Annotated in this window: 99 protein-coding genes and 1 other RNA gene (2 of these 100 only partly in view); 39 read left to right on the forward strand and 61 right to left on the reverse strand. The window is 71.8% G+C overall.

Features of this window, described 5'->3' with window-relative positions:
• Both glnA and OG494_RS30735 read right to left on the reverse strand, forming a co-directional pair.
• Positions 1-1234, reverse strand: partial view of a type I glutamate--ammonia ligase gene (glnA, locus tag OG494_RS30730; protein ID WP_328444635.1) — the 5' portion only. 110 nt of this gene lie to the left of the window's left edge; 1234 of the gene's 1344 nt are visible here — the first part of the coding sequence; it begins with the start codon at positions 1232-1234; the stop codon falls past the left edge of the window.
• 62 nt (positions 1235-1296) lie between these two features.
• A complete protein-coding gene (locus OG494_RS30735; RefSeq protein WP_328444637.1) occupies positions 1297-2577 on the reverse strand; it encodes an MFS transporter in 1281 nt (426 codons plus the stop codon).
• Positions 2578-2820: 243 nt separating this feature from the next.
• Here OG494_RS30735 and OG494_RS30740 point away from each other — a divergent pair, with 243 nt between their 5' ends.
• Positions 2821-3483: an LppX_LprAFG lipoprotein gene (locus tag OG494_RS30740; protein WP_328444639.1), complete on the forward strand. Its 663-nt coding sequence runs from the start codon at positions 2821-2823 to the stop codon at positions 3481-3483.
• Here the strand turns inward: OG494_RS30740 and OG494_RS30745 are convergent.
• Together OG494_RS30745 and OG494_RS30750 are read right to left on the reverse strand one after the other, a co-directional pair.
• Positions 3480-4976, reverse strand: a complete 1497-nt coding sequence (locus OG494_RS30745) for an alpha/beta hydrolase (RefSeq protein WP_328444641.1) — start codon at positions 4974-4976, stop codon at positions 3480-3482. The genes OG494_RS30740 and OG494_RS30745 overlap by 4 nt on opposite strands.
• The gene (locus OG494_RS30750; protein WP_328459069.1) at positions 4973-6556 is read right to left on the reverse strand and encodes an alpha/beta hydrolase; all 1584 of its coding nucleotides are present in this window, start codon (positions 6554-6556) and stop codon (positions 4973-4975) included. Before OG494_RS30750 ends, OG494_RS30745 begins: the two co-directional genes overlap by 4 nt.
• A 134-nt stretch (positions 6557-6690) precedes the next feature.
• Between OG494_RS30750 and secA2 the strand changes: the two genes are divergently transcribed.
• Positions 6691-9033, forward strand: coding sequence for an accessory Sec system translocase SecA2 (gene secA2 / locus OG494_RS30755; RefSeq protein ID WP_328444643.1), 2343 nt, complete (start codon positions 6691-6693; stop codon positions 9031-9033).
• A 78-nt stretch (positions 9034-9111) separates the two neighbouring features.
• The gene (locus OG494_RS30760; protein WP_328444645.1) at positions 9112-9672 is read left to right on the forward strand and encodes an RNA ligase 1 family protein; all 561 of its coding nucleotides are present in this window, start codon (positions 9112-9114) and stop codon (positions 9670-9672) included.
• Here the strand turns inward: OG494_RS30760 and OG494_RS30765 are convergent.
• Entirely contained in the window at positions 9656-10267 is a 612-nt protein-coding gene (locus OG494_RS30765; RefSeq protein WP_328444647.1) for a hypothetical protein, read from the reverse strand. The two genes, OG494_RS30760 and OG494_RS30765, sit on opposite strands and share 17 nt — an antisense overlap.
• 159 nt (positions 10268-10426) lie before the next feature.
• Here OG494_RS30765 and OG494_RS30770 point away from each other — a divergent pair, with 159 nt between their 5' ends.
• Positions 10427-12148, forward strand: a complete 1722-nt coding sequence (locus OG494_RS30770) for an NAD+ synthase (RefSeq protein ID WP_328444649.1) — start codon at positions 10427-10429, stop codon at positions 12146-12148.
• Between the two features lie 80 nt (positions 12149-12228).
• Here the strand turns inward: OG494_RS30770 and OG494_RS30775 are convergent, their stop codons facing one another.
• Positions 12229-12843: a VOC family protein gene (locus tag OG494_RS30775; RefSeq protein WP_328444651.1), complete on the reverse strand. Its 615-nt coding sequence runs from the start codon at positions 12841-12843 to the stop codon at positions 12229-12231.
• A gap of 62 nt (positions 12844-12905) precedes the next feature.
• Between OG494_RS30775 and OG494_RS30780 the strand changes: the two genes are divergently transcribed.
• On the forward strand, positions 12906-13439 hold the full coding sequence (locus OG494_RS30780; RefSeq protein ID WP_328444653.1) for a methylated-DNA--[protein]-cysteine S-methyltransferase: 534 nt from the start codon (positions 12906-12908) through the stop codon (positions 13437-13439).
• A gap of 184 nt (positions 13440-13623) precedes the next feature.
• Here the strand turns inward: OG494_RS30780 and OG494_RS30785 are convergent, their stop codons facing one another.
• From OG494_RS30785 to lysX, 3 genes are all read right to left on the reverse strand, one after another.
• On the reverse strand, positions 13624-14205 hold the full coding sequence (locus tag OG494_RS30785; RefSeq protein WP_328444655.1) for a DinB family protein: 582 nt from the start codon (positions 14203-14205) through the stop codon (positions 13624-13626).
• 67 nt (positions 14206-14272) lie between these two features.
• Complete coding sequence (locus OG494_RS30790; RefSeq protein ID WP_328444657.1) at positions 14273-14842, reverse strand: hypothetical protein; 570 nt, start codon at positions 14840-14842, stop codon at positions 14273-14275.
• A 64-nt stretch (positions 14843-14906) separates the two neighbouring features.
• Positions 14907-18230, reverse strand: coding sequence for a bifunctional lysylphosphatidylglycerol synthetase/lysine--tRNA ligase LysX (gene lysX / locus OG494_RS30795; RefSeq protein WP_328459070.1), 3324 nt, complete (start codon positions 18228-18230; stop codon positions 14907-14909).
• Between the two features lie 265 nt (positions 18231-18495).
• On the opposite strand from lysX, the gene panB reads away from it, so the two are divergent.
• Positions 18496-19380: a 3-methyl-2-oxobutanoate hydroxymethyltransferase gene (panB, locus tag OG494_RS30800; protein ID WP_328444659.1), complete on the forward strand. Its 885-nt coding sequence runs from the start codon at positions 18496-18498 to the stop codon at positions 19378-19380.
• On the opposite strand, the gene OG494_RS30805 is transcribed toward panB, so the two are convergent.
• On the reverse strand, positions 19377-20252 hold the full coding sequence (locus tag OG494_RS30805) for a cytochrome c oxidase assembly protein (protein WP_328444661.1): 876 nt from the start codon (positions 20250-20252) through the stop codon (positions 19377-19379). The two genes, panB and OG494_RS30805, sit on opposite strands and share 4 nt — an antisense overlap.
• Before the next feature lies 1 nt (position 20253).
• Positions 20254-21180, reverse strand: a complete 927-nt coding sequence (locus OG494_RS30810) for an undecaprenyl-diphosphate phosphatase (protein ID WP_328444663.1) — start codon at positions 21178-21180, stop codon at positions 20254-20256.
• A 421-nt stretch (positions 21181-21601) separates the two neighbouring features.
• On the opposite strand from OG494_RS30810, the gene pip reads away from it, so the two are divergent.
• Complete coding sequence (pip, locus tag OG494_RS30815) at positions 21602-22540, forward strand: prolyl aminopeptidase (RefSeq protein ID WP_328444665.1); 939 nt, start codon at positions 21602-21604, stop codon at positions 22538-22540.
• A gap of 43 nt (positions 22541-22583) precedes the next feature.
• Here pip and OG494_RS30820 read toward each other — a convergent pair whose 3' ends face one another.
• From OG494_RS30820 to OG494_RS30840, 5 genes are read right to left on the reverse strand one after another with little or no spacing between them, the layout of a single operon-like run.
• On the reverse strand, positions 22584-23381 hold the full coding sequence (locus OG494_RS30820; RefSeq protein WP_328444667.1) for an ABC transporter permease: 798 nt from the start codon (positions 23379-23381) through the stop codon (positions 22584-22586).
• 10 nt (positions 23382-23391) lie between these two features.
• Positions 23392-24231 (reverse strand): ABC transporter permease, encoded by an 840-nt coding sequence (locus OG494_RS30825; RefSeq protein ID WP_328444669.1) that lies wholly within the window; start codon positions 24229-24231, stop codon positions 23392-23394.
• A 1-nt stretch (position 24232) separates the two neighbouring features.
• A complete protein-coding gene (locus OG494_RS30830; RefSeq protein WP_328444671.1) occupies positions 24233-25435 on the reverse strand; it encodes an ABC transporter substrate-binding protein in 1203 nt (400 codons plus the stop codon).
• Positions 25432-26514 (reverse strand): ABC transporter ATP-binding protein, encoded by a 1083-nt coding sequence (locus tag OG494_RS30835; protein ID WP_328444673.1) that lies wholly within the window; start codon positions 26512-26514, stop codon positions 25432-25434. Before OG494_RS30835 ends, OG494_RS30830 begins: the two co-directional genes overlap by 4 nt.
• An 8-nt stretch (positions 26515-26522) precedes the next feature.
• Positions 26523-27944, reverse strand: a complete 1422-nt coding sequence (locus tag OG494_RS30840) for a gamma-aminobutyraldehyde dehydrogenase (protein ID WP_328444674.1) — start codon at positions 27942-27944, stop codon at positions 26523-26525.
• A gap of 111 nt (positions 27945-28055) precedes the next feature.
• Between OG494_RS30840 and OG494_RS30845 the strand changes: the two genes are divergently transcribed.
• Positions 28056-28784 (forward strand): FadR/GntR family transcriptional regulator, encoded by a 729-nt coding sequence (locus OG494_RS30845; protein ID WP_328444676.1) that lies wholly within the window; start codon positions 28056-28058, stop codon positions 28782-28784.
• A 34-nt stretch (positions 28785-28818) separates the two neighbouring features.
• Positions 28819-29532: a cache domain-containing protein gene (locus OG494_RS30850; protein WP_328444677.1), complete on the forward strand. Its 714-nt coding sequence runs from the start codon at positions 28819-28821 to the stop codon at positions 29530-29532.
• Between the two features lie 29 nt (positions 29533-29561).
• Here the strand turns inward: OG494_RS30850 and OG494_RS30855 are convergent, their stop codons facing one another.
• Complete coding sequence (locus OG494_RS30855) at positions 29562-31022, reverse strand: PucR family transcriptional regulator (RefSeq protein WP_328444678.1); 1461 nt, start codon at positions 31020-31022, stop codon at positions 29562-29564.
• A 102-nt stretch (positions 31023-31124) separates the two neighbouring features.
• Here OG494_RS30855 and gabT point away from each other — a divergent pair, with 102 nt between their 5' ends.
• The gene (gene gabT, locus OG494_RS30860; RefSeq protein ID WP_328444679.1) at positions 31125-32480 is read left to right on the forward strand and encodes a 4-aminobutyrate--2-oxoglutarate transaminase; all 1356 of its coding nucleotides are present in this window, start codon (positions 31125-31127) and stop codon (positions 32478-32480) included.
• Positions 32477-33904: an aldehyde dehydrogenase family protein gene (locus tag OG494_RS30865; protein WP_328444681.1), complete on the forward strand. Its 1428-nt coding sequence runs from the start codon at positions 32477-32479 to the stop codon at positions 33902-33904. Before gabT ends, OG494_RS30865 begins: the two co-directional genes overlap by 4 nt.
• A gap of 52 nt (positions 33905-33956) precedes the next feature.
• Here OG494_RS30865 and OG494_RS30870 read toward each other — a convergent pair whose 3' ends face one another.
• Positions 33957-34730: a helical backbone metal receptor gene (locus tag OG494_RS30870; RefSeq protein ID WP_328444683.1), complete on the reverse strand. Its 774-nt coding sequence runs from the start codon at positions 34728-34730 to the stop codon at positions 33957-33959.
• Positions 34727-36133 (reverse strand): RNB domain-containing ribonuclease, encoded by a 1407-nt coding sequence (locus tag OG494_RS30875; RefSeq protein ID WP_328459071.1) that lies wholly within the window; start codon positions 36131-36133, stop codon positions 34727-34729. Before OG494_RS30875 ends, OG494_RS30870 begins: the two co-directional genes overlap by 4 nt.
• 142 nt (positions 36134-36275) lie before the next feature.
• Between OG494_RS30875 and OG494_RS30880 the strand changes: the two genes are divergently transcribed.
• The gene (locus OG494_RS30880) at positions 36276-37220 is read left to right on the forward strand and encodes an ATP-binding protein (protein ID WP_328444685.1); all 945 of its coding nucleotides are present in this window, start codon (positions 36276-36278) and stop codon (positions 37218-37220) included.
• On the opposite strand, the gene OG494_RS30885 is transcribed toward OG494_RS30880, so the two are convergent.
• The 12 genes from OG494_RS30885 to OG494_RS30940 form a co-directional block, all read right to left on the reverse strand.
• A complete protein-coding gene (locus tag OG494_RS30885; RefSeq protein WP_328444687.1) occupies positions 37217-37402 on the reverse strand; it encodes a hypothetical protein in 186 nt (61 codons plus the stop codon). The genes OG494_RS30880 and OG494_RS30885 overlap by 4 nt on opposite strands.
• A 3700-nt stretch (positions 37403-41102) precedes the next feature.
• Positions 41103-42104, reverse strand: coding sequence for a C40 family peptidase (locus OG494_RS30890; RefSeq protein ID WP_328444689.1), 1002 nt, complete (start codon positions 42102-42104; stop codon positions 41103-41105).
• A 3-nt stretch (positions 42105-42107) separates the two neighbouring features.
• Positions 42108-42713, reverse strand: coding sequence for a hypothetical protein (locus tag OG494_RS30895; RefSeq protein ID WP_328444691.1), 606 nt, complete (start codon positions 42711-42713; stop codon positions 42108-42110).
• 3 nt (positions 42714-42716) lie between these two features.
• Positions 42717-44807: a magnesium transporter gene (locus tag OG494_RS30900; RefSeq protein ID WP_328444693.1), complete on the reverse strand. Its 2091-nt coding sequence runs from the start codon at positions 44805-44807 to the stop codon at positions 42717-42719.
• An 88-nt stretch (positions 44808-44895) separates the two neighbouring features.
• Positions 44896-47880: an ATP-binding protein gene (locus OG494_RS30905; RefSeq protein WP_328444695.1), complete on the reverse strand. Its 2985-nt coding sequence runs from the start codon at positions 47878-47880 to the stop codon at positions 44896-44898.
• A 3-nt stretch (positions 47881-47883) separates the two neighbouring features.
• A complete protein-coding gene (locus tag OG494_RS30910) occupies positions 47884-48363 on the reverse strand; it encodes a hypothetical protein (RefSeq protein WP_328444697.1) in 480 nt (159 codons plus the stop codon).
• Positions 48364-48375: 12 nt separating this feature from the next.
• Positions 48376-48642 (reverse strand): hypothetical protein, encoded by a 267-nt coding sequence (locus OG494_RS30915; RefSeq protein ID WP_247061182.1) that lies wholly within the window; start codon positions 48640-48642, stop codon positions 48376-48378.
• Positions 48643-49098: 456 nt separating this feature from the next.
• A complete protein-coding gene (locus OG494_RS30920) occupies positions 49099-49959 on the reverse strand; it encodes an SCO6745 family protein (protein WP_328444699.1) in 861 nt (286 codons plus the stop codon).
• 104 nt (positions 49960-50063) lie between these two features.
• An RNA gene (rnpB, locus tag OG494_RS30925) (RNase P RNA component class A) lies at positions 50064-50458 on the reverse strand.
• Positions 50459-50487: 29 nt separating this feature from the next.
• The gene (locus tag OG494_RS30930; RefSeq protein WP_328444701.1) at positions 50488-51750 is read right to left on the reverse strand and encodes an NAD(P)/FAD-dependent oxidoreductase; all 1263 of its coding nucleotides are present in this window, start codon (positions 51748-51750) and stop codon (positions 50488-50490) included.
• On the reverse strand, positions 51747-52547 hold the full coding sequence (locus OG494_RS30935) for a ferredoxin (protein ID WP_328444702.1): 801 nt from the start codon (positions 52545-52547) through the stop codon (positions 51747-51749). Before OG494_RS30935 ends, OG494_RS30930 begins: the two co-directional genes overlap by 4 nt.
• A gap of 8 nt (positions 52548-52555) precedes the next feature.
• Positions 52556-53224, reverse strand: coding sequence for a DUF4142 domain-containing protein (locus OG494_RS30940; protein ID WP_328444703.1), 669 nt, complete (start codon positions 53222-53224; stop codon positions 52556-52558).
• Positions 53225-53469: 245 nt separating this feature from the next.
• Here OG494_RS30940 and OG494_RS30945 point away from each other — a divergent pair, with 245 nt between their 5' ends.
• The 6 genes from OG494_RS30945 (at position 53470) to OG494_RS30970 (ending at position 60132) form a co-directional block, all read left to right on the forward strand.
• On the forward strand, positions 53470-54048 hold the full coding sequence (locus OG494_RS30945) for a sigma-70 family RNA polymerase sigma factor (RefSeq protein ID WP_328444705.1): 579 nt from the start codon (positions 53470-53472) through the stop codon (positions 54046-54048).
• Entirely contained in the window at positions 54045-54464 is a 420-nt protein-coding gene (locus tag OG494_RS30950; protein WP_328444707.1) for a hypothetical protein, read from the forward strand. Before OG494_RS30945 ends, OG494_RS30950 begins: the two co-directional genes overlap by 4 nt.
• A 31-nt stretch (positions 54465-54495) precedes the next feature.
• Positions 54496-57357, forward strand: a complete 2862-nt coding sequence (locus tag OG494_RS30955; RefSeq protein ID WP_328444709.1) for an AAA family ATPase — start codon at positions 54496-54498, stop codon at positions 57355-57357.
• Positions 57358-57414: 57 nt separating this feature from the next.
• Positions 57415-58530 (forward strand): dimethylsulfone monooxygenase SfnG, encoded by a 1116-nt coding sequence (gene sfnG / locus OG494_RS30960; protein ID WP_328444711.1) that lies wholly within the window; start codon positions 57415-57417, stop codon positions 58528-58530.
• Between the two features lie 75 nt (positions 58531-58605).
• Positions 58606-59847 carry an SLC13 family permease gene (locus OG494_RS30965; RefSeq protein ID WP_328444713.1) on the forward strand — a complete coding sequence of 414 codons (1242 nt, stop codon included), beginning with the start codon at positions 58606-58608 and terminating at the stop codon, positions 59845-59847.
• 93 nt (positions 59848-59940) lie between these two features.
• The gene (locus tag OG494_RS30970) at positions 59941-60132 is read left to right on the forward strand and encodes a contact-dependent growth inhibition system immunity protein (protein WP_328444715.1); all 192 of its coding nucleotides are present in this window, start codon (positions 59941-59943) and stop codon (positions 60130-60132) included.
• 143 nt (positions 60133-60275) lie between these two features.
• On the opposite strand, the gene OG494_RS30975 is transcribed toward OG494_RS30970, so the two are convergent.
• From OG494_RS30975 to OG494_RS30990, 4 genes are all read right to left on the reverse strand, one after another.
• Positions 60276-62021 (reverse strand): hypothetical protein, encoded by a 1746-nt coding sequence (locus OG494_RS30975; RefSeq protein ID WP_328444717.1) that lies wholly within the window; start codon positions 62019-62021, stop codon positions 60276-60278.
• Between the two features lie 184 nt (positions 62022-62205).
• Entirely contained in the window at positions 62206-63327 is a 1122-nt protein-coding gene (locus OG494_RS30980; protein WP_328444719.1) for a bifunctional RNase H/acid phosphatase, read from the reverse strand.
• 77 nt (positions 63328-63404) lie between these two features.
• Entirely contained in the window at positions 63405-64142 is a 738-nt protein-coding gene (locus tag OG494_RS30985; RefSeq protein ID WP_328444721.1) for a zinc ribbon domain-containing protein, read from the reverse strand.
• Between the two features lie 10 nt (positions 64143-64152).
• Entirely contained in the window at positions 64153-64974 is an 822-nt protein-coding gene (locus OG494_RS30990) for a Nif3-like dinuclear metal center hexameric protein (RefSeq protein WP_328444723.1), read from the reverse strand.
• Between the two features lie 416 nt (positions 64975-65390).
• Between OG494_RS30990 and OG494_RS30995 the strand changes: the two genes are divergently transcribed.
• From OG494_RS30995 to OG494_RS31005, 3 genes are read left to right on the forward strand one after another with little or no spacing between them, the layout of a single operon-like run.
• Positions 65391-65852, forward strand: a complete 462-nt coding sequence (locus OG494_RS30995) for a low molecular weight protein-tyrosine-phosphatase (RefSeq protein WP_328444725.1) — start codon at positions 65391-65393, stop codon at positions 65850-65852.
• A 60-nt stretch (positions 65853-65912) separates the two neighbouring features.
• A complete protein-coding gene (locus tag OG494_RS31000) occupies positions 65913-66758 on the forward strand; it encodes an SURF1 family cytochrome oxidase biogenesis protein (RefSeq protein ID WP_328444727.1) in 846 nt (281 codons plus the stop codon).
• A gap of 50 nt (positions 66759-66808) precedes the next feature.
• Entirely contained in the window at positions 66809-67432 is a 624-nt protein-coding gene (locus tag OG494_RS31005) for an FMN-binding negative transcriptional regulator (protein ID WP_328444729.1), read from the forward strand.
• Between the two features lies 1 nt (position 67433).
• On the opposite strand, the gene OG494_RS31010 is transcribed toward OG494_RS31005, so the two are convergent.
• Positions 67434-68324 carry a cobalamin biosynthesis protein CobD/CbiB gene (locus OG494_RS31010; RefSeq protein WP_328444731.1) on the reverse strand — a complete coding sequence of 297 codons (891 nt, stop codon included), beginning with the start codon at positions 68322-68324 and terminating at the stop codon, positions 67434-67436.
• Between the two features lie 398 nt (positions 68325-68722).
• Positions 68723-69415: a FadR/GntR family transcriptional regulator gene (locus OG494_RS31015; RefSeq protein ID WP_328444733.1), complete on the reverse strand. Its 693-nt coding sequence runs from the start codon at positions 69413-69415 to the stop codon at positions 68723-68725.
• A gap of 103 nt (positions 69416-69518) precedes the next feature.
• Between OG494_RS31015 and OG494_RS31020 the strand changes: the two genes are divergently transcribed.
• From OG494_RS31020 to OG494_RS31035, 4 genes are all read left to right on the forward strand, one after another.
• Positions 69519-70013 (forward strand): gluconokinase, encoded by a 495-nt coding sequence (locus OG494_RS31020; protein WP_328444735.1) that lies wholly within the window; start codon positions 69519-69521, stop codon positions 70011-70013.
• A complete protein-coding gene (locus tag OG494_RS31025) occupies positions 70010-71377 on the forward strand; it encodes a GntT/GntP/DsdX family permease (RefSeq protein ID WP_328444737.1) in 1368 nt (455 codons plus the stop codon). Before OG494_RS31020 ends, OG494_RS31025 begins: the two co-directional genes overlap by 4 nt.
• Before the next feature lie 113 nt (positions 71378-71490).
• A complete protein-coding gene (locus OG494_RS31030) occupies positions 71491-71814 on the forward strand; it encodes an ArsR/SmtB family transcription factor (protein WP_328444738.1) in 324 nt (107 codons plus the stop codon).
• On the forward strand, positions 71811-72317 hold the full coding sequence (locus tag OG494_RS31035) for an SRPBCC domain-containing protein (protein WP_328444739.1): 507 nt from the start codon (positions 71811-71813) through the stop codon (positions 72315-72317). The genes OG494_RS31030 and OG494_RS31035 overlap by 4 nt, the downstream gene beginning before the upstream one ends.
• A 51-nt stretch (positions 72318-72368) precedes the next feature.
• Here OG494_RS31035 and OG494_RS31040 read toward each other — a convergent pair whose 3' ends face one another.
• The 6 genes from OG494_RS31040 to OG494_RS31065 all read right to left on the reverse strand — a co-directional run bounded on the left by OG494_RS31040 (position 72369) and on the right by OG494_RS31065 (position 79134).
• The gene (locus OG494_RS31040) at positions 72369-73337 is read right to left on the reverse strand and encodes an N-acetylglucosamine kinase (protein WP_328444740.1); all 969 of its coding nucleotides are present in this window, start codon (positions 73335-73337) and stop codon (positions 72369-72371) included.
• The gene (locus tag OG494_RS31045) at positions 73334-74599 is read right to left on the reverse strand and encodes a 6-phospho-beta-glucosidase (RefSeq protein WP_328444742.1); all 1266 of its coding nucleotides are present in this window, start codon (positions 74597-74599) and stop codon (positions 73334-73336) included. The genes OG494_RS31040 and OG494_RS31045 overlap by 4 nt, the downstream gene beginning before the upstream one ends.
• Positions 74596-75486, reverse strand: a complete 891-nt coding sequence (locus tag OG494_RS31050; RefSeq protein ID WP_328444744.1) for a carbohydrate ABC transporter permease — start codon at positions 75484-75486, stop codon at positions 74596-74598. The genes OG494_RS31045 and OG494_RS31050 overlap by 4 nt, the downstream gene beginning before the upstream one ends.
• Positions 75483-76370: a carbohydrate ABC transporter permease gene (locus OG494_RS31055; RefSeq protein ID WP_442874299.1), complete on the reverse strand. Its 888-nt coding sequence runs from the start codon at positions 76368-76370 to the stop codon at positions 75483-75485. The genes OG494_RS31050 and OG494_RS31055 overlap by 4 nt, the downstream gene beginning before the upstream one ends.
• A 140-nt stretch (positions 76371-76510) precedes the next feature.
• Positions 76511-77875, reverse strand: a complete 1365-nt coding sequence (locus OG494_RS31060; RefSeq protein WP_328444748.1) for an extracellular solute-binding protein — start codon at positions 77873-77875, stop codon at positions 76511-76513.
• Between the two features lie 23 nt (positions 77876-77898).
• A complete protein-coding gene (locus tag OG494_RS31065) occupies positions 77899-79134 on the reverse strand; it encodes an ROK family transcriptional regulator (RefSeq protein ID WP_328459072.1) in 1236 nt (411 codons plus the stop codon).
• Positions 79135-79385: 251 nt separating this feature from the next.
• Between OG494_RS31065 and OG494_RS31070 the strand changes: the two genes are divergently transcribed.
• The gene (locus OG494_RS31070; protein ID WP_328444750.1) at positions 79386-79853 is read left to right on the forward strand and encodes a hypothetical protein; all 468 of its coding nucleotides are present in this window, start codon (positions 79386-79388) and stop codon (positions 79851-79853) included.
• Between the two features lie 126 nt (positions 79854-79979).
• On the opposite strand, the gene nudC is transcribed toward OG494_RS31070, so the two are convergent.
• Genes nudC through OG494_RS31095 form a run of 5 tightly spaced genes read right to left on the reverse strand, consistent with a single transcriptional unit; the run spans position 79980 to position 87047 of the window.
• On the reverse strand, positions 79980-80999 hold the full coding sequence (gene nudC, locus OG494_RS31075; protein WP_328444752.1) for an NAD(+) diphosphatase: 1020 nt from the start codon (positions 80997-80999) through the stop codon (positions 79980-79982).
• Positions 80999-82390: a M16 family metallopeptidase gene (locus tag OG494_RS31080; RefSeq protein WP_328444754.1), complete on the reverse strand. Its 1392-nt coding sequence runs from the start codon at positions 82388-82390 to the stop codon at positions 80999-81001. Before OG494_RS31080 ends, nudC begins: the two co-directional genes overlap by 1 nt.
• On the reverse strand, positions 82387-83679 hold the full coding sequence (locus tag OG494_RS31085; protein WP_328444756.1) for a M16 family metallopeptidase: 1293 nt from the start codon (positions 83677-83679) through the stop codon (positions 82387-82389). Before OG494_RS31085 ends, OG494_RS31080 begins: the two co-directional genes overlap by 4 nt.
• Before the next feature lie 9 nt (positions 83680-83688).
• Positions 83689-85311: a DUF2207 family protein gene (locus OG494_RS31090; protein WP_328444758.1), complete on the reverse strand. Its 1623-nt coding sequence runs from the start codon at positions 85309-85311 to the stop codon at positions 83689-83691.
• A 2-nt stretch (positions 85312-85313) separates the two neighbouring features.
• Positions 85314-87047 (reverse strand): DUF2207 family protein, encoded by a 1734-nt coding sequence (locus OG494_RS31095; protein ID WP_328444760.1) that lies wholly within the window; start codon positions 87045-87047, stop codon positions 85314-85316.
• Between the two features lie 696 nt (positions 87048-87743).
• Here OG494_RS31095 and OG494_RS31100 point away from each other — a divergent pair.
• Positions 87744-88793, forward strand: a complete 1050-nt coding sequence (locus OG494_RS31100) for a neutral zinc metallopeptidase (protein WP_328444762.1) — start codon at positions 87744-87746, stop codon at positions 88791-88793.
• Between the two features lie 7 nt (positions 88794-88800).
• On the opposite strand, the gene OG494_RS31105 is transcribed toward OG494_RS31100, so the two are convergent.
• The gene (locus tag OG494_RS31105) at positions 88801-89820 is read right to left on the reverse strand and encodes an RDD family protein (protein ID WP_328444764.1); all 1020 of its coding nucleotides are present in this window, start codon (positions 89818-89820) and stop codon (positions 88801-88803) included.
• 33 nt (positions 89821-89853) lie between these two features.
• On the opposite strand from OG494_RS31105, the gene OG494_RS31110 reads away from it, so the two are divergent.
• Positions 89854-90861, forward strand: coding sequence for a stage II sporulation protein M (locus OG494_RS31110; RefSeq protein ID WP_328444766.1), 1008 nt, complete (start codon positions 89854-89856; stop codon positions 90859-90861).
• Here OG494_RS31110 and OG494_RS31115 read toward each other — a convergent pair.
• From OG494_RS31115 to OG494_RS31140, 6 genes are all read right to left on the reverse strand, one after another.
• The gene (locus OG494_RS31115) at positions 90853-91632 is read right to left on the reverse strand and encodes an RICIN domain-containing protein (RefSeq protein WP_328444768.1); all 780 of its coding nucleotides are present in this window, start codon (positions 91630-91632) and stop codon (positions 90853-90855) included. The two genes, OG494_RS31110 and OG494_RS31115, sit on opposite strands and share 9 nt — an antisense overlap.
• A 97-nt stretch (positions 91633-91729) precedes the next feature.
• On the reverse strand, positions 91730-93022 hold the full coding sequence (locus tag OG494_RS31120; protein WP_328444770.1) for a DUF58 domain-containing protein: 1293 nt from the start codon (positions 93020-93022) through the stop codon (positions 91730-91732).
• A gap of 1 nt (position 93023) precedes the next feature.
• On the reverse strand, positions 93024-93995 hold the full coding sequence (locus tag OG494_RS31125; RefSeq protein ID WP_328444772.1) for an AAA family ATPase: 972 nt from the start codon (positions 93993-93995) through the stop codon (positions 93024-93026).
• Entirely contained in the window at positions 93992-95131 is a 1140-nt protein-coding gene (locus OG494_RS31130) for a DUF4350 domain-containing protein (RefSeq protein WP_328444774.1), read from the reverse strand. The genes OG494_RS31125 and OG494_RS31130 overlap by 4 nt, the downstream gene beginning before the upstream one ends.
• The gene (locus OG494_RS31135; protein ID WP_328444776.1) at positions 95128-95775 is read right to left on the reverse strand and encodes a DUF4129 domain-containing protein; all 648 of its coding nucleotides are present in this window, start codon (positions 95773-95775) and stop codon (positions 95128-95130) included. Before OG494_RS31135 ends, OG494_RS31130 begins: the two co-directional genes overlap by 4 nt.
• Positions 95769-96944 carry a hypothetical protein gene (locus OG494_RS31140; protein ID WP_328444778.1) on the reverse strand — a complete coding sequence of 392 codons (1176 nt, stop codon included), beginning with the start codon at positions 96942-96944 and terminating at the stop codon, positions 95769-95771. Before OG494_RS31140 ends, OG494_RS31135 begins: the two co-directional genes overlap by 7 nt.
• Before the next feature lie 251 nt (positions 96945-97195).
• On the opposite strand from OG494_RS31140, the gene OG494_RS31145 reads away from it, so the two are divergent.
• Positions 97196-98215 carry a neutral zinc metallopeptidase gene (locus tag OG494_RS31145; protein WP_328459073.1) on the forward strand — a complete coding sequence of 340 codons (1020 nt, stop codon included), beginning with the start codon at positions 97196-97198 and terminating at the stop codon, positions 98213-98215.
• On the opposite strand, the gene OG494_RS31150 is transcribed toward OG494_RS31145, so the two are convergent.
• Entirely contained in the window at positions 98208-98654 is a 447-nt protein-coding gene (locus OG494_RS31150; protein ID WP_328459074.1) for a hypothetical protein, read from the reverse strand. The genes OG494_RS31145 and OG494_RS31150 overlap by 8 nt on opposite strands.
• Before the next feature lie 114 nt (positions 98655-98768).
• Positions 98769-99848 (reverse strand): potassium channel family protein, encoded by a 1080-nt coding sequence (locus OG494_RS31155; RefSeq protein ID WP_328444780.1) that lies wholly within the window; start codon positions 99846-99848, stop codon positions 98769-98771.
• A gap of 91 nt (positions 99849-99939) precedes the next feature.
• Between OG494_RS31155 and OG494_RS31160 the strand changes: the two genes are divergently transcribed.
• The gene (locus OG494_RS31160) at positions 99940-100308 is read left to right on the forward strand and encodes a DoxX family protein (RefSeq protein WP_328444782.1); all 369 of its coding nucleotides are present in this window, start codon (positions 99940-99942) and stop codon (positions 100306-100308) included.
• 216 nt (positions 100309-100524) lie between these two features.
• Here the strand turns inward: OG494_RS31160 and OG494_RS31165 are convergent, their stop codons facing one another.
• Together OG494_RS31165 and OG494_RS31170 are read right to left on the reverse strand one after the other, a co-directional pair.
• Positions 100525-103764 carry an ATP-dependent helicase gene (locus OG494_RS31165; protein WP_328444784.1) on the reverse strand — a complete coding sequence of 1080 codons (3240 nt, stop codon included), beginning with the start codon at positions 103762-103764 and terminating at the stop codon, positions 100525-100527.
• A 109-nt stretch (positions 103765-103873) separates the two neighbouring features.
• On the reverse strand, positions 103874-107047 hold the full coding sequence (locus OG494_RS31170) for an ATP-dependent helicase (protein WP_328459075.1): 3174 nt from the start codon (positions 107045-107047) through the stop codon (positions 103874-103876).
• 173 nt (positions 107048-107220) lie between these two features.
• On the opposite strand from OG494_RS31170, the gene OG494_RS31175 reads away from it, so the two are divergent.
• From OG494_RS31175 to OG494_RS31200, 6 genes are all read left to right on the forward strand, one after another.
• Complete coding sequence (locus OG494_RS31175; protein WP_328444786.1) at positions 107221-107544, forward strand: MGMT family protein; 324 nt, start codon at positions 107221-107223, stop codon at positions 107542-107544.
• 28 nt (positions 107545-107572) lie between these two features.
• A complete protein-coding gene (locus tag OG494_RS31180) occupies positions 107573-108424 on the forward strand; it encodes a siderophore-interacting protein (RefSeq protein ID WP_328444788.1) in 852 nt (283 codons plus the stop codon).
• 80 nt (positions 108425-108504) lie between these two features.
• Entirely contained in the window at positions 108505-108939 is a 435-nt protein-coding gene (locus OG494_RS31185; RefSeq protein ID WP_247061121.1) for an SRPBCC domain-containing protein, read from the forward strand.
• The gene (locus tag OG494_RS31190; RefSeq protein WP_328444790.1) at positions 108939-109268 is read left to right on the forward strand and encodes an ArsR/SmtB family transcription factor; all 330 of its coding nucleotides are present in this window, start codon (positions 108939-108941) and stop codon (positions 109266-109268) included. Before OG494_RS31185 ends, OG494_RS31190 begins: the two co-directional genes overlap by 1 nt.
• A 21-nt stretch (positions 109269-109289) precedes the next feature.
• Positions 109290-110639, forward strand: a complete 1350-nt coding sequence (locus tag OG494_RS31195) for an MFS transporter (protein WP_328444792.1) — start codon at positions 109290-109292, stop codon at positions 110637-110639.
• Positions 110639-111436 carry a DUF899 family protein gene (locus OG494_RS31200; RefSeq protein ID WP_328444794.1) on the forward strand — a complete coding sequence of 266 codons (798 nt, stop codon included), beginning with the start codon at positions 110639-110641 and terminating at the stop codon, positions 111434-111436. The genes OG494_RS31195 and OG494_RS31200 overlap by 1 nt, the downstream gene beginning before the upstream one ends.
• Before the next feature lie 173 nt (positions 111437-111609).
• On the opposite strand, the gene OG494_RS31205 is transcribed toward OG494_RS31200, so the two are convergent.
• Positions 111610-112416 (reverse strand): uroporphyrinogen-III synthase, encoded by an 807-nt coding sequence (locus tag OG494_RS31205; RefSeq protein ID WP_328444796.1) that lies wholly within the window; start codon positions 112414-112416, stop codon positions 111610-111612.
• Positions 112409-113377: a helix-turn-helix transcriptional regulator gene (locus tag OG494_RS31210; RefSeq protein ID WP_328444798.1), complete on the reverse strand. Its 969-nt coding sequence runs from the start codon at positions 113375-113377 to the stop codon at positions 112409-112411. Before OG494_RS31210 ends, OG494_RS31205 begins: the two co-directional genes overlap by 8 nt.
• Positions 113378-113440: 63 nt before the next feature.
• Here OG494_RS31210 and OG494_RS31215 point away from each other — a divergent pair, with 63 nt between their 5' ends.
• The 3 genes from OG494_RS31215 to OG494_RS31225 all read left to right on the forward strand — a co-directional run.
• Complete coding sequence (locus tag OG494_RS31215; protein WP_328444800.1) at positions 113441-113836, forward strand: DUF3224 domain-containing protein; 396 nt, start codon at positions 113441-113443, stop codon at positions 113834-113836.
• A 9-nt stretch (positions 113837-113845) separates the two neighbouring features.
• Positions 113846-114955: a DNA glycosylase AlkZ-like family protein gene (locus OG494_RS31220; protein WP_328444802.1), complete on the forward strand. Its 1110-nt coding sequence runs from the start codon at positions 113846-113848 to the stop codon at positions 114953-114955.
• A gap of 99 nt (positions 114956-115054) precedes the next feature.
• Positions 115055-115343 carry the 5' portion of a hypothetical protein gene (locus tag OG494_RS31225; protein ID WP_328444804.1) on the forward strand. The gene runs 197 nt beyond the window's last position, so the window shows 289 of its 486 coding nt (coding positions 1-289); it begins with the start codon at positions 115055-115057; its stop codon lies beyond the right edge, outside the window.

A 115343-nucleotide genomic window follows, 5' to 3' on the forward strand; every position in this document is an offset into this window, starting at 1 on the left:
GGGCTTCCGGCAGGAGCTCGGACTTCTCCATCTCGGCCAGGGCTTCCCCCAGGTTCTGGGGCAACTGTGCGTAACCGGCGGCGCGCCGCTCGGAGTCGCTCAGCTGCCAGATGTTGTCCTCGGCAGGAGGCGGCAGCTCGTACCCCTTTTCGATCCCCTTGAGCCCGGCGGCCAGGATCACCGAGTAGGCGAGGTATGGGTTGCACGCGGAGTCCAGGGTACGGACTTCCACCCGTCGGGATGACGCCTTTCCGGGTGAATACATCGGCACCCGGACGAGCGCCGAGCGGTTCGCGCGACCCCACGAAACCGTCGTCGGCGCCTCGCTTCCGCTGATCAGGCGCTTGTAGGAGTTCACCCACTGGTTGGTGACGGCGGAGATCTCCTTGGCGTGGTGCAGCAGGCCGGCGACGAACGCCTTGCCGGTCTCCGACAGCTCGTGCGGGTCCTCGGCGTCGTAGAAGGCGTTGCGATCACCCTCGAAGAGGCTGATGTGGGTGTGCATCCCGGAGCCGGGCTGGTCGGTGAACGGCTTCGGCATGAACGTCGCGCGCACGCCCTGGGTCAGCGCGACCTCCTTGACGACGTAACGGAACGTCATCACGTTGTCGGCCATGGTCAGGGCGTCGGCGTAGCGGAGGTCGATCTCCTGCTGGCCCGGCGCGCCCTCGTGGTGGCTGAACTCGACCGAGATGCCCATCGCCTCGAGGGTCTCGATCGCGTGCCGCCGGAAGTGCGTCGCCGTGGCGTGGCTGGCCTGGTCGAAGTACCCGCCGTTGTCCGCGGGCTCCGGCTCGCTGCCGTCGTCGGGGAGGTTGGCCAGGAGGAAGAACTCGATCTCCGGGTGCACGTAGCAGGTGAAACCCGCTTCGGCGGCCTTCGAGAGCTGGCGCCGCAGCACGTGGCGCGGGTCGGCCCACGACGGCGAGCCGTCCGGCATCGCGATGTCGCAGAACATGCGGGCCGAGTACGGGCTGCCGTCCGGGGTCTCCCAGGGCAGCACCTGGAAGGTGGCCGGGTCCGGCTTGGCGACCATGTCGGATTCGTAGACGCGCGCGAACCCTTCGATGGCCGAGCCGTCGAAGCCGATCCCCTCGGTGAAAGCGCCCTCGAGTTCGGCCGGCGCGACCGCGACGGACTTGAGGAACCCCAGCACATCGGTGAACCAGAGACGGACGAAACGGATGTCGCGCTCCTCGAGCGTGCGGAGCACGAATTCCTGCTGGCGATCCATGGCCGCACCCTAACGACAGCGTGTTAACGGGATGTTTCACGACGCGCCGAGGGTGACGAAGGTCAGCTCGCCGACACCGGAACGGGCTTCTTCGCGCGCTTCACGGCCAGCGACGCGACCGACGCGATGACGGCCAGGACGGCGGCCGAATACCAGGCCAGGGTGTAGTTCCCGAGCTGGTCGCGGACCAGGCCGGCGGCCGAGGCGGCGAACGCGGCGCCCAGCTGGTGACAGGCGAAGACCCAGCCGAACACGATCGGGCCGGCTTCGCCGAAGGCGCGGACGCAGAGCGCGACGGTCGGCGGGACCGTCGCCACCCAGTCGAGGCCGTAGAACAGGATGAACGCCCACATGCTCGGCTGCACGGAGTCGGTGAACAGCTGCGGCAGCAGGGCCAGCGAGAGCCCGCGCAACGCGTAGTAGACCCCGAGCAGGATCCGCGGGTCGACGCGGTCGGTGAGCCAGCCGGAGAAGATCGTGCCGACGACGTCGAAGACGCCGACCAGGGCCAGCAGGCCCGCCGCGGTCGTCTGGGGCATGCCGTGATCGTGGGCGGCCGGGACGAAGTGGGTGCCGACCAGGCCGTTCGTCGTCGCACCGCAGATCGCGAAGCCGACCGCGAGCAGCCAGAACGTCCGGGTGCGGGCCGCTGTCTTCAGGACGGACAGGGCGCGGCGGGCGGAACCGGTCTTCGGGGTGGGGCGGGCGACCTCGGCGTCCGCGGGCGCGCCGTAGGCCGTGGTGCCGACGTCGGCGGGGTGATCGCGGATGAGCAGCAGGACCACCGGGACGACGGCGAGCGCGGCGATCGCGATCACCAGGGACGCGGTCCGCCAGCCGGAGCCGACCGCGAGGTTCGCGATGAGCGGCAGGAAGATCAGCTGGCCGGTGGCGCCCGCCGCGGTCAGGACACCGGTGACGACGCCGCGGCTGCGGACGAACCACCGGGCCGCGACGGTCGCGGCGAAGCTCATCGCCATCGAGCCGGTGCCCGCGCCGATCAGCACGCCCCAGCAGAGGATCAGCTGCCAGCTCGCGGTCATGAACACGGTGCCGGCCGCGCCGAGGGCGATGACGAACAACGCCGTCGCCGAGACCCGGCGGATGCCGAACCGCTCCATCAGGGCGGCCGCGAAGGGCGCGAAGAGGCCGTAGAGCACGAGGTTGACCGAGACGGCCGAGCTGATCGTGGCCGTCGACCAGCCGAACTCCTGGTGCAGCGGGTCGATGAGGACGCCGGGGGCCGAGCGGAAGCCGGCGGAGGCGAGCAGCGCGACGAACGCGGCACCGGCGATCAACCAGGCGCGGTGCAGCTTCGGGGCAGGGCGGGTCTCGACAGTCACCAGTGAAGTGTTGTCTGGCGCGCCTTCCGGTGGAAGTGGCCTGAAGGACATCTGCCGCAAGGATCCGGCCACCACCAGCAGGCGCTGCCGGAGTAAGTCTGCTCGATGGGCTTCGTGATCCAGGTGGTTCCTGGCGGTGCGGGCGGAGCACCCTCACTCGGGTGAGCCGCCCGTGCCGCCAGGGGCCGCCTGGGCGCGAAGACCGCGAGCCGGACTTGCTCCGGCGGCGCCTAGGCTTGCGGGATGTCCCGCATCGCCCTGCTGCTCGTGGTCCTGTTGACGGCCGGGTGCACCGGCTCGCCGGACACGCGCGGGCCGTTCCCCGCGGGTGCCGAGCTGGTCCGCGACGCGGCGATGTCGTTCGCCGCGGTGCGGAGCGTGCACTTCGCCGCCGGGGTCAACGGCGTCCTGCCCGACTTCCCGCTCCGGCAGATCGAAGGCGACGCGACCCTCGACGCAGGCGGGGCCGCGACCGGTACGGCCGACGTCCAGGACGGCGACGGACACGTCAAGTTCCACTTCACCGTGCGCGACGGCCAGGTGAGCACCGACCCCGGCATCGCGCGCGGCCGGATCCCCGAGACGGACGCCGTGGGCCGGTTCCTGGGGCCGTCCGCCGGGCTGAAGCGGCTGCTCGACGCCGTGACCGACGCGAAGACCGAGGGCAAGGAGAACGTCGACGGCGCCGCGGCGCTGCGGGTCGGCGGCCAGGTGCCCGCGGCCGTCGCGCACAGCGTGCTGCCGCAGGTGAACGCCGACATCGTCGTCAAGGTGTGGGTCTCGGCCGACGGGCCGCGCCGGTTCGTCCGGCTGTGGGTGCAGGTCCCGCCGGCCGGTGACCACCTCAGCCCGGTGATGTTCGAACTGTCGCTGACCGGCCAGAACAAGCCCGTCGACCTCGGTTAGCAGCGGGTCGTGGCGGCGGTGCCGTCGATCAGGTACGCGACGCCCGCGCGGTCCACGCACGCGGTGCCGTCGAGGAAGACCGTGTGCTGCACGCCTTCGTAGGTGAGCAGGACGCCGCCGAGGTCCTTCGCGAGGTCGACGCCCTGCTGGTACGGCGTCGCCGGGTCGTGCGTGGTCGAGACGACCAGGGGTTTCGGCAGGCCGGCGGCGTGCGGCACGTGCTCGGCCGACGTCGGCGGGACCGGCCAGGTCGAGCAGATGTCCAGCTCGCTGGTGTCCGGGCTGCCGCCGGCCAGGAACGGCGCGCCGGCCAGCATCCGCTGGTGCGCGCGGTCGATCGCGGCCCGGTCGGTGAGCCGGGCGCGGTCGACGCAGCGGACGGCGAAGTAGGCGTCGATCCCGCCGCCGTAGTGGCCGTCGCGGTCGCGGCCGTAGTAGCCGTCGGCGAAGGCCAGCAGGGACCGGCCGGTGCCGCCGGCCAGCTGGGCGAGCGCGCCGTTGAGCGCCGGCCAGTCGCCGCGGGCGTAGAGCGCCGCGAAGGTGCCGGTGACCGCGTCCTCGAAGGAGAGCTTCCGGGTGCCGGCCGGGACGGGCTTCGCGACCAGCGGACGCACCAGCTGCTGGAAGGCCTCGGTCGTGCGCGCGGGGTCGCGGCCGAGCGCGCAGTCGCTCCGGGCCGCGCACCACCTGCCGAACTCGGTGAAGGCGTCCTGGAAGCCCGCCATCTGCGTGACCAGGGATTCCGCGATGTCCTGTGCGGGGTCGACGGCGCCGTCGAGCAGCAACGCGCGGACGTTCTCCGGGAATGCCTCGGCGTAGGCCGCGCCGATCTGCGTGCCGTACGAGTAGCCGAGGTAGGTCAGTTTCTCGTCGCCGAGAGCCGCGCGAAGGACGTCTAGGTCGCGTACGACGTCTCGCGTGCCGACGTTCGCGAGGAACGCTTTGCCGTACTTCGTCGCTTCGGCGCACTTCGCGCCGTACGCCGTGGTCTCGGCGAGCTGCTTCTTCACCCCTTCGGGCGACATGTCGCTTTCGACGTCGGACGCGCGGTCGGCGTCCTGCTCGGCGTCGGTGCGGCAGGTGATCCGCGGCTCGCTGGTGCCGACGCCACGCGGGTCGAAGCCGACCAGGTCGAACCGGTCCAGCAGCGGCGCGGCCGCGGGCGACTTCGCCAGGGACGCGGCCATCGACGTCCCCGCGCCGCCGGGACCGCCCGGGTTGACGACCAGCGAGCCGATCCGCTGCTTCGCGGCCTTGTGCCGCACCAGCCCGACGGTCACCGTCTCCCCCACCGGCTTCGTGTAGTCCAGCGGCACGGTCAGGTGCGCGCAGTCCAGCGACGCGGCCGCCGGACACGGCGTCCAGGCGAGCTGCTGCCCGGTGAACTTCCGCAGGTCAGGCGCCGGAGAGGAAGGCGACGGCGCTGGTGTCGACGGGGTGCTCGTGCACGCCGTCAGCACCAATGCCGCGCCCAGTAGCGCGGCCGCCCTCACTGGCCTTTGCAGCGCGTGCCTTCCGCCGGGAGCGTGCCGTCGACCAGGTAGTCGTTGCCCGCCTGGTCCACACACGAAATGCCCTGCAGGAACACCGTGTGCTGAGTGCCCTCGAAGGTGAGCAGCCCGCCCTTCAGGCCCTTCGCGAGGTTGACGCCGGCCTGGTACGGCGTCGCCGGGTCGTTGGTCGTCGAGATGACCAGCGTCTTCGCCAGGCCTTCGACGTTCGGCACGTGCGGCTCCGACGTGTTCGGCACCGGCCAGAACGCGCACGCGTCGCGAGCCGCGCTCGCCGGGCGGCCGTCGTCGAGGAACGGCGCGACCTGCACGTACTCCTCCTGCGCCTTGAGGATCACGGCCGGGTCGGTGACGCGCGGGTCGTCGACGCAGCGGATCGCGGTGAAAGCGTCCTGGGTGGTGCCGTACTTGCCGCTGGAGTCGCGCTCGTTGTAGATGTCGGCGAGCTTCTCGAGCGTCGCGCCGCGCTGCTGCTTCAGCTCGTTGAGGCCGGTGTTCAGCGCGTCCCAGAGGCTCTCCTGGTAGAGCGCCTGGATGACGCCGGTGGTCGCGTCCTCGTAGGAGAGCTTGCGGCCGTCACCCACCGGGACCGGGAAGTCGATCAGCGGCCGGACGAGGTCCTGGAACGCCTTCACCGCGGCGGCGGGGTCCTGGCCGAGCGCGCAGTCCTGCTGAGCGGTACACGACTTCGCGAACTGCGTGAACGCGCCGCCGAAGCCCTGGCCCTGCGCGACCAGCGACTCGACCGCGTCCTGGTCCGGGTCGACCGCGCCGTCGAGGATCATCGCGCGGACGTTCTTCGGGAACGCCTCGGCGTAGGTCGACCCGATCCGGGTGCCGTAGGAGTAGCCGAGGTAGGTCAGCTTCTCGTCACCGAGGACCGAGCGCAGGATGTCGAGGTCCTTCACGACGTCGCGGGTGCCGACGTTGGCGAGCAGCCCGGTGCCGTCGTCGCTGCGCTGGGCGCACTTCGCGGCGAAGTCCTTTTCCTGCGCTTCCTGCTTGAGCACGCCCTGCGGCGAGCCGTCGGTCTCGCTGTCGTCCGCGCGGTCGGCGTCGCGCTCCTGATCGGTCAGGCAGCGGATGATCGGCTGGCTCGCGCCGATCCCCCGCGGGTCGAAGCCGACCAGGTCGAAGCGCTTGGCGAGGTCCGTGTTCGACGCCGGCTTGATCAGCCCGGCGGCGGCGACCATGCCCGACGCGCCCGGTCCGCCCGGGTTCACCACCAGCGACCCGATCCGCGATCCCCCGTCGGTCGCCTTGTGCCGCAGCAGGCCGAGCGTGATGGTCGTTCCGTCCGGTTTCGTGTAGTCCAGCGGCACGGTCAGCCGCGCGCACTGGATGTCTTTCGCCTGGAACGCCGACCTCGCGTCCTCCGACGTCGCGTAAGGTGCGCAGTCGGCCCAGGTCAGGCTCTGGCCGTAGAACCGCTCCAGCCCCGCGGGCACCGGCCCGGACGGCGGGTGCGACTCGGTCGTCGGCGACGGCGGGGCGGTCTTGCCGGTGGACGTGCAGGCGGTCAAGGAGACCGCGAGCAGCGCGGATGCCGCGACCGCCGTGATCGTCCGACTACGGGACCTGGCGCTGGGATGAGGGAACACGGTTGGATCGTCCCATCCGGCCGCGGAACTCGAACGCACCACCGCCACGTTGGGTGGGGCAGGCCGGTCGAGCGAGAGAGAACGGGAGACCAGGGGTGGCAGCACTGATCAGCCGGGTGGGCAAACGGCTCCGCCGGATCATCCAGCGTCCGGGCAGCGTCGAGCTGACCCGCTACGAAGCACTGCTGCCCGCAGTCGAGAAGCTCGAACCCGAGCTCGAGAAGCTCTCCGACGAGGAGCTGACCGAGCGGGCCGGGAAGCTTCGCGAGACGCTGAAGGACACCGCGTTCGGCGACAATCACCTGATCGAGGTGTGCGCGCTCGGTCGTGAGGCTGCTCGGCGGGCACTGGGCGAGCGCGCGTTCGACGTCCAGATCCTCGGCACGATGGGCCTGCTCAGCAAGCACGTCGTGCAGATGGAGACCGGTGAGGGCAAGACGCTCGCCGGCGCGCTGGCCGCGGCCGGGTACGCGCTGCGAGGCAAGCGCGCCCACGTCGTCACGGTCAACGACTACCTGGCGCGACGCGACGCCGAGTGGATGGGCCCGGTGTACGCGCTGCTCGGCGTGTCGGTCGGCTGGGTCGAGCCGTCGCACTCGCAGCAGGAGCGCAAAGAGGCCTACGCCAAGGACGTCACGTACGGCGCCGTCGCCGAAATCGGCTTCGACGTGCTGCGTGACCGCCTGGTCACGAACGTCGACGACCTGGTCCAGCCGGACCCGGAGGTCGCGATCGTCGACGAGGCGGACTCCGTGCTGGTCGACGAGGCCCGCGTCCCGCTGGTGATGGCCGGCTCGATCGACCACACCGACGCCGACGAAGAGGTCGCGAAGGTCGTCCGGCGGCTGCGGCTCAACCTGCACTACGAGACCGACAGCGAGGGCCGCAACGCCTGGCTGACCGACGCCGGTGCCTCGGTCGTCGCGAAGTCGCTCGGCCTGGAGGTCGACGACCTCTACGGCGAGACGGCGTCGGACCGGCTCCCCGCGGTGAACGTCGCGCTGCACGCGCACGCGCTGCTCACCCGCGACGTCGACTACCTGGTCCGCGACGGCAAGGTCCAGCTCATCAACGCCGCCCGCGGCCGCGTCGCCGAACTGCAGCGCTGGCCGGACGGTCTCCAGGCCGCCGTCGAAGCGAAGGAGCAGGTCAGCGCGACCGACCGCGGTGAGATCCTGGACTCGATCACCGTCCAGGCGCTGCTGGCGCGCTACCCCGAGGTCGCCGGCATGACCGGTACCGCGGTCGCCGTCGCCGAGCAGCTGCGCGAGTTCTACGAGCTCGAGGTCGCGGTCATCCCGCCGAACACCCCGAACGTCCGCGAAGACCAGGAAGACCGGGTCTTCGCGTCGCCGTCGCAGAAGCTGCGGGCGATCGAAGAGGAGATCCGCACGGTCCACGAGACCGGGCGCCCGATCCTCGTCGGCACCCAGGACGTCGCCGAGTCGGAGGAGCTGGCCGAGAAGCTGGCGAAGGTCGACCTCGAGTGCGTCGTGCTCAACGCGCGCAACGACGCCGAAGAGGCGTCGATCATCGCCGAGGCCGGCAAGAAGGGCGCGGTCACCGTCTCGACCCAGATGGCCGGGCGCGGTACCGACATCCGGCTGGGCGGCACCGACGGCGCGACCCGCGAAGAGGTCGTCGAGCTGGGCGGGCTGCACGTCATCGGCACCGCGCGGTACCCGTCGAGCCGGCTCGACGGCCAGCTGCGCGGCCGCTCCGGCCGCCAGGGCGACCCGGGCAGTGCGATCTTCTTCGCGAGCCTGAACGACGAGCTCGTGCTGTCGAACGCGCCGGACGTGCCGGACGGCATCACCGACGACGAAGAGACCGGCGAGATCACCGACAACGCGGCGCTGCGGCAGCTCAACCACGCCCAGCGCGTCGCCGAGGGCGTCGACCTGGAGATCCACCGCAACACCTGGCGCTACACGCGGCTGATCGAGCGGCAGCGGCGCGACCTGCTGACCCACCGCGACAAGGTGCTTCGCGAGGGGTACGCGGCGGAGAAGCTGGAGAAGGCGCACCCGGAGAAGTTCGGCGAGCTGAAGGAGAAGCTGGGAGACGACCAGGAGAAGGTGGAGCAGCTGTGCCGCGAGGTGCTGCTGTTCCACGTCGACCAGCTCTGGTCCGACCACCTGGCGTACCTGACCGACGTCCGCGAGAGCATCCACCTGCGGGCGCTGGCCCGGGAGACACCGCTCGACGAGTTCCACCGCGCGGCCATCCCGGAGTTCCACAAGATCATCGCCGAGGCGGACTCGCGCGCGGCGAAGACCCTCGAAGAGGCCGAGCTGACCGACGACGGCATCGACCTCGGCGACGCCGGCGTCCGGCGGGCGAACACGACGTGGACCTACCTGGTGCACGACAACCCGTTCGACTCCGACTTCGAGCAGACCATCAAGAAGGTCCGGAGCATGATCAAGCGCAAGTAGTCCTCGTCCCGGGAAAACCCTCGCTCGGTTCGGCCGAGCGGGGGTTTTCTCGTTTGCCCGGGCCGGGAGAATCGGGGCATGCGCAAGATCCCGACGCTGTTCCGTCGCGACCCCGAAGACCTCCGGCGGGTGACCCGCGAAGTGCACCCCGCGTGCCAGTGGGTGCTCGACGGCCAAGGCGTGCCCACCCGCAAGTACGACGGCACCTGCGTCCGGCTCGACGAGTCCGGCGAGTGGTGGGCGCGGCGCGAGGTGAAGGCGGGCAAGAGCGCGCCCGCCGGGTTCGAGGCCGTCCAGACCGACCCGGAGACGGGGAAGACCGTCGGCTGGGAGCCGGTCGCGCAGTCGGCGTTCGCGAAGTTCTTCGACGAAGCCCGTGAGGGCCTCGTCGGCGAGGTGCCGGGCACCTACGAGCTGTGCGGCCCGAAGGTCAACGGCGATCCGGAGCAGCTCGGCGTCCACCGGCTGGTGCGGCACGCGACCGCGGAGGAGTTCGGCGATGTGCCGCGCGACTTCGACGGGCTGATGACGTGGCTGCTGGCGCACCCGGAGTTCGAGGGCGTCGTCTGGCACCACCGTGACGGGCGGATGGCGAAGCTCAAGCACCGCGACGCCGCGGCGGTCACGACGGCGTCGTGACCCCGGAGATGCAGTAGTGCTCCTGGATGCGCGTCACCTGCAGTTCGCCGTGCACCGACCGGCTGCCGATGGTGCCGTCGAGCGGGACGCGGATCTCGTCCGCGCCGCTCTGGACCGGTGAGCCGGCGGTGAGGTGCGCGTTGCGGCTGCCGAGTGTCCGCACCGCGGCGGCGACGACGCCTTCGGCGGACGCGCAGGCGGCTTGGCGACCTATGACCGCGTCGTCGCCCAGGACGGCGAGGATGAACTTGCCCGCGGCGACGCTGCCCGAGTTCAGGTCGAGCGGCGGGCCGGTGCGGGCCGCCGGTTTGCCGTCGGAGACCAGGAATCCGGGCGCGAAGAACCCGGTGATCAGGAAGATCACCACCAGGAGCCCGCCACCGCCGGCGAGCAGGCCGATGAGCAGGCCGTTGCCCTTCTTCGGCGGCGGATAGCCCGGATATCCCTGCTGGGGATAGCCCTGGCCCGGGTAGCCCTGCTGCGGGTAACCCTGTTGTGGGTAGCCCTGGCCGGGCGGCGGCTGTTGTGGGTAGCCCTGCTGTGGGTAGCCCGGGCCCGGGTACTGACCGGGCGGTGGCTGCGGCGGATACGTCAAAGTGGTCCCCTCCCCTACGGCGAACCCGGCTGCCCGGTTCGTCCGATCAGCGGCAACCTACCCGGGTGGCCGAAGGCGCCGCAGCGGATCCGCTCGCCGGGGTGGCTTTTCGCCCACATTCGCTCGGCCGGCCGGGTGGCGGTGCGTCAGAATGGCGGCATGCCGCAACTGCGCATCGCGCTCGCCCAGGTCAACCCCACCGTCGGTGACCTCGACGGCAACGCCGACCTGCACGTCGAATGGACCCGCCGCGCCGCCGAAGCCGGCGCGCACGTGGTCGTCTTCCCGGAGATGTCGCTGACCGGCTACCCGGTCGAGGACCTCTCGCTGCGCCGCACCTTCGCCGAGGCCTCCCGCCAAGGCGTCGAGGCGCTGGCGCGCCGGCTGGACGAAGCCGGCTGCGGCGAAGTGCTGACCTACATCGGTTACCTCGACCTCGACGACGCCGGCCCGCGCGACGCGGCGGCCGCGCTCTACCGCGGCGAGGTCGTCGCGCGGCAGTTCAAACACCACCTCCCCAACTACGGTGTCTTCGACGAGCACCGCTGGTTCAAGCCGGGCACCACGCTCGACGTCGTCCGGTTCCACGGGCTCGACATCGGCATGGTCATCTGCGAGGACATCTGGCAGGACGGCGGGCCGATCTCGGCGCTGGGCCGGGCGGGCGTCGACCTCGTCGTGGCGCCGAACGCGTCGCCTTACGAGCGGTCCAAGGACGAGCAGCGGCTGCCGCTGATCGCCCGGCGGGCCGCCGAAGCCGGCGCGCCACTGGTCTACACCAACCAGGTCGGCGGTCAGGACGACCTCGTGTTCGACGGCGACTCGCTCGTCGTCGGCGCGGACGGCACGGTGCTGGCGCGCGCACCCCAGTTCGTCGAGCACCTGCTCGTGCTGGACACGGACCTCGCCGCGGGCGGGCACGCCGGGGACGGCGAGCTCGAAGGCCTGCACGTCCGGCGGCGCGTGCTGAGCGAAGAGCCGCTGCCCGCGTACGAGCCGACGGCGTCACCGGTGATCAGCGAGCCGCTCGCGGACGAGGCCGAGGTGTGGGCGGCGCTCGTCGTCGGGCTGCGGGACTACGTGCACAAGAACGGGTTCACGTCGGTCACGTTCGGCTTCTCCGGCGGCATCGACTCGGCGGTCTGCGCGTCGCTGGCGGCGGACGCCCTGGGCGGCGGCAACGTCTACGGCGTCTCGATGCCGTCGAAGTACTCCTCGGGCCATTCGAAGGACGACGCCGCCGACCTCGCGCAGCGGATCGGCGCGCACTACCGGGTCGAGCCGGTCGAGGACATGGTGCGCGTCTACGTCGAGCAGCTGAACCTGACGGGCCTCGCCGAGGAGAACATCCAGGCGCGCACCCGCGGCATGCTCCTGATGGCACTGTCCAACCTGGACGGTCACCTCGTCCTCGCCACCGGCAACAAGACCGAGCTGGCCGTCGGGTACTCCACGATCTACGGCGACGCCGTCGGCGCGTTCGCCCCGATCAAGGACGTCTTCAAGACGCACGTCTGGCAGCTGGCCCGGTGGCGCAACGCCATCGCGGCCGAGCGCGGGGAAACCCCGCCGATCCCGGAGAACTCGATCTCCAAGCCGCCGTCGGCCGAGCTGCGGCCGGGCCAGATGGACTCCGACTCGCTGCCGGACTACGCGCTGCTCGACGACATCCTCGACGACTACGTCGAGGGCGACCGCGGATACGCCGACCTCGTCGAGGCCGGCTTCGCGCCGGAGACCATCGACCGCGTGGTGCGGATGGTCGACAAGGCCGAGTACAAGCGGCGCCAGTACCCGCCGGGCACGAAGATCACGCTCAAGGCGTTCGGCCGCGACCGCCGGCTCCCGATGACCAACGCGTGGCGCGAAGGCAAGGCCTGACGCTCCAGCGGCTCCAGCGGCGAAGTCCGTGAAGGCCCCCTTCCCGGCTCTTATGGCCGGGAAGGGGGCCTTCACGGCTTTCAGCTCAGCGCGACCTGGCGGCCCTCCGGGGTGCGGACGGCGGCGGTCAAGCTCGCGCGGTCGGCGCGTCGGACCAGGAGCTCCAGGCCCAGCGCGTCGGTCACCGCGAGGACCGAGTCCGGGTCGGGGTGCGCGCCCGTCACCATGAGCAGCGGGAGGGATGGCAGGTCGCGCGTGGTCGGGTGCGGGGTGCCGCCCCAGTCGATGAGGAACGGCCTGAGCGTGCCCGGGAGGCTCGGCGGGGTCAGCCGCCAGCGCAGCAGCTCGCCGCCGGCCGTCTCGCGGGACATCCCGATGGCGTCACCCAGGTCGAAACCGTGGGTGCGGGCGTTCTTGATCGTCGCGTCGAGGTCCGTGGTGCGCACCGCCCACGCGACCAACGCCGGCTCGGTGAGGTCGTCGATGCCGAACGGCCGGGGTCGCGCGGGATCGGGCTGCGCCGGGTCCGGGCCGATCACCTCCAGGTAGGCACCGGCGCCGAGGTCGGCGAGGTGGTTGGCCGTGCCCAGGCCGACGTGGCTGCCGCCGGGCGCGGGCGTGACGCCGGTGAGTTCCTTGACGCGCGCGACGGCCTCGGCGAGGTCCGGTCCGGCGTAGACGAGGTGGTCCAGCACCGGCCCATCATCCCGTGGCCGGGCCGCGGCCGTCAGCCTCCCTTCGGTCGTAGGCTGGACGCATGAGTGTGGGGTTCACGGTGTTCGGCACGGCCATCGGGCCGTGCGGGCTCGCGTGGCGCGACGACGTCGTGATCGGGACGTCGCTGCCGGACGGCGGTGCCGCCGGCATGCGTGCCCGGCTGGCCCGGCGGTTCCCGGACGCCGTCGAAGGTCCGCCGCCTCCGCCCGGGCAGGCGGCGGTCGACGGGATCGTCGCGCTGCTGGCCGGCGAACGCCGCGACCTGGCCGAGATCGAGCTGGACCTGACGGCGGTGCCCGAGTTCAACCGGCGCGCGTACGAGATCGCGCGCGCGATCCCGCCCGGCAAGACCCTGACCTACGGCGACATCGCGCACCGGCTCGGCCTGCCCGGGTCGGCCCAGGCGGTCGGGCAGGCCATGGGGCACAACCCGTTCCCGATCGTGGTGCCGTGCCACCGGGTCCTCGCGGCCGGCGGTCGCGACGGCGGCTTCTCCGCACGTGGTGGCGTCGCGACGAAACGCCGGATGCTCGTGATCGAGGGCGCGCTGGCGGACGAGCCGACGCTCTTCTGACGCCCCACGCCGAGTCGAGCGAGTGCCGAGCGCCGGCACGCGTGATCCGGGAGCCGGCACGCGTGATTGCGCGGTCGACACGGCTCGGCGGACCGGCCTGTCGGGACGCGAACGGACGACACGCGTACCCAGGCGGACGACACGCGTACCTGGATGGACGACACGCGTGGCTCGGTCAGGCCGGTTAGGGGGTTGGTTTCCAGGGCTTCATCCACGGGGACTCCGGCCAGTTTTCCGCCGCGGCCATGAGCGGGAAGGCCGTGGCGCCGTCGACGTGTTCGCGGATGATGTCCGCGTGGCCGGCGTGGCGGGCCGTCTCCTCGATCAGGTGCAGCAGGACCCAGCGGACCGACCACGCCTCGACGTCGTCCGGGTACCACGGGACGCCCTTCGGCACCGGGACCGGGCGGCCGAGGTCGTCGATCCGGCCGATGACCTCCGCCGTGCGGGCCGCGACCTCGTCGTAGCGCTCCAGGACGCTCCGCAGCGTCTCCTCCGGGCCCAGTCGGTACGCCTCTTCGTAATCCCGCATGCCCTCGTCGAACGGCTTCTGGGGCAGCTGCAGCACGATGTCGATCCAGCCGTCCTCGGTGCTCGCGACGTGCTTGATCAGCCCGCCCACCGACAGCGCGCTCTTCGTCGGCGTGAGCCGCGCCTGCTCGTCCGTCAGGCCGTGCGCGGCCAGCTTCAGGACGTACCGCTGCTGCTCGAGGTACCGCAGCAAGCCCTCGCGCTCGTCGGCCACCGGGGGCACGTTTCCCGCCATGTCGATCTCCTCCTCCGGGAATCGGGAACCAGATCGTCGCATCCGGCACCGACAAAATCCGGAAGAACTAGATCCGGGGCGCGTGCCGAGGCGCGGGCTTGATGAACGCGTACGCCCCGCCGGTGCCGAACAGCACCGCGCGCACCACCAGCTGGACGCGGCTGAAGACGCCTTCGAACTCGCCGAACTGCCGCGCCACCACCACGGCCACCCAGGTGGCCATCACCAGCACGAGTCCCGAGACGGCGAGCCGGCGCCAGCCCGGCGGCCACCACAGCACCAGGCTGATCACCCCGACCAGGAGGATGCCCGACAGCAGCGACGAGATCGCGCCGCTGCTCTCCGGGTAGGCGGCCTGGACCAGCACGACGGCGCCGAACACGCTCACCGAGATCGAGCTCAGCCGCGCCGGCCACTGGACCGGGCCGAGCCGGTGCAACGGCGGCCCGGCGAGCAGGAAGGCGACGCCCGAGATCGCCAGCAGGACCCGGAACACGGGCGGCCCGGCGAGCAGGGCGTCGGCCGGGTCGCGCACCGGCGACACGCCCGTCGGGACGGCGAACTCCAGCAGCCAGCCCGAATAGGCGAGCACGGCCAGTCCCATGAGGAGGGCCGAGGCGATCCGAGCCGTGCGCACGTGGCACACATTAAGCGACCGCTTGCCATCGCGCGGCCCCAGTATGACCAGGGCGACCCACTCGTTATGCCTGCGGACGGACGAACGGGAACAGGACCGTCTGGCGGATCGACGCTCCCGTCAACATCATGAGCAGGCGGTCTACCCCCAGGCCGAGGCCTCCGGTCGGTGGCATTCCGTGCTCCAGCGCCAGCAAAAAATCCTCGTCGAGTTCCATCGCTTCGACGTCACCACTGGCCGCGCGCAGCGATTGCGCCTCCAGCCGGCGTCGTTGCTCGATCGGGTCGGTCAGCTCCGTGTAGGCCGTGCCGACCTCCGAACCGAACGCGATCAGGTCCCAGCGTTCGGCCAGCAGCGGGTCGGTCCGGTGCTGCCGGGTCAGCGGCGAGACGTCGGTCGGGTAGTCCGTGTAGAACGTCGGCAGCACGGTCGAACCCTCGACGAGGTGCTCGTGCGCCTTCAGCACGAGGTCGCCGTGGCTCGGGTCCTCCCCGACCGGCACCCCGGCGGCGAGGCAGAACCGGCGAAGGTCCGCCACCGACGTCCCCGAGTCGACGTGCTCCCCCAGCGCCGCCGAGACGGCTTCGTGCACCGGGACCACCGGCCAGTCACCCGAGATGTCGTACTCGACGACCTTGCCGCCGGTGTCGGGCCGCCGCACGACCTGGGCGCCGTACGCCGCTTCGGCCGCATGCTGGACGAGCTCGCGCGTCAGCTTCCGCATGGTGTCGTAGTCCGCGTACGCCTGGTAGGCCTCGAGCATCGTGAACTCGGGGTTGTGGGTCGCGTCGACGCCTTCGTTGCGGAAGTTGCGGTTGAGCTCGAAGACGCGCTCGACGCCGGCCACGCACAGCCGCTTGAGGTACAGCTCGGGCGCGATCCGCAGGTACATCCGCATGTCGTAGGCGTTGATGTGGGTGACGAACGGCCGGGCGTTGGCGCCGCCGTGCACCGTCTGCAGCATCGGCGTCTCGACTTCGAGGTAGTCGGCGTGGTGCAGCCGCTCGCGCACCGCGCGGACCACTGTGGACCGCAGCCGGAGCATGTTCGTCGAGTCCGGGTTGACCGCCAGGTCGAGGTAGCGCTGCCGGACCCGCGTCTCCGGGTCGGTGAGGCCCTTCCGCTTGTCCGGCAGGGGGTGCAGGCACTTCGCGGTGACCGTCCACTCGTCGACGAGCACCGAGAGCTCGCCGCGCTTCGACGTGACGACCTGGCCGCTGACGCCGACGTGGTCGCCGAGGTCGACGCCGGTCCGCCAGCCCGTGAGGTCCAGCTCCCCGGCGTCCAGCATCAGCTGGATCTCACCGCTGAAGTCCTTGACGCGCGCGAAGCACAGCCCGCCGAGGATGCGCATCGCCAGCACGCGCCCGGCGATCCGGACCCGGTGCCCGGTCGCGCTGTCCGGCTGCAGGTCGCCGAACTTCTTGACGACGTCGCCGATGTGGTCGTCCCGGCGGAACCCGACCGGGTACGGGTCGATCCCGGCTTCGCGCAGCTTGTCGAGCTTCGCGACGCGCACGCGCACCTGCTCGGGCCGCCGCACGACCTTGGCCGCCGGCACGGCCGCCGACTCCTCGATCTCCCGGACGCGGGCGACGAAGCCGTCGGTGACCGTCTCCAGCCGCAGCGACCGCGACCGGCCGGTCGGGACGAACCCTTCGAGCGCGCCCGCGACGATGCCGACCCGCGGCAGCCGCCGCGCCGAGGAGTAGCAGAGGAACCGCGGCTCCCACTCGGGCCCGTACTTGGCGTTGGAGCGGTACAGCGACTCCAGCTGGAAGAACCGCGAAGCGACGCTCAGGATCCCGCGCCAGGCCCGCAGCACCGGGCCCGCGCCGATCCGCTCCCCCTCCGAGAAGACCGCGCGGAACATGGCGAAATTGAGCGAGATCCGCTGCGCGCCCAGTACCGGCCCGGCCGCGACGACCACGGCGATCATGTACTCGTTGAGGCCGTTTTCGGCGTCGCGGTCACGGCGCATGAGGTCCAGCGAAAGCCCGCGGCGGCCCCACGGGACGAACGACAGCAGCCCGCGCAGCTCGCCGTGGGCGTCGTAGGCCTCGACCATCACGCTGCGGCCGTCGCTCGGGTCGCCGAGCCGGCCCAGCGCCATCGAGAACCCGCGCTCGGTCTCGGCGCCGCGCCAGGCCTGCGCCCGCGCCAGCAGCTCGGCCATCTCGGTGTCGGGGATCTCGCCGTGGCGGCGGACCCGCGAGGTGTAGCCGGCGCGCTCGATGCGCTTGACGGCCTGGCGCACCGAACGCCGTTCCGGCCCGGCGAGGCTGAACTCGCGGACGTCGAGCACCGCCTCGTCGCCGATCTCCAGCGCCCGCATACCGGCGTCGGTGTACGCCTTCGCGCCGCGTTCGCTCGCCCCGAGCACGCCGGGCGTCCAGCCGTAGGTGCGCGTCTCGTCGAGCCACGCGCGCACCGCGTCCGGCCAGGCCTCGACGTCGCCGATCGGGTCCGCGCTGGCGACGCTGGTGCCGCCGAGCACGCGGTAGGTCACCGCGGCGCGGCCGTTCGGCGCGAAGACGACGCTCTTGTCGCGGCGGGTGGCGAAGTAGCCGAGGGAGTCGTCCTCGCCGTGCTGGGCGAGCAGCTCACGCAGGCGGAGCTCCTCCTGGTCGGTCCGCAGCCGGCGGCTGCGGACCCCGCGGAAGAGCATGTACAGCGCGGCGGTGGCGACGACGGTCGCGCTCAGGTCGAGGAAGACGTCCAGCCAGGCCGGCCCCTCGCCGACGCCGATCCGCCGCAGCTGCAGGTTTTCCCCGGTGGCGTGGTTGACGACCCAGGCGAAGCGCTCCCACGTGTCGCCGAGGTGGCCGGGGAAGGCCTCGCTGAGGCCCCAGCCGACCAGGATGACCGCGGCGAACCCGCCGAACAGCATGGTCAGGCCGTCACGCCAGGCGCTCGGCGCGAGCCGGGCCGGGAACGCCGGGCGCAGCGCGAGCAGGAACACGATCAGCCCGATCGACAGCAGGTCGGCCGCGGTCAGGACCCACAGCTGCGCCGGGATGTGCCGGACCTGCTTCGGCCCGAGCGTCAGCAGATCGGGTGACCACAGCAGGGTCGCCTGCAGGGCCAGGGTCAGCAGCAGCCCGCCGACCTGGAACAGCACGAGCGTGTAGAGCGCCGCCTTCTTGCGGCGGCGCAGGGCCCCGCCCAGGACCACCAGCAGCAGCACCATCACCAGGCTCGCGCTGGTCGGCACGCTGAGGGCGGAGAAGCCCATGTCGATGCCGTTCATCAGGCGCCCGCGCGGGCCGCCGGTGAGCAGCAGGAGCACCGAAAAGACCGCGGCGAGCTGCACCACGGTGGCGACGATGCCGCCGCTCTTCGCCTTCCAGGCGGGGATGCGCGTGCGCGTCTGCGCGGTGGTACCCATCGTCGCCGTTGTCGCCTTTCGCGGCCGTTCGGTCGCCATGCCTTTCATGACCTCTTCTTGACGTCAGTGAACACAGGTTGGTTGTCCCCCGACATCAACCTGAAGGCTGACGCCGGCTCGTCCCGCCGCACGACGGTGTGAAGCTGGTCGCACGGGGTCGAGGTCGGTGCGGGTGCGTGTCACGCTTTGAGACGCCTGTTGAGACGCATCTGCTCCACGACCCGGGGACCTCACCCAGGCCCCGAGGGAAGGACGGTCGACGACGATGTCAGCCACCGAAAAGCCCGCCTCCGAAGAAGTGGCCGCGCCCTACGGCACCGGATCCGCCGCGCCCGCGGCACCGGGTCCGGGCCGGAAGGTCCGCGTGCACCACCTGCGCGAGCTCAAGGAACGCGGCGAACCGTGGCCCATGCTCACCGCCTACGACATGTACACCGCCGCTTTGTTCGACGAGGCCGGGATCCCCGTGCTGCTCGTCGGCGACTCCGCGGCCAACAACGTCTTCGGCTACGACACCTCGCTGCCGGTGACGGTCGACGAGCTGCTGCCGCTGGTCCGGGCGGTGACGAGGTCGGTCAAGCGCGCTCTCGTGGTCGCCGACCTGCCGTTCGGCTCCTACCAGCTCTCGCCGCAGCAGGCGCTGGAGACGTCGGTGCGGTTCATGAAGGAGGGCCGCGCGCACGCCGTCAAGCTGGAGGGCGGCCGCCGGTTCGCCGCGCACGTCGAGGCGCTGACCGCGGCGGGCGTGCCGGTGATGGGCCACATCGGGTTCACCCCGCAGAGTGAACACAACCTCGGCGGCTACCGGGTGCAGGGGCGCGGTGAAGCAGCGGACGTGCTGCTCGCCGACGCGCTGGCGCTGCAGGAGGCCGGGGCGTTCGCGGTGGTGATGGAGATGGTGCCCGCCGAAGCCGCGAAGCGCGTCACCGCGGAACTGGCGATCCCGACCGTCGGCATCGGCGCCGGGCCGGACTGCGACGCGCAGGTGCTCGTCTGGCAGGACATGGCCGGGCTGCGGCGCGGCAAGGCGCCGCGGTTCGTCAAGCGCTACGCCGACGTCGCGACGGTGCTGCAGGACGCGGCGACGGCGTTCGCCGAGGACGTCCGCCGCGGTGAGTTCCCGGCACCCGAACACGCGTTCCACGACTAACCCCGGCCCTTGAACCGGTCGGCCAGGGCCGGGTCGTTCTCCCACCAGAGCCCCGACGTCGACGCGGCGCCCGCAGCGGCTTCTTCGTCCAGCTGGACGTCGATCTGCTTCGCGCGCCGCTCGTCGTCGCGGGCCCAGCGGACGAACAACGCGATGACGAACGGCAGCCCGGCGACGTCACCGCCGATCCACAGCACCCCCGCGCCGACGATCTGGTCGGTGCGGGGGTCCGGGCCCCGGCCCGGGTGCGCGGCTTCGTAGTGCGCCGGCGCGAGCAGCGGGCCGAGCCACAGCACCAGGCCGAGCGCGCCGTCGAAGACGACCTCGGTGAAGGCGATCCACACCGACACCAGGTGCGGGTCCGCGCGCGGGGTCGGGTCGAGCCCGAGGCGCGTCCAAAAGTAGAGGAACCCGGACAGGACGAGCACCGCCCGGGCCAGTCCGTCGACCACCGCCGAGCTCAGCGTGAGGTCGTAGAGCGGAGTCAGGTAGAGCACCAGGACCGGGGCGACCAGGGCGAGCGTGATCACCGGAGGGAAGGTCAGCGCGCGGGCCACCGGGCCGCGACCGTGCCGTCGCAGCCAGCGGGCCGGGGTGACGTCGAGCAGCAACCGGATCGGCGCGCCCAAGGCCAGCAGCAGCGGTGTGATCATCAGCAGCGTGACGGTCTGGACCGCGCGAACCCAGAAGAACGTCCGGTCGTAGAAGGCCAACGGCGAGCAGGTGACGACGAGGATGGTCGCGAGCCCGGTGAGGAACGCCGCCGTGCGGCCCGGTGGCCACCGGACCGCACGGTGGCGCGTCGCCCGGAGGTAGAGCCCGCCCAAGGCGAGCACCACGAGCACCGCGGGAACGTCGAAAGTCAGGGGCACGTCAGACCGCGAAGAAGATCAGGCTGGCGATTCCGGCGACCACGCAGTAAATGGCGAACGGTGTCAGCGTGCGCGTTTCGAAGTAGCCCGTGAGGAAACGGACGGAAATGTACGAGGCGACGCCGGCGATCACGCTGCCGACGAGCGCCGGGCCCAGTGAGGCGTGGTTCTCCGGGGCGAACAGCGTCGGCATCTTCAGCACGCCCGCGGCCAGGATCACCGGGGTGGCAAGGAGGAACGCGAACCGCGCGGCGTCCTCGTGGCCCAGCCCGCGACGCAGCCCGGCGACCATCGTGATGCCCGAGCGGCTGATACCCGGCAACAGCGCGAAGATCTGCGCGGCACCGATCAGGACGGCTTCGCCGACACGCAGCTTCGCCAGCCGGACGTCGGTCGCCTCCTCGACGGTGACCGCCCGCAGGACGAGCGTTTCCTCGGCCGAGAAGTCCACGGTGTCGTCATTCTCTTCGGGACGTCGCCGGGAGAATTTCTCGGCGGCGTAGAGGACTCCGCCGTTGAGCGTGAGGAAGATCGCCGCCGGCACGGGCTTGCCGAGGTAGTCGCGCAACAGGCCTTCGAAGAGCAGGCCGGCCAGCCCGACCGGGATGGTGGCGAGCACGAGCAGCCACGCGAGCCGCTGGTCGGCCGTGCGGACCTCGCGGTCGCGGACCGACGTCCAGAGGCCGGCGATGATCCGGACCCAGTCCTTCCGGAAGAACAGCACCAGCGCGAGCGCGGTCGCCACGTGCATCGCCACGAGCACCGCGAGGTAGGGGGAATCCTTGCCGATGCTCAGGTCCTGCTGCCACTGGCCGCCGAGCCAGGCGGGCAACAGGATGCTGTGGCCGAGACTGGACACCGGAAACAATTCCGACACCCCTTGCAAGGCGCCGACGACAATCGCCTCGACATAGGTCACCGCGGACATTCCGTGCCTTTCGTACAGCGTTTCCCCGACCCCGACACCGGAACGTACCGGCGCATTCGTTAACGGCGGGCAAGGGGGACCTTCTCACTCAGCGTGCTCTCAGCGCGTGTTCACGTATATGAACATCAATCATGTCCTTGACTGTTGTTCGGATCGTGGCTTACCGTTTAGCCCGTCGCCGCCACGACAAGGTTCGGACCCTCGACGAGGAGGATGGGAATGCGTGAGCGGGAACTGACTTTCACGGCCCTCGTGCGCCGCCCTCCAGGATTCGCGACAGCGTCACGCTGACGTGTCACAGACTGGGGGCCCGCTCAGCCCGGCGGCGGGGGCGGGCCCCCACTTTCCTTGGTCGCTGTCCCCAATCCCGGCGGCGGGGTACCGGGACAGCGACCAGGTTCCGTCCGGCAGAGTGTCGGGCATGGACGAGCTCTACCCGCCTCTCCCCGCGCGGGCCGAAGGATTCCTCGACGTCGGCGACGGGCACCGGATCCGCTGCCAGGAAGCCGGCAACCCGGACGGGAAGCCGGTCGTGGTCCTGCACGGCGGGCCGGGCAGCGGGATCGCGCCGATGGCGCGCCGGCACTTCGACCCCGGGGCCTACCGGATCGTCCTGTTCGACCAGCGCGGCGCCGGGCAGTCCACGCCGGGCGCCGCCGACCTCACGGCCAACACGCTGTGGCACCTGGTCGCCGACATGGAACTGCTGCGCGAACGCCTCGGCATCGAGCGGTGGCAGGTCTTCGGCGGCTCGTGGGGCGCGACCCTCGCCCTCGCCTACGCGGAGACGCACCCGTCGCGCGTCAGCGAAATCATCCTGCGCGGCGTGTTCACCGTGCGGCGCAGCGAGCTGGACTGGATCTACCGCGGCGGCGCGGCCAACCTGTTCCCGCGGGAGTGGGAGGCCTTCCTGGCGCCCATCCCCGAAGACCGGCGCGGCGACCCCCTGTCCGCGTACGCCGACCTGCTCGCCGACGCCCGGGTCCGCGACGTCGCGGCGGTCGCGTGGAGCAGATGGGAAGGCGCGACGGTTTCCCTGTACCCGCAGGAATCCTTCGTGCAGCAGTACGCCGAACCGGCGTTCGCCCTGACGTTCGCCCGGCTCGCGGTGCACTACTTCACCCACGGCGCCTGGCTCGAGGACGGCCAGCTGATCCGCGACGCGGGCAAGCTCGCCGGCATCCCGGGCGTCATCGTCCAGGGCCGTTACGACGCGGTGTGCCCGCCGACCACGGCGTACGAGCTGCACAAGGCGTGGCCGGGGTCGGAGCTGAAGCTGATCGAGGGCGCGGGGCACGCGGTGACCGACCCGGGCGTCCTGGCCGCCTTGCGCGCCGCGACGGACGCGTTCCGCCCGTAGCCCGCCGAACGTTCGGTGCAAGTCGTCGTGGCAGACCTGGGTACTAGAGGCGGCCGCCGGAAGCCGTGTCGCCCGAGAGGCGCTGTGCCAGGTACACCGGCACCGTCGACGCGACGATCAGCACCGCCGCCACCACGTTCACGATCGGCGCCTGGTTCGGGCGGAACAGGTTGTTGTAGATCCAGATCGGCAACGTCTCCATGCCCGTGCCCAGGGTGAACGTCGTCACGATGATCTCGTCGAACGACAGCGCGAACGCCAGCAGCCCGCCCGCCAGCAGCGCCGAGCGCAGCATCGGGAACGTCACCAGGCGGAACGTCGTGAAGCCCGTCGCGCCGAGATCCATCGACGCTTCCTCCAGGTTGCCGCCCATCCGCCGCAGCCGCGCGACGACGTTGTTGAACACCACCACGATGCAGAACGTCGCGTGCGCGATGATCGCCGTCAGCAGGCCCAGGTTGATGCCGAGGATCGTCCGGAACGCGTTGTTCAGCGCGATGCCCGTGACGATCCCCGGCAGCGCGATCGGCAGGATGATCAGCAGGGACACCGGGTTGCGGCCGAAGAACCGGTAGCGCTGCAACGCGAACGCCGCCATCGTGCCCAGCAGCAACGCGATCGCCGTCGCCGCCAGGCCCGCCTGGACGCTCGTCCACAACGCGTTCAACGCACCTTCGTTCGAGGACGCGCGGCTCCACCATTCGAGGGTGAACCGGGACGGCGGCCAGCCGAACGTCGTGTCCGCGTTGAACGAGTTCAGCAGCACCACCAGCAGCGGGAAGTAGATCACCGCCAGGCCGAGACCCAGCGCCGTCCACAAGAGCACCCGAGACGTCCGCACGCCGACACTCCTAGAGGTTGTCCAGCGCGCCGGTGCGGCGCACCGCGGCCAGGTAGACGAGCATGATCACCACAGGTACGGTCGCCACCGTCGCCGCGAACGGCAGGTTGTTGGCCGCGCCGATGTTGTCGTAGACGACGTTGCCGAGCATCTGCGACGTGCCGCCGACGATCTTCACGGCGATGTAGTCCCCCAGCGACAGCGAGAACGTGAAGATCGAGCCCGCCACGATCGCCGGGAACGTCAGCGGCAGGATCACCGAGCGGAACGTCCGGAACGAGCGTGCGCCGAGGTCGCCCGAAGCGTCCACAAGGGAGTCCGGCAGCCGCTCGAGGCCCGCGTAGATCGGCAGGATCATGTACGGCAGCCAGAGGTACGACAGCGTGATGATCGTCGCCGTGACGCCGTAACCGGGCGAAAGCCAGTTCAAGGCGCCATTGCCGGACAGCATCGACCGCCACGCGTACGCCTTCACCAGGTAGCTCGCCCACAACGGCGTCATCACCGCGATCACCAGGATCCGCTGTGCCCGCGGCGACGCCAGCTTGGCCATCGCGAACGCCATCGGGAACGCGATGACGGCGTCGATCACGGTCACGAGCGCCGCGATCCCGACCGTGCGGAAGGTGATCGTGCGGTACACCGCGTCGCTGAACAACGTCGTGAAGTTGTCCAGCGACCACTCGATGACGACCTGGCCGGTGAACGCGTCGGTGTGCCAGAACGCCGTCACGAACAACGCGGCCAGTGCGCCCAGGTAGGCCAGGCCGAGCCAGAGCAGCGGGGCCGAGAGCAGGAAACCCAAGCGCAGCTTCGGTTTCCGGTAGAAGAAGGCCGAGAGCGCGGTCATGTCAGCCCTTGATCTCGGTCCAGGCCTTGGTCCACTCGCCGTAGTCCTTGCACTTGACGTCCGTGCGGCCGTCGAGGCACTGCGGGATCGGCGTGGTCCAGTACGCGATCTTCGACGCGTACGCCGAGTCGCTGGCGTGGTAGGTGTCGCAGAGGGTCTTGTCCGTCATCTCCGCGCACGCCTTCGTGTTCGCCGGCGCCTCTCCGAAGTACTCGGCGACCTGGGCGTTCACCTTGGGGCTGACGATGTAGTCGAGCCACTTGTACGCGCACGTCTTGTGCGCCGACTTCGCCGCGACCATCCAGGTGTCCGACCACCCGGTGGCGCCTTCGCTCGGCACGGCCGACTCCAGCGGCGCGCCCTCGCCCTTGGTCAGGTTGACCGTGACCTGCCAGGCCGTACCGACGACGGCGTCGCCGTTCTTCAGCGCCTGCGACTCCTTGAGGTAGTCCGACCAGTACTCCGACACCAGCGGGCGCTGCTGCTTGAGCAGGTTGACCGCGGCGGTGAACTGCTTGTCGTCCAGCGCGTACGGGTTCTTGATGCCCAGGTCCGGCTGGTGCGCCATCAGGTACAGCGCGGCGTCGGCGATGTAGATCGGCGAGTCGTACGCGATCACCTTGCCCTTGTACGGCGAGTTCGCGTCGAACATCACCGACCACGAACCCGGCGCCGGCGTCACCTTGTCGGTGCGCCAGGTCAGCAGGTTCGCGCCCCAGCCGTGCGGGATGCCGTAGGCGACGCCGCCGACGCTGTTCCACGACTTGTCCTTGAGGAACGGCTGGACGTCGGCGTAGTTCGGCACCAGCGCGGTGTTCACCGGCTCGACGTCACCCGAGGCCACCAGCCGCAGCGACGCGTCCCCGGACGCCGAGACGACGTCGTACTGGCCGGTCTTCATCAGCGTGACGGCCTCGTCGGACGTCCCGAACGGCTTGACGTTCACCTTGCACCCGGTCTGCTGCTCGAACGGCGTGACCCAGTTGATCTTCGGGTCGTTCGAGCCGTTCTCGGCGTATCCGGGCCAGGCCAGCACGTTCAGCTGGCCTTCCGGCTGCCCGAGCGCTTTCAGCGCCTCCAGTTTCGGCGGGGTGAACCCCTGCGCGCCGGGCGGCGCGGAGGAACTCGTGCCCGACGTGCCACATGCAGCCAACAGCAGGCTGGCGCCGAGGAGTCCGGCAAGCCGCGTCTTCCTGTTCTTCATGGCGTTCCTTCCGGGGTACTGACCGGGAAACTGTGTTCGTGGCGCCAGCTGAGCCGGACGCGGCCGGTCGCCAGGGCGCCGTCGGTGTTCTGGCGGACGACCGAGAGCTGGCCGCCGGCGTCGAGGGCGACGGAGTAGCGCACGGTCGCGCCGGCGTAGACGACGTCGGTGACCGTGCCGGTCGCGCTGGTCTCCCCCGCGGCGGCGGGCTCGGACAGCTCGTCGTCGATGCGGATCTTCTCCGGACGGATGCTGAACAGGCCCGGCCGGCCGATCACGGACTCGGCGCCGCGGCCGCCCAGCAGGTTCGACGTCCCGACGAACCCCGCGACGAACGCGCTCGCGGGCCGCTCGTAGACCTCTTCGGGCGAGCCGACCTGCTCGATCCTGCCGTCGTTGAAGACCGCGATCCGGTCGCTCATGGTGAGCGCCTCGTCCTGGTCGTGGGTGACGAAGACGAACGTGATGCCGACGTCCCGCTGGATCTGCTTGAGCTCCAGCTGCATCGCCAGCCGCAGCTTGAGGTCGAGGGCACCGAGCGGCTCGTCGAGCAGCAGCACCTTGGGCCGGTTGACCAGCGCGCGGGCGAGCGCGACGCGCTGACGCTGTCCACCGGAGAGCTGCGCCGGCTTGCGGGAGCCGTAGTCGTCCAGCCGCACGGTCTTGAGGGCCTCGAGCGCGCGCTCACGGCGTTGCTGCTTCGGGACGCGCTTCACGCGCAGGCCGTACTCGACGTTCTGCTGCACGCTCATGTGCGGGAACAGCGCATAGTCCTGGAACACCGTGTTGACGTCGCGCTCGAACGGCGCGAGGCGGCTGACGTCGCGGCCGGCCAGCTCGATCGTGCCCTCGGTCGGCAGGTCGAACCCGGCGATCAACCGCAGCACGGTCGTCTTGCCGGAGCCGGACGGGCCGAGCATCGAGAAGAACTCGCCCGGCGGGATGTCGAGGTCGACGCCGTCGACCGCGTGGACGTCACCGAAGTGCTTGCGCAGCCCGGAAAGCCGGACGGCGGGGCGGCCGTCGTCGCTGGTCGACGCGGGTTCCGCCCGGGTGTCGGAAGGTGCTTGGTTGGGCATCGCCAGCCTCACAGAGCGCTCATGACGTGCTTGACCCGGGTGTAGTCCTCGAGGCCGTACAGCGAGAGGTCCTTGCCGTAGCCGGACTTCTTGAAACCGCCGTGCGGCATTTCGGCGACCAGCGGGATATGCGTGTTGATCCAGACGCAGCCGAAGTCGAGCTTCGCCGCGAGGCGCATCGCCCGCTGGTGGTCGCGGGTCCAGACCGAGGACGCGAGGCCGTACTGGACGGCGTTCGCGTCGGTCAGCGCTTCGGCCTCGTCGGAGAACCGCTGGACGGTGATGACCGGGCCGAAGATCTCGTTCTGGCTGATCTCGTCGTCCTGCTTGACGCCGGAGACGACCGTGGCCTCGTAGAAGTAGCCCTCGTCGCCGACCCTTCTACCTCCACAGTGGACGGTCGCGTGCTTCGGCAGGCGGTCGATGAACCCGGCCACCTTGTCCAGCTGGGCCGCGTTGTTGAGCGGGCCGTAGGCAACGTCTTCGTCGTCCGGTTTGCCGGTCTTCGTGCCCTCGGCCTGCCGGGCCAGGGCGCCGACGAACTCGTCGTGCACCTCGTCGGCGACCAGCACCCGGGTCGCGGCCGTGCAGTCCTGGCCGGCGTTGAAGTAGCCCGCGACGGCGATGGCTTCGGCGGCGGCTTCGATGTCGGCGTCGCCGAAGACGATGACTGGCGCCTTGCCGCCCAGCTCCAGGTGCACGCGTTTGACGTCGTTCGCGGCGCTGCGAGCGACCTCGATGCCCGCGCGGACCGAGCCGGTGATCGACACCATGGCCGGGATCTCGTGCTCGACCAGGGCACGGCCGGTGTCGCGGTCGCCGCACACGACGTTGAACACGCCCGGCGGCAGGAACTCGCCGGCGATCTCGGCGAGCAGCAGCGTCGAGGCCGGGGTGGTGTCGGACGGCTTGAGCACGACCGTGTTGCCCGCGGCGAGCGCCGGCGCGATCTTCCAGATGGCCATCAGCAGCGGGTAGTTCCACGGCGTGACCTGGGCGCAGACGCCGATCGGCTCGCGGCGCACGAACGACGTGTGGCCTTCCAGGTACTCGCCGGCCGAGCGCCCTTCGAGCACGCGCGCGGCCCCGGCGAAGAACCGGACCTGGTCCAGGACCATCGGGATCTCTTCGGCCAGGGTCAGCGCGATCGGCTTGCCGGTGTTCGCGGATTCGACGCGCACGACCTCGTCGGCGCGGGCTTCGAGCGCGTCGGCGATCTTCAGCAGCGCGAGCTGGCGCTGGGCGGGCGTCGTCGCGCGCCAGGTCTCGAACGCGGCCGCGGCGACCCGCAGGGCGTGGTCGACGTCGTCGGGTCCGGCGATCGGCGCGGTGCAGTAGGGGAGCCCGGTGACCGGGTCCGTGATCTCCGCCGTCCGGCCCGACTTGGACTCGACGTAGGCGCCGCCGACGTAGTGCTTCAGCTCCTGCACGGTGACTCCCTCGGGTTCACGGGAGCTAAAACATATAAGTCCATATGTAATAGGACAAGCGGATCAGGCAAGATTGGTGCGAACGGGTACTCCGACGGCCGAAGGGGCACGATGCGCCAGGGGATGTCGCACAGCGCGCGCTCCGCCATGTTCGCCCCGCTCGGGCAGATCGGGCGGGCGGAGGCGGTGGCGGCGCGGCTCGTCGACGCCATCACCCTCGGCCTGCTCGCCGACGAGGAGCAGCTGCCCAGCGAGGCCGACCTGGCCGCGCAGTTCGGCGTCTCCACCGTGACAGTCCGGGAGGCGCTCGTGGCGCTGCGGCAGCAGGGCCTGGTCGAGACGCGGCGGGGACGCAGCGGCGGCAGCTTCGTCCGCACGCCGGCCAACCCGCCCGCGGACGTCTGGCGCGAGCGGCTGCAGGAGGTGTCGCTGTCGGACCTGCGCGACGTCGGCGACCACTACCTCGCGATCGCCGGGGCCGCCGCCAAGCTCGCCGCCGAGCGCAGCTCCCCCGAAGACGTCGAGCGGCTGCGCCTGGCCACCGACGACCTCCGCACGGCCCACGGCATCGACTTCACGCGGGCGGAGCGCCAGTTCCACCTGGAGATCGCCGCGGCCGCGCAGTCGACGCGGCTGACGCACGAAGAGGTCCAGCTGCAACGGGAGCTGGGCGGGCTGCTGTGGCTGCCGCTCGGCACGCACCCGCACGAGGAGCACGCGGCGATCACCGCGGCGATCGCGGCGGCCGATGGCGACCTGGCCCGCAAGCTCACCGAAGAGCACGTCCTCGGAGCGCTCGACCGGCTCGCGGACGTGCACTTGGACTTGCTCGCCCCGTAAGCTCCGTCCCAACCCGCGCATCGAGGTGAGCACCGTGGACGACACCCGCACGCTGGCCGGCGACGAGGTCGTCGAGCAGGTTTCCGCGTTGGTGGAAGGGGTTTTCGACCGGCTGAAGCCGTTGCTCGCGGCGGCCGAGTCGGTGCTGGCCGACGCTCCGCTCGCCTCGGCGCTGCACCGGATCCGCCCGGCCGTCACCGAGGCCCTCGGCGGGCTGATCGTGGGCGCCGGTTTTGTCAGCGCGCCGCGGGTGCTCGCGGACTCGGAGTTCGGCTTCGAGTGGTGGACCGGCTCTGCCTGCGAGCCGCCGTCCCAGTTGTTCATCAGCCTCGACCCGGGCAGCGAGAACTTCCTCGACTACACGCGCCAGTCGTGGTTCACGGTCCCGCGCGACACCGGGCGGCGGCACATCAACGGCCCGTACGTCGATTATCTGTGCACCGACGAGTACACCCTGACGTTCACGATCCCGGTCTTTTCGGCGGGTGCCTTCGCGGGTGTGGTGGGCGCGGACGTGTACGTGCGCGAGTTCGAGCGCGCGGTCCGGCCGCGGTTGCGGTCGCTGGGCCGTGGGGCGGCGTTGCTGAACGCGCAGGGGCGGGTGATCGTGTCCAACAGCGTCCGGCAGGCCACGGGGTCGCTGGTGCGCGAGGTGGACGTGCCGGCTTGGTGGTCGTCGGGCGCGGAGCCCGGTCCGGTGCTGCGTCGGTGCGGGGATTCGCCGATCGTGCTGGTGAACGCGGACTAGCGACCCCATATGGCCTTGGGGCGTTCGGGTCAGGCCTGGGTCTGGAGAGCCACCCAGAGTTCCGCGCGGACGCCCGGTGAGTCGAGGTCACGGCCGAGCAGTTCCTCCGCTTTCCGGATCCGGTTGCGGAGCGTGTGCCGGTGGACGCCGAGGCGGGCCGCCGCGATGTCCCAGTGGCCGTGGTGTTCCAGCCAGCAGCGCAACGAGCCGACGAGGTCGCCGCGGCCGGTCTCGTCGTGTTCGCGCAGCGGGGCCAGCAGGCCGTGGGCAAACGCTTGCGCCACCACCGGATCGATGAGGGACAGCAGGCCGCGGCCGGTGTGTTCGGCCGCCGACAACAGGATCTTGTCCTCGGCTTCCGCCGCCCGGGCCGCCAGCTCCGCCTGTTCCAGGCCGGCCGCGAAGTCCGCCGCGGACACCGGCCCGGCGACACCGCCGTGGAGGCCGCCGATCCGCAGCGCCGCGTCGGCCACCGTGTCGATCACCTGACCCGAGCCGAAGGCCACCACCAACGCGTCCCAGCGTGCCGCGAACAACGGCTCGCCTTCCAATGCGTCCAGGAGCTTGCGCCGTGACGCGGCCGCGCCGGCGAACACCAGCACCGACCACGGCCCTTCCGGCGCTTCGGCACCCGTCGTCGTCAGCACCCGCAGCGCCAGCTCGTCCTGCCCGCCGACGAGCAGCTCCACCAGGCCCGACCGCAAAGCCTGCCGCGCCGAGGCTTGCGCACGATCCTGTTCCAGCGCAAGGGAAAGCACGGAAACCGCGGTGTTCACGATGTGCCTGCCGGCCGTGTCGAGCGGCACCGCGGTACCGACCGCCAGCACGCGGCGCGCGCTGGTGTCGAGCGTCTGCAGCACCACCTCGTCCTCCCCCACCGGCACCACGCGTGTGCCGGTGCGAAGGCGCTCCAGCTCTTCGCGGAGCGAGGCGCCGTACGCCCGTGCACTCGCCGGAGCGGCTTCGGTGACCGTGGTGCGATCGAAGAGCAGGACCCAGCCGTCGATCAGCTTGGCCAGTTTGCGCAGCACCCCCGCCGGGCCGCCCTTGCCGACCGCCGTGCGGGTCAGTTCCTGCTGGGCCTTGCCGATGCGGACCGTCGTGGCGTACTCGTCGGCCGCCACCGCTCGCGAGACCGCGCGGGTGAGCGCGATGAACGGCGTCTCGCGCGGCACCTCCAGCAGCGGCAGCCCCACTTCGGCCGCGGTGGCGATCAGCGTGGCCGGCACCTCGTCGTGGCTCAGGCCGACGCCGAAGCCGAGGCCCGCGACGCCGGCGTCCACCAGGCGGCGCACATACGCGGGGGACGTCTCCTCGTCCAGGGCCAGGCCGGTCGTCAGCAGCAGCTCGCCGCCTTCGAGGAACGCCTGCGGGTCGGTCAGTTCCGTCGGGTGCACCCAGCCGATCGGGCGGTCCAGGAGAGCGTCGCCGGTCAGCACGCGCAGGCCGAGCGGGCGGTCGGCGGCCAGGCCACGCAAGGTGAGTGCCATAACGGCCAATCCTACGCCTCGAAATAGCCAGAACGGCCAGCTGACGGCAGCCGCGCCGCAGCTCATCCTGGGGACGTCCACCCCCGTCCGGAGGAGCACGCCGTGACCGCAAGCACCACCGCCGAGCCGCAGGCCCCGGCACCCCGGCAGCGCCGGCTGCGCACCGAGATCCCCGGCCCCGTCTCGCGCGAGCTGCAGGAACGCCGCGTCAACGCGGTCGCCGCCGGGGTCAGCTCGGTGCTGCCCGTCTACGTCACCTCCGCCGTCGGCGGCCTGCTCACCGACGCCGACGGCAACGTCCTGATCGACCTCGGCTCCGGCATCGCGGTGACCAGCGTCGGGCACTCCGCGCCGGCCGTCGTCGACCGCGTCCGCGAGCAGGCCGGGCTGTTCACCCACACCTGTTTCATGGTCACGCCGTACGAGGGTTACGTCGAGGTGTGCGAAGCCCTGGCCGAGCTGACACCGGGCGACCACGCGAAGAAGTCGGTGCTGTTCAACTCCGGCGCGGAAGCCGTCGAGAACGCCGTGAAGATCGCGCGCGTCGCGACCGGGCGCCAGGCCGTCGTCGTGTTCGACCACGCCTACCACGGCCGCACCAACCTGACCATGGGCATGACCGCGAAGTCGGTGCCCTACAAGCACGGCTTCGGCCCGTTCGCGCCCGAGGTCTACCGCGTGCCGGGCTCGTACCCGTACCGCGACGGCCTGTCCGGCGCCGAGGCGGCCGCGCTGGCGATCGACCGGATCGAAAAGCAGATCGGCGGCGACCAGGTGGCCGCCGTCGTTTTGGAACCGATCCAGGGCGAGGGCGGGTTCATCGAGCCCGCGCGCGGCTTCCTGCCGGCACTTTCGGCCTGGTGCGCCGAAAACGGCGTCGTGTTCGTCGCCGACGAGGTGCAGACCGGCTTCTGCCGCACCGGTTCCTGGTTCGCGTCGAACGACGAGGACGTCGTCCCGGACCTGGTCGCGACGGCCAAGGGCATCGCGGGCGGCCTGCCCCTCGCCGCGGTCACCGGCCGCGCCGAACTGCTCGACGCCGTCGCGCCCGGCGGCCTCGGCGGCACGTACGGCGGCAACCCGATCGCCTGCGCCGCCGCGCTCGGCTCGATCGCGACGATGAAATCCGAGAACCTGGCGGCGTCGGCGAAGCGCATCGAAGGTCTTGTCCTGCCGCGGCTGCGCGCGCTGGCCGACGAAACCGGTGTGATCGGCGACGTCCGCGGCCGCGGCGCGATGCTGGCCGCGGAGTTCGTCCGACCGGGCACGACCGAGCCGGACGCCGACCTCACCAAGCGCGTCGCGGCGGCCTGTCACCGGGCCGGCGTCATCGTGCTGACCTGCGGCACCTACGGCAACGTCGTCCGCCTGCTGCCGCCGCTCTCGCTGTCCACCGACCTGCTCGACGAGGGCCTTTCGGTCCTCGAGCACGCTGTCCGCACGGAGGCTCGCTCGTGACTTTCCCCTTCTGGGTCGCCGGAAAGCCGGTGACCGGCGGCGCGACCGCACTTGTGCGTCATTCCTACGACGGTTCGGAGGCGGGTTCGCACTTCGTACCGTCCACTTCGGACGTCGAGGCCGCGGTCCAGGCCGCGCACGACGTCCGCGACGAGTTCGCGACGCTGCCCGCACACGTCCGCGCCGGGGCGTTGGACCACGTGTCCCGGGCGTTGGGTGAGCGGTCCGAGGAGATCGCCCAGCTCATCACGGCCGAGTCCGGCAAGCCGCTGAAGTGGGCGCGCGGCGAGGTCGGCCGCGCGGTGTCGACGTTCCGCTGGGCCGCCGAGGAGGCCCGCCGCTTCTCCGGCGAGCTGCAGCGCCTCGACACCGACCCGGGTGGTACCGGGCGCTTGGCGCTGGTCCGGCGTGTGCCGCGCGGACCGGTACTGGGCATCACGCCGTTCAACTTCCCGCTGAACCTGGTGGCGCACAAGGTGGCCCCGGCGATCGCGGTCGGCGCGCCGATCGTGCTCAAGCCCGCGCCCGCGACGCCGCTGACGGCGTTGCTGCTGGGCGAGATCCTGGCTGCCACCGATCTTCCGGCGGGCTCGTGGTCGATCCTGCCGGTGGACAACGAGACGTCGTCGCGGCTGGTCCAGGACCCGCGGCTGCCGGTGGTGTCGTTCACCGGCTCGGTCCCGGTCGGCTGGAGCATCCGCGACAGCGTGCCGCGCAAGCACGTCGCGCTGGAACTGGGCGGCAACGGCGCGGTCCTCGTCTGTCCCGATTGGACGGACCTCGACTTCGCGGCGCAGCGCATCGCGACGTTCGCGATGTACCAGGCCGGCCAGTCGTGCATCTCGGTGCAGCGGGTGTACGCGCACGCTGACGTTTTCGACGCTTTGGCCGAGAAGGTCCTCTCGCAGGTCGGCGCTCTGCGCACGGGCGACCCGCGCGCCGAGGGTGTCGACGTCGGCCCGATGATCAATGAGGACGCGGCCGCTCGGGTTTCCTCGTGGGTTTCCGCTGCTGTCGCTGCAGGCGGTCGCTTGCTGACCGGTGGTTCGCGGTCCGGTGCGACCTTCGAGCCGACGGTGCTGGCGGACGTCCCGGAGGACGCGTCGGTGATGGCCAACGAGGTCTTCGGCCCGGTGGTCTCGCTGATCCGCGTCGCGTCGGTCGAGGAGGGAGTGGCGCGGATCAACGCGTCCCGCTTCGGGCTGCAGGCAGGCGTGTTCACGCGAGACCTCCCGACGGCTTTCTCGGTCTCGGCCGCGTTGCAGGTCGGCGGGGTTCTGGTGGGCGACGTCCCGAGCTTCCGGGCCGACCAGATGCCGTACGGCGGCGTGAAGGACTCGGGCGTAGGCCGCGAAGGCCCGGCGTCGGCGATGGCGGACTTCACGGAGGAGCGGGTAACGGTCCTGACCGGCCTGACGCTGTAGCCCAAAGCCGTGAAGGGCACCTTCAGGGACTCTATGTCCCTGAAGGTGCCCTTCACGGCTTTGGCAGGGCCTCCAGCAGCATTGCGTGGGCGTCGACCAGGGAAGGGCCATACCAGGTGAGGTGGCGGCCCGAGACCAGGACGTAGCGCTCGTCCGGGAAGTGGTCCGGGCCGTCCTCCTCGGTGAACAAGTACGGCTCGTCCGGCAGCACCAGCAGGTCCGCGTCCGCCGCGAAGTGCGCGCGCAGCTCCTCGACGTCCGGCCGCGGGTAGCGTTCCTCGGAACCCGCGTAGACGTTCGCCACGCCGACCCGGCGCAGGACGTCACCGGCGAACGTCTCGCGGCCCAGGACGATCCACGGTTTGCGCCACACCGGGACCACCGCGTGGAACCGGACCGGGCGCACCTCGCGCCAGATCTCCTCGGCCGCGACCAGCCAGTCCGGCTCCGCCAGGTCGTACGCCTGGGTCAGGATCCGCCGCAGCGAACCCAGCGCGGCCGGGACCGAGGCCGACGCCTCCATCACCCAGACCGGGATCCCGTTGGCGCGCAGCCGTTCAACGTCCTCCGGCCGGTTCTCCTCCGAGTTGGCCAGCACGAGGTCGGGCGCCAGGTCCAGCACCCGGTCGAGCTTCGGGTACTTCGACCCACCCACCCGCGGGACGTCCAAAGTGGACGGATGGGTGCAGTAGTCGGTGGCCCCGGCGAGCCGGCCGGGCGCGCTGACCTCGACGGCTTCGGTCAGCGACGGCACCAGCGACACCACCCGGGACGCGGGACCGTCCAAGGGCACCGGCTCCCCGAGATCGTCGACGAGAGGGCTCATGCGCGTTCGAACGACACCTTCCGCTTCTCGACGTCCACCGCGGTCAGCCGCACGCCGATGCGCGCGCCCGCGGTCAGCTTCTCCCCCGCGCACTTCGCCATCACCGTCGGGTCCTCGACCAGGATCTCGGCCTTGTTCTCGTCCGCGCGCAGCACGATGGCACTGAACTCGCCGCCGACGTGCTCGGCCAGCACCCACGCCTCGACCTGGTCGATGCAGGCCCGCTCGACCTTCGCGGCCAGGGTGTCCGACGCCGTCATCCGGTCCGGGACGTCGGTGAGCGCCGCGTGGACCCACTCCGGCACCTCGCGATCGGCCGAAACCGCGAGGCAGATCTCCGTCGCGAACCGGTCGACCAGCCGCCGGATCGGCGCCGTCACGTGCGCGTACGCGCCGCCGATGCCCGCGTGGGTCGTCAGCGCGGGCAGTTCGCCGTCGAAAGCCGTGTAGCCGGCGCCGCGCAGCAACCGCGTCGTGTCCGCGTAGATCGCCATCGCCGCGGGCTGGCGGGGATCCAGCCGGGACAGGAACTCCGAGACGGTGTCGGCCGCCGGCCAGGCGATGCCGACCGCTTCGGCGGAGCGGCGCAGCCAGTCGACGGCCTCGGGCTCCGGGTCGGGCAGCGTGCGCAGGACGCCGATCTTCGCGTCGATCATGATCTGCGCGGCGGCCATCCCGGTGAGCAGCGAGATCTCGGCGTTCCAGGCGTCGACGACGGTGCGCGGGCGGCGCGCGAGCACCCAGCCGCCGTCCGGGTCGCCGCTGATCTCCTGCTCGGGCAGCTGCAGCTCGACGGCGCCACGCCGGACGGCCAGCTCGCGCCGCCGACGTCCCAGCTCGGGCAGCGCGGCCACCGACGGGTGCGGATTTCCGGCGTCGAGCGCGGCCTGGACCGTCTCGTAGTCGAACTGCTCGGTGGACCGGACCAGCGCGCGGCGCACCCGGGTCGCCGTCGGCTCACCCGCCTCGTCGGTGTCGATGGTCCAGAGCACCGCGGGCCGGATCTCGCCGGGCAGCAGGCTCGCCGCGCCCTCGGACAGCACCGGCGGGTGCAGCGGGACGTTGCCGTCGGGCAGGTAGAGCGTCTGCCCGCGCCGCCGCGACTCCCGGTCCAGCGCGCCGCCGGGCGGCACGAACGCGGCCAGGTCGGCGATCGCGTAGTGCACCCGGAAGCCGTGCGCGGTCCGCTCGACGACCATCGCCTGGTCGAGGTCCTTGGAGCCGGGCGGGTCGATGGTGACGAACGGCAGGTCCGTCGCGTCCTCCTGGGGCCCGGCCGCGGCCAGCGGATCCAGGACCGCGGCTTCGGCTTCGGCCAGCACCTCGGGCCCGAAGGACTCCGGCAGCGAAAACTCGGCGCGAAGGGGGCCGAAGTCCCCGCCCGCCGAGTGTGTCCTGATCACGAGGGGAGGCACCCCCCAACCCTAACCCGCGAACGGCCCGGGAACCGCCACTGCGATCGCCCGATCGGGCTTGGGCCGGTCGGGTGTACGTTGACTTCCGCAATAATGAAAACCGTCTTCATTGCCAAGAAGGGATCCGATCGTGAAGATCGCGTTCGTCGGCAAGGGCGGCAGCGGCAAGACCACGCTGTCGTCGCTGTTCGTCGCGTACCTCGCCGACGCCGGCAAACCGGTGCTGGCCATCGACGCCGACATCAACCAGCACCTCGCGGTGGCGCTCGGCGCGACCGAAGAGGAAGCGCTCGCCTGGCCGACGCTCGGCGACAACATGGCCCTGATCAAGGACTACCTGCGCGGCGACAACCCGCGGATCGCCGACGCGGCGTCGATGATCAAGACGACCCCGCCGGGGCGCGGATCGCGGCTGGTCCGGCCGTTCGAGGACAACCCCGTGTTCGACACGTGCTTCCGGCAGCTGGGCGGCGTGCGCCTCGGCGTCACCGGGCAGTTCGACGAGGACGACCTCGGCGTCAAGTGCTACCACTCGAAGGTCGGCGCCGCGGAGCTGCTGCTGAACCACCTGGTCGACGTCGACGGCGAGTACGTCGTGATGGACATGACCGCGGGCGCCGACGCCTTCGCGTCGGGGCTGTTCACCCGGTTCGACGTGACGTTCCTGGTGTGCGAGCCGACGGTGCGCAGCGTGGGCGTCTACCGGCAGTACGCGGACTACGCACGCGACTTCGGCGTGCGGCTCGTCGTCGTCGGCAACAAGGTGACGGACGACGAGGACGTCGAGTTCCTGCAGGAGCAGGTCGGCGACGCGCTGCTGGGGTGGATGTCGGCGTCACGGCACGTGCGCGCGGCCGAGCGCGGCACGACCCGCCCGATCGGCGAGCTGGAGCCGCGCAACCTGTCGACGCTGCGCACGATGCACGCGGCGGTCGACGCCGAGCAGCGCGACTGGGCGCGCTACCAGCGTCAAGCCGTCGAGTTCCACCTGCGCAACGCCCAGGCCTGGGCGGGCGCCGACCTCGCCGCGCAAGTGGACCCCGAGTTCGTGCTGGGGCCGCAGGTGGTCGTCTAGTCGGCGTCGTCGGCGTCGGCCTGCCGGGTCCGTTCCCTGGCGATGTCCAGGGCGCGGCGGGCGGTGGCCTCGTCGGGGTACGGGCCGAGCAGGTCGACGCTGCGCGAGCGCTCGAGGTGCTCGACCTGGTTGGTGCGGGTGTTGTAGTACCACCCCGGGTCCGGGTTCGGGTCTTTGGCCATGCCCCAAGCCTGGCATCCCGGGGCGAGTCTGTCAGCGCTTGTACCGGTAGGGGATCTCGGTCGGCTGCCCGGTGGGCCCGAACTCCGGCGGCGCCTCGGGTTCGGCGGGCTGATCATCGATCTCGTCGAACCAGCCACGGGAAGGCATGGCGGTACCGCGCGGCGGGGTATCGGCGTCCTGCCCACTCGGCTGCGGCAGCGGCTCCCGCCCGGGGAAGACGGGCGGAACCTCCGGACTCGGCGGCCGGGGCGCGGAGTTCGGACCGGGAAAGACGGGCCGGACCGGGGCGGCGTGCCGGTTCGGGAAGGACTGCGGGGTCGATTCCGGGCCGGGGAAGACGGGTTTGGCGGGCTGCCGGGTCTGCGCGGGCCGGGCAGGGCCGTTGGCGGGGACCCACGGCTGGGGTTGACCTGCCGGCGGCTGGGGCAGTCCTGCGGGCTGCTGGGGTTGAGGTTGGGGTTGGCCGGCTTGCGGTGCGGCCTGGGGTTGGCCAGTGGGCGCCGGTGGTTGCGGCGGGCCGGTGGGCGGCTGAGGCGGCCCGGCCTGCGGTGCTTGCGGTTGAGGCGGGCTGGCCTGCGGTTGGCCGGTCTGGGGCGACGCCGAGGTTGGCAGGGGCTGCGATTGGCCGGTCTGCGAGCCCGGAGGCATGGCCGAGCCGACCTGCGGTCCTGGCGGTGTGGCCGAACCCGGCTGACCGAACTGCGGTCCAGGCGGCGCAGCTGAACCCGGCTGACCAGGCTGCTGTCCAGGCGATACAGCCGAGCCTGAGTGGCCGGGCTGCGATACCGGCGGCATGGCTGAACCGGGCTGCGGTCCTGACGACATGGGCGCACCCTGCTGGCCGACCTGCGGCTCAGGAGGCGGTGAGGTGGGCTGACCGGGCTGGGCCGGGCCACCCTGTTCGCCGTGCTGCGGCGAAGACGTCGCCGCGGGAGGAGCCGCGAACTGGCCCAGCTGTGAGGCACGTGGCGGACCGGCCTGCGGCGCAACGAGTCCGCCAGGCTGTGACGTACCGGGACCGCTGGGCGTACCGGGCTGCCAAGCCTGCGGTGCAGACGGCCGAACAGCGGGCTGCTCCGGCTGCCCGCCAGCCGGAGCGGCGGGCGGAGCCGGCGACGAAACCGCAGGCTGCGAGGCAGCCGGCGGCGCCGAAGGCTCAGCAGGCGCACCGGTGAGCGAAGTCGTCAGATCGATACCCGCAGCCTGCGCCCCTGCGGATTCCTCCGGTTGTGAAGCAGACGGCTCGGGTTGCTGCGGAGGCCTGGGCTCGACGTGAGGCACCGCATCGGCGGCATCCGGGGGCGAGGCCGAGGCAGCCTGCGTGACCGTCGACGGCTCAGCGAGCTGATCGGGTACGGACTCGCCGTGCTGCGAAGCGGGCTCCGCAACCGATGCCACCGAAGGTGAGGCGGACGAATTGGGCTCGGTGACCGTCGGCGACTCGACAGCCTGATCAGGCTCCGGCACGGACTCGCCGGACAGCGAAACAGGCTCTGCGGCAGGTGACCCGGAACTCGAGTCCGACGAGTCGACCTCTGCGTCTACGGGCGGTTCGGGTCGCGTCACCTGCTCGGCAGGCTCCGGCAGCGATGCAGCCTCGCCACTCACCTGGGCGGACGGCGCCTCACCAGACTCTGGCAACGCGTGCTCGGTGTCGGACACTGCCGGATGGCGCGCGGAATCGGTCGGGACCGGTTCTGCCTGCACCTCCGCTGCGGGAGCTTCAGATCGGGGCGCCGGTTCGGCTTCGGTCGGGAACTCCGCGGCGGAGGTTTCCGGTTGCGGTGTCGCCTCTGGCTGGGACTCGCTTGCGGGGACTTCGAACTGCGGCGTCGCTTCCGTTCGGAACTCCGCAGCGAGAGGCTCCGGCTCCCTCTCTGCCGGGAACTCCACGGCAGGAGCTTCCAACTCGGACGACGGCTCCGCCCGGAACTCCCCCATGGGGGCCTCAGGCACCGGTTGGAACTCCGTGACAGGAGCTTCGGACTGCGGCGTCGGTTCCGTCCGAGACTCCACAGGGGTGGCTTCGGACTGCCGCGCCGGTTCCGAGCTCGGGCCGACCTCAGGCCGCACGGACTCGCTCCGCCGCACCGGCTCCACCGACGGTTCCGAGCTCAGGTCAACCTCCGACCCCGCAGGCCCGCTCTGCCGCGCCGGCTCCGAGTTCAGGCCGACCTCAGGCCGCACGGACTCGCTCCGCCGCACCGGCTCCACCGACGGTTCCGAGCTCAGGTCAACCTCCGACCCCGCAGGCCCGCTCTGCCGCGCCGGCTCCGAGTTCAGGCCGACCTCAGGCCGCACGGACTCGCTCCGCCGCACCGGCTCCACCGACGGTTCCGAGCTCAGGTCAACCTCCGACCGCGCGGGCTCGCTCGTCGCCGGGGTTGCCGGTGGCTCCGCGCCGGTCTCGTCAGCCACGACCTCGGTCGGTGCGGCGGCGGCCTGCGGCTCCGGGCGGGTCTCCCCCACCGGGGTGCGCACAGGCGGCTCCGTGGGCAAGTCCGGCTGAGCCACCGCCGGCGGACGAAGGTCCGACTGGATGGGGGCGGCCGGTGGCTCCCCCGCCGGCACGTCCGGCTGGGCGCCAGGCCGCGAGGTCTCCGCAGCGGGCGGCGCGTGCCTCGGCTCACCCACGTACGCCGGCGGGGGGCCGGCGAGCTCGGAGGTTTCCGGGGCCGCGTGGCGGGCCGTCTGCTGGGGGGTCTCGGCCCGGCCTGGGAGATCCGCGGTCACCGACCACGCCGGCTCGGGGTCCGGGGGGCGGCTTTCCCAGCTCGGCGGGGGTTCCGGGCGGTGCCGGCTCGGCGCCGCGTCCTCCATGTGGCCCCACGCCGGGCCCGCGACGGATGCGCCGAACCCGATCGGCGGCTCGGTCTCGGGCTGCCTGGCCGGTCCGCCCTGCTGCGTCTCGGCGAAACCGGCCGGGCGAGCCGCCGGCCCGGGTCGTGACTCGCCCGGGAGAGGGCTCTCGGCCGACGGACCAGGTTGAGGCGAAGGCGCCCCCGGCGGCGCGTGCGGCATCGTGCGCCAGACCGGTGCCGGGCCGATGTTCATCGCGGCCGGCGCCTGCCCCGGCGGGGGCGGTGCTCCCGGTGGCGGGGCCTGGGGGCGGGCCGCCGGCTTCGGAATCGGGTCCAGGCACGACACCAGGACCGTCGTGTTCATCGGGTCTTCGACCTTGCGGCCGCTGCGCTCGCGGTAGACCATCTCGCCGTCGGCGTCCATCTCGACCAGGTAGCCCGCCTCCGCGAGCTGCTCCTCGTCCAGGTCACCCAGCTTTTCGTAGCGGGAGGGGACCACGCGGTAGATCGGCCACGCCAGGCGCGCGTTCTCGGCGTGGAACTGGGCCAGCAGCGCCGCCATCTGCTGCTGCCACGGCAGCGACATTCCCTCGGCCAGCGACCTCGGCAACACCACGTACCCCGGGTCGACGCCGGGGTAGCCGACCCCCAGCTGATCGGCCAGTGGCGTGCTGGACGCGGGGCGGGCCGACTGCCTCGGCGGCTGGGGCGCGCCGAACAGCGCCGCCGGGTCCTGGGGACCGCCGGGCTTGCCTCGCTTGCCGAATTTCCGTCCCACGTGCTCATCCTCTGCCAGTACGCGCACCGCCTGCTCGTGGAAGCGCCGCGACGTCGGGTGAATCGGTTCCGTTGTCGGCCAATCCGCCGGCCCGCTCGTGTCAAGGGGCTTTAACCCATGCTAAACGCCGGGCCGGACCGCCTGCGGCACCACTTCGGCCTCATCGAACGAGAACGCCCGTGTGTGCACCGGAACACCGGTCTGCTGCGCCTCGACGACCTTGCCGTCACCGAGGTACATCATCACGTGGTGGATCGTGTTGGGATCCGCCGGATTGTTCGCGAGGAACAGCAGGTCACCGGGTTGTGCCTCGCGCACCGGCAGCATCGCGCCCGCGTGGTACTGATCACGCGAGACGCGCGGCAGAATGATCCCGGCCGACTCGTAGGCCCGCAGCATCAGGCCCGAACAGTCGTACGAGTTCGGCCCTGTGGCGCCCCACACATACGGCTTCCCCTGCTCGCCCAGCGCGAAACTGATCGCCTTCGCCGCGGCCTGGCTCGGCGGCAGCAGCTGACCCAGTCCGGTGCCGCAGGCGACGACGTCGACGACCTGGCCGACGTTCTCCACCAGCGTCGCCGCCATCGGCTCCCACTTGTGGTACCGGTCCGGGAACCCCGAGCGCTCGACCGCCTGCGCCGCGTCGCCCGGGCGTTTGTTCTCCCAGTCCGGCACCGCGAGGAGGACGTCGAAGAACTTGTTGACCTCGTAGGTCGGGTCGGTGACCTGCGCGTACGTGCCCCAGCCCATCGACGGGCGCATCTGGAAGATGCCGAGGGAGTCGCGGTCGCCGTAGGTCAGGTTGTGCAGTCCCGACTCGGTCATGCCGGCCTGGATCGCGACCTGCCAGGCGCGCGGCGCCAGCGACCGCTGCTTCCCGATCGAGATGATCAGCGCGACGGTGCCGCGCTGCTCGTCGTCGAGGTTCGACGCGTCGGTGGTGCCGCGCTCGCCCTCGCCGGGCTGGGTCGGCCCGACCGAGGCGTCACAGCTGGTCAGCGACACGCCCCGGGCCTGCGCCTGCTGGTTGTCGATGACGACTTTCGCGGCGACGGCGGTGATGATCAGGGCGCCGATCGCGACGAACACGACCAGCCCCAGCCACAACCCCAGCCGGCGCACGGCTCAGCTCGCCTGGTCGTAGTCGGCGACCCGCCAGCCGGCGTTCGTGCTCACCACCGTGATGCTCAGCTTCGGGCCGTCGGTCGGGATCGTCAGCTGCACCGAGCTGGTGTAGGACGTGCCGACCGTGGGCTCACCGGTGACCTTCGTGGCCGGGATGTTCGCCGGGTCGACCGACGCCATCACCGGCAGGTACTCCTCGGTCGTGAACGGCTTCAGCTGCTCCAGCCACTGCGCGGACGTGATGCCCTGCGGGTGGTTCACCCAGGCCGCGGCCCACTCCTTGGCGACGCGGACGGCGTCCCCGTTCGGCGCCGCGGTCGTCGGGGTGGCCAGCGGCTGGGACAGGCGCGTCGGCAGGTTCGACGTCGGCACCGGCGCGGCCGCGCCGGACTGCGTCGCCGTGACCGAAGTGGTGGTCGTGCCGGGGGTGAGCGGCGACGCCTTGGCCGGCTGCTTGCCCATCACCTTGGGCACCACGATGCCGAGCACGGTGACCAGGATGGCCAGGAAGACCAGCGTCCCGACGAGGTGGCGCGGCGAGCGCAGCGGAAAGCCCCACAGGCGGCGGTAGACCGCGGCGCGGCCGCGGTTGGTCCGGATCGGCATCCGTCACCGCCCCATCACTTGGTCGGTGTCACGCGGTTCTTCACGGACTTCGATGCCCCGCGAGGGCCGGTACAGCACGAAGACCGGCTTGCCGGCGACGACCTCGGGGTCGACGCGGCGCGGCTGCGCCCGCACCCCCGGCGTCCGCGGCGCTTCCGGCGCGGCGTAACCGTTGAACCCGGCTTCGGGCGAGCGCAGATCCGAAGGCACCACCACGGGTTCGGGCTCGTCGTTCCAGCGCCGGTCGGCCACCGGCGACGTGTCGACGCGGCGGCTTTCCTCGCCCCGGATCGTGGGACGGCCCCCGGCGCCGACGACGACGTACTCGCCGGGGTCACCGCCGGCCGGGTTGTACTGGCCGTACACCGGGGAGCCGGGCCGTCTGCCCGAAGGCAGGGCGCCGGCCGAGCCACCACCGATGGCCCCCGGCCACGCGCCGGACCACGCCGCGGCCGGGCGGGACGCGCTGGTGCCGTTGTTGTCGAGCCGCTGGGCGTTGGCGAAGATCGTCGCCTCGGGCCGGAACCGGCCCCCACCGGCGGTCGCGCCGAGCGGCCCGCGCTGCTCCCCGTCGACGGCGTCATCGGTGTCGCGCACGTTCTGCCAGAACGCGTCCTGCGGCGTCGGACCACTGTTGTTGCGCCGGAACCGGGAGAAGATCCCGCCACTCGGCGACGGCACCGCGGCGCCGACCATGCTGACCGACATCTCGACCATCTGCCACAACCGCCGCACGGGGCGCCCGACCATGAACAGCAGCACGGTGATCAGCCCGGCGAGCACCATCTGGGTGAGCATGTTGAGCGAGTTCCCGGCGTCGAAGATCGCCTGCAGCAGCAGCGCGTGCACGCCTGCAAGCACCGAGAGCACGACCAGGTTGAACGCGACCCCGCCGGCGACCTTGAGCACGCGGCGCAGGATGTCCTGGTGCAGCAGCGCGACGAGCCCGATCAGCGGCGCGGTGAGCGCGAAGAGCCGGATCAGGACCTGCGCGAGCAGAACGGACGCCTTGGCCAGCAACTGGAAGAGCGAGTAGACGAGCGCCTGGCCGAGGGAGAGGAACCCGGCCCCGGTGCGGCCGCCGGCCTCGCCGGTGAAGTAACCGGTGGCGGGGCCGAGCTTGGTGGAGATGTCCTTGTAGGAGTTCTTCTTGCCGTCGATGACGCCCTGGTTGCCGTCGTCGCCGTTCACGAGCTGGTTGCGGGTGAACGCCTGGGCGTCGAGCAGCGGCTTGCCGTACTGCTCGGCCTGCGGCGCCGTCGGTGTGCCGAACTCCCCGCGCAGCCAGTTGTTGTAGACGATCTGCGTGTGGAGCTGGGTCGGCAGGATGTCGCGGATGATCCGGTCGCCGCTCTCGTCCACGAAGCCGGCCTGGATGTTCGTGGTGGTCTGGACGATCGCTTTGTCGATCGGATCGAAGTACCGCAACATCGCGAGCGACGACGCGGCCAGCCAGATCCCGGCCAGCGCGTAGAGCGCCCGTTTGCTGACCGCGGCGAGATCGCCGCGCCAGATGTTGCGGAACATCATGATCGACAGGATCAACGCGACCAGGCCGAAGAGCTGGGCGTAGATGTTGTTGTAGACCTTCTCGGCACCCGACTTCACCGCGTTGTAGATCGGGTTCAGCAAGCCGCCTTCGAGCACGGTGTAGTGCAAGGAGTTGGTGGCACCGACGATGTTCTTGCCGAGGTTGAACAGCTGATTGCCGCCCCAGGTGTCCAAAGTGGACCCGGCCGGGGTCAGGTTCAGGCCGGAACAGTTGGTCTCGAAGGTGTTCCAGACCATGCCGGCGTAGCTGTAGTCGATGTAGGCGCTGTTCGGCTCGCCGTGGCCTTCCGGCGGATCGAGGGCGCCGACCATGCCCGCGCCCGGGCGTTCCGGGTTCGGCGCCTCACCGCACGCCGCCGCGCTCGCCGCCGGTGCGGTCGCGATCGCCTGCAAACCCAGCACCAGCATGACGGCGAACATCGTCGCCTTGCGGCTCGGGGTGCGGCGGCCCGGCCGTCGCGGGCCTTCCTTGATCCGTCGCTTCAGCGCGTGCCACCCGGCTGCCATCGACAGCAGGACCGCCAACGTCAGCAGGGTGTTCATGCGCCACGCTCCGCGGTCGCCGGGGCGGCCACGCCGGTGGCGAAGCCACTACTACGACCGGCACCGGTACTTCGGCTCCGGGCCGCGCTCATGCGGCGTCCCGGCCGGTGCCGCCCTTCCCGCCCGTGCGGGCGTGCTGCTGCCCGCCGTGGCCGTTTCCGTTCGACGGCTGCTGGACGTCGCCCTGGACCTCGCCTGTCTCCGAGGCCAAGGGGTCCGGTGCGCCCAGGAGGTTCTCGTCCGCCAAGCCGACCTCCAGCTCCGCCGCCAGCTCGAAGTCCTGCTCCAGCTCGATGTCGTCCTCCGGTGGGGAGGCCACGAACGGTTTCTCGTCCGGCGACATGTGCGGCAGGGCCAGCTCGTTGCCCGGGCGGCGGGGTTTCTCCGCGTCCTTCGAACCCGGCGTCGTGTCCATCACCGCGCGCAGGTGGTCCAGGTGCGGGCCGGAGAAGTCGACGCGGATGCGCTCCACGCCGCCCGCGCCGTCGCCGAAGATGAACTGGCGGGGCTCGATGTCGCGCTCCAGGCCGCGCTGCTGCGCTCCCGGGCGGCGGCCCAGGGCCGCGACGACCTGCTCGTAGCCGACGCCCACCGGGACCTTCAGCAGCCGCAACGCGTCCGCCTGGGCGTCGTCGTCGTCCAGCCGGCCGACGAACACCGAGTCCAGCAGGGTCACGAAACCCTGGATCTTCAGGAAGTCCGCCGGGATCTGCGACGACAGCAGCACGCGGACGTTCCACTTGCGCGAGTCACGCGCGAAGCGGTTCATCAGCACGCGCCCGGTCGGCACCTCCGACAGGAAGAACGCCTCGTCGATCCAGACGCCCTTGCGCATCTCCTTCGGCTTCTCGTAGACCGACCGCTGGGTCAGCCACGCCGCCAGGTTCAGCATCTCGACGCCGAGGGACTCCGCGTCCGTCCAGTACTCGCGCGGGACGCCGTCCTTCGGCAGGGTCAGGCCCGCCATGGTCAGCACCGTCAGGCGGTCGTCGCGGGTCTCGGCGTACGGATCGGCGTCGGTCTCCGGGATGAGCAGCGCCATCCGCTCGCGCATCTCGTCGAGGAAGTCCGCGACGACGCCCGCGTGCTCGTGGTGCTCGCTCGAGTCGCGCCGCAGGGCGTCGATCACCTGGCCCGGGTCGGCGTCGAACCGGCCGCCGACGGTGCGGACCGCGCGCAGCAGCACGATCCGGGTCTGCGCCATCCGCGACACCTCGTACGGCAGGACGCCGGTCAGGACGTCCAGCACGAGACGCCGTCGCGTCGCGCCCGCGAGGGCCTTCTCGCGGCGCCAGGAGCGCTCGGGGTCGTCCTCGTCCATGAAGTGCTCGATCAGCGGCTCGGCGACCACCCGGTACGGGTTGAGGATGCCGGGCTGGGCGTTGAGCAGGTTGATCGGCCGCGCGTAGGGCCGCAGCTCCGGCAGGTCGCACAACCGCGACAGCGGGCCGGAGGGGTCGAGCAGCGTCCAGCTCGCCCCGGCGCGCAGCGTCTTGTAGACGATGCCGCCGCCGAGGAACGACTTGCCGGCACCCAGGCCGGCGACCATCGCGGTCAGGCCCGAGCCGTCGCGGATCTCCTGGGCCATCCACGGGTCCCAGGCCACCGGGCGCCGGGTCGCGGTGCAGGTCTCGCCGAGCAGGATGCCGCGCCGGTCGCCGACCTCCGCGGTCGCCGTCGGCACCGCGGACGCGCCCCAGACGACCGAGCCGCGGCGCATGTAGGCCGCCGAGGCCAGCGGCTCGCCCGGGATGAACTCCCGCGCCAGCGCGTACTGGGCCTCCGGGTGCTCGATGGCGATCTTCGGTTTGTACAGGTCGAGCAGCTGCTGGGCCAGGCGCAGCGCGTCGCGCTCGGTCGGGCCGGACACCGCCAGCCGCCACCAGCTGCGCACGCGGGTCGCGAGCGCGGTGAAGCCCGACGTCATCTCGTCGTCGATCTCCAGCACCCGCCCGGCCTGCCGCGACAGCGACTGCGGCGGCTCCAGCTCGTGCTCGTCGGTGTAGTGCTTGACCTGCGAGCGCACCTTGTTCATCTGGCGCGCCAGCTCGCCCGCGACCTCTTCGGGGCGCCGGACGTAGATCCGCGCGGACACCTCGACGGCGGCGGGCAGCCGGTCGGCGTGCTGGATCCACGGGTCGTCGACCTCGGGGATCTGCAGGCCGTGCATCTGCCCGACGGTGAGGATCGCCAGGTGCCGCGAGACGCCGGCGTTGGAGCCGGTGCGGCCGCGGACGGTCACGGTCGGCGCGTACGGGTCGGCGTAGTAGTCGGCCGCGTCGGTGAAGCTGGCCAGGTCTTCGGGCTCCCAGGCCGCGCCGGGCACCGCGGGCATGTTCCGCGGCGCGGGCAGGCCCAGCGAGCACGAGCGGTGCATCAGCCAGGACATCTCCTCGGCGTGCACCGGCCGGCCTTCGAGCCCGGCGCTGCCGATGACCTGGTCGAGGTGCTCGACCTCGGAGTCCAGCGCGGTCAGCTCGGCGTCGACGGCCTCGGGCAGGATCTTGCGCAGCACCGGCGCGGCCCGCTCGACCGCGCGGTCGACCATCCGCCGGGTCTGCACCTGGACGCCCAGGTAGACCTCTTTTTCGGCCATCGAGCGGCCCATCAGCTGCTGCTGCTCGCCGATCAGGTAGTCGTCGAACGACAGTGCGCCCGGGACGTCGTTGGGGCGGCCGTGCGCGTTGTAGACGTGGGCCTCGGCCCACATCCGGATCGGGTACGGCCGGTTCGTGACGCGCAGGTGCAGCCAGCGGCCCTGCAGCTCGGCGTACTGCCCGGCGATGGCCGCGACGAGGTCGCGGCGCTGCGAGTCGGAGCGGAACGACCAGCGCTGCGGCGCCAGGCGGTACCAGGCGTAGACCTCGTACCCGCTGCGGACCAGGTGACCGTCGATGCTGCGCACCGCGATCGACGGGGTGTACGCCGGAATCGCCTGCTCACCGGGCAGGCGACGGCCCTTGGTGCTGCTGCCGCCCGAACCGTTCCGCGCCGCGCGGACCTGCTCGGGCGGCTGCCACGCGCCCGAGTGTGCGTCCCGACCTCTACCTCGGCTACCGCCGCGACCGAACAACGACTACCTCCCGGCCGGGGTCGCACTGCGGCGGCTCCGGCGCGCTCGTGTGGCTCCCTGGACGACGGCACCCGGCTGTGGGCCGTGGTGCCGGTACTGCCGTCTCCGACGGTGCTTCGGCAACGGGCGCTCCGCCCGCACCCGGACGCGGCTGGCGCTGACGGCGCCGCCCGTGCCCGTGGTCCGCGCCCGCGGCGTGTTGAGCTCGCGCCCGGCCATCGAGACCACCGTGCCGAGCGGCCGCTCGTGGCTGATCTTGGCCGTCAGCAGCCGGGTCACCACGATGGTGGCGATGAACGCCCACGCCGTCGAGAAGAACCCGAAGCTCCACCCGGCCCAGCGTTCGACGCCGAGGACCACGAAGAACACCGGGATGCCGATGAGCCACGCGACGTAGCGGGCCCGCCAGGGAAAAGTCGCTTTCGGGGGGCCGAGCCACACGGCGTCAACCCGGTAGACCTCGTCATCAGTCCTGATCCGCACGTGGGCTCCGCCTCAGCCGGTGAACAGGCCGGCGATCCACTGGCCCACGTTGACGCCGGCGCCGCTGACCGCGAGCCCGATGATCGCGAGCGCGATGACCACGCCCGCCAGCCGGCGCATGACACCGGCGTTGTCGCCCTTGCCACCGCCCAGCCACAGGAGCAGGAGCGCGACGGACAGCAGCACCAGGGGGATGACGTTGTCGAGCAGCCACTGGCGCACGTTTCCGGTGCCCAGCTCGCCGGCGGCCAGCGTGTCGAGGGTGGTCAAGGTCATCATCGCGTTACTCCCGGTGCGCGGTGGGGGCCGCGCGGTTCTGGCTCAGGCAGTGCTTCGAACAACATCATGGCGGCTACGAGGGGTAGCGGTCAAAGCGCGCTGAGTAGGTACCCGGCTCGCTGCTCAACCGGGACGGCGCGCTTGTTACCCGAAATCTCCACGCTCACCATCATCGCGGCAAGGGTCCTCCGGTCAAAGCCCGGCCGCCCATCGTTTTTGTCGCACCGCCGAACTCACTCTCTTGGCAGAGAATCGCTCACTTTGCGTGCCCGGCTTGTGACCATCGCCGGGCCCGAAACAGTGTGACACGACCCGAACGGCGGGCTTGCAGGAGTCCACACTGTGACGCCCAGTGGACCGGTCCGCCGAGATCCCGATCTTGGCGACCGCGAACGTCCGTCACTAGGTGTTCAAGACCTCACACAAGTTTCACTACATAGCGTGATCTTGCTCCATTCAGACGCGCCGTTGCCGGGCGAACACGCCGTCCGGGAAGGCGCCCGCCTCGACGGCCTGGCGGCTGAGGGCGCCGCACAGCAGTTCGAGCCGGGCCGTCTTCTCCGGCCCCAGGTGGTCCCACGGCCCGGTCGCGGCCGCCTCGGTGGCGACCTCGACCCGGTCGCGCAGCGCGACACCCGCGTCGGTGAGCGCGCCCCCGGCGTCGAGGATCCCGCGGTCGGTCAGCCCGGTCTCGGCGGCGGCCCACTGCTCGTCGCTCCAGCCGCGGGTCAGTTTCGCGACGTCCACGACGAAGCCCTTGCCGGTGGCGACGTGCGTGACCAGGGCCTCGATGTTGCCGAGGCCGTTGAGCACGAGCGCGGCGATGTGGCCGTCGCCGCGGTACTCGCGCAGCAGCGTGATGGCGTGCCAGAGGGCGAGGTGCGGCTGGCCGGGCCAGGCGAGCGCCGCGTGCGCGGCGTAGAGGGGACGGCCTTCGGCCGTGCAGCCGGCGGTCGCCTCGCGGGCCAGGTCGGCGGCTTCGGCCACCTCTTCGCTCTTGAGGGTGTCGTCGCCGAGGAGCCGGGTCAGCGCCTGGTCGACGCCGTCGAGGCGGGCTTCGAGGACCTGTTCGGGCGTGGCCAGCGTCCAGGCCCGCGGGATCACCCGTGCGACGACCTCGGGGTTGAAGTTGTAGAAGGTGGCCGCGACGACCTCGGCGCCGACGGGCCCCATGGCGGCGGAGCGGCCGGCGAAGTAGGGCATCCGCCCCGGTCGCAGCCCGATCCCGGTGAGAGCGGCGTCGACCTCGGGAGCGAAGTAGGTCAGCGCGTGCAAGGAGTCGAAAGCCGACTTGAACTGCGTCTCGTTTCCCGCCATGCGGGCACCCTACCCCCGGGTAACCACTGGGCACGAGCCTTCGCGGCACCCGGTCGTGAGTGGTCAGGGCGGTTCTAACCGCCCTGACCACTCACGACGGGGTGCGGACGAGCTGGCGTGTAAGCCGGATCCTGTTCCCCGGTCGCCTTGCGGCTCGCGGGGCGGCGGTCATCCATCTCGGCCTGCCGTCGCCGGCAGGCTCCAGCGGCCTACCCGCAGACTCGGACGGGCCGTCCTCGAGCGCCTGCGCAGGAGCCGAAGCTCCCTCTTGGCCTTGCTCCGGGTGGGGTTTACCTAGCCGTCCCGGTCACCCGGGACGCTGGTGGTCTCTTACACCACCGTTTCACCCTTACCCCTGGTCCGAGAACCGGGGCGGTCTGTTTTCTGTGGCACTTTCCCGCGGGTCACCCCGGGTTGCCGTTAGCAACCACCCAGCCCTGTGGAGTCCGGACTTTCCTCGAACCGGGTCGCCCCGGCCCGCGACCGCCCTGCCAGCTCGTCCGCGCCGAGGATCGTACCCGGGTGTGCTCACCACCCCGCGACGGCGCCGCTGTGGTCGCGGTCGCCTCCTTGGCGCGGGCGGACGATCTCGGGCGCGGGCCGGGGTTCGGTGCCCGGCGCCCGGCGGCCGCGCGCGAGCTCGGCCGTCCAGTGCAGGACGGCGGCGGGGCTGTCGAGACCGATCAGCCCGACGAGCCCGCCGTCCCGGACGAAGCCGGTGATCGGGCGGGTACCGGGCGCCGGGGACTCCAGCAGCACCGTGTCGGTGCCGAGCATGGGCCGGCCGGCGACCTGGATGCGGACGCCGTGCTGTTCGGACCAGTAGCGCGGCACCGGCGTGTACGCCGGCGAGCCCTGCGGCCCGGTGAGCAGGTTTTCGGCGGCCGCGCGGCTCATCTCGACCGAGTTGAGCCAGTGTTCGTCGCGCCGCGGCACCGGGTCGAAGCGGAAGTTCGGCCAGCGGGCGACGTCGCCCGCCGCGACGATCGTCTGCGACCCGACGACGTGGCACGTCGGCCCGCAGACGACGCCGTCGTCGAGCGGGAGCTTGGCGCCGCGCAGCCACGACACCGCGGGGACGCTGCCGACGGCGACCACGACGCAGGCGACGTCGAGGGCGCGCCCGTCGGTGAACTCGATCCCGACCGACGCCGAGGTGGGCCGCCACCGCCGGACCGCGGTGCCGAGCTCGAGGCGGACGCCGCGGGCGGTGTGCAGCGCGGTGAGCCACTCGCCGATGTCGGGGCCGAGGACGTCGGCCAGCAGCGCCCGCGCGCGGCCGATGAGGACGACGTCGCGGCCCATCTCCCGGAGGCTGGACGCGACTTCGCAGCCGATGAAGCCGTCACCGACGACGGCGACCGGGCCGCGGCTGGTGGCGAGCGCGCGCTGGAGGGCGATCGTGTCGGCCAGCGTCCGGACGACGACGACCCGCGGGTGGCCGTGCGGGGCGCCCGGCAGCCGGCGCGGTTCGACGCCCGTGGCGATGATCAGCCCGTCGTAGCGCAGCTCCTCGCCGGCGACGTGGACGACCTGCCGGTTCGGCGACAGGCCTGTGACGGCGGTGGCGAAGCGCCACTCGGCGTCCACTTCGAGCGGGTCGGCCAGGAGCGTGTCGGCACGGCTGACCGCGCCGGTGAGCAAGTGCTTGGACAGCGCCGGGCGGTGGTAGGCGATGTCGGGCTCGGCGCCGATGACGACGACTTCGCCGTCGAAGCCGAGTTCGCGCAGCCGCTCCGCGGCGCGCAGGCCGGCGAGGCCGGCTCCGGCGATGACGATCCGTTCGCTCATCGGATGGCTCCCACCAGGTGGATGGCTCGCATGGGACAGGCGCGCGCGGCGGCCCGGACGTGGGGTGTCAGCCGGGCCTCCGGCCGTTTCTCGTACTCCAGCCGCCCGTCGTGGCCGAGCCGGAAGACCTGGGGCGCTTCGGCCTGGCAGACGCCGTAGGAGTGGCAGCGGCCGTCGTCGACGGCGACGCGCAAGGTCTCCACCGCCGGCGCCGGCGCGATCAGCCCGGCGCGGACCAGCGCCGAGGTCGGCAGCACGCGCAGCACCGACAGCACGACCGGCGGGACCAGCACCGTGATCCCGGCGAGCCAGACGACGGCGAGATGGCCGCTCCAGATGGCGCCGAGCCACGCGTGCACCGCGAGCAGGCCGATCGCCGGGTAACCGAACTGGTGGAAGCGCAGCCACCGGCCTTCGCGCGCGCCGCGGCGCAGGCCGGCCGTGACCGAGATCGCGACGACGAGTTCGAAGCCGGCGACGCCGAGGGCGTGCCGCGTGGTGCCGTCGTAGAACGGGAGGAGCAGGTCGGCGAAGCCGAACGCGTCGTCGTCGAGGAAGAGGAAGGTCAGGCCGTGCAGGGTGCCGGTGGCGAGGGTGAACGCGGCGAGCACGACGTGGCCGGTGCGCAGCGCGTCCTGCCCGGTCCACCGGCGGACCCAGCCCGCGGCGGCCAGGACGCCCCAGCACAGGGTGAAGCACATGCAGAAGTAGGTGAGGCGGCCGGACAGCGCGGCGGCCTCGGCGATCCCGGCGTCGTGCGGCGACGTCAGGGTGTTCAGCGCGGCTGACAAGGACATGGAGCGGCTTACCTCCGGGTGCGCGGCGGGGTCCTGCCGGGGGTTCCGAGCAGGCGGAGCAGACCGAACGTGGCGACGGTGCCGAGGGCGACGAGGAGCGCGCCGAGCGCGACGTCGCCGCCGCCGAGCGTGTCGTCCTCGGTGGCGGCGACGAGCAGGGAAGTGGTCTCGGCGAGGCCGGTGCTCTCGAGCAGCGTCAGGTGCCCGAGCGCGGTGTCGACGGCGGTCTGGGCGAACGCGCGGATGTCGTCGTCGCGGGTGCCGGCACGGACGTCGGAGGCGAGCGCGAAGAGGTCGCCGTACTCGGCGCGGAGCCGGTTGACGTAGACGCGGTCGAACTCGTCGCCGGTGGCCGCGGTGATTTCGCCGGCCCAGGAACGCTCCTGGTCCGTCGGCTCGGAGGGCAGCGTGATGGCGACCCGGTCGGCGGCCGCGCCCAGGGCGACGTCGAGGCGGGCCTGGTCGTCGGCGATCCGGGCGGCGACGTCGCGCACGCGGCGGTTCGTGGCGCGCTCGGCCGCGAGCCAGCTGGCCGGCACGGCCCACAGCGTGTGCTGCTTCAGCCGCGTCAGCAGGGTGCGGTCGGTCTGCTGCAGCTCCCCGGCGGCGGCCGGGAAAACGACGCCGAGCACCAGCGCGGCGGTGGCCGCGAGCAGTGCGGCGAATCGGAGCGGCATTCCGTCCCCCTTGTGATGTAGTCCTTACCGGGAGCTACGCGTGAAAGGTGCGGAACGGTTCTCGCCGTCACCTTTTAGAGACTGTGACGTGCATCACAAGACACTTTTTGAACCGGCCGTCGACACTCGCCGTAGCGACCGGGACCCGAATAGCCGGAGAAACTGATGCATATGGCCTATTAAGTGGTTCTGCGCTACGATCTGCAAGCCCTACGGTCCGCCAGTCAGGTGAGGTTGCGAGCTTTATGGAAGCACTGGGCAGAACAGGTCTCGGCCACACCGGCCACTCCTCGTCCGCCGCCGCGGCCGTCCTCGCCGATGACCCGGCGGACGATCTGATCCCGTTGCTGTACAAGAACTTCCGCGCCACCCTGTTCAGCCAGGTGTTGTCCCTCACCAACTACGACCGGCAGTGGACCGAGGATGTGGTGCAGGAGACCATGATCCGCGCCTGGCAACACTCCGACACCCTCGAACGCGAGCCCGGCATGCTGCGGGGCTGGCTGCTCACGGTGGCCCGCCGGATCGTCATCGACGGCTGGCGGAATCGCCGGGTACGCCCGCAGGAGGTCGCTCTGGAGATCCCGGAAAACGCCGAGACAGCCGACCGCACCGACAGTTCGTTAGCAGCACTAACGATTTCCCGCGCATTGACGGAACTGGACGAGAAATATCAGTCCGTCATCTCCGAGACCTACCTCGCCGGAAATACGGTTCGACAGGCGGCGACCATTCTCGGAATTCCGGAGGGAACCGTGAAATCGCGGTTGTACACGGCGATGCGGCAATTGCGGAAGGCGCTCGGGGAAGTGACGGTGCGATGAAGGCGGGGAAAGGGGCACACCGGGACGCCGCGGCCTACGGGCTCGGCGTCCTCGACGATCCGGCGGAATTCGAGGCGCATCTGGACGGGTGCGCCCGCTGCCGGGTCCGCGTCGCCGAGTTCCGCTCGGTGAGCGGCGCGCTGGCACGGGCGGCCGAGCTCGGCTACCTGCCCCCGGGTGACGGGACGGCCCGGCGCCGGAAGTCGTGCCGGTTCGGCGGGCAGCGGCCCGGTTCGGCGACCGGCACGCTCGTGCTGCTGGCTTCAGGCGTCGTCGTGACGGCCTTGTGCGCGTGGGGCGCGGCCTTCGGGAAGGACGGGTTCGCAGCCTCTGCGTCCATCGTCTCCCCTGCTCAGGTCGTCGCCGGCACCGGCGCCCACCTGCGGGTTCTCCCGAGGTCGGCCGGTTACCGGTAGTCTGCCCGAACCCAACATGAAAGTCCTTACGGTGGATACCGAAGTAAATCCCGAGAACCCCGTCAGCGGGGCTTCGGTACCGAAGCGTCCGGCTACGCGGCTCCCCGGCCGCGAGCCCGAACTCAGCCGCTTGACCAGGCTTTTCCCGGTCGCGCTGGGCGGTACGGCGGCCAGCGCGGTGCTGGTCGGCGAGTTCGGTATGGGCAAGAGCGCCACGCTGCGCGCCGCCGCGGCGCTGGCCGCGGACTCGGGCTTCGCCGTCGCGATCGCCACCGGGTCCCGGCTCGAGAGCCACCTGTCCGGCGGGCTGGCCCGGCAGCTGGCCGACGCCCTGGAAAACAGCACCGAAGACCCCGCCTCACCTCGCCCGCGCACCCCGCACGCCGCCGACCTGTGCGGCCCGGCCGGCGAGAGCGAAGCGCTCGAACTCTTCTTCCACCTCGTCCGCGACGCGGCCGAGCGCGGCCCGCTGTTCCTCGGCATCGACAACGTGCACCTCGCCGACGCCTGGTCGATGCGGTGCCTCGCCTACATCCGGCACCGCGTGCTCGACCTGCCGGTGCTGATCGTCCTCACGTCCCTGATCGGGCACCCGCCCCATCGCGACGTGGCCCTGCTGGAGATGGCGGGCTGCACCCCGGCCACGATCACGCTGAACGGCCTCGGCGACGCGGCCGCCGCGGAGATCCTCGGCCTCGCCCCCGGCGAGCTGGCGTCCACCTGCCGCGAGGCCACCGGCGGCAACCCGTACCTGCTGCACGCGCTGCGCCCGCGGCTGCTGCCCGGCGCGGACCCGCGCGCGCTCGGCTCCTCGCTGATCGGCCAGGTCCTCCACACCCGGATGCACGAGTTCCCGCACGCCCCGGCGATCCTGCACGCGGCCGCGATCGCCGGCGAGGACGCGAGCTTCGACCTGCTGGCCCAGCTCGCCGGCGTCGACGAGCTCGACGCGCTGCAGGCGATCGACACCATGGTCCGGCTGCACGTGCTCGACAACAGCAGCCGGCCGGCGCTGACCTATTCCTTCGTCCGCAACTCCGTGCTCAAGGACATGCCGCAGACGACGCGGGCGGTCAGCCACGCGCGGGCGGCGAAGCTGCTGGCGGAGGCCGGCGCGCCGATCGAGCGCGTCGCCGCGCACCTGCTCGACGCCACCGCGATCCGGATCCCCTGGGGCGTCGACGTGCTGCGGCTGAGCGCGCGCAACGCGCTGTTCGCCGGCGAGGCCGAACTGGCCTCGCGGCACCTGCGGCGCGCGCTGGACGAGCGGCTGAGCTCCGGGCGGCGGGTGGCCGTGCTGCTGCAGCTGGCGCACGCCGAGTTCCAGCTCGACCCGCCGGCGGCCGCGGTGCGGGTGCGCGAGGCCGTCGACAACATCGGCCGTCGCGAGACGGCCGGGTTCATCGCCAACGCCATGCTGCTCTCGCTGTGCGGCGGTCAGGACGCCCGGCTCGCGATCAGCGCGGCCGGCCAGATCGCGGCGCGGCTCGACGCCGGTGGCCCGGACGCCGTCTGGCCACTGCTGAGCATGACCTACCTCGCCGAGGCCGGCAGCCGGCTCGGGCCGCCGCCGGAGTTCCGCGACTTCGAGGAGCAGTGGGCGCCGCTGACCGACCCGGCCGCACGCCGGAGCCGCTCGGCCCTGCTGGCGCTCGACACGGTCCGCAGCGGCGAGTCGGCGCGGGACGCGATCGCGCACTTCGCCGACGCGCTGGGGCAGGCCGGGGCGCCGCCCCGGACCGAGGACTCCCCCTCCCGGAGCGCTCGCGAGCTGGCCGGCGACGACGGCGACCTGTTCGAGCAGCACTACTTCTTCACCCTGGCCACCGCGGTGCTCGCGGACGAGCCGACGCTCGTCGACCGGCTGTGCCGGGTCCTCGACGTCGAACGCGAGCCGTGGGACGTGCACGTGCCGCAGGGCGCGCTGCCGACCCTGGCCCGCGGGATCGCGCTGCAGGCCGGCGGCGACCTGCAGCGGGCCAGCGTGCACTTCGAGTCACTGCTGCGGCGGTTCGACGAGCGCGGCGCGACGACGACCTGCCCGGTCGGCGTGCTGTGCGCGGCGAAGCTCGTCGAGTGCTGGGTCGACCTCGGCCGCTTCGAGGCGGCGACGTCGTTGCTGGACCGGATGGACTTCGTCGCCAGCCAGGGCCTGTTCACCCACACGTCCCTGCTGTACGCGCGCGGCCGCCTTCGCGTCGCCACCGGCTACACCCGCTTCGGGTTCGAGGACCTGCTCAGCTGCGGCCGGCGGCTCGCGCACCACGGCATGCGGTTCCCCGGGTTCGTGCCGTGGCGCGCGCACGCCGCCCGCGCGGCGCTCGCGCTCGGCCAGGCCGAGGACGCGGCCCGGCTGGCCGAAGAGGACCTGTCCGCGGCGACCCGCTGGGGTGCGGCGCGCCCGCTCGGCACGGCGCTCACGACGATCGGGCTCGTCCGCGAGGACGACGAAGCCGAGCGGTCCCTGACCAAGGCGATCACGACGCTGAGCGCGTCGCCGGCCCGCCTGCAGCTGGCGACGGCGCTGACCGAGCTCGGCTCGCTGCAGTCGCGCCACGGTCAGTCCGAAAAGGCCATCGAGACGTTGCGGCAGGCCGTCGAGCTGAGCGAGCACTGCGGCGCACGTCCGCTGGCGCGGCGCGCGGCGGAGGAGCTGCGGTCGTCCCGGCGCGCGTTGACCCCGGCGAAGGACAACGAGCACGGCTTGACGCGCCAGGAAAACCGCATCGCGGTGATGGCCGCGCAGGGCCTGACGAACCGCGAGATCGCGACGGCGCTGCACCTGACCCGGCGCACGGTCGAGCTGCACCTGTCGGGCGCGTACCGGAAACTGGGCATCCCGGGACGAGCGGAACTCGGTGGCGCGCTGGCGAAGTCCCACCGCGGCGGGTGAAGTCCCACCGCGTGGACGCGCGTTGACCGCCCCCGGCGTCGTTGCTCTACTCGGGCCATGTCTTCGCCCGAAGAACCTCTGAAATTCGCCTACTGGGTCCCGAACGTGAGCGGCGGGCTCGTCACGAGCGACATCGAGCAGCGCACGGACTGGGGCTACGAGTACAACCGCGAACTGGCGGTGCTCGCCGAGAACAACGGGTTCGAGTACGCCCTCTCCCAGGTGCGCTACACGGCCAGCTACGGCGCCGCGTACCAGCACGAGTCGACCGGGTTCAGCCTGGCGCTGCTGCTCGCCACCGAGCGGCTGAAGGTGATCGCGGCGGTGCACCCGGGCCTGTGGCACCCCGGTGTGCTGGCGAAGTTCATCGCGAGCGCCGACGTCATCTCCGGCGGGCGCGCCGCGGTCAACGTCGTGAGCGGCTGGTTCAAGGACGAGTTCACCGGTCTCGGCGAAGCCTGGCTCGAGCACGACGAGCGCTACCGGCGGTCGGAGGAGTTCATCCGCGTCCTGCGGGAACTCTGGACGAACGACCACGCCGAGTTCCGCGGCGACTTCTACCGGATCCACGACTTCGACATCAAGCCGAAGCCGGTCGTCTCGCCGCACCCGGAGATCTTCCAGGGCGGCAACTCGACGGCGGCGCGCAAGCTCGCCGGCCGCGTCTCGGACTGGTACTTCAGCAACGGCAAGGACTTCGACGGCTTCAGCGAGCAGGTCGCGGAGGTGAACGGGTACGCGGCGGAGAACGACCACACCGTCCGATTCGGACTGAACGGCTTCCTCATCGCCCGGGAGACCGAGAGCGAAGCGAAGGCCGTGCTGCGCGAGATCGTCGACAAGGCCAACCGCCCCGCCGTCGAGGGCTTCCGCAACGCCGTCAAGCAGGCCGGTAAGTCCACTTCGGACACCAAGGGCATGTGGGCGGACTCGGAGTTCGAGGACCTCGTGCAGTACAACGACGGTTTCCGCACCCGGCTGATCGGCACGCCGGAGCAGATCGCCGACCGCGCCATCGAGTACAAGCGGCGCGGGGCGAACCTGCTGCTGCTCGGCTTCCTGCACTACCTGGAGGACGTCGAGCACTTCGGCGAGCACGTCCTGCCGGTGATCCGGGAGAAGGAACGCGAGCTCGCCCGCGGCGCCGCCACCCCCGAACCCCTGGGCGTCTGAATGTCCTGAAGGGCACCCTCAGGGACACTGGGTCCCTGAGGGTGCCCTTCACGGCGCTCCGGCTAGCGTGAGCGAGTGAACTTGTGGGCGGGTGCCGCGAGCCTGGCGCTCCTGGCCGGGGTACTGGTTTTCGCGATCGTCCGGCCGCGCGGCTGGCCGGAAGCGGTCGCCGCGGTGCCGGCGGCGGGGCTGGCGCTGCTGCTCGGGCTGGTGCGCCCGGCCGCGGCCGGGCACCGGGCGCTCGAGATCCTGCCGACGCTCGGCTTCCTGGCCGCGATCCTCCTGCTGTCCTTTTTGGCCAGTGTGGACGGCGTGTTCGACTGGCTCGGCAACCGCCTCGCCGAGGCGTGCCACGGCAAGCCGAAGCGGCTGCTGGTGCTGACGTTCGCCGCGGCGGCCGGCGTGACTGCGGTTCTCAGCCTGGACGCCACGGTCGTCCTGCTCACCCCGGTGGTCCTCGCGACGGCGTCGAGCCTGAAGATGCCCGCGCGGCCGCACGCCTACGCCTGCGTGCACCTGGCGAACTCCGCGTCGACGCTGCTGCCGGTGTCCAATTTGACCAATCTGCTGGCCTTCGCGGCGTCCGGGCTGACGTTCGCCGGGTTCACGGCGTTGATGGCGCTGCCGTGGCTGGTCACGATCGGCATCGAACTGCTCGTGTTCCTGCGGTTCTTCGCCACGGACCTGAAGCCGCGGGAGACGGCGAAGCCGCGCCGGCACCTGGACACGCCGACGTTCGCGCTGGTCGTCCTGGCGCTGACGCTGGTCGGCTTCGGGCTGGGCCCGCTGGGCCACGTCGAGCCGGTCTGGATCGCGACGGCGGCCGCCCTGGTCCTCGGCGTGCGCGCGCTGGTCCGGGGCAAGATCAAGCCGTGGCAGCTGATCAGCGAGGCGGCGCCGCAGCTGTGCCTGTTCGTGCTGGGCCTGGCGGTGGTGGTCGAGGCGGTGTCGGAGCACCTGCTCGGCGGCCTGCTGCGGAACGTGCTGCCGACGTCGACGAGCTTGGTGGACCTCCTGCTGGCGGCCGCCGTGGCGGCGCTGCTGGCCAACCTGGTCAACAACCTGCCGGCGACGCTGATCCTGCTGTCGGTCCTGGGCACGCACCCGGCGCCGGGGGTGCTGCTGGCGGTGCTGCTGGGCGTCAACATCGGCCCGAACGCGAGCTACCTCGGCTCCCTGGCCACGCTGCTGTGGCGCCGGGCGCTGCCGCGGCACCCGTCGGCGAAGACGTTCCACACACTGGGGGCGTTGACGACACCGTTGTGCCTGGCCGCGGCGACGGTGGCGCTGTGGCTGGGCCTCACCGTCGCCAGCTGATCGACGAGGAGCAAGGGACGCCGACGCATCGCTCACCCTCGAGCAGCTCGAAGGCCGCTCGTGGGGCGCCCTCCCGCCGACGCGACCAGGTTGGTGAGGACCGTTCACGAACTCCGCCGCAAGCCGCTGGGCACCTTGAGCACCTTGAGCACCGAAGACCTTCGCGTCCTCCTGCTGCAGCAGGAGAGCGTCGACGTGCTGGTGCCTGCCGCGCTGACCCTCCTGGAGGAGGATCCCGCGCGGAAGGCGACTTCTACCCCGGCGACCTGCTCACCGCCGTGCTGAAGCTCCCGCGGGCGTACTGGCCGGAGCACGTTCCCGAATTCAGGCGGGCGTCGGCCGTCGTCGCACGGATCGAACGGCTGGACGACCTCGTCGCACCACCGGACCACGTTCGGCGGCGGATCTCCGCCTTCCGCGCCGGCTGATCAGTTGTTCGGGACCGTCAGGGTCTGGCCCGGCTTCATCGTCGCGCCGCAGTCGTCCAGCGGGCCGCCGAAGCGGTCCGCGGCCACGGCCGGGATCGTCACCTTCGCGTAGTCCTGGGCCGCCTTCAGCTTGGCCGGGTCGGTCACCGCGTCGCGGCGGACCCAGTCGCCGTTGCGCAGGCCCTCGATCGGCGACGCGTAGATCAGGACGTAGTCGCGGTCCAGGCGCGGGTCGAGCGCGATGCCGTTGCCCGCGGCCCACGGGCCCCACGAGTGGATGAACGTCGGCTTGACCGTGTCGAACACGTAGTTGCGCAGGCCCGCCAGGTCGTTGTCGTGGACCAGGTCGGCGATCGGCTTGTTGACCAGGCCGGCCATGTCCACCAGCTCGAGCCGGCTGGTCATCGACGAGCCGCCGAGGTCCGGCAGCAGCAGTGACGCCTTCTGCAGGCCCAGGATGTCCGCATACGTGTTGAAGCCGCGGCCGAAGCGGTCCGCGACCAGGCACGCGGTGATGTTCGGGTTCTTCGCGAACTTGTCCGCGGCCTGGGCGAACCCGACAGCCGACGGGACGAACGCGGCCACCAGGACCACGACGATCCCGATCCGCAGCAGCGCCCGGCGGTGCTTCAGCAGCTCACCGGCCGCGAGCGTGCCCGCGATGACCGCCAGCGGCCAGATCGGGCTGGCGAACCGGCTCTGGTACATCCAGTCGGCGACCATCACGCCGTACGCGACGATCCCGAGGCCCAGCGGCACCAGCAGCGCGATCAGCGAACGCCGCCACGGCGCCTTGACCAGTGCGAACACGATCACCAGTACGAGCAGGACCACGCCGGCCCAGCCCGCGTACTCGGCCAGTTCGAAGGGGCGCTTCAGCGCGTCGAACCCGGGCAGGCCCTGTTGTTTGGCGACCGACGGGTTGGCCAGCAGCCTGCCGAACTCGGAATACCGCCAGACGACGTACGCGCCGAACGGGACGGCGAACGCGGCCACCGACAGCAGCGCCAGCCGGAAGCTCTTCCAGAACAGGCCGTCGCGCAGCAGGAACAGCGCGGCCAGCGGGTACGCGCCCGCGTAGATCAGGCCTTCCGGCCGGGTCAGCGCGGCGAACGCGACCAGCACGCCGGCCCACAGCGCGACCTTCGGGGTCAGCAGCTTGTCGCGCTTCACCGAGACGAACAGCGTCACGGCCAGCGTGACGACGACGAACGCGAACAGCGAGTTCTCCAGGCCGGACACGACCCAGATGACGAACGACGGGATGGTCGCCAGCGTGAGGCCGGCGACCAGCGTGGCGAGCCACGCGAAGCGCGTGAAGATCTGCTTCGCGGCGATGTAGCAGGCGGTGAGGACGCCGCCGGTGAACAGCAGGCCCAGCAGCTTCGGGAACAGCACGTAGTCGGGCAGGCCGAAGAGCAGGCCGTGGTCGAAGAGGCCGACGAGCTTGCCGACGCCGAGCAGCACCATCCACGTCGGGTCGGAGAAGCCCTCGACCGGCGGCGCGCCCGGCTGCAGCACCGGGCCGAGGCCGTCGGCGAAGCTGCGGGCGTAGGAGAAGGTGATGGCGGCGTCGTCGACGATCCAGTGGCCGTAGCGGGCGGCGTGCACCGCGACGGCGGCGACCCCGGCGAGCACGGCCAGTACCGGCGCCAGGCGCGCGCCCCAGCCCCGTGTCGTGGTGGTCGCCACGGGGTCGTCGGGGACGTCGCTCTGGGAAGTCTCGGTGAGTGCGCTAGCCGTCATGTCCTCGTCACTGTTCCGCCCGCAGGCCTCTGCCGGTGGGTTACGCACGAGCCGGCGCCCCATGAATGGACCCGAGGCCGGGCCCACCGCCGCGGCGCCGCGGTCGAGCCACTGTAGCCAATACCCCATCGGGGGTCGGCCACGCGTCGCCGTTGAGCGTGATCCACCCCACAATCAGGCCCGGTCAGCTCAGGTGCGAGGTGTCGTTCACCAGCCGGACCGACGCGTTGCCGTCCGGGTAGAACTCGACGATCGACAGCGACGCCAGGTCCAGGTGCAGCCGGAACAGCAGCGACGGCCCGGCGTCCAGGCCCATCCGCAGCAGCGTCTTGATCGGCGTCACGTGGCTGACCAGCACCAGCGTCCGGCCGCCGTGCTCGGCGAGCAGCTCGTCGCGGGCCTTGCGGACGCGCTGGTGGACGACGTCGAAGCTCTCCCCGCCGGGCGGCGGGATCGAGCTGTCGCCCAGCCAGGAGCGGTGCAGCTCCGGATCACGGTCGGCGGACTCGGCGAACGTCAGCCCTTCCCACTCGCCGAAGTCGGTCTCGATGAGGCCGGGGTGGGTCTCGACGCGGCCGCCGAGCGCGTCGGCGACGGCCTGCGCGGTCTGCTTCGTGCGGGTGAGCGGCGAGGAGATGATCGGGACCGCTTCGCCATCGACGATCAGGCCGTCGGTCGCGGCCAGCCGCTTCGCCGCCGCGGCGGCCTGCGCGCGGCCCAGCTCGGTGAGCGGGACGTCGCCGCGGCCGGAGTAACGCCGCAACGCCGACATCTCCGTCTGGCCGTGGCGCAGCAGGAGCAGCCGGGTCGGGGTGCCGCGCGCGCCGGTCCAGGCCACCGCCGCGCGGTCCGGCTTCCGGGTCGGCAGCTTCGGCGTGGCCGGGGACGGCTTCCCGGCGGCCGGCTTGCCGGTGGCCGCGTCCATGGCTTCGTTGGCCAGCCGGTCCGCGTGGGAGTTCTCCGCGCGCGGGATCCACTGGTAGCCGACGCGGGAGAACCCCGCGGCCAGTTCCGTGGCCTGCGCGGCGAGCGGCTGCATGTCCGGGTGCTTGATCTTCCAGCGCCCGGACATCTGCTCCACCACGAGCTTCGAGTCCATCCGTACGTCCACAGTGGACGCTCCGAGCTCGGCCGCGGCGGCCAGCCCGGCGATCAGGCCGCGGTACTCGGCGACGTTGTTGGTGACGACGCCGAGGCCTTCCTTGCGCTCGGCCAGGACCTCGTCGGTCGCGGCGTCCTTGACCACCGCGCCGTACCCGGCGGGGCCCGGGTTGCCCCGGGATCCGCCGTCGGCCTCGATGACCACATGCTTCGGGGGGTCCGCGGGGGCGGAGCCCCCCGGGCGGGGTCCGGGGGGCGCACCCCCGGAATCACCGTGCTCGGTCACAGGCCGGACTCCACGGTCCGGACCAGGATCGCGCCGCAGTTCTCGCACTGCACGACGTCGTCCTCGGGGCCGCCCTTGATCTCGTTGACGGTGTTGCGGTCCAGCTCCAGCTGGCAGGCGCCGCACCGGCGGGCGCGCAGCAGCGCGGCGCCGATCCCCTTGTGCTCGCGGACGCGCTCGTACAGCTTCAGCAGCGGCTCCGGGAAGCGCGGCAGCAGTTTCGCGCGGTCCTCGTCGCGGCGGGCGCGGATGGTGTCGAGGTCCTTGAACGCCTCGTCGCGGCGGATGATCGCGGCGGCGACCTCGGTCTCGGCCTTGGCGACCTCGGCGCTGGTGCGCTGGGCGTCCAGGCCCAGTGCCTCGCGCTGCTCCATCAGCTCCAGGAGGTCGTCTTCCAGCGCGCTCTGCCGGCGCTGCAGGGTCTGCAGCTCGTGCTCGATGTCGGTCATCTGCTTGGAGTTCACGGAGCCGGACGCCAGGAGCTTGCGGTCGCGATCCTCGCGAGCGCGCACCGACTCGATCTCCTTCTCCTGCCGGGCGACCTCGCGGTCCAGGTCGGACGCGGCGGTCTCCACCGACACGAGCGCGTCCCGGCGGTCGCGGACGGTCGTCTCGCCGGCGTCGATTTCGGCCAGTTCGGGCAGGGTGCGGCGGCGGTGCGCGGTGCGCGAGAGCTCGGCGTCCACCTTGGCGAGCTCGAGCAGCTGGCGCTGCACGGCGGGTTCGGCCTTCACGGTGCTCCTCTTAATTCGATGTGCGCTCGGCGCGGACGTTCCACGGGTCGGTGCACCGCGTGGAGACGTGGCTGTCGACGTTACCCGCAAACGCCTTGGCCACGACCGCCGAGGCTTGCCTGCACCAGGGCCATTCGCTGGCCCAGTGGGTCAGCCCGACCAGCGCGGGCACCGGGCCCGGGTGCGCCAGGTGCTCACCCGCCGGGTGATGCCGCAGGTCGGCGGTGACGTAGGCGTCGACCCCGGCTTCGGTGGCCTGCTTCAGGTATGAGTCCCCGGCCCCGCCGGAGACGGCGACGGTGCGGATCAAGCGGTCCGCCTCGCCCGCGCCGAGCACCCCCGGGACGGTCGCGGGCAGGGCGTCCGCGACGCGCTGGACGAAGGCACCGAACGGTTCCGGCGCCGGCAGTTCGCCGATCCGGCCGATACCCGTGACACCGTCCGGCTTCGGGTCGAGGGGCCGGAGGACACGCAGGCCGATCGCCTCGGCGAGCGCGTCGGAGACGCCGGGATCGGCGGAGTCGGCGTTGGTGTGCGCGCAGTAGAGCGCGATCCCCGCGCGGATCATCCGGTGCACGAGCGCGCCCTTCGCCGTGTCGGCGGGAACGCCGTGCACCCCGCGCAGCAGCAGCGGGTGGTGCGCGACGATCAGCTGCGCGCCGAGTTCGGCGGCTTCGTCGAGGGTCTCGGCGCCGGGGTCGACGCAGAAGAGCACGCGCGTCACGGACTCGGCCGGGTCACCGCAGACGAGGCCGACGGCGTCCCACGACTCGGCGAGCGCCGGCGGGTACGCCTGCTCCAGCACGGTGATGACTTCGGAAAGGGCGGGCATCCGGCGATCTTCGCACGGGGCGTTTCGGGCCGTGAACCTTCGGTCCTGGCTCGGGACGGTGGTCCTCTCGGACTCCGCGTCCCTGCCGGCCACCAGTACGGCACATCGAGGCGGACAAGGTCGCCGGCGGGCGCGGTACGCCCACTGGGGACACGCACCCGGCGGCGATCCCGGCCGACGCGGAGTTAAGGGGCGCCCCGGCGGCGGGTCAACGCCGCCGCGAGCGCCGTGCGGGGGTCAGTTGCAGTTGCCGCAGCAGCCGCAGCCCTGGCCGGTGCACTTCGAGCAGCACCCGTGCATGATCGCTCTCCTTCCGGTTCGCGTCCTCGCGTGATCGACGCTAGGTGCCGGGAGCGGCCGGGTGGTACCGCCGAGCGGGCGGGTGACGGGTGAACCCGCTGGTTACGCTCGTGGACGTGACCCACATCGTCTTCGTCTGCTCCGGCAACATCTGCCGTTCCCCGATGGCCGAGCTGGTCTTCCAGGCCGCGCTGGGTGACGCCCGGCTCACCGACGTCGTCCGCGTCACCAGTGCCGGGACCGGCGGCTGGCACGAAGGGGAACCCGCCGACAAGCGGGCCCGGGCAACCCTCGAGGCCCACGGCTACCCGACCCGGCACGTCGCGTCCGAGGTGACCGAAGACGACCTCGAAGCCGACCTCCTGCTCGCCGCCGACCAGGGGCACGCCGAGTTCCTGCGGGCCCGCGTCGACGATCCGGCGAAGGTGCGGCTGCTGCGGTCGTTCGACCCGTCGGCCCCGGACGGCGCCGAGGTGCCGGACCCGTACTACGGCGGCGACGACGGTTTCGAGGACGTCCTCGGCATGATCGAACGCTCGGTGCCCGGTTTGCTGGATTGGGTGCGTTCGCACCCCTGACACGTCACATTCGGCGAGGTCGGCGGGCGGGGCGGACCCGGCACGGCCTACCGTGGAGGGGTGCGGTTGCGGTTCCTGCTCCGGCCCGGGTGGCTGGCTCTGACGGTGGTGGTGTTCGCCTTCGCCGTCTGTTGCTTCACGCTCTTGTCGCCGTGGCAGTTCGGCCGCAACACCGAGCGCGAGCAGCAGAACTCCTCGCTCGAGACGTCGTTCACCGCCGCGCCGGTGCCGCTCGATCAGCTGCTGGCGCCGGACGCCGTGCCCGATCAGCGCACCGAATGGCACCTCGTGTCGATCACCGGCCAGTACCTCCCCGACAAGGAGGTCGTCGCCCGGCTGCGGACCGTCCAGGGCGAGGGCGCGTTCGAGGTGCTGACGCCGCTGCGGACCACCGACGGCACGGTCGCGTTGATCGACCGCGGGTACGTCAAGCTCGACAGCAAGTCCGGCGCGCTGCCCTTCGCGCCGGCGCCGGGCGGGACCGTGCAGGTCACCGCGCGGGTGCGCGCCGACGAGACCGACCCGAAGAACCGCGACGCGTTCGCCGACGCGTCGACCGGCGGGCGGCTGCAGAGCTACGTCGTCGACTCGAAGGTCGTCGCGCGGGCGGGCAAGCTCGACATCCGGCCCGGCTACTTCCAGCTCGACGCCGGCCAGCCCGGCGTGCTGGGCGCGCTGCCGCTGCCGCAGACCGACTCGGGGCCGTTCTTCTCCTACGCGCTGCAGTGGATCGCGTTCGGCGCGATGGCGGTGCTCGGCTGGCTGTACTTCACCGTGCGCGAGCTGAAGCCGGGCGGGGCGCTGACCACGCCGAAGGAGCCGGGCGAGCGGACGCGACGGAAGTCCGTCTCGGAGATCCTGGCCGAGGACGAGGCCGAGTACGCCGAAAGTGGCCCTTCGAAGTAGGCCGGAAATGGACCTGTGGCGAGGCCACTTGTGGTCTTCATACTGGGTTCATGCTGATCCACCCCTGGGACGCCGCGAAGGACGACGCCGAGTGGCGGGACTGGCTGGCCGGCCACGACTTCGGCCAGCTGATCGCCGGTGGCACCGGCCGTGACCTGCCGATGGTCACGCCCGCGCACTTCGCCTACGACGGCGACCGCACGATCGTCACCCACCTGGCCCGGCCCAACCCGATCTGGCCGCTGCTGGAGGAGCACCCGCGCGCGCTGCTGACGGTGGTCGACGACTACACCTACATCCGCGCGGACTGGAACACGGCTGCCGGCGCCGATCCGGCTCGCGGCGTGCCGACGTCGTACTACGCGACGGTCCAGCTCGAGGGCGACGTCCGGTTGGTCGACGACCCGGCGACGAAGGCTTCCTTGCTGGACAAGCAACTCCGGCACTTCGAGACGGACGGCGCCCGCGCCCCGGTGAGCGCGACGGACGCGCCGGACCGGCGGCTGCTGCCGGGGATCCGCGGGATCGAGTTCACGATCACGGGCGTGCGCGCGAAGTTCAAGTTCGGCGGCAACCGGACGGAAGAGGACCGCGAGCGGATCGGCGCCCGGCTGGCCGAACGGGACGGACGGCTGGACGCGGCGGCGTTGACACAACTGCGCCGCCGCGGCTGACTCAGCGGTTGCGGCGCCAGAGGCCCGCGACCACCGCGAGCAGCACCGACGTCACGCCGGCCAGCCAGCCGACCACGCGGGACAGCTCCACCGCGCGGGTCACGTGACCGGCGTCCGGGTTGCGGCCGACGCCCAGCACCGGGCGCTCCTCGATGCCGTGCGGGTACACCGTCCGGCCGCCGACGCGGATCTCCAGCGCTCCCGCGAACGCCGCCTCCACGCGGCCCGCGTTGGGGCTGGGGTGCGCGATCGTGTCGCGGCGCCACGCGCGCCAAGCGCCGCCCGCCGAACCGCCGACCACCGGGGCCGCCAGCACGGTCAGGCCCGCCGCGACGCGGGTCGGGACCAGGTGGACGAGCTCGTCGAGGCGGTCGAGCGCCCAGTGCCCGGGGCGCCCGCCGCGCGTGCGGCGCAGCAGGCTGACCGCCCGCGCGCCGAGCAGGCCCGGGACGCCCGCCACCGCGCCCCACACCAGCGGCGCGACGACGGCGTCGGAAGTGTTCTCCGCCAACGTTTCCACCGACGCCCGCGACAGCGCGACCGGGCCCAGCCCGTCGGCGACGCGGGGGTCCAGTTCGGACAGTGTCGAGCGGGCCGGCTCGAACCGGCACTCCTCGAGGTCGCGCGCGAGCTCGGTGCCCTGCAGGGCCAGCCCGGCCGCGCCGAGCACCGCCCAGGTCGTGACGGCGGTCGCGGAGGCCTGCACCAGCGGACGGCCCCGGCCGGCGCGTTCGAGCACCAGGCCACCCAGCACGGCGGCCACGGCGACGGCGGCGCCCGGCGCGGGCCCGAAGCGGCGGAAAGCCGTCACCGGCGGACGCCGGCGCGGGTCGCCGAGGGCGCCGTCGGCCGCTACGCCCAACACCAGTCCGATCGCGCGCGCCGCGCTCACCTGTGCCCCCCGGCAGAAGAAAGTCCAGTTCGAGGAGAGGCTACTCGCCCCGCGAACACCCCTCCGCAGCCCCGGGACAACCGCCCGGCCCGCCGGCCCGCGGGCCTGGAGAGCCGCATGCCGGCGACGAGGTACGGCGTTCTCACGTGACCCGGGCAACTCGGCGACGAACTGCAGGCGTCGCCACCCGATCCGCCGCAAACCGGCGACGAAGTGCGGCCTCCTCGGGTGACCCACGCAACTCGGCGACGAACTGCGAGCGTCACCACCCGAACCCCCGCAAGCCAGCGACCAAGTGCGGCGTTCTCACGTGACCAGACAACTCGGCGAGGAACTGCAGGCGTCACCACCCGATCCCCCGCAAGCCGACAACCAGGTGCGTGGTCCTCGGCCGGGGTTCACTCCACCAGCGCGGCGATCTCGTCCCGCGCCTGGACCACGATGTCGCGCATCGCGCGCTCGGCCCGGTCCGCGTCGCCCGCCGCCACCGCGGCCGCCACCTCCAGGTGCAGGGCCACCGCCTCGGGCTGGGGCTCCGGGGGCATCAGGCCGTGCCCGGTCCGGCCGGTCAGCACCTCGGCGACGACCTCGGACAGCTGCGCGAACATCGGGTTCCCGGACGCGGTGAGCAGCAGGTCGTGGAACGCGATGTCGAACCCGAGGAACGCCGGGAGGTCGCGCGCCTTCGCCGTCCGCGCCAGCCGTTCGCCCAGCGCGCCGAGGCGGCCGCGCTCCTCCGGCGTCGCACGCAGGGCCGCATAACGCGCCGCGCACGGCTCGATCGCCGAACGCAGCTCGTTCAGCGTGGCCAGGGCGGCCGGCCGGGTCGGGCCGTCGAGCTGCCAGCGGATCAGCTTCGGGTCGTAGTGGTTCCACTCCCCCGGGTCCCGCACGATCACCCCGACGCGCCGCTTGCTGCTGGTCAGCCGCATCGTCTCGAGCACTCGGACGACTTCGCGCGCTACCGTCCGCGAAGCTCCGAAGCGCTCCTGCAGCTCTTCGGAGCGCAGCACCGTCCCCGGCGGCAGCGAACCGTTCGCGATCGCCGTGCCGAGCGCGTCCAGGACCTGGTCGTGCCTGTCATTCCCCACTCAGCCAACCTAGCGAACTGACTCGATTAAGTAGCACTTAATCTTGAATAAGTAGTACTTTTGAGCTTCACTCACCCGAGCACAACGAAGTGGGAGGTGCGGGATGACCGTCATCGTGGTGATGGGCGTGTCGGGCTCCGGGAAGACGACGACCGGCACGGCGCTCGCGGACGCGCTGGGCGTCGAATACGCCGAAGCCGACTCGTTCCACCCGCAGGCCAACATCGACAAGATGACCGCGGGACACCCGCTGACCGACGCGGATCGCGCCCCCTGGCTCGAGTCCATCGCCGGCTGGATCCGCGCGCACCAGGACACCGGTGGCGTCGTGACGTCGTCCGCGCTCAAGCGCCGGTACCGCGACGTCCTGCGCACGGGCGGCGACGTCTGGTTCGCCCACCTGCACGGCGACCGCGAGGTGCTCGCCGAGCGCATGAAGACCCGCAAGGGCCACTTCATGCCGGTGTCGCTGCTGGAATCGCAGCTCGCCGACCTCGAACCGCTCGAGCCGGACGAGCCCGGCGCGATCTTCGACATCCGCGACACCCCCGCCCACATCACCGAAGCCGCTCTGGCCGCCTTCCGGGAGCACGCATGACGTCCGTCCTCGCCGCCGCCTGGACCGGCCACGACACCCGGCTGATCGGCGCGACCGTCGTCGCCATCGCGGTGATCGTCGTGCTGATCACCAAGGTGAAGCTGCACCCGTTCCTGTCGCTGGTGCTCGGCTCGCTCGTGCTCGGCCTGGCCGCCGGCATGCCGGTCGACAAGCTGCTCAAGAGCTTCTCGAGCGGCGTCGGCAGCACGGTCGCCTCGGTCGGCATCCTCATCGCGCTCGGCGCGATGCTCGGCAAGCTGCTGGCCGACTCCGGCGGTGCCGACCAGATCGTCGACACCGTGCTCGGCAAGGCCCGCGGCGCCGCGCTCCCGTGGGCGATGGCGCTGGTCGCGGCCCTGATCGGGCTGCCGATGTTCTTCGAGATCGGCCTGGTCATGCTGATCCCGGTCGTGCTGCTGGCGGTGAAGCGCACCGGGAAACCGTTGATGCTGCTGGGGATTCCGGCCCTCGCCGGGCTTTCGGTGCTGCACGGCCTGGTCCCGCCGCACCCCGGCCCGCTCGCCGCGGCGGGCGCGCTCAACGCGAACGTCGGGATCACGCTGGCGTTCGGGTTGCTGGTCGGCATCCCGACGCTGGTCATCGCGGGCCCGCTGTTCGGCAAGCTCGCCGCCCGGATGGTGCCGGACGCCGTGGCGCCTTCGCGGCTGGTTCCGGAACGCGCGGACACGGACAAACCGCGTCCCAGCTTCGCCGCGACGCTCACGACGGTGCTGCTGCCGGTCGTGCTCATGCTCGCGAAGGCGTTGTCGGACATCTTGCTGGACAAGGAAAGCCAGGCCCGCCGGGTGCTGGACTTCATCGGCGACCCGTTGATCGCGCTGCTCGCGGCGGTCCTGGTGGGCATGGTGCTGCTCGGCCGCCCGGCCGGCCTCGACCGCGGCAAACTGTCCACTGTGGTCGGTGACGCCCTGGGCCCGATCGCCGGCATCATGCTGATCGTCGGCGCCGGCGGCGGCTTCAAGCAGACCCTGGTCGACGCGGGTGTCGGCGACGTCATCACGGGCCTGGCCAAGGACGCGAACCTCTCCCCTCTCCTGCTCGGCTGGCTGGTCGCGGTGGCGATCCGCCTGGCCACGGGCTCGGCCACGGTCGCGACGGTCTCGGCGGCGGGCATCGTCGCGCCCCTGGCGGCCACGATGGACCCGTCGCACAGCGCCCTGCTGGTGCTGGCGATCGGCGCCGGGTCGTTGTTCTTCTCGCACGTCAACGACGCGGGGTTCTGGCTGGTCAAGGAGTACTTCGGGCTCTCGGTCGGCGAGACCCTGAAGAGCTGGTCGGTGATGGAGACGCTGATCTCCGTGGTGGCGATCGCGCTGATCCTGCCGCTCTCGCTGCTGGTCTAGTCGAAAGCCGTGAAGGCCTCCTTACCGGCTCTTATGGCCGGTAAGGAGGCCTTCACGGCTTTCGGGCACCTCGACCGTTGACATGTGACCTTCTGGTCACCTATTCTTCCGGTGTGCCCGACGACGACCTGGTGTTCAAGGCGCTGGCGGATCCGACCCGCCGGTTCCTGCTCGACCTGCTCTTCGACCGCGACGGGCGCACGCTCACCGAACTCGAAACGCAAGTCGACATGAGCCGCTTCGGCGTCATGAAGCACCTGAAACTGCTCGAGGAGGCCGGACTGGTCGTCGCGCGGAAGGAAGGGCGCGAAAAGCTGCACTTCCTGAACCCCGTGCCGATCCGGCAGATCCACGACCGGTGGATCGACAAGTACACCGAGCGCCACGTGACCGCGCTGCTCGATCTCAAACACGAACTGGAAGGCGACGAGCCATGACGAACACCGTGCAGGTCAACCGGATCTACATCAAGGCCACCCCGGAGCGCATCTGGGAAGCCATCACCAAGCCCGATTGGACGCAGAAGTACGGCTACACCGGCCTCGTCGACTTCGACCTGAAGGCGGGCGGCAAGCACCGGACCCACCCGACGCAGGCCTTCATCGACGCGGGCTTCACCGGTGACCTGATCGACGGCGAGGTCCTCGAAGCCGATCCGCCGCGCAGACTCGTCATCACGTGGAAACTGCTGATGGACCCGACGATGGCGGACGAGCCCTACACGACCGTCACCTACGACATCGAGGCCACGCAGACCGCGGGTACCAGGCTCACCGTCACCCACGACGTCACCGGCGCGCCCGCCACCGGGGCGATGGTCGGCGGGGAGCACGAGGACGTCGACGCCGGACCCGGCCAAGCCGCGGGCGGGGGCTGGGCCTGGATCCTCTCCGACCTCAAGACCCTGCTGGAGACCGGCGACGTCATCGTGCCGGCCTGACGAGGGCCCGGCAGGCCGGCTCGCGCCGCTTCGAGCCGGCCCACCGGGGGTCTACGCGCGCTGGGTCGCGGCCTTCAGCGCGGCCTTGGCGGACGCCGGAGCGTCCAATGTGTCCAGCCCGAACAGGGCCGCCCCCACCACGGGGTTGACGTCCACGACCCGGACCACCGCGCGCGGCGCCACCTTCAGGCAGCGCCGTTCGATCTCCGCGATCACCGGCGCGCCGACGCCGGTCAGGACACCGCCGCCGAGGACGATCTCCGGCGCGGCCCCGGTGAGATCCAGCTTCCGGAGGATCACCGCGGCGAACACGCTGACCTCCTCGACGAACCGCGTCACGATGTCCGACGCCACCTCGTCGCCGGCCGCGGCCACCTCGAATAGCAGCGGGCAGAGCCCGTGGATCGAGGCGGCCGGGATTTCTTCGAAGTGCAGGCCCTGGACGACGTCCAGCAGTGTCGGCTTCCCGAAGAAGCCGGCCACCGCCGCCTGCAGCTCGGTCCGCGGGCCGCGGCCGTCCTCGGCGCGCACGGCCCACCACAGGGCCTCCTCGCCGAGCCGGTAGCCGCCGCCCCAGTCGCCGGAGATCTTGCCCAGCGCGGGAAAGCGGTGCACCCGCCCGTCCGGGCCGACGCCGGCGCCGTTGATCCCGGCGCCGCACACCACCGCCACGCCGACCCCCGCGCTGCCCGCCCGGAGCAGCGCGAGGGTGTCGTTGCCGACGGTCAGCGTGTCGCTCCACCCGCGGGCCGAGAGCGCCGCGTGCAGTGCCTCCTCCTCCCGCGGGAAGTCGAGCCCGGCCAGGTACGCCGAGGTGTGCACCGCGAACGGCTTCTCGCCGAAACCCGGGAAAGCCGCCAGCACCAGGTCTTCCAGCGCCGCGACGCAGGCCGCGACGCCGACGTTCTGCGGGGAGGCTCCGGGACCGCGCGACTTTCCCAGCACGACGCCGTCGCGGGACACCACGAGGACCTCGGTTTTGCTGTTGCCGCCGTCGATCGCGATGATCGCTGGCTTCATCCGCGCGCCCAGGGCAGGTACTCGCGGTTGATCTGCACCAGTGCATCGGCGAGCGTGTCGGCCTTCGTGTACTGCCCGACCAGCGGGTGCGCCAGCAGCGCGTCGGCGACGCGGTCGCGGCCGCCCTTCACCGCCGCCTCCAGCGCGAGGAACTCGTACGCCGTCGTCGCCGCGATGAGGCCGGAGAACCGCGGCTCCACCGGCAGCTGCGGGATCGGCGTGGCGCCGGACGAGTCCACAGTGGACCGCGCCTCGATGACGGCGTCGTCGGGCAGGAACGGGAACGTGCCGTCGTTGCGGACGTTCACCACGTGCTCTTCGGCCGGACCGCCCGCGGTCAGCGCGTGCACCAGCTGCACCGCGGCCTCGGAGTAGTACGCGCCGCCGCGCTTCTCCAGCGACTCCGGCTTCGTGTTCTCCTCCGGGTCGAGGTAGATCTTCAGCAGCTCCTCCTCGACGTCGCTGACGACGTCCGCCCGCGGCCGCTCGGTGCGCTGCTTGGTGACCTGCTCGTCGTGCGCGTAGAAGTACTTCAGGTAGTACGACGGCACGACGTTCATCCGCCGCAACCACTTCTGGGGCACACTGACCTCATCGGACAGGTAGTCCAGGTGCTGCTCCAGCAGCTCCGGCAGCCGGTCGACGCCGTCGACGAGCGCGCCGCGCTCCCAGCTCAGATGGTTCAGTCCGGTGTGGACGAGTTTGACGTCGTCCGCGCCGACGCCGAGCAGCTTCCCGAACTGCCGCTGCAGGTTGATCGCGACGTTGCACAGCCCGACCGCGCGGTGGCCCTCGTTGAGCAGGGCGCGCGTGACGATGCCGACCGGGTTGGTGAAGTTGACGATCCACGTGTCGTCGCCGGCGATCTTGCGGACACGCTCGGCGATGTCGAGCACCACCGGCACCGTGCGCAGCGCCTTCGCGAGCCCGCCCGCCCCGGTCGTCTCCTGCCCGACGCAGCCGCAGGCGTGCGGGAACGTCTCGTCGGAGCGCCGTGCCCGCTGCCCGCCGACGCGGAGCTGGATCAGGACGGCCGACGCGCCGTCGACGCCCTCCTCCAGCGACTGCGTGGTCCGGACCCGCGCGGGGTGGCCGGCGTGCGAGAGCAGCCGCTGGCTGAACCCGCCGACGGCCTCGACGCGGTAGGCGTCCGGGTCGACCAGCACGATCTCGTCGACGTCCAAAGTGGACCGGCGACCGGCGATCCCGTCGATCAGCTCCGGCGTGTAGGTGGACCCGCCACCGACGACTGCCAGCTTCATCCCTTGACTCCCGTGAATGTGATGCCCTTGACGAACGACTTCTGCGCAAATATGAACAGCACAATCACCGGCGCCATGATCAGCGCGGTCGCCGCCATCGTCATGTTCCACTCGACGTGGTGCATGCCGCGGAAGGACGCGATCGCCAGCGACAGTGGCCAGTGGTCCTGGTCCTCGCCCGTGTAGAGCAGCGGTCCGAAGTAGTCGTTCCAGGTGAACAGGAAGCAGAACATCGCGGTGGCCGCGATTCCGGGCTTCGCCATCGGGATCAATACCCGGTACATCGCCTGGAACTCGTTGCAGCCGTCGATCTTCGCCGCTTCGAGGTAGTCCTTCGGAATGGTGAGGAAGAACTGCCGGAGCAGGAAGATCGAGAACGCGTCGAAGAAGAAGTACGGCGTGATCAGCGGCACGAGCGTGCCGGTGAGACCGAGCCGCACCCACAGGTCGTACAACGGGACGACGGTCACCTGCGGCGGCAGCATCATCGCGGCCACCGTGAGCATGAAGAACAGGTTCTGCCCGCGCCACCGCAGTTTCGCCAGCGCGTAGGCCGCCGGGATCGCCGAGAGCAGCGCGCCGATCGTCGCCAGCCCCGAGTACAGCAGGCTGTTGCCGAAGTACTCCAGCAGCGGCGCCTTCTTGAACACCGTCACGAAGTTCTCGAAGTGCCACACGCTCGGCCACAGGCTCGCCGTCATGGCCTGGTCGTCCGCCATCACCGCGGTGAGGAAGACGAACAGCAGCGGCAGCATGAAGATCACGCCGAGCGCGATCCCGGTCGCGTGCAACGCGATCCACGACAGCCGCTTGTCCCAGTGCCGCTTGAACCGCACCCGCGGCGGCACCCCCGCCGGCTTCTGCGGCGCTTCCGCCAACGCGGTCATGCGCCCTCCTCCTGGTGCTGGGACTTACGCAGTTGCCGCACGAGAATCCACGTGAAGCCCGCCGAGACGATGAACAGCAGCACCGCCATCGCCGCCGCGTAACCCATGTTGAAGTAGCGGAAACCCTGGACGTACAACCAGATCGGGTACGTCAGCGTCGAGTTCTCGGGCGCGCCGATGAGCTTCGAGTTGCCGGCGACGTCGGCTGTGCCCGCCGAGGCGGACGCCGCGACGATCGCCTGCGTGAAGAACTGCAGCGCGTAGATGATCGAGTTGACCACGCCGAACAGCAGCACCGGCGAGATCGACGGCAGCGTGACGTGCCAGAACTTGCGGACCGAGCCGGCGCCGTCGAGCTCGGCGGCCTCGTACTGCTCGGTCGGGACGTCGAGCAGCGCGGCCAGGATGATGATCATCAGCTCGCCGGAGCCCCACAGCGCGAGCAGCGTCAGCGCGGGCTTCGACATGGCCGGGCTGTTGAACCACAGGCCGCCGTCGATGCCGATGAGCCGCAGGAACCGGTTCACCGGGCCGAATTCCGGGTTGAACACGAAGACGAACGCCAGCGTCGCCGCCGCGGGCGGGGCCAGCGTCGGCAGGTAGCAGAGGGTCCGCACCAGGCCGACGCCCGACTTCAGCCGGGAGATCACCGACGCGATGCCGAGGGAGAACAGCACCCGGCACGTCGTCAGGATGACCACCAGCCACAGTGTGTTGTACGCCGCGACGCCGACGAGCGGCTCGGTCGTGAACATCCGGACGTAGTTGCCGAACCCGATGAACTGCGGCGGGTTGATCAGGTCGTACTTGGTGAAGGAGTAGTAGACCGTGGCGATCAGCGGGTAACCGAAGAAGACCAGGAACCCGATGAGCGCCGGGGCCATGAAGAACAGTGCGGTCCGGCGGCGCTTGGCCCGGCGGGCCCCCGCCCGCGCCTTTTCAGGCGCGGACGGGGAGCCGTCGGTCTTGGTGGAGAGGGTGCGGGGCGAGGCACTCTTTACCGCCGAGGCCCCATCGGGGGGAGTCATCCGCCCGCGCCCTTCTGCTTCAGTTCGTCGTCGATCTGCGCGTCCACCTTCTTCAGGCCTTCGGTCAGATCGGGGATCGAGCCGGCCTGCCACTTCTCGGCGAAGTCGTTGACCGCCTTGAGGTGCGCGTCACCGATCGGGGTGGTCTGGTTCGACACGAGCTTGCCGCTGTCGTACATGTCGAGGAACGTCTTGAACTGCGGCTGCAGGTCGAGGCGCGGCGACGTCAGCGAGGCCTTGGTGCTGGGCACGTTCTTCAGGCCGTTGGCCATGTCCACCAGGGTGTCGGTGTCCAGGGTGGCCTGCTTGATCAGCTCCCACGCGGCGCCGGGGTTCTTGGCACCCTTGGGGATCGCGATGATCGTGCCGGTGGTGAAGGCACTGCCGTACTTGTCCGCCATGGTGGTGAGCACCGGGGCGGGCGCGGTGGCGTAGTTCAGGGTCGGCGCCTGGTCCTTGATGAACGCGGTGCGGAACTCACCGTCGTAGATCATCGCCAGCTTGCCCTTCTGGAAGCCGTTGTCGGCGGAGTACTCGTCACCGAGGCCGGCCTTGAACTTCTCGACCTTGTCGTGGCCACCGAGTGCGTCGATCAGCTTCTTCTGGAACTCGAACATCGCCTTCCAGCCGGGGTTGGTGGCGAGGTCCGACTTGCCGTCCGGGCCGATGAACGGCGCGCCGAAGTTCGGCGCCCAGTACTGGGCCTGGTTGGCGTAGAACGGCATCGACGGCAGGAAGCCGGCGACCTTGATCGAGCCGTCCGCGTTGTACTCGGTCAGCTTCTTGGCGTCCTCGAGCAACTCGTCCGTGGTCTTCGGCGGCGAGGTGACGCCCTTCGCCGCGAACATGTCCTTGTTGTAGTAGAAGCCGTAGACGTCGGCGAGCATCGGCATCGCGCAACGCTTGCCTTGGTACTCGGTGTAGTTGCGGACCGCGTCGGGGATCTGGCTGAGGTCGATCTTGTCGCGGTCGATGTAGGGCTTCAGGTCCTGGAAGCTGCCGTTGGAGCACCAGGCGCCGAGGTTGTCGGTGTAGAACGAGATCGCGACGTCGGGCGGGTTGCCACCGCGGATCGACTGCGTCAGCTTGTCGTCGTCCTGGTTGCCCTCGTGCTTGATCTCGATGTTCGGGTACTTCGCCTTGAGCTTGTTCAGGCCCGCGGTGACCACGCCGTACTCGCGGTCGGTGAACTTGCTGTAGACGGTGATCGTGATCTTGTCGTCCTTGCCGGGCGCGGCGGCCGCGTCACCACTTCCACTATTAGGCGCGGCGGCGCCGGAACAGGCGCTGGTCAGCAGGACGGACGCCGCGGCCACGGCGATTAACGCTGCGCCGCGGCGGGTCCGGTTGGTAGGGCGCATGGCCCTCCTCCTCATCGGTTGGGCTACTCGGTTGGGGACGGGGCGGGACGGGTGTTCGGGACCGCCGCTTTACCGGGCGAGGGTCCGACCGCGGGCCTGCGCGACCCGAGGAGCGTGGGGGTGACGACGCCGAAGACGTCCTCACGGGTTTTGGCGAGCGCGGACTGCAGCGCGCCCGCGCGGACGGCGTTGCCCTGCACCGAAGCGCAGCCGACCGGGGTGCGTGGCAGGACGAGCGTGTGCAGGCGGTCCTGCACCAGCGCGGCGAAGTTCTCGCCACCGGCGCGGCTGGTGTCCCCGCAGAGCAGCACGAGCTGCGGGTCGGCGACCGCGACGAGGTTCGCGATGCCGCCGGCGACGCGCCGCGCGAGGTCGTCCAGGAAGGGGTGCTGCGTGCCGGCCTTCTCGACGGCGTCCCAGGCGGTGTCCGCGGTGATGCCGTGCGCGGCGGCGAGACGGCAGATGGCGGGCGAGTCGACGAGGTTGCCGAACCGGGCGCCGGCCTCGGGCCAGACGTCGCCGGTGTCGACGGTCGCCGGGTCGGGCACCCGCATCCAGTCGATCTCGCCCCCGCCGCCGGTGGCGCCGCGCAGCAGCCGCCGGCCGATGACGACCGCGCCGCCGACACCTTCGGACAGCCACACCATCACGAAGTCGTCGACGTCCTGCGCCTTGCCTGCGCTCATCTCCTCGACGGCGACGAGGTTGACGTCGTTCTCAATGAGGACGTCGACGCCGAGTTCGTCGCTGAGCTTCTGCGGGACGTCGAAGCCGAGCCAGCCGGGGATGTGCGGCGCGGAGGAGAGCAGGCCGGTGCGCGGGTCGAAGGCGCCCTGCGCGCCGATGACGACGTGGGCGAGCTCTTCGCGGGTGATCCCGGCCTGTTCGGCGACGTGGCTCAGCGCTTCGCCGAAGGTCCCGACGACGTCGGCGCCCTCGTGGACGGGCAGCGCGACCTGGTGCTCGGCGAGGATCGTCCCGGCGACATCGGCGACGACGAAGTCCGCGACGTGCGGCGTGAGGTCCACGGCGGCGACCCGGGCGAGGCCGCCGTTGGCCGACCAGAGCTGGGCGCGCGGACCGCGTCCGCCACCCCGCACGCCGGCCTTGATGACGAGGTTGTCCTGCTCGAGCCGGGTGATGAGCTGCGCGGTCGCGGGCTTGGAAAGCCCGATGGCGAGCTCGAGCTCGGCGCGCGTCAACGGGCCCTCCCGAAGGAGGACCTCGATGGCGGCGCGATCGTTGATCTCGCGCAGCATCCGCGGGCTACCGGCTCGCACTTGTCGTCGCTCCCGACTTAATTAGGATACTTTACAGACGGTTTCCGGGGACTGTAGTGAGCCGAGCCACAGCCGTCAACGGGCCCGGGAAACGGCCAGGTAACGCTTGAAGTCGCGCGTGTGACACGGCGCCGGGCGGCGTTTTCCCTGGTGGAGGGTGTGCGGTGCGACGTTTGCGCCGGTCAGCGGGTCACCGGAAAGCGGCTTGCCCGGCCGGGGATGCTGGTTTCGTGGACGTCGTCGCGCAGCAGGTATGGACCACCTGGACCACGCGGTCCAGGGGTGGCGCCGCAGCTTCGCGCCGCAACCGGGTGCCGACGGTGTTCCGGCTACCGGACCACGCGGGCGGGCAGGTCCACCGGGTGAATGTCGACGAATCGACCGGCTTCGAGCCGCGGTTCGCCTTGCGCCCGATCGGCGAGCTGAACGGCGTCACACTCCGGGAGCGGGACGGCGTGCTGGCGGTCCAGGTCGCGGCGGCCCCGACGGGGTGGCCACGGCGCGAGTGGCGGCCGATGGTCCGGCTCGAACCGGGCGAGTGGCTGCGCTGGCAGATCAACCACCGCTTCGGCGCGACGTGCCTGTGCGGCAGCGAGTGGAGCTACCGGCTGGAGACGCTGAGCCTGGCCTACGGCGGAGTTCCTGACTTCACCGGCACGCCGCCCCACACGGTGACAGAACTCGGCGACTTGCGCTAAAGGCCTTCCGAGCGCCGGGCGCGGCTCACGGGCCAAGCGCCCCAAGGCGGCTTCCGGTGCATCAGACGCAACCAAGGCGGCCTTCGGTGCGCGGGACGCAACCAAGGCCGCCTTGGGGCGTACGACTTACTCCTCCGCGTCCGCCCAGGCCTTGAGCATGACCCGGGCGATGGACGAGTTGCCCGGCAGGAGGATCTCCGCCGCGCCGTCCGCGATCGGGGTCGGCTTGGCGCCTTCGTTCCGCAACGAACTGTTCTCGAACGCCGCCCGCACCTCCGCGCGCGACACCCACAGCGCTTCCTCGATCTCGCCGTCCGCCGGGACCAGCGGCAGCGTGCGGTCCGCCCGGGCGGTGAAGCCCAGCATGATCGACCGCGGGAACGGCCACGGCTGGCTGCCGAGGTACCGGACGTCCGAAACCGACGCGCCCACCTCTTCGCGGATCTCGCGGAGCACGCACGCCTCCAGCGACTCCCCCGCCTCGACGAACCCGGCCAGCACCGAATACCGCCCGGCCGGCCAGATCGGCTGGCGGGCCAGCAGCACGTGGGAGCCGTTCGTGCCCTCCAGCGAGTGGACCAGGCAGATCACCGCCGGGTCCGTGCGCGGGTACTCCTCGCGGCCGTCGTTCGTGCACTTGCTCGCCCAGCCGAACTGGATCAGCTCCGTGGGATTTCCGCAGCGGGTGCAGAACTTGGCCTGGCGACGCCAGTTGCGCAACGCCTGCGCCGTCGTGAACAGCCCGGCCGACGTGTCGTCCAGCAGGTCGCCGTACCCACGCAGCTCGACCCAGATCTCGCCGTCGACGCGCGGGACCTCTTCGACGAAGCCCCAGCTCCCGGCCATCTTCACCGTGTCGGTTTCACCCGAAGGACCGCCCGGCAGCGACCAGTAGTCGGTGTCCTGCCACTCGCCGAGGAACACCGCGTCGGCGGGCGGCGAAGCACCGAAGTCGACGGCCTTGCGGAACGCCAGCACCGACGAACCCTCGACGACCGGGGTGCGCCCGGTGTCGTCCAGCAGGACGACCCGGGCGTCAGCCCAGCGGTTCAGCAATCGTGAAGGGTTGGTGCGCAAGCCTTCCTGGCGGTCCACAGTGGACCGGGACAGGGTCGGCAGGGCACCGAGGGAGAACGGGACGGACATCAGGCCGGCTCGCCCACTACGACGTCGCCCAGCGCGAGGAGCTTGCGTTCCAGCACCGCCGCGTCGCCGACGACCACGCCGGTGAACCGCTTGGGGGCGAAGAACTTCAGCGCCGCGTCGGCCACCTCTTCGGCGGTCACGGCGGCGACCCGCGCCGGGTGCTCGTTGAGCCACTCCAGGCCCAGCCCGGTCGAGGCCAGCGCCAGCACCTGGCCGGCCAGGCCGGACTGCGACGACGTCGAGGTCAGCAGCGAGCCGATCGCGTACTGCCGCACCGACTCCAGCTCGTCGCCCGCCGGCGGGACCTGGCCGAGACGGCCCAGCTCGTAGCGGGTCTCCAGCAGCGCCGGGGCGGTCGCGTCGGTCGCGGTGTCCGCGTCGACGTTGACCACCGCGGTGCCGTCGGTGAACTCGAACCCGGAGTGCGCGGAGTAGGTGTACCCCTTGTTCTCGCGGATGTTCTCGACCAGCCGCGACGAGAAGTACCCGCCGTAGGCCAGGTTCGCCAGCTGCAGCGCCGCGTACCCCGGGTCCGTGCGCGGCACGGTCTGCGCGGACAGCCGGATCTGCGACTGGACGGCGCCGGCGCGCGGCACCAGCAGCACGCTCGGGCCGGTCAGGTCCGGCAACGCCGGCAGCCGCACGGCCGAGCGGTCCGACGCCCAGGCGCCGAGCACCTTCTCCAGATCACCGATCACCGCGGTGGGGTCGATGTCGCCGACCAGCACCAGCACCGAACCGCGGGCCTGCACGGACGCCTGGTGCAGCGCGCGGACCTGCTCGGGCGTCACGACGGCGACGTCCTCGGCCTGCGGCACCTCGCGGGTGGCCGGGTGGTCGCCGTAGCGGTGCTTCTGCAGTGCTTCGCGGGCGATCGTGCGCGGCTGGGTGCGGGAGACGGCGATCCGCTCGACCAGCCGCTCCTTCTCGCGGGCGATCTCCTCGTCGGCGTAGGTCGCGCCGGTGAGGACGTCGCCGAGCACGTCGAGGAACGTCGGCAGCTTGTCGGCGAGCGCGGAACCGGTCAACACCAGGCGTTCCGGGTCGACGCCGCAGCCGATGTCGCCGCCGATCAGCGCCAGCTCGGCGTCGATCTCGATGCGGTTGCGTCGCGCGGTGCCGGTGAGGATGGTCTCGGCGAGCACCTCGGCGACCGCAGGGTGCAGCTTGTCGTCACCCGCGAACGGGATCCACAGCCGGGCCTCGACCATCGGCACGGTCGCCTTGCGCACGGCCACGACGCGCAGGCCGTTGGCCAGCGTGGTGTCCACATGGGACAGGTCGGCGGCCGTGCGCTGCTCGCCGAGCGGGGGCAGCGGGCGCGGCCCCCGCTCGGTGCGGCCGATCTCCTCGGCGCTGCGGTGCGTTGCAGAAGTCGTGGGGGAGCTCACTGCTCGTCGGTCCCTTCCGAAGCGGGCTTGACCACCAGGACGGCGCGCGCGTCGGGGCGCAGCGCCTTCGCCGCCGCCGAAACGGCTTCCGAGGTGACGGCGGACATCCGGTCCGCGAGCTGGTAGACCAGCGAGGCGTCGCCGTAGAGCAGTTCGAACGAGCCGAGCGCGAGGGTCCGGGACACCAGGCGGTCGTGCTCGGAGTGCAGGCTCGCGGCCCAGCGCGCGGTGACCTTGCGCAGTTCCTGCTCGTCCGGCGGGTTCTCGGCGATCTTCTCGAGCTCGTCGTCCAGCGCCGCGAGCACGCGCTCGCGCGGCACCTCGTGCGGGTGGATCAGGGTGATGGTGAACGTGTCCGGGTCGCGGGCCTCGAACGGGCCGAACAGCCCGGCGCCGGCGCCGATGTCGACGACCAGGGGCTCCTTGTGCACCAGCCGCTGCTGCAGCCGGGAGCCGTCGCCGTCGGTCAGCACACCGGCGAGCACGAGGTAGGCGAGGTAACCGCCGACGTCGTTGATCGGGTCCGGCATCCGGTAGCCGACGGCGAGCGCGGGCAGCGGGGCGTGCGGGTCGATCGTCTCGCCCTGCAGCTCGCTGGTCGGCAGCGGCTCGGCGAACGACGGCCGCTGCGGCGCCGGCCGGTGCGGGACGTCGCCGAAGTGCTGCTCGATCAGGTCCTTGGCGTTGGCGACCTCGAAGTCGCCCGCCACGGTGAGCACGGCGTTGGCCGGCGAGTAGTAGGTGTCGAAGAACGCGGCGCAGTCCTCGACGGTGGCGCTCTCGAGGTCCTCGAAGCCGCCGTAGCCGTTGTGCGCGTTGGGGAACGTCGAGTACAGGACCGGCGGCAGGGTGATCCACGGGAACCCGCCGTAGGGCCGGTTCAGCACGTTGAGCCGGATTTCCTCCTTGACGACGTCGATCTGGTTCGCCAGGTTCTCGGCGGTCAGCTTCGGCGCGCGCATCCGGTCGGCTTCGAGGAACAGCGCGCGTTCCAGCGCGGCACTCGGCAGCACCTCGAAGTAGTCGGTGTAGTCCGGATGGGTGGACCCGTTGAAGGTGCCGCCGCTGGATTGGACGTGCCGGAAGTGGGCGAGTTTCTCCAAGCTCTCGGAGCCCTGGAACATCAGGTGCTCGAAGAGGTGCGCGAAACCGGTGCGCCCCTCCGGCTCGGAGCGGAAACCCACGTCGTAGTGCACGCTGACGCCGACCACCGGCGCGGTCGCGTCGGGTGCGAGGACCACGCGCAAACCGTTGTCTAGGGTGTATCGGACGAGCTCGGGATCGGCCATGGCCCCACCCTACGACGGCTCGGCGGTCCCTGGCTTCCCGGCTGGCGGGTGAGAACCGCCGTCCGGACCCACAAGATCCAGCAGGTGCCCGCGGCGGGCGCCGGCGAACGTGCCTGCGAGGGCCGTCGCGAAGGATCCGGCCTGGTCAGGGCCGATTTCGCCGGCGTGCCAGTAGACCGGCGGCGGGTGCTTGAGACCGTCGAAAGCGGCCACCCAGGCGCTCAGTTCGCCCAGAGCTGACGCGTACGGCAGACCGCGTGAGAACACCAGTTCCCGCTGCGGCTTGCCGAGGTCCTTCACCCGCACCGAACCCAGCTCTTCGGCGACGCCGCGAAGCCGCCGTGCGACGTCGGTGCCCGCGCGGCGACGCGCGGGCAGCGCCGCCGACACCACCGCGGCGGCCGCTCCGGCCAGCGCGAGGATCACGCCGAGCTGGGCGTATCCGGCGGTCAGTGCCAGCAGGACGGTCAGGAACACGCCGTAGAAGACCACCCGGACGCCGGCGCGGCCGAGCCTCCGGGGCCGCGCCGCGAGCCAGCCGCGGCGGACAACGTCGGCATACAGCCCGTCCGGTGCGATAACGACGTGCCGCCGCCGCAGTTCGGCAAGCGTCACCGGGTCTTCCGGCAGGACGGCCGCGAACACCGCACGCTCGAAGGAGGTCAGGTGCTCGTCGGCCGGGTTGCGCCGGCTCAGCCGCCAGTCGCCGTCCTCGGCGCTCACCCAGATGTAGTTGCGGACGGCGAGGTCGAGCACGGTCGCGGCGATGTCCGCCGCGCCGGTGCGGCCGTGCAGCAGCAGGCCGACGTGACCCGGCAGCACGCCTTCCGGTGACGCGAACTCGCCGTTCGCGGTGATCAGCTCGACCTTCGGCGGCTCCCCCGCTTCGGCGTCACGGCGTCGCGCGAGCCACACGAGTACGACCGCGGCCAGCAGCAGCGCGCCGAAGCCCGCCCAGGCCCAGCCGACCGGGGCGGTGAGGACGAACGCGCCTGCGAGCGTCTTGGCGGGAACCAGCCGTGCGTTCGCCGGGACGGTGCCCGCGGGCAGCTCGACGGTCGCCGTCATCCGCTGGCCCGCGAGGAGGTTCTGCTGGCTGAACCGGGTCAGCCCGGCGTGGTCGATCTGCGCGGCACCGCACGGGAAGTCCGAATCGGCCGGCCCGGCCCGGCAGTCGACCGCCGTCGGGATCTCGGGCGCCGCGAAGGACGCGCGGAGGAACTTCAGCTCGGTGCTCCAGCCGCCGGCCAGCTCCCAGGTGACGCGGTTCCCGTCGACCGCACCGTCCACTGTGTACCGGACAGTCGAGGTGCCTGCCGTCAGGTGGATCGTGAAGGCGTCCTGGTCCACCGAGGCCGTGCCGCTGCCTTCGAGGACGACATCGCGCACGCCGTAGACGCGGTCGCGGTGGTGCGGCGCCGGGACCCGCAGCGGGACCCGGCGGTCCATCGTGACGCCGTTGGGGACCGACACCGCCTCGGCGACCGAAAGCGCGCCGTCACGCTCCACCTTGAGCTGGATCTCGGCGCTCTGCGGCAACGCGGGCGGCGGTGGCTGGTCCTGCGCGGCCGCGGGCCCGGCGACGGCCAGGAAGAGCGTCAGCGCCGCCGCGGTGACGTCCCGGCCGCGCACGGTCAGCGCGACGTGGCGCGGCCGGACTCGGTGAGCAGTCCGTCGAGCGCGGTCAGGAACGACGGGAAGTGCGCGCCGAAGCGGCGCAGGTCGCTGTCGGCCTCCATGCCGCCGTACCAGTAGAGGCCGGCCGTGCCGTCCGACGCCGGGTTGAGCGCGGCGAAGGCGCCCAGCCAGCGTTCGGTGTCACCCAGCACCACCGCGTACGGCAGCGACCGGGAGAACACCATCTCGCGGTCGCCCGGCGGGATGTCCTCGGCCTTGGCGTGGTGCAGGTAGTGCAGCAGGCCGCGGACCTGGCCGACGAGCACCCGGCCGCGCGCGGTGCGCGACGGCAGCAGCACGGCCGCGGCGGCGACACCGAGCCCGGCGAGCGCGACCGCGACCCCGAGCAGCGCGTACCCGGCGGTGAACGTGAGGATCGCCGTGACGACCAGGCCGAGCGCGAAGATCCCGGCGCCGAGCCAGGTCAGGCGGCCGCGCGCGGTGTCCGGGCGACGGGAGAACCAGCGCTTGGTGACGACGTCGGCGTACATCGCGTCGCTGATCCGGCGCAGGTCGAGGCCGCCGCGGGCGCGCAGCTGCGACACGAGCACGGCGTCGGTGCCCGCCGGCAGCAGCGTTTCGTAGACCGCGCGCTCGAAGTCGTGCAGGTGCTCGTCGGGCGGGTTGCGGCGGGCGAGCTGCCAGTCGGGCCCCGGTACTTCCGCGAGCCACAGGTAGTTGCGGACGGCCAGGTCGACCACGGTGGCGCTGATGTCGACGACGTCGACGGTCTCGTCGATCACCGTGCCGACCTGCCCGGGCAGCACGCCGTCCGGGGAGGCGAAGTAGACGCGCTCGCCGTCGCGCAGCAGCACCTCGACCGGCCCGGCGGCGGCGGTGAGCGCACCCGCGTCCTGCTTGCGGCGGCGCACCACGAAGACCGCGCCGGCGACGAGCAGCACCAGGAGGACGGCGAAGACGACGCCGGTCAGCGGCGTCAGGGCGAAGGCGTTGGCGAGCAGGCCGATGTCGGCGAACTTCGCGGTGGCCGGCGTGGTGTTCGCGGGCAGGCCGACCAGCAGGTCGACGCGGTCGCCCGGCTGGACGTCGTTCTGTTCCAGGCGCACGACGCCGGTGTGGTCGAGTTCGCTGAGCGTGCAGCGCCGGCTGGATCCGATCGGGCCGGCGAAACAGTCCACAGGGGACAACTCCGGCGACGGCGCGATGAACGACGCGGTGAGCTTGGCCAGCGGGCCGTCGAAGCCGCTCGCGGCCTGCCAGCGCGCCTGCTGCCGGCCGCTCTGGTCGGCGACCGCGCCGTCGACCAGGTAGGTGACGCTTCCGCTGCCCCCGGCGAAGGTCAGGACGAGCTGGTCGCCGGTGAGCTGGCCGGTGGCCGCGCCCTCGGTCTTGACGTCGCGGACGGCGAAGACGCGGTCCTGGTCGTCACCGGCCGAAACCCGCAGCGGAACGCGGGAAACGAGCTGCTGCCCGCCGGGGACGGTGACCTTCTCGGTGACGGAGAGGGAGCCGTCGCGCAGGAGCTTGAGCGCGACGTCGGCGGTCGCGCCGTCCGGGGCCTGGACACCCGGGACCTCACTGCCGAGCAGCTGCGGCTTCTTGACCTGCTCGCTCGGCTGCGCGGGCAGGGGCGGCCCGGCAGTCGGCCCGGTCGGCCCGTCGGCGGCGGCCGCGGGCCCGGCGGCGGCCAGCACACCCGCCGCGACGACGAGCCCCAGTTTCCTCAACACAGCACCACACCCTAGAGCACTGGATCTATGCTGACGGCCGGAACGGCGAGATCAGCGCAGGTACGCCGGTTCCGACGGGGTGAGTCCACGGGGGGTTCCGCACAGATGTCCCAACCGCCGCAGGGTCCGCACGACCCGCGACGTCCGGTGCCGCCTCCGGGCCGGCCGCCGTTGCCGCCACCGGGGGCGCGGCCGTTGCCGCCGCCCGGGAACCGGCCGTTGCCGGGCCAGCCGGGTCAGCCGGGCCAGCCGGGGCGGGGTCCGCAGGGCCGGCCGGGTCAGGGTCCGCAGGGCCAGCCGCCCGGGCAGGGGCCGACCGGGCCGCAAGGTCAGCCGGAGCAGGGACCCGCCGGACCGCAGGGGCCTGCCGGTTCGCCGCCGCAGAGCCCGCACGCACCGCGGAATCCGCAGTCGCCCGGTGGCCCGCCGCCGGGTTCGCGCGGTCCGCAGGGACCACCGCCGCGCCAGTCCGGCGGGCCGCCGCAGGGCCAGCCGGGGGTCCAGGGTCCGCAGGGCACCCAGGGGTTCCCCGCGCCGGGTCCGCCGTCCGGGCCCTATCCGCGTCCCGGCGGCTTCGGCGGGCCGCCGACCGGCCCGCAGTTCCGTCCCCCGCCGCCCGCCGGGGCGCCGCTGCCGCCGCCCGTGACGGCGCCCGCGCCCGTCTTCACCCCGGGTCACGCTGGACCGCCGCCCGCGATGGCGTTCGGGCCGCGGTTCGCGCCCGGGTACCGGCCCTACGTCGCGAAGAAGTCGAACGCCGGCGTGATCGTGGCCGTGGCGATCATCGGGATCGTGGCCGTCGTCGGCGGGCTGATCGCGGCCGTCGCGCTGACCGGCGGGCACTCGCGGCACGTCGCCGACGCCGGCTACTCCAGCACCTACCCGACCGAGACCTACTCCGAGACCACCAGCGACGAAACCACGGCCACGACGTCGTCCACCGAAGAGACGACCACGCGCCAGACCCGCACGTCCGGGCGCGAAACGCCGACGTCCCAGACGCCGGCCGGCCCGCACTCGGTCGCGGCCACCGGCGACAACCCGCTGTTCGGGAGCCCGAACTTCGGGCTGCAGAACGTCCCGTGCACGCTGAGCCGCTGGGCGACCGACCAGAACAGCGTCATGAAGTTCTTCCAGTCCGGCATCGCCTGCCTCGACGCGATGTGGTCGAAGGCCCTCGGCGGCGCCGACCTGCCGTTCCGGACGCCGAACCTGTCGGTGCCGCGGTCGCTCTCGGAGTCGTCGACGCCGTGCGGCAGCGGCGGCACGACCACCGGCGTCACGCCGTTCTACTGCCCGTCGAACAACACGATCTACATGCCGATGGACCGCATCGAGATCGAGACGTGGGGCAACCACCCCGGCCCGTACCTGTCGATCCTCGCCCACGAATACGGCCACCACGTGCAGAACATGGCCGGCATCTCCGACGCGTACGGCGAGCAGCGCTACGACGCGGGCGCCGACTCGGCGGTCGGCCTGGAGCTGTCCCGGCGCATGGAGCTCGAGGCGCAGTGCTTCTCGGGGATGTTCCTGGGCTCGGCGTCGGTCTCGGGCGGCTCGGTCGACAAGAACATCTACAACGAGGCCTGGAACGCCCAGGACCGCGGCGACGACTACGCCCGCAACGGCAAACGCGACCACGGCAGCGCCAAGCACAACATCTCCTGGTGGCAGCACGGCGCGACGACCAACCGCAGCCAGCAGTGCAACACGTGGACCGCGTCCGGCGGCGACGTCTCGTGACGCCGGGTCAGCTCGGCGGGGTGAACGGGTTCTCGGCGGGCACCACCGGGGTTCCGCGCGGCGGGGTCGGCTCGGAGGAGCCCCCGTATTCGGGTGCGGCCGCCTGCGCCGGGAGGGGCTGCGACGACGCAGCGTTCGGCTGCGCGGGGAAGGGCTGCGACGACGCCTGCCCGGGATAAGCCGGCGCCGCATACGCCTGCGCCGGGTAGGCGTGCGGCTGCGCCGGATACCCCTGCGCCTGCTGGGCCTGCGCTGCCGCGTAGGCCTGGAAGGCCTTGGCGTGGTCGCGGTTGCGCCGTTCCGCCAGCACCGCCGCGAGGAACGCCCACGGCGGCACCCCGGGCGGCACCGCCGCGCCCAGGGCGTTGCCGACCTGCTGCGCGAGCCCCCAGCCGAGCGCGTGCGACGCCTCCGGGCGCAGCTCGTTGAAGCGCGCGAGGAACTGGCGGCTCGCCAGCGCGAGGTCGTCCGGCAGCCGGGTCAGGTCGAGCTGCGACGCCCAGCCCTCGAGGCCCGGCGGCATGCCGATCGCCGGGTAGCCGGCGCTTTCCGGGACGCGTTCGCGCACCACGAGCGTCCCGGCGAGGAAGTCGCCGACGCGGCGGCCGTCGGACGAGCACAGCGACACGATCACGGCCACCGCGCCGAACAGCCCGAGCGTCCAGAAGTCGACGACGAACCCGGCGAGCCCGCGGGTCAGGGCGTGGCGGAAGCGGATCGGGCCGCCGTCGACGCGCACGACCCGCAGCCCCAGCGCCATCTTGCCCAGCGACCGGCCCCGCGAGAGCGTCTCGAACAGCACCGGGTAACCGACCATCACCAGCACCAGGAACACGAGGAAGAGGGTCAGCGCGAGCGAGCCGTCGTCGGCCGGGACGGTCAGCGTCATCACGAAGATCGCGCCGAGCAGGAGCGCGAACTGCACGACGACGTCGAGCGCCATCGCCAGGGCGCGGCTGGCGAGCTTGGCGACGCGCAGGTCCAGGACGACGGCTTCGCCGGTGACCAGCTCGGATTCCTCGTGCACGAGGCCCAGGGTAACGACGGATAGGGTGGCCGGGTGGATGTGGACGTCTTCGTGGTGGCGCACTCGGCGGAGTGGCACCGGCTCGGCGAGCTGAGCCGTCGCGGCGGCAAGCTCACCGGCGCCGAAGCCGACGAGCTGGTGACGCTCTACCAGCGGACGGCGACGCACCTGTCGATCGTCCGGTCGACCGCGCCCGACCCGGCGCTGATCGGGCGGCTGTCCGGGCTGGTAGCACGGGGCCGCAGCGCGATCTCGGGGTCGCACAACCCGGCGTGGCGCGAGGTCGCGCTGTTCTTCACGCACCGTTTCCCCGCCGCCGTCTACCTGTCGCGGCGCTGGTGGATCCCGGCCGCGCTGGCGTCGATCGCGGTGATGGTGGTGATCGCCGTGTGGGTCTCGGGCGACCCGCACGTGCGCGCGTCGATCGCGTCACCGGACGAGCTCGACCAGCTGACCAAACCCGGCGGCGACGCCGAGAGCTACTACTCGACGGGGCCGGCGACGTCGTTCGCCGCGCGCGTCTGGACGAACAACGCCTGGGTGGCGGCGACCTGCCTGTTCCTCGGCATCGCGCTGGGCCTGCCGGTGATCGGCGCGCTCTGGCTGAACGCGCTCAACGCCGGCCTGATCATCGGCGCGATGAGCGCCGCGGGCCGCGCCGACGTGATGATCGGCCTGCTGCTGCCCCACGGCCTGCTGGAGCTGACGGCGGTGTTCGTCGCGGCGGGCACGGGCCTCCGGCTCGGCTGGACGGTGATCGACCCCGGCCGCCGCTCCCGCACGGCCGCGCTGGGCGAGCAGGGCCGTTCGGTCGTGGTGATGGCGCTCGGGCTGGCGTGCGTGCTGTTCGTGTCGGGGGTCATCGAGGCGTTCGTGACGCCGTCGGGTTGGCCGACGTGGATTCGCGTCGGGATCGGCGTCGTGGCCGAGGTGGCGTTCCTGGTCTACGTCTTCACCCTCGGCCGCCGCGCGGCCCGCGAAGGCGAGGTCGGCGACCTCGACGCGCGGGACATCGGGGACGCGCTCCCCGAGTCAGCATAAGCACGAACCCTCGAAGGCGATCGACGATCCGTCGTCCAGTCCGGCGGTGCCGACGAACCGGGCCTCGAACTCGCCCACCTCCGTCAACGTCAGCTTCGGGCTCGACGCGGAACCGTCCGCGCCCGTCTTGACGGTCACCGTTTCCGCGCCCCCTTCGAAGACCAGGAGGTTCTTCGGGCGGGCCGCGCGGACGAAGAACGTCACCGGGACGTCGGCCGCCGGCTGGCCGTTTTCGCCGATCACGCGGACCACGAACGGCGCGCCCGGGTCCTTCGTCGTGAGGCGCTGGCCGTTGCCCGACAGGATGGCGAGGGTGCGGCCACCCGCGGCCCAGGTGTTCGAGATCCCGGTCAGGGAACAGACTTCCTGGTACAGCCGGGCGCCCGCGGCCGCGCCTTCCGCGGTGAGGCAGCGCGCGGTGGCGACGTTCGCGATCTCGACGAGCCCGGGCAGTCCCGCGACGCGCCGCCAGGCCTGGTGCTTGTCCTTGTCGTCACAGGCGGCGAGCTTCACCGCGACGCCGTCGACGGGGCTGGCCGCGGCCAGGCACTGTCCACTCGGGACACTCTTGAAGTGCTGGGACGTCTTGTCGTACGTCCATTTCGCGGTCGGGTCCTTGGCGTCGGCGAGGACGGGCTTGCCGTCGACGGCGGCGAGCGAGAGCGTCCCCCCGCCGTCGGCGAGGTAGACGGGCGCGCCGTCGTCGGCCGACGCGGGTACGGGGATCGACACGGCGGCCAGGACCAGGCATCCCACGAAAAGCTTTCGCATCCTCCGGGCTTAACAGCCCGCCGCGATGCGCACCACCGCAGCCACCCGCCCGAGGGACGCCGTGATCAGAACGCCGACACGCGAGCCGGCCCCGGGATCACAACCGCCCGGCGGCTTTCAGGGCCAGGTAGCGGTCCGCCAGGGCCGGCGGCAGCTCCTCCGGGACCGCGTCGACGACGCTGACCCCGCGGCGCGCCAGGCGTTCTGTCACCCGGCTGCGCTCCGCCATCGTCCGCGACGCCGCCGCCGCGTCGTACACGGCTTCCGCGTCCCCGCGCCCCGCCAGCATCTCCGACACCCGCGGGTCCGCGACCGACGCGATCACCAGCTCGTGCCGCGAGGTCAGCGAGCTCAGCACCGGGAACAGCCCCTCCTCCAGCGGCGCCGCGTCCAAGCCCGTCAGCAGCACCACCAACGCGCGCCGCCGCGTCCGCCGCAGGATCTCGGCGACCATCCCGCGCGCGTCCGTCTCGATCAGGGACGGCTCCAGCGGCGCCATGGCGTTGACCAGCGACGTCAGCAACGCCGCACCCGAGGAACCCTGCACCGCCGCGCGCAGGCGGCGGTCGTAGGCCAGCAGGTCGACGCGGTCGCCGGCCCGGGTCGCCAGTGCGGCCAGCAGCAGCGCCGCGTCCATCGCCGCGTCCAGGCGCGGGGCGTCGCCGACCCGGCCCGCCGAGACGCGGCCGGTGTCGAGCACCAGCACCACGTGCCGGTCGCGCTCCGGGCGCCACGTCCGGACCATGACGTCCGCCGCGCGCGCCGTCGCGCGCCAGTCGATCGAGCGGACGTCGTCGCCGATCACGTACTCGCGCAGCGAGTCGAACTCCGTGCCCTGGCCGCGGATCAGCACCGCGTTGCGGCCGTCGAGCTGCTGCAGCCGCGCGAGCCGCGACGGCAGGTGCTTGCGGCTGTGGAACGGCGGCAGCACGCGGACCGTCCACGGCACCGCGTGCGACCCCTGCCGCGCGGCCAGCCCCAGCGGGCCGACCGACCGGACCGTCACGCGCGCCGCCGTCCGGTCGCCGCGCCGCGAAGGACGCAACGCCGTCACCAACGCCCGCCGCTCCCCCGCCGGAACGCGCAGGACGTGCCGATCAGCGGCACCCGCCGACGGCGGCCACGCGTCGCGCAGCTGACCGCGGACCGCGCGGCCACCCGGGTTCGCCACGACCAGCGTCACCTCGCACGGCTCCCCGAGCCGCACCGACGTGTCACCGGAGCGCGCGAACGTCAGCGGCCGGACGCTCCCGGCCAGCAGGAGGTCCACGACGACCAGCACCAGCAGCACCCCGCCGACGGCCAGCAGGCCGGCCCGCGACGGCAGGAGCAGCCCGACCACCAGCGCGCCGAAGAGCGCCAGCAGCCCGAGCCTTCCGGTGACGGCCATGTCAGCGCGGCACGGGCACGGACGCGAGCACCCGGTCCAGCACGCCGTCCGCGGTGACGCCTTCGAGCTCGGCCTCGGGCCGGACGTCCAGGCGGTGCCGCAGCGCCGGCCGGGCCAGCGCCTTGACGTCGTCCGGGGTCGCGTAGTCGCGCCCGGCGAGCCACGCCCAAGCCCGGGTCACGGCCAGCAACGCCGTGGCACCACGGGGGGAAACGCCGATCCGCACCGACGGCAGCTGCCGCGTCGCCCGGCAGAGGTCGACGACGTAGCCGATCACCTCGGGCCCGATGGTGACCTTCGCGACGGCTTCGCGGGCGGTCGCCAATTCGGCGGCCCCCGCGACCGCGCGAAGGCCCGCCGCCGCGAGGTTGCGCGGGTCGAAGCCCTGCGCGTGCCGCCAGAGGATGCCGATCTCGTCCTCGCGCGAGGGCGTCGGCATGGTCAGCTTCAGCAGGAACCGGTCCAGCTGCGCCTCCGGCAGCGGGTAGGTGCCCTCGTACTCCACCGGGTTCTGGGTGGCGATCACGATGAACGGGTCGGGCAGCGGCCGCGACTTGCCGTCGAGCGAGACCTGCCGCTCCTCCATCGCCTCCAGCAGCGAGGACTGCGTCTTCGGCGGCGTCCGGTTGATCTCGTCGGCGAGCAGCAGGTTCGTGAACACCGGGCCCTCGCGGAAGGAGAACTCGCCGCTGTGCGCGTCGTAGACGATCGAGCCGGTGACGTCGCCGGGCATCAGGTCCGGCGTGAACTGCACGCGCGTCGTCTCCAGGCTCAACGACGCCGCGAGCGCCCGCACCAGCAGCGTCTTCGCGACGCCGGGGACGCCTTCGAGCAGCACGTGCCCCCGGCAGAGCAGGGCCAGGATCAGCCCGGTGACGGCGGCGTCGTTGCCGACGACGGCCTTCGCGACCTCCGCGCGCAGCGCGATCAGCGCGTCGCGGGCCCCGGTCGTGCCTTCGGTACCGCTGCTCAAGTTCGCTCCACCTCTCGTTCCACCCTGTCCAGTTCGCCGGCCAGCCGGACCAGCTCGGGATCGCCGGTCACCGGCGACCCGTACAGCACGGCGCCGACGTCGTTCGCGGGCCGGCCGACGCGCTCGCTCACCGACGTCACCAGCGCCGCCGCGTCGGCGTCGCGGGGCAGGCCCAGCGTGGTCCGCAACCGGGATCGCGCGGCTTCGCGCAGGGTCTCGCCGGCGTGGTCCGCCGCCTTCGCGCGCCGGTACAGCCGGGCGCGCCCCTCGGTCGTTTCGGCCGCCCGCACGACGATCGGCAGCGGCTCGGTGACGACCGGGCCGAGCCGCCGGGCCCGCCACAGGGCCAGCAGCGCGACCGCGATGAACGCCTGCGCGGCGCCGAAGTACCAGCCGTCGGGGATCAGCGCGAAGATCGACTTCCGCGAGTCGTCCAGCGCCGGGTCGGTCGCCGACGGCAGGTACCAGACCAGCTTCGGGTGCGGCCCGAGCAGGCGCAGGCTCAGCGCCGCGTTGCCGTCGTCGGCGAGCCGGCTGTTGGTCAGCGGCGCCGAGGTGCCGAGCAACGTCGTCGTGCCGCCGGTGTCGGCGAGCTGCAGCAGCGTGCCGCCGCCGTCCGCACCCGGGTAGCACGAGCGCGCACCCGGTGCGGCGTAACCGATCCCGCCGAGCGTGGCGTCGCCGGCCGCGACCGCGGCGGCGACCGTGCACTGCGGGCTGAGCGTGCCGACGTCGTTCTGGCCGACCGGCCGGACCAGCGGCAGGGAGTCCTTGAGGGTCGGCGCTCCCGGCGTCACGAGGACGACGTCGGCGGCGCGCTGCCGCAGCGCGTCGAAGCGCTTCGCCGGCACCAGGTCCGGCTGCGTGACCAGCAATGTCGTGTTCTCGCCGAGCGCGTCGTCCGCTTCGTCGATCGTGTGCGCGGTCCGGACGTCGACCCCCTGGCCGGCCAGCAGCTTCGCCAGCGCGTGCGCGCCGCCGGGTTCGTAGGAGCCGGGTTCGAGGGCGCCGTGCGTCTGCTCGCCGCGGCCGAGCAGCAGCAGCGCGGCGGCGGCGACCACCAGCGCGAGCAGGGCGAGGGGAATCCGGGAGCCGCGCCAGATCCGGCGCGCGTCCGGCGAAACCGAGGTGCTCACGAGGCCGCCATCACCACCGGCCGTTCCCGGCGGCAGCGTTCGTCCAGCTCGGTCAGCGTGCGGTACGCGGCTTCGGTGCCTTCGCGGCCGCCGTAGTGGACGTCGTCGAACAGGCGCGCGCCTTGCCGCAGCTCGCTCGCGACGTTCGGCAGCAGCACCCCGGCCTCGGCGGCGGCTTCGTCGGCCGTCCGGCCGGACCGCGCGTCCAGCAGCGCGCGTTCTTCCAAGGCCCGCACGAGCGCGCGGAAGCGGTCGCGGACGGCGTCGTCGTAGCGGCCGGCGGCCGCGGCCTCCGCGGCGGAGCGGCGGTAATCGTCGGCGCTCTGCCGCTTCCCGTCGAAGACCAGCCGGTCGGCCCGGGCCGCGCGGGCGATCTTGCCGGTGCGCAACCGGATCACGACGACCAGCACGATCAGCAGCACGACGATCAGGAGCAGGCCGAAGATCCCGCCCGGAACCACCGACGACAGGCCGTTCAGCAGCTTTTCCAGCTGCTCGCCGAGCCACTGCGCGACCTGCTGCAGCACGCTCGGGCGCGCCTGCTGGTACTTCGGGTCGGTCAGCTCCTCCTGCGCGGCGCGGCGCGCGGTGTCCCGGTCGATGTCGACTGGGACGTCCCTCGGCAGGAACGGCAACGTCACCACGCCTGCGGCGGCGTCACCCCGGCGGCGCGGGCCAGCTCGATGTCCATGCCTTCGCGGCGCATCCGCTGGTCCAGGTAGATGATCACGGTGACCAGCGCGACGAACGGCATCGCGATGGTGCCGGAGACGATCTGGCCGACGCCCTGCAGCAGCAGGTCGCCGGTGCCCGGCACGACCGGGGCCGCCGACGGGTTCAGCACCTGCTGGAACACGCTGGTGCCGAGGGTGAACGGCAGCTGGATGATGGTGTTGAACAGGTACTGGATCACCCAGGCCAGCGCCAGGATGCCGAGTACGCGCCAGAACGCGCGGCTGACCAGCTTGACCGAGCGGGAGAACGCCTGCTTGAACGTGCCGCGTTCCAGGATCAGCGCCGGGCTGGCCAGCGCCCAGAACACGTACGCGACCACACCGGGGACCACGCAGAGCATCAAGCCGATCGTCGCGACCACCGAGTAGACGAGCCCGACGCCCAGCAGCGGCAGCAGCCGCGGCCGCACCTCGGCCCAAGCGATCGAGAAGGTCACTTCGCGCCCGAGCGCGGCGCGGCCCATGACGGCGGCCAGGAAGCCGTTCAGCAGCGTCGTCAGCAACGTCGTGAGCGCCGCCGACGGCAGCACCAGCAGGAACACGTCGCCGAACGCGCTGAACAACGCGTCCTGCGCCTGCGAGTCGGTCGCGCCGGGGCCCAGCTCGGCGACCGAGGTCAGCTTCTCCAGGTCGGCGTAGAGGTACTTCTGCACGAGGAACGAGATCCCGGCCGAAAGCACCGCCAGGACCGCGCCGACACCCAGGATGAGCAGCGGGTTGCGGCGGATCGCGGTGATCGCGCCGTCGAGGATGTCGCCGATGTTGAGCGGGCGCAGCGCGATCACCCCGGGTTTGCCCAGCCCGTGCGGGCCGGAGGCGCGCTGCTGCGGGAACTGCGGGTACTGCGGCGGCGGCCCGCCGTAGGGCGTCGGGGCCTGCTGCTGCCACCCGGGCGGCGGCGGCTGCGCACCGCGCGGGTCCGGGGCCTGCCAGCCGGTCGGCGGCGTCGGTGGTGACTGATCGTGACCTTCCGGCGGCTTCGCCTCACCCGATCCAGGAGCGGGAGCCTGGGCGAAGCCCCGGCTCGGTGTCGGCGTGTCGGCGCCCTCTTCGCCGGGCGCGCCACCGGTCTCTGTCATCGAAGCCCCTCGCCTGCGGTACCTGCTTGCGGACACTCTCTCAGAGCGGGTTGCACCCGGCCAGACCTGGGGTGACGTCCATGCGCCGCGACAGTGCGCACACGGACGGGTGCGGGAGGCACCGTTCCCCCGGTAGGCTGAACGCCGGGATCGGGTACCCCCGGTCCGTACCGAGACCCTTCGGGACTGCCTAGATGACGCAACCGCCCCACGGCCAGGTACCGCCCAGCGGCACCGTCCAGCCGCCGCCGGTGCCGGATGCGCAACCGGCTCCCGCGTGGCTGGGTCATCCCCACACCGTGTCCGCGCCCCGGCGCCGGTCGCCGGCGGCGGTGATCGGGGTGTGCCTCGGCGCCGTGGCCGTGCTGGTCCTCGGGCTGGTCGCCATCGTGGCGCTCAACCGCCAGGACACCCCGCTCGCGAGCCCGAACTACCGCGACACGCCGTCGTCCCAGGACGCTCCTTCGCAGCTCCCCGGGGGTGCGGGCGCTCCGGCGTCGGCGTCCCCCGGCCCGTCGACCGAGCTGTCCACGCCCAGCGCGACCGGCCCGCAGAAGATCCTCAAGCTGGCCGACCACCCGATCCTGCAGGACCCGAACGCCGGGCTGCAGAACCGCGTCTGCACGCTGCCGGCGTGGCAGAGCACCCAGGCCGGCGCGGAAGCGTTCTTCACGGCCGCCAGCAAGTGCCTGGACGCCGCGTGGGGCCCGTTCCTCACCGCCTACGGCCTGCCGTTCACCCCGCCCGCGCTGCACTTCCCGACCGGCGCGAGCTTCGAGACCGAGTGCGGCACCATCCAGGTCGGCATCGCGACCGCCGCGTACTACTGCGAAAACAACCTGTACGTGCCCTTCCGCGGGCTGCAGACCGACCAGTACGGCAACAACCCCGGCGTCTACCTGGCCCTGTTCGCCCACGAGTACGGCCACCACGTCCAGGAGGTCGCCGGGCTGATGGACGCGGCCTGGCAGAAGATCTACGAAGCCGGCCAGAACAGCCCCGCCGGGCTCGAGATGTCCCGGCGCAAGGAACTGCAGGCCCAGTGCTTCTCGGGGATGTTCCTCGGCGCGCACGTCGACCAGGGCGGCACGATCAACCGCGACATGTACAACAAGGCCTGGAACGACCAGGAGACCCGCGGCGACAACACCTCCCGCAGCCACGACCACGGCACCAACGCGCACTACGCGTCGTGGTGGCGGGCGGGCGCGACGAGCAACCGGATCTCCGACTGCAACACCTTCGCGGCGCCGTCGACCGAAGTCAGCTGACCTTCGCGGGTTTCGCGAGCTTCGGTTTCGGGTCCGGCTTCGGCGGCAGCCGCAGCCAGGTGTAGACGAAGATCCCGCCGGAGAAGCAGGCGAACACCAGCAGCGCGAGCCCCAGCGGGCGCCGGGCGTCCGACGCGCCGGCCGACGTGTCCGCCGCGCGGACGGTGACCGTGCCCTGGTCCGGGAGCTCGTCCGGGACGCCGACTTCGACGTGCTCGTTCTGGCCGTGACCGCAGCCGTTGAGCGTGCCTTCGTGGGTCTTGCCGCCGACGGTGAACCGCACCGTCTCGACGGGGTCCAGCCGGTCGCACGGCGCGGGCTTGGTGACCTCGGCCGACACCGGCACGCCGGCGTCGTCGTTGCCGATCCCGAGCAACCCGGGCCCGGCGAGCCACGCCAGCACGACGACGAGCACACCCGCCGCGGCGGGGATCGCCACCGTGGGCCACTTCAGGGCGAGAGGTCGCGGGGGCACCCGGTCATGGTTCCAGATCCCGCGGGCAAAACCCAGGCGCCCTGGTCTCGATCCGCTGGTCCGCCGGGCGAACCGGACCTACCGCTCGATCTTCTCCGCCTGCGTCACCTTTTTGACGTAGAGGAGCTTGTCGCCGGGCTCGATCGCGTCGGCCTGCGGAGCGTCGACGCGGTAGAGGACGCCGTCGCGGACCAGGCCGAGGACGAGGTCGGGCAGGTGCCGCGGCGACCCGCCCTCCTCCGCCGGCTCGACCGCGCGCTCGGCGATGGCCAGGCCGGACTCCGGGGTGAGCAGGTCCTCCATGATGTCGACGACCAGCGGCGTCGACGTCGCCATGCCGAGCAGCCGCCCGGCCGTCTCGCTGGAGACGACGACCTGGTCGGCGCCGGACTGCTTGAGCAGGTGGACGTTCTCCGCCTCCCGCACCGACGCCACGATGTGCGCCTGGGGCGCGAGCTCGCGGGCGGTGAGCGTGACGAGCACCGCCGTGTCGTCCCGGTTCGGCGCGACGACGACGGCGCGCGCGTGCTGCACCGCGGCGACGCGCAGGACGTCGGACCGGGTGGCCGAGCCGTGCACGGCGACCAGGCCGAGCGCGCTCGCGGCGTCGAGGGCCTGCTGGTCGGTGTCGACGACGACGACCTGGCCGGGCTCGACGTTCTCGTCGCCGAGCAGGGCGTTGACGGCGGACCGGCCCTTGGTGCCGAACCCGACGACGACCGTGTGGTCGCGCACCTTCGTCCTCCACTTCTGGATCTTGAACGCCTGCCGGGAGCGCTCGGTGAGCACTTCCAGGGTGGTCCCGACCAGGACGATGAGGAAGAGCACCCGCAGCGGGGTGATCACCAGCACGTTCACCAGGCGGGCGGACGACGTGGCGGGCGCGATGTCGCCGTAGCCGGTGGTCGAAAGCGAGACGGTCGCGTAGTAGAGGCTGTCCAGAAGGGACAGGCCGTCACCGTTCGCGTCGCGGTAACCGTCGCGGTCGAGGTAGACGATGATCACCGTCAGCAGCAGCGCGAGGGTCGCGCCGATCACCCGCTTCATGATGGCGCGAAGGGGGCTGACGGTCAGCTCGGGCATCCGCAGGACGCCGACGAGCTCGTGGTCGGGCCGATCGGTGAGGCTGCCGAGCGGCAGCCGCCTCAGGGCCCTCATGCACCCGCTCCCGCAGGCAGGTGTCGAGCGTCACTCACGCCCGGAGGATAGCCGAACCGGACGGCGGCCCGCCGCGTGGAACGATGCGATCATGGCAACCTCGCAACGGCCCGCGCACGTCATGGCAGCTGCGCTGGGCTTCATGGGCGTCCTGCACTTCGCCGTCCCGAAGCCGTTCGACGGCCTGATCCCCCGCTCACTGCCCGGTTCCCGGCGAGCGTGGACGTACGGCTCGGGCGTCGCCGAACTGACGGTGGCGGCCGCCGTGGCGGCCCCGCGGACCCGCCGGCTGGGCGCCCTGGCCGCGGCGTTGCTCTTCCTGGGCGTCTTCCCGGGCAACGTGAAGATGGCAGTGGACGCCCGTCGGGCGCCGCTCCCCCAGCGAGCGATCGCGTTCGGCCGGCTGCCGCTGCAGTGGCCGCTGATCGCCTGGGCCCTGAAAGTCCGCGACGCCGCGTAACCCGTACCTGGAGGGTCGGCTCGCGTACCCACACAGTCGGTTCGCGTACCCAGACAGTCGGTTCGTGAGCCGACCCTCCGGGTACGCGAGCCGACCCTTCAGGTACGCGAGCCGACCCTCCAGGTACGCGAGCCGACCCTCCAGGTACGCGAGCCGACCCTCCAGGTACGCGAGCCGACCCTCCAGGTACGCGAGCCGACCCTCCGGGTACGAGGGTCAGGACTCGGGGAGGTCGCGGAGGAGACGGCGGATGCCTTCGGCGTCCAGGAGGTCGGCCGGGCGGATCGTGTGGTTCGCGCGGACGTAGTGGAACGCCGCGCGGACCTGCTCCACCGGGACGTTCTTCAAGGCCGCCCAGGCCATCCGGTACGCCGCCAGCTGGACCGACAGCACCGCCTGCCGGGACTTCGGCGGGACCGAGCCCGTCTTCCAGTCGACCACTTCCCAGTAGCCGTCGGGATTCCAGAAGACGGCGTCCATGCGGCCGCGCAGGGTGATGCCCTCGACGTCGGCCGAGAACGTGATCTCGACGGCGTGCGGGACGCGCGAGGCCCACTCGCTCTTGTCGAACTGCGTCTGCAGCTCTTCGAGGCCGGGGTCCGGGATCTCGGCGAAGTCGGCGGCGCCCGGCAGGTCCTCGATCTCGATGAGCTGGTCACCCCCGAAACGGCGCTCCAGCCAGCTGTGGAACTCCGTGCCGCGGCGGGCGAAACTGTTGGGCGCCATCGGAAGCGGGCGACGCAGGTCCGTCGCGAGCTGCGCGGAATCCTCGGCCAGGGCGACCAGCTGGCTCACCGAAAGCCGGGACGGCAGCGGGACCCGCTTGATCTGGTCGTCCTTGCGTGCCCACTCCTCCAGCAGGACGTCGGTGTCGGTGAGCCAGCCGTCGGGATCGTCCTCTTCGGACTCTTCCTCCTCGGAGGACGCCGACAGCGCCTCGAAAACCAGCTCCACTCCACCTTGGACGCCGGTGCGGCGGTCGGCCAGCGGGTCGATCGGCCAGCGGGCCGTGCGCGAGTCGGACACCAGCGGGTTCTCATCGTCGGCCGACGGCTCGGGCGCCCAGTCGCCGAGCTGCCCGACGCCGGATTCCCGGACGACGCCGGCGATCTCCGTCAGGAACTCCGACGGCCCCTTCGCCCGGCTGCTGCTCTCGTTCCACCAGTGCCCGGAGACGATCAGCGCGTGCTCCGACCGGGTCAGCGCGACGTAGCAGAGCCGCCGTTCCTCCGACTGCTCCCGCTCGACGAAACCCGCCTCGTGCAGCTCCAGTCCTTCTTGGACTTCCTTGCGGTCGTACCCGTCGGCGATCCGCAGCTCGGGCAGGTCCTGGGCGTCGCCGCGCAACGCAGCGGGCAGCGACGTCGCCGTCCGCAGCCACGACGACGACCGCCGCCGGCCCGGGAAGACGTCCTGCACCAGGTGCGGCACGGCGACGACCTCCCACTCGAGGCCCTTCGCGGAGTGCACGGTGAGCACCTGCACCCGGTCCGGCACGACCTCGACCTCACCCGGGGTCAGCCCGTCTTCGGCGTGCGCCGCGGTGTTCAGGTAGTCCACAAAGGACAATAGGGTCGCCGTCGGCGCCGTCTCGGCGTAATCGGTCACGACTTCGGCGAACGCGTCCAGGTGCGCGCGACCGGCGGATCCCGGACGCGCCAGCGACTCGACGTCCAGCAGCAGCGTGCGCTCGACGTCGGCGACCAGCTCCGGCAGCGACTGGTCGAGCCGCCGCCGCAGCGCCGCCAGCTCCCAGCCGATCCGCCGGATCCGTTTGTACCCCTCTTCGGAATACCGTTCCGGCGAGCCGGGTTCGTCGATCGCGTCGATCAGCCCGGCCTGCTCGACGCGCTCCACGACCAGCTCCGGGCCGTCGGACTTCTCGGGACTCGACAGTTCTCCCGCGCGCCGCCACAGCGCCGCGACGTCGGCCGCCGCGAGCCGCCAGCGCGCGCCGGTCAGCAAGCGCGCCGCCGCACTCCCGGAGAGCGGGTCGGCGAGCACGCGCAACGTCGAGACGAGGTCCGCCACCTCGGGCTCGTCCAGCAGCCCGCCGAGGCCGACGACCTCGACCGGCAGCCCGCGGGCCCGCAGCTCGGCGGCGATCGGGGCCATGTCGGCACGGCGCCGGACCAGCACCGCCGCGGTCGGCGGTTTGCCGGTCTGCTCCTGCACGGCGTACCAGCGCCGCGCGAGCGCGTCGGCCACCCATTCGCGTTCGGCGCGGACATCCGGCAGCAGCGCGCACGCGATGTCCGCGGGCCCGGCGCCTTCACGCGCCCGCAGCCGTTCGACGCCGAGGCCGCGTGCCCGCAGCGGTTCGGCGATCGCGTTGGCGAGGTCGAGGATCTCCGGCGGGTTCCGGAAACTGGTCAGCAGGCCGAAATCATGAGCCGGGACAAGGCGTTCGCCGTCAAAACGCGGGAAGTCCGTGGTGAAGCGCGGCAGGTTGGCCGCGCTCGCGCCGCGCCAGCCGTAGATCGCCTGGGCCGGGTCGCCGACCGCGGTGACCGGCATCGGCGGGTTTTCGACGCCGCCGAACAGCGCCCGCAGCAGCACGCGCTGGGCGTGCCCGGTGTCCTGGTACTCGTCGAGCAGCACCGCGCCGAAGCGTTCCCGCTCGCCGCGCACGACCGACGGGTACTCGCTCGCCAGCTGCGCGGCGAGCGACATCTGGTCGGCGAAGTCCAGCGCGCCTTCGTTGCGCTTGCGCCGGTGGTAGGCCTCGACGAGCGGCAGCAGCGCGAGCCGGAAGTGCTGCGCCGCCATGATTTCGGTGAGTTTCTGCGGCAACGCGGCCCGCTGCCCCTTCGCGCGCGGCGCGTTCTCGATGATCCGGCACATCCACGACGTGTAGTCGGCCAGTTCCTCTGTGGACACCAAGTGTTCGCCGAGTTCACCGGCCAGGGCCAGGACGTCGGCGGTCACCGTCGGCGGGACGCGGTCGGTGTCCAGCTCGTTGTCCCAAGTGGACACCACGCGGTGCGCGAGCTGCCACGACGACGTCTCCGACAGCAGCCGGACACCGGGTTGCACGGGCAGCCGGAGGCCGTGTTCGGACAGCAGGCGGCCGGCGTACGCGTGGTAGGTGAGCACGGTCGGTTCGCCGGCGACCACAGTGGACCGCAGGCCGCCGGACGGGTCGAGCCGGTCCAGCAGGCCGGAGCCGGCGAGCCGGCGCAGCCGCGCGCGGACGCGTTCGCCGAGCTGGCGCGCGGCTTTGCGGGTGAAGGTGAGGCCCAGGACGCGGTCCGGGCTGACGATCCCGTTGGCGACGAGCCAGACCACGCGCGCGGCCATCGTCTCGGTCTTGCCCGCGCCGGCGCCGGCGACCACGAGGGACGGTTCGACGGGCGCGGCGATGACCGTGGCCTGCTCGGGAGTCGGCCGGTGCAGCCCGAGCGCGTCGGCGAGCTCAGCAGGCTCGACGGTGTTGGCGATGACAAGCGGGCTCACGCACACACCTCACGGACCGACGCGGCACTTTCACGTAAAAGTGCCGCTTTGTCGCGCAGAGCGGCACTTTCACGTGAAAGTGCCGGTCCTGGCACGGTGGTCGGGTCGGTCATGGGCCTGGGACCTGCCTGCCTTCGGGGCGCAGCGGGCAGCAGCCGCGCGCCGGGCAGCGGTCGCAGTCCACGTTCTCCTGCGCCTGGTAGTCCGGCCCCGCCGCGGACGCCGCCGCGCCGCGGACCAGGTCCAGCCACTGCTTGCCGCCCACCTCGTCCATCGGTGGCTGCGACCGCTCGGTCGAACCCGTCTTGTTGTTGGCCTTGGCCACGTACACCAGCCGCGCGCCGCCCGCCTCCGTGCGTCCCTCGATCGCGCCGAGCAGCACCGCCAGCTGGTACGCGGCGAGCTGCGGGTGCTTCTCGGCGTCGGCGCCGGACACCGGGACCTTGCCGGTCTTGATGTCGACGATCACCGGCCGGCCCTCGGAATCCAGCTCGACCCGGTCGACCCGCCCCCGCAGCAGTACGCGCACCTCGTCCTCGCCGCCGGCCGGCAGCTCGACCTCGATGTCCTGCTCGACGCCGGCTTCCTTCAGCTCCGCCCGGCTGCGTTCCAGCCAGGTGACGAAGTTCTGCAGCATCCCCTCGACCCGGCGTCGCTCCCGCTTCGAGAACCACGGCGCGCCCGCGTCGACGCGCACCCACGCGTCGTCCAGCGCGGCCTGCAGCTCGGCGTCGGTGCTCCCGGACGCGACGGCCTGCGCGAGCCCGTGCACCAGCGTCCCGGTGACGGCGGCCAGCTGCGCCGGGTCGCTGCCGCCGTGCCGCTCGATCATCCACCGCAGCGGGCACTTCGTCAGGATTTCCACTGTGGACGGTGAGATCCGGATCAGGTCGCCGGGCGGGTGCACCGGCTCGTCGGTGGACGCCGGGAGCAGGCCGTACCAGGTGCTCGGGTGCGCGCCGGGGACCTTGGCGTCGGCCAGCCGCCCGAGCTGCTTGGCCGCCCGACGCCGGCGCGCCGGGTCGGCCTTGTCGTCGCAGACGACCTCACGCAGCTCCCCCACCAGCTCGGCGAGCACCAGCGACCGGCCCGGCGGCTTCATCCGGGAGTCGAGGCCGCCGTCGTCGGCGCCGTTCTCCTCCAGGTCGTCGAGGAACCGCGACGGCTGTTCGTCCTCGCCGGACACCGCGGTGACCAGCAACGTCTGCTTCGCGCGGCTCATCGCGAGGTAGAACAGCCGCCGTTCCTCGGCCAGGATCGGCGCGGTCTGGGAGACGGCGTCATCGTCCACACCGGACATCAGGTCCTTGAGCCGTTCCACGCCCAGCACGGATCCACGCAGCCGCAGGTCCGGCCAAGCGCCCTCCTGGACCCCGGCGACGGCGACGACCGTCCACTCGCGACCGGCGGCGGAGTGCGCGGTGAGCAGCGAGACGCCGTCGGCCGGGACGGCGGCGGGAGCGAGCGTGTCACCCGCGATCTGTTGCGCGCCGAGGTAGTCCGCGAAGGACGCGACACTCGATCGCGGCAGCCGGTCGACGTACCGGCCGGCCGCGTCGAACAGCGCGACGACGGCGTCGAGGTCGCGGTCGGCCTGCGCGCCCAGCGAACCGCCGCGCTCGGTCTGCTTCAGCAGCTTCTCCTGGAGGCCGCTTTCGTTCCACAGCTCCCACAGCACCTGCTCGACGCCGTCCCCGCGCGCGACGGCCTGGTGCGTGACGCGCAGCAGACCCCCGACGCGCCGCACCGGCTCGGCCTCGGCGTCACCCAGCCCGATGAGGATGTCCCCGCCGCGCAAGGCTTCCACGAGCAGGTCGTCACTCGAGCGCTGCCCGCCGCCGGCCAGCTCGAGCCGTCGCAGACCGCGCCGGAGCCGCCGCAAGGCCAAGGGATCCGCGCCGCCGAGTGACGACGACAGCAACATCTCGGCGAGGTCGACGTCGAGCAAGTCCGGCGAAGGCGCGAGTTTCAGCACCGCCAGCAGCGGCCGCACGGCGGATTGGCGCGCCAGCGGCAGTTCCTCGGTGGCCGAGCCGATCGGCACGCCCGCGGCACGCAAAGCGCGTTGCAGCACCAGGAACGTCCGCGCCGGCGACCGGACGAGCACCGCGATCTCCGACCACGGCACCCCGTCGACGAGGTGCGCGCGGCGCAGCTGGTCGGCGATCCAGCTCGCCTCGGCGGCGGGGGTCGGCATCACGCGCACGCGGACGTTCCCGCCCGTCGCCCCGGTGGGCGCGACGATCTTGCGGTGCTGCGACAGCCCGGGCAGCGTCGCGCCGATCTTCGCGACCGCCACGCGGACCACCGGGGCGAGCCGGTGCGACGTCGTGAGCGTGATGGTGCGGCTGCCGTCCGGGTCGGCGTCGGCGAACAGGCTCGCGTCGGCGCCGCGGAAGGAATAGACGTTCTGGTCCGGATCGCCGGCGACGACGAACTCGGCCGCGGTGTGCCCGATCATCCGGACCAGGCTGGTCTGCAGGGGGTCGAGGTGGTGGGCGTCGTCGACGAACAGGTGCCGCACGCGCGTGCGCTCCCGCTCGCGCAGCTCCTCGTCGTCCTCCAGCGCGAGCAACGCGGAGGTGACCAGCTCGGCGGCGTCGAGGGCGGGCGCGCTCGCCACGCCCAGCGCGTTCCCGCCCGCGCCCTGCAGCTGCGTGACCTCTTCGTACTGGGCCCAGAAGAGCCCGGCGGCGAGCCACTCCTCGCGGCCGCGGCGGCGGCCCAGCTCGGCGAGGTCCGCCGGCCCGAGCCCGCGCTCGGCCGCGCGCATCAGCAGGTCCCGCAGCTCCTCGGCGAACCCGGGGACCATCAGGGCCGGGCGCAGCTGCTCCGGCCAGTTCTCGGCGCCTTCGTCGAGGTCACCGGCGAGCAGCTCGCGGACGACGACGTCCTGTTCGGCCCCGGCGAGCAGCCGCGGCGCCGGGAGCTCCGCACCCATCGCTTCGAGCCGGAGCAGCGAATACGCGTACGAATGGACGGTCCGGACGAGCGGCTCGCGGACGGTCCGGGGCAGCGGCCGCGCCAGGTCGGGGTCGGCGGTGAGGCTGCGGGTGATGTCGGCCCGCAGCGCGTCCGCGGCCTTGCGCGAGGTGGTCAGCACCAGCACGCTCTCCGGGTCGGCGCCCTCGGCGATCCGGCGGGTCGCGGCCGAGGCCAGCAGCGTCGTCTTCCCGGTGCCGGGCCCGCCGAGCACCCGCAGGAAACCCCCGGGTGCGGACAGTACGCGCCGAGCACCGTTGTCCCAGGTGAACGTGGGCAGGTCGGCGATCGGCGGGCGCACCAGCCGCGCGTTCGCCGGTCCCGTTCGCCTGCCGTTCACCCCGCGATGGAACCACGTCCGGAGTAACGGGCGTCGCACCGGCACACCTAAGCGCGGGCGTGTCCGGTGAAGGTCACCGCTGGTGCGATGGGCGGCTACCAAAAGTGTCGTACCCATCGGGCAGAGTGGGGGGCATGGACGACGTTCTGCACGAGCGGGTGCGGGAGATCATCGAGTCGGTGCCGGCCGGCACGGTCTCGACGTACGGCGACATCGCGGCTCTCGCCGGAGCCCCTTCGCCGCGGATGGTCGGCGCGATCCTCGCCGAGGACGGGCACGACCTGCCGTGGCACCGGATCCTGCGCGCCAACGGCACCCCGGCGCCGCACCTGGTCCACGACCAGCTCGAACGGCTGCGCGCGGAAGGCGTACTGGCCGACGGCCAGCGCGTCGACCTGCGGAAATACCGTTGGCAACCGGAAGGTGCCGCGGATTCCGAGCCGGGAGGGCTGTTCTGACGCCTATGAATTAGGTTAGCCTCGCCTAATGACGATGCAGGTGGAGCGACCGGCACTGACGTACCACCGGGCCCGCGTGACGATGGTCCGGCCGATCACGCCGCACACGGTGCGCGTGACGTTCGAGGCGGCGACCTTCGCCGAGGTGCCCGCCGGCGCGCCGGACCAGTACGTCAAGGTCTTCTTCCCACTCCCCGGCCAGGAGACGCCGAACCTGCCGGACACCGGTTCCGACGTCCTGTCGTGGTACCGAACGTACCTCGCGATGCCGGACGGCGTCCGCCCGCCGATGCGCACCTACACCGTGCGCGCGCACCGGCCGCTCTTCGCGGAGATCGACGTCGACTTCGTGCTGCACGGCGACACCGGCCCGGCCTCGGCGTGGGCGTCCCGCGTGACACCGGGCGACCGCGTCGCGTTCCTGGGCCCGCACGGCCTCTACGACGTCCCGGCCGGCACCGATTGGCAGCTGCTGACCGGCGACGAGACGGCGTTGCCCGCGATCGGCGCGATCATCGAGCAGCTCCCGGCCGGTGCGCGGCTTTCGGCGTACATCGAGGTCTCCGCGCGCGAAGAGCGTCAGACGTTCGAGACGCGCGGAGCGGTCGAAGTCCACTGGCTGGTGCGCGGCGCGCGACCGCACGGCGAGGCATTGCTGGAGGCGGTCCGCGCGGCGACCTTCCCCGGCGGAACGCCGTACGCGTGGGTGTCCGGCGAAGCCGGCGTAGTGAAGCTCGTGCGACGGCACCTCGTGCGCGAGCGCGACGTCGGCAAGCGGCGGATCTGCTTCACGGGCTACTGGCGGCACGGGATGAGCGAAGAAGCCGCGAGCCGGGAGTCGTTCCGCGCGGTGGAAGCGGGCGAACTCCCCGAGGACTGACGCCGTAAGTGCAACCCTGGGGTTGCACCGCACTCCGTCATGTGCAACTGTGGCATTGCACATGAGACGAAGGAGCGCACATGAGCACCGACAGCATCGAACGCGAGATCGTGATCGCCGCGAAGCCGGCCAAGGTGTGGCCGCTGGTGGCCGAGCCCGGCTTCTGGGCGACCGACGACGAAACCGTCCAGGGCACCATGGCCGAAGAGGGCCAGACTCTGGTCGTCACGCACTCGGAGCACGGTGAGTTCCCGCTGCGCGTCGAGAAGGTCGACCCGCCGCACTACCTCGCCTACCGCTGGGTCAGCGCGTTCCCCGGCGAGGAGCTGCGTGAGGACAACTCGACGCTCGTCGAGTTCACCCTGACCCCCGAAGGCGACGGCACCCGCCTGCGCGTCGTCGAGAGCGGCTTCGCCACGCTGCCGACGTCCGACGAGAACCGCCGCAACGTCGTCAAGGACCACACCGGCGGTTGGGAGCAGTGCTTCACCACCCTCGCCGCACGCGCCGAATAATGGCGCACGACGTCGTCGACGGCGTCCTGGCCGCACTGGCCGATCCGACCCGTCGTCAGCTGCTGGACCTGCTCGCCTCCCACGGCCAGGCCACCGCGACGACCCTGGCCGGCGGCCTCCCCGTGTCGCGCCAGGCGATCGTCAAGCACCTCACCGTCCTCGACTCGGCCGGGCTGGTCGGCAGCGTGAAGATCGGCCGCGAGGTCCGCTACGCCGTGCGTTCGGAAGCCCTGGACGCGACGGCCCGCTGGATGACCTCGCTCGCCGCCGACTGGGACCGCCGGCTGGCCAAGATCAAGCGCCTCGCGGAGGCCGCCGAGCAGGACTGACTTCCTCCCAAAGGAGAACCCGTGTCCGTCGTTGCGCTAACCCCTGCCCATTTCACGCCGAGACAGCGCGCGGTCCTGGCTGTGCTGCTCGGCGCCGGTTTCCTGCTGTCGATCGACTTCTCGATCCTGAACGTCGCGTTGCCGCAGGTCGGCGCGGGTGTCGGGCTGGATCTGACGTCGCTGCCGTGGGTCAGCACGGCGTTCGTCCTGCCCGCCGCGGGCTTCACCCTGGTCTGCGGCCGCCTCGCGGACCTCTTCGGCCGCCGGCGGCTGTTCCGCTCCGGCATGGCCCTGCTGGCCGTGGCGTCGCTGCTGGGCGGTCTCGCCACGACGCCGGAGCTGCTGCTGACGGCCCGGGCGTTGCAGGGCTTCGCCACCGCGATGACGCTGCCCTCGGCGTTGTCGCTGCTGACCACGACGTTCGCCGAAGGCCGGGCGCGGGACCGCGTCCTCGGCCTCAACGGCGCCCTGCTCTCCGGCGGCTTCACCGTCGGCGCGCTGGTCGGCGGCGCTCTCGTCGGCCTGCTGAGCTGGCGCGCGGCGTTCTTCATGAACGTCCCGGTGGCCGTCGCCATCCTGGTCGCGACGCCGTTCCTCGTCCCCGAATCGACCGTTCCCGGCCGCACCCGGCCGGACCTGCCCGGCGCGTTGACGGTCAGCGGCGGCCTGCTGGCACTGGTCTACGCGGTCATCGACAAGAGCGCGCTCGCCGCGGTGGCCGGCGTGGTGCTGCTGGCCGCGTTCTGGCTGATCGAGCAGCGCTCACCCGCGCCGCTCGTGCCGCCACGGATCCTGGCCCGCCGCACGGTCAAGTGGGGCAACTTCGCCGGTCTCGTGCTGTTCGCGATGGAACCCGCGGTGATCTTCCTGACGACCCTTTACCTGCAGCGGATCCTGGGACTTTCGCCGTGGGCGACCGGCCTGGTCTTCGGCGTGCCGGGCCTGGCCTCGGTGGCCGCGGGCGTGCTCGCCGGCCGGGCGATCGGCCGTTTCGACAGCCGCGTCCTGCTGACCGCCGGACTGACCGTCGAGGCGCTGGCGACCGTGCCGCTGCTGTTCCTCGGCCCCGGCCGCGGCGCCCTGCTGATCCTGCTGCCGGCCCTGTTCGTCGGGTTCTTCGGGCACGTCGCCGCGATCGTGGCGTACACGGTGACCGCGACGTCCGGGCTGCCGGACGAGGAGCAGGGCCTGGCCACCGGGCTGACGTCGATGACCCAGCAGGTCGGCATCACCGTCGGCATCCCGGTCCTGAGCGCGGTCGCCGCGACGCAGGCCGCCGAGCTGACCGGCATCCACCTCGCGCTGGGCGTGGCCGTGGTCGTCACGCTCACCAGCGTCGTCCTGCTCACCGCCAAGCTGAAGGAGCCGTGATGGAGATCGTCGACCGCGCCGCGTTCCAGACCGAACTGGATGTCTTGCGCGCCAGGGAAAAGGCCCACACCCGCGAAGGTGACGCGATCGCCGCGGCCCGCCGCCGGCTGCCGGTGGTCGAGGTGGACGCCACGCTCGGACTTCTCGGCCCGGACGGCCCGGTCACCTTGCTCGACACGTTCGAGGGACGGCGTCAGCTCATCGCCTACTACTTCATGTGGAACCCCGGCCGGCCCGCCTCCGAGCAGTGCGAGGGCTGCACGTTCTACACGAACCAGGTCGCGGAACTCGCCAACCTGCACTCGCGCGACATCACGTACGCGGTCTTTTCCCAGGGCCGCAACGTTTCCACCGGCCCGGCCGACGCACAGGAGTCGTACGACGCGAGCCTCCGCTACCGCGGCTTCATGGACTGGCACATGCCCTGGTACTCGGCGCAGCCGTCGCTCGGCACGCTGCTCGTCGGGCGCGAAGCCGGGCTGTTCCACCTGGTCTGCTACCTGCGCGACGGCGACCGCGTCTTCGAGACGTACTGGACGAAACGCCGTGGGGTGGAAGCGATGGACTACAGCTACGCGCTGATGGACCTGACGGTCTTCGGCCGCCAGGAGCCCTGGGAGGACTCGCCGGACGGCCGGCCGCAGGACCGCACGAACGTCCGGACCGACACCGGCGCGCCCGCGTGGACACCCGGCCCGGGCCGGCCCATCGCCCAGTGGCCACGGCTCGCGGCCGGCCGCTCCGACGACCTCGGCATCACGACGGCGCCGGACCAGCCGCCCCACCAGTGCCACTGAGGGCAGCGCTTTGCCCGTCGCCGCCAACCGAAACTCCCCCGCCACACCCAGGGGGGCGTGCCCTGCTCCAGTCTATCGGCCCACCCCACCCCGGATGGGTGACGCGGCACATCTGTGGATGGCCGGACGCGATGTGGACAACTCGGGCCGAAAGCCGGCAAGTCGGTTGACAGCTACACCTTGAGCGTCGTGACCAGGAGTTTCACCAGCGCTCCCAGGCGCTGCCGGTCCGGTTGCAGCGTGCGCACCCCGGCTTCTTCGAGTGGCGCCGCCGTCACCGGGCCGACGCACGCGCACACCACCGGGCCGCGCAACGCCGTCAGCAGCTCGTCGTAACGGCCGTAGTCCTGGGCCAGGGTCAGGAAGTTCGCCGCCGCGGGGGCGCTGGTGAACGCGATCGCGCCGAGCTCACCGGCGATCGCCGCGTCGATCAGGGCGTGCACCGGGGTGACGTCCGGCGGCGAGTACCAGCGGTACGGCTGGACCGCGACCAGCCGCGCGCCGGCCTGTTCCAGGGCCGACGTGTGCTCCGGCAACGGCGTCCCGTGCAGCTGGACGGCCACGCGCTGGCCCGCCAGCCCCGCCGAAGCGAGGGTCCCGAAGAGTTCCGCGTTGGACTCCGAAGCGGCTGAGAAGGACTCACGCAGGCCGGCGCCGCGAAGCGCGCCCACGGCCTTCGGGCCGCGCGCGTAGATCCGGGACTCCCCCAGCGCCGTCAGCAGCCGGTCGCGCAGGCCCCAGCCGTCGGCCGCGGCCAGCCAGCCGCGAAAGCCCGCGCCGGTCGTGATCGCCGTGAAGCCGACGGGTGAGGCCAGCAGCGCTTCGGTGCCCGCGCGCAGGTCGGGATCGGCGTCGAGGGGGACGATGGTGATCGTGGGCGCGTGGCGGACGTCGGCGCCGTAGCGTTCGAGGGCCTCGATGAAGTCGTCGGCCCGCCGTTCGGCCGTGACGCCGATCGCGATCCCGCTCAGCTCACCCATAGATCGCGCCCATCTCCTCGATCGCCTCCGCCAGCTGCGCCCGCAGGTCCGCGGGCTCGAGGACCTCCAGGTGCGGCCCGAAGCGCAGCAGCTCGCCGATGGCCGGCTCGCCCGGCTCCACCGGCAGCTCCATGGTGAGCCAGCCGTCCGCGGCCGGCTCGTTCGGGCACTCGCGCAGGGCCCGGGCCCCGACGGAGCCCGCGTAGAACGGTACGAGAGCCTGCGCCCGCGGCGACAGCCGCACCACGGCGACACGCGGGTACATCCGCCGTTCGAACTGCTCGGACCACTCCTGCCAGTAGGCCGCGAGGTCGAAGCCGGCCGGCCGCTCGAACTCCTCGCCGAGGTCCGTCAGCTCCTGGATCCGCGAGATCCGGTAGGTCCGGTCGGAGCCGTCGCAGCGGCCGGCGAGGTACCAGTTGCCGGCTTTGAGGATCAGCCCCAGCGGCTCGACGTCCCGCTCGACGATCCGCTGGCCCCAGCGTTCGTAGCGGATCCGGATCCGGTGCGCCGACCACACGGCGTCGGCGACCGCGGACAGCGTCGGCAGGCTTTCGATGCCGCGGTGCCAGCCGGGGACGTCCAGGTAGAAGCGCTCGGCGACGCGCCCGGCGCGGTCGCGCAGCTCCCGCGGCAGCGCGGCGTACAGCTTGAGCTGGGCGGCCGCGAGCACGGTGCCGAGCCCCAGTTCGGCGGCGGCGACGGGCAGCCCGGCCAGCGAGAGCGACTGCGCCTCTTCCTCGGTCATCCCGGTGAGGCGCGTCCGGTAGCCGTCGACCAGGCGGTACCCGCCGGTCCGGCCGCGATCGGCGTACACCGGGACACCGGACGCCGAGAGCGCGTCGATGTCCCGGTAGACCGTGCGGACCGAGACCTCCAGCTCCTCGGCCAGCTCTTCCGCCGTCATCCGGCCGCGGTTCTGCAGCAGGAGGAGGACGGACAGGAGGCGGCTGGCGCGCATGTCACCCAGTATGACCGAAATACCTGACACAAGCTGACAGGTATGACCGTCAGACTGTCTTCCATGAACGCATTCACCATGAAGAACTGGGAAGAGAACGTCGTCAGCGGCTCTGAGAACGGGCCGCGGGTGGCGTACGCGCACGCCTCGATGGCGTACGAGGGTGTCATCGAGGGTGAATCGGTCTGCGACCTGCTGCTCTACTACGCGGGCGAAGGCTACGACAGCGGTTCGACGACGTCGCCGAGCCTCGAGCGCTTCGACGGCAAGGTCGACGGTCGCGAAGGGACGTTCATCGTGCGTCACGAGTTCACGTTCGACGCGAAGGGCATCGCCTCGACGTTCACCGTGGTGCCCGGCTCCGGCACCGGCGCGCTGACCGGGCTCACCGGCTCCGGCACGGTCGGGGGCGCGATGGGCGAGGAGAAAATGGGGTACACCTTCGAGTACACGATCTAGGAGTCGCAGGTGGACCGTCGTCAGGTACTCGCCTACCGCACCGCCGAGCACGGGCTGCACCGTGACGCGAAGGACGTCGCGGAGCTCGCCGTCGTCCGGGCCGGGCTGCAGGACAGCATGCGCGACACCGCGCTGCTGGCCGCCGTCGCCCGGGTGTCCTCCGTGTCGTCCGCGTCCATTCTCGACGACGACCGCCTGGTGCTGGCGTGGACGCTGCGGGGCGCGCCGCACTTCCACCTCCGCGACGACCTCGCCGAGGTGACCCGCGCCCTGGTCCCGCTGGACGACGCGGACGCGCTGGCCCGGATGCTGTGGCAGCGCAAGGAACTGGCGGCGACGGGCCTGGCGGCGGCCGAAGTGGTCTTCACGGCGGCCGCGGCCCTCCGGAAGGTCGTCACGTCGGAGATGACCAAGGGCGCGGTCTCGACGGCGGTGACGAAGCTGGTGCCGCCGGAGTTCTCCCGCTGGTGCCGGGGGTGCGACGCGACGCACATCCACGAGCAGCTGATGCGCATCGCGGCCCCTCTCGGCGGCCTCCGCCTGGTCGCGGGCGCCACCCCGGCAACGCTGGCGCCGCTGGAAGGCCGCGGCCGCATGCGCAAGACTCCGGACCCCACGGCGGCGACGTCGGTGGTCGAGTCGTACCTGCGTCTCAACGGACCGGCGTCCCCGGGCGATGCGGCGGAGTTCGTCGGGACTTCGCGGGCGGTGGTGGACCGGACGTGGCCCGCTGACCTGGCCGAGGTGCGGGTGGAGGGCAAAGCCCGCTACCTGCCCTCTGCGTGTCTGCCGGCGCTGGAAAACCCGCCGGAGCCGGACGTCGTGCGGCTGCTGCCGCCGTGGGACCCGTTCATCCAGGCGCGCGACAAGGCCTTGCTGGTCCCGGACCCGGCGCGACGCAAGGAAGTCTGGAAGATGCTGGGCAACCCGGGCGTACTGCTGGCCGAGGGCGACATCGCGGGCACGTGGCGCACGAAGGCGAGCGGCGCGAAGCTGACGTTCACCCTGACGCCGTTCGACCCCCTCCGACCGGCCTCCCGGGAGGCCGCGGAAGCGGAAGCGGCGCTGGTCGCGACGGCCCGGGGGTTCGCGAAACACGACGTCACCTGGGCGGTCTAGGCGCGTGGCATCCGGGTGAAAGTCGCGTCTCTCCTAACCCTTCCGGCTCCCGCGGGCGTGCAGCCGCCGTCAGGAACCGCGAGACGGGGAGTGAAGTCGATGCGACAGACAGGGATTCGGACCCGGGCGATCGCCGGAGCGGCGGCGGTGGCCGCGACCGCGGCAGGTCTGCTGGCGGGGCCGGTAGCGCAGCCCGCCGCCGCAGCCGGTTCGCCGGAGCTGGCCGCGTCCGCGGCCGCCGCGGCCCGCGCCGCGTACCCCACCAACCACTTCAACGTCCCCTACGGCGCTTCTTACGCCCAAGGCACCTTGACCTGGTACAACCGCTCCGTCGGCGTGACCGGGACACGCAAGGTCCGCAGCGTCTGCCAGCGCTTCTACCTGTACA

The organism is Amycolatopsis sp. NBC_00438 (assembly GCF_036026695.1).
Taxonomy (GTDB): Bacteria; Actinomycetota; Actinomycetes; order Mycobacteriales; family Pseudonocardiaceae; genus Amycolatopsis.

Coding starts and splice junctions, on each gene's coding strand:
- OG494_RS30780 (WP_328444653.1), top strand. CDS start 12,906: ATGAGTGTGGGGTTCACGGTGTTCGGCACGGCCATCGGGCCGTGCGGG.
- OG494_RS30885 (WP_328444687.1), bottom strand. CDS start 37,402: ATGGCCAAAGACCCGAACCCGGACCCGGGGTGGTACTACAACACCCGC.
- OG494_RS30920 (WP_328444699.1), bottom strand. CDS start 49,959: ATGGCGGGAAACGAGACGCAGTTCAAGTCGGCTTTCGACTCCTTGCAC.
- OG494_RS30770 (WP_328444649.1), top strand. CDS start 10,427: ATGCCGCAACTGCGCATCGCGCTCGCCCAGGTCAACCCCACCGTCGGT.
- OG494_RS31160 (WP_328444782.1), top strand. CDS start 99,940: ATGGCAACCTCGCAACGGCCCGCGCACGTCATGGCAGCTGCGCTGGGC.
- OG494_RS31120 (WP_328444770.1), bottom strand. CDS start 93,022: ATGGCCGTCACCGGAAGGCTCGGGCTGCTGGCGCTCTTCGGCGCGCTG.
- OG494_RS30785 (WP_328444655.1), bottom strand. CDS start 14,205: ATGGCGGGAAACGTGCCCCCGGTGGCCGACGAGCGCGAGGGCTTGCTG.
- OG494_RS31100 (WP_328444762.1), top strand. CDS start 87,744: ATGGCGTTCGGGCCGCGGTTCGCGCCCGGGTACCGGCCCTACGTCGCG.
- OG494_RS30990 (WP_328444723.1), bottom strand. CDS start 64,974: ATGCCCGCCCTTTCCGAAGTCATCACCGTGCTGGAGCAGGCGTACCCG.
- OG494_RS30915 (WP_247061182.1), bottom strand. CDS start 48,642: ATGATGACCTTGACCACCCTCGACACGCTGGCCGCCGGCGAGCTGGGC.
- OG494_RS30740 (WP_328444639.1), top strand. CDS start 2,821: ATGTCCCGCATCGCCCTGCTGCTCGTGGTCCTGTTGACGGCCGGGTGC.
- OG494_RS31205 (WP_328444796.1), bottom strand. CDS start 112,416: ATGGGTGAGCTGAGCGGGATCGCGATCGGCGTCACGGCCGAACGGCGG.
- OG494_RS30975 (WP_328444717.1), bottom strand. CDS start 62,021: ATGACGGCTAGCGCACTCACCGAGACTTCCCAGAGCGACGTCCCCGAC.
- OG494_RS31035 (WP_328444739.1), top strand. CDS start 71,811: ATGACGAACACCGTGCAGGTCAACCGGATCTACATCAAGGCCACCCCG.
- OG494_RS31020 (WP_328444735.1), top strand. CDS start 69,519: ATGACCGTCATCGTGGTGATGGGCGTGTCGGGCTCCGGGAAGACGACG.
- OG494_RS30870 (WP_328444683.1), bottom strand. CDS start 34,730: ATGAGCCCTCTCGTCGACGATCTCGGGGAGCCGGTGCCCTTGGACGGT.
- OG494_RS31200 (WP_328444794.1), top strand. CDS start 110,639: ATGGAGATCGTCGACCGCGCCGCGTTCCAGACCGAACTGGATGTCTTG.
- OG494_RS31215 (WP_328444800.1), top strand. CDS start 113,441: ATGAACGCATTCACCATGAAGAACTGGGAAGAGAACGTCGTCAGCGGC.
- OG494_RS31175 (WP_328444786.1), top strand. CDS start 107,221: ATGGACGACGTTCTGCACGAGCGGGTGCGGGAGATCATCGAGTCGGTG.
- OG494_RS30900 (WP_328444693.1), bottom strand. CDS start 44,807: ATGAACACCCTGCTGACGTTGGCGGTCCTGCTGTCGATGGCAGCCGGG.
- OG494_RS30845 (WP_328444676.1), top strand. CDS start 28,056: ATGCGCCAGGGGATGTCGCACAGCGCGCGCTCCGCCATGTTCGCCCCG.
- OG494_RS30835 (WP_328444673.1), bottom strand. CDS start 26,514: ATGCCCAACCAAGCACCTTCCGACACCCGGGCGGAACCCGCGTCGACC.
- OG494_RS30760 (WP_328444645.1), top strand. CDS start 9,112: ATGCGCAAGATCCCGACGCTGTTCCGTCGCGACCCCGAAGACCTCCGG.
- OG494_RS30945 (WP_328444705.1), top strand. CDS start 53,470: ATGGAAGCACTGGGCAGAACAGGTCTCGGCCACACCGGCCACTCCTCG.
- OG494_RS30855 (WP_328444678.1), bottom strand. CDS start 31,022: ATGGCACTCACCTTGCGTGGCCTGGCCGCCGACCGCCCGCTCGGCCTG.
- OG494_RS31055 (WP_442874299.1), bottom strand. CDS start 76,370: ATGGCCCCGGCGCTCATCGGGTTCCTGGTCTTCTTCGGTTACCCGCTG.
- OG494_RS31040 (WP_328444740.1), bottom strand. CDS start 73,337: ATGAAGCCAGCGATCATCGCGATCGACGGCGGCAACAGCAAAACCGAG.
- OG494_RS30940 (WP_328444703.1), bottom strand. CDS start 53,224: ATGCCGCTCCGATTCGCCGCACTGCTCGCGGCCACCGCCGCGCTGGTG.
- OG494_RS30830 (WP_328444671.1), bottom strand. CDS start 25,435: ATGAAGAACAGGAAGACGCGGCTTGCCGGACTCCTCGGCGCCAGCCTG.
- OG494_RS31115 (WP_328444768.1), bottom strand. CDS start 91,632: ATGCGAAAGCTTTTCGTGGGATGCCTGGTCCTGGCCGCCGTGTCGATC.
- OG494_RS31190 (WP_328444790.1), top strand. CDS start 108,939: ATGGCGCACGACGTCGTCGACGGCGTCCTGGCCGCACTGGCCGATCCG.
- OG494_RS31180 (WP_328444788.1), top strand. CDS start 107,573: ATGACGATGCAGGTGGAGCGACCGGCACTGACGTACCACCGGGCCCGC.
- OG494_RS31210 (WP_328444798.1), bottom strand. CDS start 113,377: ATGCGCGCCAGCCGCCTCCTGTCCGTCCTCCTCCTGCTGCAGAACCGC.
- OG494_RS30810 (WP_328444663.1), bottom strand. CDS start 21,180: ATGTCCGCGGTGACCTATGTCGAGGCGATTGTCGTCGGCGCCTTGCAA.
- OG494_RS31005 (WP_328444729.1), top strand. CDS start 66,809: ATGCTGATCCACCCCTGGGACGCCGCGAAGGACGACGCCGAGTGGCGG.
- panB (WP_328444659.1), top strand. CDS start 18,496: ATGTCAGCCACCGAAAAGCCCGCCTCCGAAGAAGTGGCCGCGCCCTAC.
- sfnG (WP_328444711.1), top strand. CDS start 57,415: ATGTCTTCGCCCGAAGAACCTCTGAAATTCGCCTACTGGGTCCCGAAC.
- OG494_RS30935 (WP_328444702.1), bottom strand. CDS start 52,547: ATGTCCTTGTCAGCCGCGCTGAACACCCTGACGTCGCCGCACGACGCC.
- pip (WP_328444665.1), top strand. CDS start 21,602: ATGGACGAGCTCTACCCGCCTCTCCCCGCGCGGGCCGAAGGATTCCTC.
- OG494_RS30895 (WP_328444691.1), bottom strand. CDS start 42,713: ATGCCGATCCGGACCAACCGCGGCCGCGCCGCGGTCTACCGCCGCCTG.
- OG494_RS31045 (WP_328444742.1), bottom strand. CDS start 74,599: ATGAAGCTGGCAGTCGTCGGTGGCGGGTCCACCTACACGCCGGAGCTG.
- OG494_RS31155 (WP_328444780.1), bottom strand. CDS start 99,848: ATGAGGGCCCTGAGGCGGCTGCCGCTCGGCAGCCTCACCGATCGGCCC.
- lysX (WP_328459070.1), bottom strand. CDS start 18,230: ATGGGTACCACCGCGCAGACGCGCACGCGCATCCCCGCCTGGAAGGCG.
- nudC (WP_328444752.1), bottom strand. CDS start 80,999: ATGTCCGTCCCGTTCTCCCTCGGTGCCCTGCCGACCCTGTCCCGGTCC.
- OG494_RS30825 (WP_328444669.1), bottom strand. CDS start 24,231: ATGACCGCGCTCTCGGCCTTCTTCTACCGGAAACCGAAGCTGCGCTTG.
- OG494_RS31085 (WP_328444756.1), bottom strand. CDS start 83,679: ATGGCCGATCCCGAGCTCGTCCGATACACCCTAGACAACGGTTTGCGC.
- OG494_RS30950 (WP_328444707.1), top strand. CDS start 54,045: ATGAAGGCGGGGAAAGGGGCACACCGGGACGCCGCGGCCTACGGGCTC.
- OG494_RS31065 (WP_328459072.1), bottom strand. CDS start 79,134: ATGCTGCGCGAGATCAACGATCGCGCCGCCATCGAGGTCCTCCTTCGG.
- OG494_RS31060 (WP_328444748.1), bottom strand. CDS start 77,875: ATGCGCCCTACCAACCGGACCCGCCGCGGCGCAGCGTTAATCGCCGTG.
- OG494_RS31050 (WP_328444744.1), bottom strand. CDS start 75,486: ATGACCGCGTTGGCGGAAGCGCCGCAGAAGCCGGCGGGGGTGCCGCCG.
- OG494_RS31025 (WP_328444737.1), top strand. CDS start 70,010: ATGACGTCCGTCCTCGCCGCCGCCTGGACCGGCCACGACACCCGGCTG.
- OG494_RS30930 (WP_328444701.1), bottom strand. CDS start 51,750: ATGAGCGAACGGATCGTCATCGCCGGAGCCGGCCTCGCCGGCCTGCGC.
- OG494_RS31185 (WP_247061121.1), top strand. CDS start 108,505: ATGAGCACCGACAGCATCGAACGCGAGATCGTGATCGCCGCGAAGCCG.
- OG494_RS31140 (WP_328444778.1), bottom strand. CDS start 96,944: ATGACAGAGACCGGTGGCGCGCCCGGCGAAGAGGGCGCCGACACGCCG.